This window comes from Micromonospora solifontis (assembly GCF_003725545.1).
Lineage (GTDB): Bacteria > Actinomycetota > Actinomycetes > Mycobacteriales > Micromonosporaceae > Micromonospora > Micromonospora solifontis.
Genome location: NZ_RJLN01000017.1, coordinates 1 through 81592, shown reverse-complemented (window position 1 = coordinate 81592; position 81592 = coordinate 1). Strand labels below are relative to the sequence as shown.

The 81592-nt window shown below is 73.5% G+C and carries 85 protein-coding genes and 1 pseudogene; 35 read left to right on the top strand and 51 right to left on the bottom strand.

Annotated elements, in window-relative coordinates; translation table 11 throughout:
- From EFE23_RS08765 to EFE23_RS08745, 5 genes are all read left to right on the top strand, one after another.
- On the top strand, positions 1–390 hold a 390-nt coding region (locus EFE23_RS08765), incomplete at its 5' end, for a tetratricopeptide repeat protein (RefSeq protein WP_148058424.1).
- 238 nt (positions 391–628) lie between these two features.
- Positions 629–1120 (top strand): cyclic pyranopterin monophosphate synthase MoaC, encoded by a 492-nt coding sequence (gene moaC / locus EFE23_RS08760; RefSeq protein WP_123240404.1) that lies wholly within the window; start codon positions 629–631, stop codon positions 1118–1120.
- Positions 1117–1587 carry a MogA/MoaB family molybdenum cofactor biosynthesis protein gene (locus EFE23_RS08755; protein ID WP_123240411.1) on the top strand — a complete coding sequence of 157 codons (471 nt, stop codon included), beginning with the start codon at positions 1117–1119 and terminating at the stop codon, positions 1585–1587. The genes moaC and EFE23_RS08755 overlap by 4 nt, the downstream gene beginning before the upstream one ends.
- A 92-nt stretch (positions 1588–1679) precedes the next feature.
- A complete protein-coding gene (locus EFE23_RS08750) occupies positions 1680–2939 on the top strand; it encodes a molybdopterin molybdotransferase MoeA (RefSeq protein ID WP_123240403.1) in 1260 nt (419 codons plus the stop codon).
- Between the two features lie 170 nt (positions 2940–3109).
- Positions 3110–3559, top strand: coding sequence for a molybdenum cofactor biosynthesis protein MoaE (locus EFE23_RS08745; protein WP_123240402.1), 450 nt, complete (start codon positions 3110–3112; stop codon positions 3557–3559).
- A gap of 37 nt (positions 3560–3596) precedes the next feature.
- Here the strand turns inward: EFE23_RS08745 and EFE23_RS08740 are convergent, their stop codons facing one another.
- Complete coding sequence (locus EFE23_RS08740; protein ID WP_123240401.1) at positions 3597–5033, bottom strand: glycosyltransferase 87 family protein; 1437 nt, start codon at positions 5031–5033, stop codon at positions 3597–3599.
- 204 nt (positions 5034–5237) lie between these two features.
- Complete coding sequence (locus tag EFE23_RS08735) at positions 5238–5783, bottom strand: DoxX family protein (protein ID WP_123240400.1); 546 nt, start codon at positions 5781–5783, stop codon at positions 5238–5240.
- Positions 5784–5928: 145 nt separating this feature from the next.
- On the opposite strand from EFE23_RS08735, the gene EFE23_RS08730 reads away from it, so the two are divergent.
- Positions 5929–6474, top strand: coding sequence for a GNAT family N-acetyltransferase (locus EFE23_RS08730; RefSeq protein WP_123240399.1), 546 nt, complete (start codon positions 5929–5931; stop codon positions 6472–6474).
- A 9-nt stretch (positions 6475–6483) separates the two neighbouring features.
- On the opposite strand, the gene EFE23_RS08725 is transcribed toward EFE23_RS08730, so the two are convergent.
- Entirely contained in the window at positions 6484–7719 is a 1236-nt protein-coding gene (locus EFE23_RS08725; protein WP_123240398.1) for an ATP-binding protein, read from the bottom strand.
- 138 nt (positions 7720–7857) lie between these two features.
- Positions 7858–8565 carry an LppU/SCO3897 family protein gene (locus EFE23_RS29730; RefSeq protein WP_123240397.1) on the bottom strand — a complete coding sequence of 236 codons (708 nt, stop codon included), beginning with the start codon at positions 8563–8565 and terminating at the stop codon, positions 7858–7860.
- Between the two features lie 87 nt (positions 8566–8652).
- Here EFE23_RS29730 and EFE23_RS08715 point away from each other — a divergent pair, with 87 nt between their 5' ends.
- Both EFE23_RS08715 and EFE23_RS08710 read left to right on the top strand, forming a co-directional pair.
- Positions 8653–9636, top strand: a complete 984-nt coding sequence (locus EFE23_RS08715; protein WP_204335591.1) for an EamA family transporter — start codon at positions 8653–8655, stop codon at positions 9634–9636.
- 11 nt (positions 9637–9647) lie between these two features.
- On the top strand, positions 9648–10277 hold the full coding sequence (locus EFE23_RS08710; RefSeq protein ID WP_123240396.1) for a prepilin peptidase: 630 nt from the start codon (positions 9648–9650) through the stop codon (positions 10275–10277).
- 277 nt (positions 10278–10554) lie between these two features.
- Here the strand turns inward: EFE23_RS08710 and EFE23_RS08705 are convergent, their stop codons facing one another.
- From EFE23_RS08705 to EFE23_RS08685, 5 genes are all read right to left on the bottom strand, one after another.
- The gene (locus EFE23_RS08705) at positions 10555–13749 is read right to left on the bottom strand and encodes a UvrD-helicase domain-containing protein (protein WP_123240395.1); all 3195 of its coding nucleotides are present in this window, start codon (positions 13747–13749) and stop codon (positions 10555–10557) included.
- Positions 13750–13843: 94 nt separating this feature from the next.
- Positions 13844–15121: a metallophosphoesterase gene (locus EFE23_RS08700; RefSeq protein WP_204335594.1), complete on the bottom strand. Its 1278-nt coding sequence runs from the start codon at positions 15119–15121 to the stop codon at positions 13844–13846.
- Positions 15122–15141: 20 nt separating this feature from the next.
- Positions 15142–15387 carry a MoaD/ThiS family protein gene (locus EFE23_RS08695; protein ID WP_123240393.1) on the bottom strand — a complete coding sequence of 82 codons (246 nt, stop codon included), beginning with the start codon at positions 15385–15387 and terminating at the stop codon, positions 15142–15144.
- Positions 15388–15390: 3 nt separating this feature from the next.
- A complete protein-coding gene (gene moaA / locus EFE23_RS08690) occupies positions 15391–16401 on the bottom strand; it encodes a GTP 3',8-cyclase MoaA (RefSeq protein WP_123240392.1) in 1011 nt (336 codons plus the stop codon).
- Positions 16398–17312 (bottom strand): fructosamine kinase family protein, encoded by a 915-nt coding sequence (locus EFE23_RS08685; protein WP_123240409.1) that lies wholly within the window; start codon positions 17310–17312, stop codon positions 16398–16400. Before EFE23_RS08685 ends, moaA begins: the two co-directional genes overlap by 4 nt.
- Before the next feature lie 164 nt (positions 17313–17476).
- Here EFE23_RS08685 and EFE23_RS08680 point away from each other — a divergent pair, with 164 nt between their 5' ends.
- Positions 17477–18532 carry a DUF4192 domain-containing protein gene (locus EFE23_RS08680; protein WP_123240391.1) on the top strand — a complete coding sequence of 352 codons (1056 nt, stop codon included), beginning with the start codon at positions 17477–17479 and terminating at the stop codon, positions 18530–18532.
- Between the two features lie 115 nt (positions 18533–18647).
- Here the strand turns inward: EFE23_RS08680 and fdhD are convergent.
- Positions 18648–19496, bottom strand: a pseudogene (gene fdhD, locus EFE23_RS08675) (formate dehydrogenase accessory sulfurtransferase FdhD); the annotation flags it as partial.
- Between the two features lie 476 nt (positions 19497–19972).
- On the opposite strand from fdhD, the gene mobA reads away from it, so the two are divergent.
- From mobA to EFE23_RS08655, 3 genes are all read left to right on the top strand, one after another.
- A complete protein-coding gene (gene mobA, locus EFE23_RS08665) occupies positions 19973–20572 on the top strand; it encodes a molybdenum cofactor guanylyltransferase (RefSeq protein ID WP_123240389.1) in 600 nt (199 codons plus the stop codon).
- Positions 20569–20826 (top strand): DUF6457 domain-containing protein, encoded by a 258-nt coding sequence (locus EFE23_RS08660; protein WP_123240388.1) that lies wholly within the window; start codon positions 20569–20571, stop codon positions 20824–20826. Before mobA ends, EFE23_RS08660 begins: the two co-directional genes overlap by 4 nt.
- A 102-nt stretch (positions 20827–20928) precedes the next feature.
- The gene (locus tag EFE23_RS08655; RefSeq protein ID WP_123240387.1) at positions 20929–22029 is read left to right on the top strand and encodes a T3SS (YopN, CesT) and YbjN peptide-binding chaperone 1; all 1101 of its coding nucleotides are present in this window, start codon (positions 20929–20931) and stop codon (positions 22027–22029) included.
- A 118-nt stretch (positions 22030–22147) separates the two neighbouring features.
- Here the strand turns inward: EFE23_RS08655 and EFE23_RS08650 are convergent, their stop codons facing one another.
- From EFE23_RS08650 to EFE23_RS08640, 3 genes are all read right to left on the bottom strand, one after another.
- Positions 22148–23098, bottom strand: coding sequence for a zinc-binding dehydrogenase (locus tag EFE23_RS08650; RefSeq protein WP_123240386.1), 951 nt, complete (start codon positions 23096–23098; stop codon positions 22148–22150).
- A gap of 132 nt (positions 23099–23230) precedes the next feature.
- A complete protein-coding gene (locus EFE23_RS08645) occupies positions 23231–25096 on the bottom strand; it encodes a beta-propeller domain-containing protein (RefSeq protein ID WP_123240385.1) in 1866 nt (621 codons plus the stop codon).
- 86 nt (positions 25097–25182) lie between these two features.
- Positions 25183–25641 (bottom strand): Lrp/AsnC family transcriptional regulator, encoded by a 459-nt coding sequence (locus tag EFE23_RS08640; protein ID WP_109800426.1) that lies wholly within the window; start codon positions 25639–25641, stop codon positions 25183–25185.
- 59 nt (positions 25642–25700) lie between these two features.
- Between EFE23_RS08640 and ddaH the strand changes: the two genes are divergently transcribed.
- The gene (ddaH, locus tag EFE23_RS08635; RefSeq protein WP_369410323.1) at positions 25701–26534 is read left to right on the top strand and encodes a dimethylargininase; all 834 of its coding nucleotides are present in this window, start codon (positions 25701–25703) and stop codon (positions 26532–26534) included.
- A 73-nt stretch (positions 26535–26607) separates the two neighbouring features.
- On the opposite strand, the gene EFE23_RS08630 is transcribed toward ddaH, so the two are convergent.
- Both EFE23_RS08630 and EFE23_RS08625 read right to left on the bottom strand, forming a co-directional pair.
- Positions 26608–27828, bottom strand: coding sequence for an ABC transporter substrate-binding protein (locus EFE23_RS08630; RefSeq protein ID WP_123240383.1), 1221 nt, complete (start codon positions 27826–27828; stop codon positions 26608–26610).
- 47 nt (positions 27829–27875) lie between these two features.
- A complete protein-coding gene (locus EFE23_RS08625) occupies positions 27876–28703 on the bottom strand; it encodes an alpha/beta hydrolase family protein (RefSeq protein ID WP_123240382.1) in 828 nt (275 codons plus the stop codon).
- Positions 28704–28815: 112 nt separating this feature from the next.
- Between EFE23_RS08625 and EFE23_RS08620 the strand changes: the two genes are divergently transcribed.
- Positions 28816–29406, top strand: a complete 591-nt coding sequence (locus tag EFE23_RS08620) for a bacterial proteasome activator family protein (RefSeq protein WP_123240381.1) — start codon at positions 28816–28818, stop codon at positions 29404–29406.
- A 35-nt stretch (positions 29407–29441) separates the two neighbouring features.
- Here the strand turns inward: EFE23_RS08620 and EFE23_RS08615 are convergent, their stop codons facing one another.
- The 3 genes from EFE23_RS08615 to EFE23_RS08605 form a co-directional block, all read right to left on the bottom strand.
- On the bottom strand, positions 29442–30254 hold the full coding sequence (locus EFE23_RS08615; protein WP_123240380.1) for an HAD family hydrolase: 813 nt from the start codon (positions 30252–30254) through the stop codon (positions 29442–29444).
- Positions 30254–31075 (bottom strand): HAD family hydrolase, encoded by an 822-nt coding sequence (locus EFE23_RS08610; protein WP_123240379.1) that lies wholly within the window; start codon positions 31073–31075, stop codon positions 30254–30256. The genes EFE23_RS08615 and EFE23_RS08610 overlap by 1 nt, the downstream gene beginning before the upstream one ends.
- 165 nt (positions 31076–31240) lie before the next feature.
- A complete protein-coding gene (locus EFE23_RS08605) occupies positions 31241–31966 on the bottom strand; it encodes a hypothetical protein (RefSeq protein ID WP_123240378.1) in 726 nt (241 codons plus the stop codon).
- A gap of 119 nt (positions 31967–32085) precedes the next feature.
- Here EFE23_RS08605 and EFE23_RS08600 point away from each other — a divergent pair, with 119 nt between their 5' ends.
- The 3 genes from EFE23_RS08600 to EFE23_RS08590 all read left to right on the top strand — a co-directional run bounded on the left by EFE23_RS08600 (position 32086) and on the right by EFE23_RS08590 (position 33782).
- On the top strand, positions 32086–32514 hold the full coding sequence (locus EFE23_RS08600) for an OsmC family protein (RefSeq protein ID WP_123240377.1): 429 nt from the start codon (positions 32086–32088) through the stop codon (positions 32512–32514).
- Positions 32515–32618: 104 nt separating this feature from the next.
- The gene (locus EFE23_RS08595; protein ID WP_199736980.1) at positions 32619–32963 is read left to right on the top strand and encodes a metallopeptidase family protein; all 345 of its coding nucleotides are present in this window, start codon (positions 32619–32621) and stop codon (positions 32961–32963) included.
- A 96-nt stretch (positions 32964–33059) separates the two neighbouring features.
- Positions 33060–33782 carry an AIM24 family protein gene (locus EFE23_RS08590; protein WP_123240376.1) on the top strand — a complete coding sequence of 241 codons (723 nt, stop codon included), beginning with the start codon at positions 33060–33062 and terminating at the stop codon, positions 33780–33782.
- A gap of 43 nt (positions 33783–33825) precedes the next feature.
- Here the strand turns inward: EFE23_RS08590 and pheA are convergent, their stop codons facing one another.
- The 4 genes from pheA to EFE23_RS08570 form a co-directional block, all read right to left on the bottom strand.
- Entirely contained in the window at positions 33826–34782 is a 957-nt protein-coding gene (gene pheA, locus EFE23_RS08585; protein ID WP_123240375.1) for a prephenate dehydratase, read from the bottom strand.
- A gap of 10 nt (positions 34783–34792) precedes the next feature.
- Positions 34793–35314 (bottom strand): hypothetical protein, encoded by a 522-nt coding sequence (locus EFE23_RS08580; RefSeq protein ID WP_233600920.1) that lies wholly within the window; start codon positions 35312–35314, stop codon positions 34793–34795.
- 90 nt (positions 35315–35404) lie between these two features.
- Positions 35405–35860, bottom strand: a complete 456-nt coding sequence (locus EFE23_RS08575; protein ID WP_123240374.1) for a hypothetical protein — start codon at positions 35858–35860, stop codon at positions 35405–35407.
- Between the two features lie 233 nt (positions 35861–36093).
- Positions 36094–36831 carry a hypothetical protein gene (locus tag EFE23_RS08570; RefSeq protein WP_123240373.1) on the bottom strand — a complete coding sequence of 246 codons (738 nt, stop codon included), beginning with the start codon at positions 36829–36831 and terminating at the stop codon, positions 36094–36096.
- Positions 36832–36994: 163 nt separating this feature from the next.
- Between EFE23_RS08570 and EFE23_RS08565 the strand changes: the two genes are divergently transcribed.
- A complete protein-coding gene (locus EFE23_RS08565; protein ID WP_123240372.1) occupies positions 36995–38206 on the top strand; it encodes an arginine deiminase in 1212 nt (403 codons plus the stop codon).
- A 54-nt stretch (positions 38207–38260) separates the two neighbouring features.
- Here the strand turns inward: EFE23_RS08565 and EFE23_RS08560 are convergent, their stop codons facing one another.
- The 13 genes from EFE23_RS08560 to EFE23_RS08500 form a co-directional block, all read right to left on the bottom strand.
- On the bottom strand, positions 38261–39148 hold the full coding sequence (locus tag EFE23_RS08560; protein WP_123240371.1) for a DUF5926 family protein: 888 nt from the start codon (positions 39146–39148) through the stop codon (positions 38261–38263).
- 37 nt (positions 39149–39185) lie between these two features.
- Positions 39186–39602, bottom strand: a complete 417-nt coding sequence (locus EFE23_RS08555; protein WP_233600922.1) for an ATP-binding protein — start codon at positions 39600–39602, stop codon at positions 39186–39188.
- Positions 39603–39666: 64 nt separating this feature from the next.
- Positions 39667–41121 carry a sensor histidine kinase gene (locus EFE23_RS08550; RefSeq protein ID WP_123240369.1) on the bottom strand — a complete coding sequence of 485 codons (1455 nt, stop codon included), beginning with the start codon at positions 41119–41121 and terminating at the stop codon, positions 39667–39669.
- 82 nt (positions 41122–41203) lie between these two features.
- The gene (locus EFE23_RS08545; protein ID WP_123240368.1) at positions 41204–41995 is read right to left on the bottom strand and encodes a glycerophosphodiester phosphodiesterase; all 792 of its coding nucleotides are present in this window, start codon (positions 41993–41995) and stop codon (positions 41204–41206) included.
- Between the two features lie 14 nt (positions 41996–42009).
- Positions 42010–42345: a rhodanese-like domain-containing protein gene (locus EFE23_RS08540; protein ID WP_123240367.1), complete on the bottom strand. Its 336-nt coding sequence runs from the start codon at positions 42343–42345 to the stop codon at positions 42010–42012.
- 28 nt (positions 42346–42373) lie between these two features.
- Entirely contained in the window at positions 42374–43249 is an 876-nt protein-coding gene (locus EFE23_RS08535; protein ID WP_123240366.1) for an LCP family protein, read from the bottom strand.
- Between the two features lie 250 nt (positions 43250–43499).
- The gene (locus tag EFE23_RS08530; RefSeq protein WP_123240365.1) at positions 43500–44714 is read right to left on the bottom strand and encodes an LCP family protein; all 1215 of its coding nucleotides are present in this window, start codon (positions 44712–44714) and stop codon (positions 43500–43502) included.
- Positions 44715–44919: 205 nt separating this feature from the next.
- Positions 44920–46167 (bottom strand): LCP family protein, encoded by a 1248-nt coding sequence (locus tag EFE23_RS08525; protein WP_123240364.1) that lies wholly within the window; start codon positions 46165–46167, stop codon positions 44920–44922.
- A gap of 74 nt (positions 46168–46241) precedes the next feature.
- Positions 46242–47222, bottom strand: coding sequence for a UDP-glucuronic acid decarboxylase family protein (locus tag EFE23_RS08520; protein ID WP_123240363.1), 981 nt, complete (start codon positions 47220–47222; stop codon positions 46242–46244).
- Between the two features lie 80 nt (positions 47223–47302).
- Positions 47303–48973 carry a monocarboxylic acid transporter gene (locus tag EFE23_RS08515; protein WP_123240362.1) on the bottom strand — a complete coding sequence of 557 codons (1671 nt, stop codon included), beginning with the start codon at positions 48971–48973 and terminating at the stop codon, positions 47303–47305.
- Positions 48951–49319, bottom strand: a complete 369-nt coding sequence (locus EFE23_RS08510) for a DUF485 domain-containing protein (RefSeq protein WP_123240361.1) — start codon at positions 49317–49319, stop codon at positions 48951–48953. Before EFE23_RS08510 ends, EFE23_RS08515 begins: the two co-directional genes overlap by 23 nt.
- Positions 49320–49559: 240 nt before the next feature.
- Complete coding sequence (locus EFE23_RS08505) at positions 49560–50297, bottom strand: flavin reductase family protein (protein WP_123240360.1); 738 nt, start codon at positions 50295–50297, stop codon at positions 49560–49562.
- A gap of 86 nt (positions 50298–50383) precedes the next feature.
- Positions 50384–50614, bottom strand: coding sequence for a hypothetical protein (locus tag EFE23_RS08500; protein ID WP_123240359.1), 231 nt, complete (start codon positions 50612–50614; stop codon positions 50384–50386).
- Positions 50615–50810: 196 nt separating this feature from the next.
- Between EFE23_RS08500 and EFE23_RS08495 the strand changes: the two genes are divergently transcribed.
- The 3 genes from EFE23_RS08495 to EFE23_RS08485 all read left to right on the top strand — a co-directional run bounded on the left by EFE23_RS08495 (position 50811) and on the right by EFE23_RS08485 (position 52277).
- Positions 50811–51596 (top strand): helix-turn-helix domain-containing protein, encoded by a 786-nt coding sequence (locus tag EFE23_RS08495; RefSeq protein WP_123240358.1) that lies wholly within the window; start codon positions 50811–50813, stop codon positions 51594–51596.
- Positions 51593–51805, top strand: a complete 213-nt coding sequence (locus tag EFE23_RS08490) for a DUF397 domain-containing protein (RefSeq protein ID WP_123240357.1) — start codon at positions 51593–51595, stop codon at positions 51803–51805. The genes EFE23_RS08495 and EFE23_RS08490 overlap by 4 nt, the downstream gene beginning before the upstream one ends.
- Positions 51806–52022: 217 nt before the next feature.
- Entirely contained in the window at positions 52023–52277 is a 255-nt protein-coding gene (locus EFE23_RS08485) for a hypothetical protein (RefSeq protein WP_123240356.1), read from the top strand.
- On the opposite strand, the gene EFE23_RS08480 is transcribed toward EFE23_RS08485, so the two are convergent.
- The 3 genes from EFE23_RS08480 to EFE23_RS08470 are packed head-to-tail and all read right to left on the bottom strand — an operon-like array spanning position 52261 to position 55198.
- Complete coding sequence (locus EFE23_RS08480) at positions 52261–52755, bottom strand: SRPBCC family protein (protein ID WP_123240355.1); 495 nt, start codon at positions 52753–52755, stop codon at positions 52261–52263. The two genes, EFE23_RS08485 and EFE23_RS08480, sit on opposite strands and share 17 nt — an antisense overlap.
- Positions 52755–54449 carry an ABC transporter permease gene (locus EFE23_RS08475; RefSeq protein ID WP_123240354.1) on the bottom strand — a complete coding sequence of 565 codons (1695 nt, stop codon included), beginning with the start codon at positions 54447–54449 and terminating at the stop codon, positions 52755–52757. Before EFE23_RS08475 ends, EFE23_RS08480 begins: the two co-directional genes overlap by 1 nt.
- Positions 54434–55198, bottom strand: a complete 765-nt coding sequence (locus EFE23_RS08470) for an ABC transporter ATP-binding protein (RefSeq protein WP_123240353.1) — start codon at positions 55196–55198, stop codon at positions 54434–54436. Before EFE23_RS08470 ends, EFE23_RS08475 begins: the two co-directional genes overlap by 16 nt.
- Positions 55199–55307: 109 nt before the next feature.
- On the opposite strand from EFE23_RS08470, the gene EFE23_RS08465 reads away from it, so the two are divergent.
- Positions 55308–55772, top strand: coding sequence for a pyridoxamine 5'-phosphate oxidase family protein (locus tag EFE23_RS08465; RefSeq protein WP_123240352.1), 465 nt, complete (start codon positions 55308–55310; stop codon positions 55770–55772).
- A 45-nt stretch (positions 55773–55817) separates the two neighbouring features.
- Here EFE23_RS08465 and EFE23_RS08460 read toward each other — a convergent pair whose 3' ends face one another.
- Together EFE23_RS08460 and EFE23_RS08455 are read right to left on the bottom strand one after the other, a co-directional pair.
- The gene (locus EFE23_RS08460; RefSeq protein WP_123240351.1) at positions 55818–57458 is read right to left on the bottom strand and encodes a sodium/solute symporter; all 1641 of its coding nucleotides are present in this window, start codon (positions 57456–57458) and stop codon (positions 55818–55820) included.
- Between the two features lies 1 nt (position 57459).
- Positions 57460–57906, bottom strand: coding sequence for a hypothetical protein (locus tag EFE23_RS08455; RefSeq protein WP_233600919.1), 447 nt, complete (start codon positions 57904–57906; stop codon positions 57460–57462).
- Positions 57907–58076: 170 nt separating this feature from the next.
- Here EFE23_RS08455 and EFE23_RS08450 point away from each other — a divergent pair, with 170 nt between their 5' ends.
- Genes EFE23_RS08450 through EFE23_RS08440 form a run of 3 tightly spaced genes read left to right on the top strand, consistent with a single transcriptional unit; the run spans position 58077 to position 60394 of the window.
- Positions 58077–58628 carry a Uma2 family endonuclease gene (locus tag EFE23_RS08450; RefSeq protein WP_158675841.1) on the top strand — a complete coding sequence of 184 codons (552 nt, stop codon included), beginning with the start codon at positions 58077–58079 and terminating at the stop codon, positions 58626–58628.
- Positions 58629–58683: 55 nt separating this feature from the next.
- Positions 58684–59205, top strand: coding sequence for an RNA polymerase sigma factor (locus EFE23_RS08445; RefSeq protein ID WP_199736976.1), 522 nt, complete (start codon positions 58684–58686; stop codon positions 59203–59205).
- The gene (locus EFE23_RS08440; RefSeq protein ID WP_123240349.1) at positions 59192–60394 is read left to right on the top strand and encodes a WD40/YVTN/BNR-like repeat-containing protein; all 1203 of its coding nucleotides are present in this window, start codon (positions 59192–59194) and stop codon (positions 60392–60394) included. Before EFE23_RS08445 ends, EFE23_RS08440 begins: the two co-directional genes overlap by 14 nt.
- A 44-nt stretch (positions 60395–60438) precedes the next feature.
- Here the strand turns inward: EFE23_RS08440 and EFE23_RS08435 are convergent, their stop codons facing one another.
- The 4 genes from EFE23_RS08435 to EFE23_RS08420 form a co-directional block, all read right to left on the bottom strand.
- A complete protein-coding gene (locus tag EFE23_RS08435) occupies positions 60439–61200 on the bottom strand; it encodes a LytR/AlgR family response regulator transcription factor (protein ID WP_123240348.1) in 762 nt (253 codons plus the stop codon).
- Positions 61197–62420, bottom strand: a complete 1224-nt coding sequence (locus tag EFE23_RS08430; RefSeq protein WP_123240347.1) for a sensor histidine kinase — start codon at positions 62418–62420, stop codon at positions 61197–61199. The genes EFE23_RS08435 and EFE23_RS08430 overlap by 4 nt, the downstream gene beginning before the upstream one ends.
- A gap of 47 nt (positions 62421–62467) precedes the next feature.
- Positions 62468–63979, bottom strand: coding sequence for a sugar transferase (locus EFE23_RS08425; RefSeq protein WP_123240346.1), 1512 nt, complete (start codon positions 63977–63979; stop codon positions 62468–62470).
- A gap of 325 nt (positions 63980–64304) precedes the next feature.
- Positions 64305–65165, bottom strand: coding sequence for an Fpg/Nei family DNA glycosylase (locus tag EFE23_RS08420; protein ID WP_123240345.1), 861 nt, complete (start codon positions 65163–65165; stop codon positions 64305–64307).
- An 80-nt stretch (positions 65166–65245) separates the two neighbouring features.
- Between EFE23_RS08420 and EFE23_RS08415 the strand changes: the two genes are divergently transcribed.
- A complete protein-coding gene (locus tag EFE23_RS08415) occupies positions 65246–66514 on the top strand; it encodes a glycosyltransferase family 4 protein (RefSeq protein WP_123240344.1) in 1269 nt (422 codons plus the stop codon).
- Positions 66515–66631: 117 nt separating this feature from the next.
- Here EFE23_RS08415 and EFE23_RS08410 read toward each other — a convergent pair whose 3' ends face one another.
- The 5 genes from EFE23_RS08410 to EFE23_RS08390 all read right to left on the bottom strand — a co-directional run bounded on the left by EFE23_RS08410 (position 66632) and on the right by EFE23_RS08390 (position 70461).
- Positions 66632–67354: a CDP-alcohol phosphatidyltransferase family protein gene (locus EFE23_RS08410; RefSeq protein WP_123240343.1), complete on the bottom strand. Its 723-nt coding sequence runs from the start codon at positions 67352–67354 to the stop codon at positions 66632–66634.
- Complete coding sequence (locus EFE23_RS08405) at positions 67332–68396, bottom strand: iron-containing alcohol dehydrogenase family protein (RefSeq protein WP_123240342.1); 1065 nt, start codon at positions 68394–68396, stop codon at positions 67332–67334. Before EFE23_RS08405 ends, EFE23_RS08410 begins: the two co-directional genes overlap by 23 nt.
- The gene (locus tag EFE23_RS08400) at positions 68384–69115 is read right to left on the bottom strand and encodes a phosphocholine cytidylyltransferase family protein (protein ID WP_123240341.1); all 732 of its coding nucleotides are present in this window, start codon (positions 69113–69115) and stop codon (positions 68384–68386) included. Before EFE23_RS08400 ends, EFE23_RS08405 begins: the two co-directional genes overlap by 13 nt.
- Before the next feature lie 81 nt (positions 69116–69196).
- A complete protein-coding gene (locus tag EFE23_RS08395) occupies positions 69197–69973 on the bottom strand; it encodes a hypothetical protein (protein ID WP_233600918.1) in 777 nt (258 codons plus the stop codon).
- A 38-nt stretch (positions 69974–70011) separates the two neighbouring features.
- A complete protein-coding gene (locus EFE23_RS08390; RefSeq protein ID WP_199736975.1) occupies positions 70012–70461 on the bottom strand; it encodes an NUDIX hydrolase in 450 nt (149 codons plus the stop codon).
- Positions 70462–70575: 114 nt separating this feature from the next.
- Between EFE23_RS08390 and EFE23_RS08385 the strand changes: the two genes are divergently transcribed.
- The 3 genes from EFE23_RS08385 to corA all read left to right on the top strand — a co-directional run bounded on the left by EFE23_RS08385 (position 70576) and on the right by corA (position 73734).
- Positions 70576–70968: a CBS domain-containing protein gene (locus tag EFE23_RS08385; RefSeq protein ID WP_123240339.1), complete on the top strand. Its 393-nt coding sequence runs from the start codon at positions 70576–70578 to the stop codon at positions 70966–70968.
- A gap of 163 nt (positions 70969–71131) precedes the next feature.
- Complete coding sequence (locus EFE23_RS08380; RefSeq protein WP_123240338.1) at positions 71132–72226, top strand: aminotransferase-like domain-containing protein; 1095 nt, start codon at positions 71132–71134, stop codon at positions 72224–72226.
- A gap of 359 nt (positions 72227–72585) precedes the next feature.
- Positions 72586–73734: a magnesium/cobalt transporter CorA gene (gene corA, locus EFE23_RS08375; RefSeq protein WP_123240337.1), complete on the top strand. Its 1149-nt coding sequence runs from the start codon at positions 72586–72588 to the stop codon at positions 73732–73734.
- A gap of 69 nt (positions 73735–73803) precedes the next feature.
- On the opposite strand, the gene EFE23_RS08370 is transcribed toward corA, so the two are convergent.
- The gene (locus tag EFE23_RS08370) at positions 73804–74622 is read right to left on the bottom strand and encodes a hypothetical protein (RefSeq protein WP_123240336.1); all 819 of its coding nucleotides are present in this window, start codon (positions 74620–74622) and stop codon (positions 73804–73806) included.
- Positions 74623–74706: 84 nt separating this feature from the next.
- Between EFE23_RS08370 and EFE23_RS08365 the strand changes: the two genes are divergently transcribed.
- Both EFE23_RS08365 and EFE23_RS08360 read left to right on the top strand, forming a co-directional pair.
- Positions 74707–75237, top strand: a complete 531-nt coding sequence (locus EFE23_RS08365) for a peptidylprolyl isomerase (protein ID WP_123240335.1) — start codon at positions 74707–74709, stop codon at positions 75235–75237.
- Between the two features lie 25 nt (positions 75238–75262).
- Positions 75263–76201 carry a rhomboid family intramembrane serine protease gene (locus EFE23_RS08360; RefSeq protein WP_123240334.1) on the top strand — a complete coding sequence of 313 codons (939 nt, stop codon included), beginning with the start codon at positions 75263–75265 and terminating at the stop codon, positions 76199–76201.
- A gap of 45 nt (positions 76202–76246) precedes the next feature.
- On the opposite strand, the gene EFE23_RS08355 is transcribed toward EFE23_RS08360, so the two are convergent.
- Positions 76247–76696 carry a PH domain-containing protein gene (locus EFE23_RS08355; RefSeq protein WP_123240333.1) on the bottom strand — a complete coding sequence of 150 codons (450 nt, stop codon included), beginning with the start codon at positions 76694–76696 and terminating at the stop codon, positions 76247–76249.
- A gap of 212 nt (positions 76697–76908) precedes the next feature.
- On the opposite strand from EFE23_RS08355, the gene EFE23_RS08350 reads away from it, so the two are divergent.
- The 4 genes from EFE23_RS08350 (at position 76909) to EFE23_RS08335 (ending at position 81582) form a co-directional block, all read left to right on the top strand.
- Entirely contained in the window at positions 76909–78081 is a 1173-nt protein-coding gene (locus EFE23_RS08350; RefSeq protein ID WP_123240332.1) for a thiolase family protein, read from the top strand.
- Positions 78082–78139: 58 nt separating this feature from the next.
- On the top strand, positions 78140–79126 hold the full coding sequence (locus EFE23_RS08345; RefSeq protein WP_123240331.1) for a phosphotransferase: 987 nt from the start codon (positions 78140–78142) through the stop codon (positions 79124–79126).
- A 194-nt stretch (positions 79127–79320) separates the two neighbouring features.
- Positions 79321–80916: a glycoside hydrolase domain-containing protein gene (locus EFE23_RS08340; RefSeq protein ID WP_123240330.1), complete on the top strand. Its 1596-nt coding sequence runs from the start codon at positions 79321–79323 to the stop codon at positions 80914–80916.
- A gap of 153 nt (positions 80917–81069) precedes the next feature.
- Positions 81070–81582, top strand: coding sequence for a hypothetical protein (locus EFE23_RS08335; protein ID WP_123240329.1), 513 nt, complete (start codon positions 81070–81072; stop codon positions 81580–81582).
- Positions 81583–81592: the final 10 nt, after the last annotated feature.

The window sequence follows — 81592 nt, the reverse complement described above, 5'->3', positions numbered from 1 at the left end:
GAGGTTCGAAACGATCTGGGAATCGCGTACCGGCATCTGGGCCGGCTGGAGGAGGCGACGAGGCAGCACGAGATGGCTTTCGACCTTGCCGTTGACTCTGGGGAACGACATGTGCAGGCCGCCGCGTTGAACGACCTCGCGCTGACGCTCAACTGTCGGGGGTGTACCGACGAGGCGAGCGCAGTCCATCGCCGCGCACTGGACCTGTCGACGCGGTTCGCCCATCAATACGAGCAGGGGCGCGCACTGCTCGGCCTGGGTGATCTCGCCTCGGTTACGGATCCGGACGGAGCGCGCCGGTGCTGGCTGCGCGCACTGGCGATCTTCGAGCGGATGGGCGTTCCCGAGCGACACGAGGTGCGTCGTCGTCTCGGCGAGGGGCCTTCCTGAGAACAACGAACAGTCTTATCGATTTCTTATCGCAGCGCCCGCTACCGTTCCGCCAGTCGGCGATCGGGGGAGGCCCTGCACGGGGAAGGGCCGAGTCGACGAGGACGCCCGCCGGCGAGTTCCCCCCCAGCGACCTGCCGGCGGGTAGGTGTGGGAGGAGCGCCACCGGCACCGGTTGCGGCGCTCCTCCCCACCGACCCGACGCGGTTGGTCGTACCCGAGGGATAGGCTCGCGGCCGTGACCGAACCCGCCCAGCTCACCCACGTCGACCCGGCCGGCGCGGCCCGGATGGTCGAGGTCTCCGCCAAGCCGGTCTCCGGCCGGCGCGCGGTCGCCGCCGGCCGGCTCCGCACCACCGCCGAGGTGGTGGAGCTGCTGCGCCGCGACGGCCTGCCCAAGGGCGACGCGCTCGCCGTCGGCCGCCTCGCCGGGATCATGGGGGCCAAGCGCACCCCGGATCTGATCCCGCTCTGCCATCCGATCGCCCTGCACGGTGTCACCGTCGACCTGCGGCTCACCACCGACACCGTCGAGATCACCGCGACCGCGAAGACCGCCGACCGGACGGGCGTCGAGATGGAGGCCCTCACCGCCGTGGCGGTCGCCGGGCTCGCCCTGGTCGACATGGTCAAGGCCGTCGACCCCGCCGCCTCCGTCGACGCGGTGCGGGTGCTGCGCAAGGAGGGCGGCAAGACCGGCGAGTGGGTGCGGCCGGAGGACCGGCCGTGATCCGGGCCCGGGTGATCGTGGCGTCCAACCGGGCGGCCGCCGGGGTGTACGCCGACACCAGCGGTCCGCTCCTCGTCGCGGGCCTGCGCGAGCTGGGCTGCCAGGTCGACGACCCGGTGGTGGTGCCGGACGGCGAGCCGGTCGGCACCGCGCTGCGGGCGGCCCGGGACGAGGGCGTCGACGTGGTGCTGACCAGCGGCGGCACCGGGATCACCCCGACCGACCGGACCCCCGAGGTGACGCGCGCCCTGCTCGACTACGAGATCCCGGGCATCGCCGAGGCGATCCGGGCGCACAGCCGGGACAACGTCCCCACCGCCGCGCTGTCCCGAGGGCTCGCCGGGGTCGTGGGCCGGATGCTGGTGGTCAACCTGCCCGGTTCCCGCGGCGGGGCGAAGGACGGGCTGGCGGTGCTCGGCCCGATCCTGACCCACGCCGTCGACCAGCTCCGCGGCGGCGACCACTGACCGTGCGCCGACACCCGCACCGCCGCCCGGCCCCGGACGCCACCCAAGCGCCCTGGGCCCGTCGCACCCGCGGCCGGGGATAGGCTCGCCGGATGAGCACGGAAACCGCAGCCGCCGCGGCGCAGGTCGCCGCGCCGCCGCCGGCCGGCTGGGAGGAGGCCCGCTCCCGGGTGTACGCGGTCGGCCTGGCGGCCGCGCTCCCCCCGGTCGACCGGGCACTCGCCGACGCCGACGGGCACACCCTCGCCGAGCCGCTGACCACGCGTACCGACCTGCCGGCGTTCCCCACCTCCAGCGTGGACGGCTGGGCGGTGCGTGGCGACGGCCCGTGGCGGGTGGTGGGCCGGGTGCTCGCCGGGCAGACCCCGCCCCCACTGGCCGCCGACGGCAGCACCGTCGAGATCGCCACCGGCGCGATGGTCCCCGCCGGCGCCACCGCGATCCTGCGGGTCGAGGAGTCGACCCGTACGCCGGACGGGCTGGTCGCCGGCACGCCACGCCCGCAGCGGGAGTGGCGGGAGCCGGGCGAGGAGGCGTACGCCGGGGAGGAGTTGTTGCCGGCCGGCACGCCGGTCGACCCGGCGGTGATCGGCCTGGCCGCCTCCTGCGGCCACGACACGCTGCGGGTCCGCCGGCAACCGCGCGCCGCGGTGCTGGTCTTCGGCGACGAACTGCTCACCTCCGGACCGCCGGGCGCCGGCCGGGTCCGGGACGCGCTCGGTCCGACCGTGCCGGCCTGGCTGCGCCGGTACGGCTGTCAGGTGCGCCCGGCCGACGTGGTCGGACCGGTGGCCGACACGCTGCCCGCCCATGTGGCGGCGCTGCGCGGCGCGCTGGCCAGCGCCGACCTGGTCTGCACCACCGGCGGCACCATGCACGGCCCGGTCGACCACCTGCACCCGACGCTGGAGGCGCTGGGTGCCGACTACGTGGTCAACACCGTCGCGGTCCGGCCGGGCTTCCCGATGCTGCTGGCCCGGCTGGTCGACGACGACGGCCGGGTCCGCTTCGTGGCGGGGCTGCCGGGCAATCCGCAGTCGGCCGTCGTCGCGCTGGTCTCGCTGGTCGTGCCGCTGCTCGCCGGGCTGGTGGGCCGACCGATGCCGGTGCTGCCGCAGGTCACCCTCGCCGAGCCGATCGCCGGCCGGGGCGACTACACGCACCTTGCCCTGGTCCGGGTGGACCGGGCCGCCGCCACCGCCCGCCCGCTGCGCCACGTCGGCTCGGCGATGCTGCGCGGCCTCGCCGGCGCGGACGGTTTCGCGGTGATCCGGCCGGGCACCACCGGCGAGGCGGGGGCCCGGGTGCCGGTCGTCCCGCTGCCGCTGACCCCCGGGGAGCGGTCATGGTGAGTGCGAGGAGTGAGCCGCGGTTGCGAGCCCCGCAGTCGCGAACGAAAGAGCAACGGTGAGTGCGAGGAGTGAGCCGGGGTTGCGAGCCCCGCAGTCGCGAACGAAAGAGCAACGGTGAGTGCGAGGAGTGAGCCGGGGTTGCGAGCCCCGCAGTCGCGAACGAAAGAGCAATGGTGAGTCCCGCGGTCACGGACGAAGGAGGAACGGTGATCATCGGTGCGGTGACCGAGCAGCCGCTCGACCTGGCCGCGCACGAGGCGGCGGTCGCCGACCGGCGGGCCGGCGCGGTGGTCTCGTTCCAGGGCGTGGTCCGCGACCACGACCACGGCCGCGGGGTCACCCTGCTCGAGTACGAGGGCCATCCCACCGCCGAGGCGGTGCTCCGCGAGGTCGCCGCCGAGATCGCGGCCGATCCGCAGGTGTACGCGGTGGCCGTGTCGCACCGGATCGGCCGGCTGGAGATCGGCGAGCCGGCCCTGGTCGCGGCGGTCAGCACCGCGCACCGGGCGGCGGCCTTCGCGGCCTGCGCGCGGCTGGTCGACGAGGTCAAGGCGCGGCTGCCGATCTGGAAGCGGCAGGTCTTCGCCGACGGCACCGAGGAGTGGGTGAACTGCCCCTGACCGGTCCGTCCCGCCGGGGGCGAGGCCGGGCGGACCGTCAGCGACGGGCGGTGAGCTGGGTGGTGCGGACCAGCCGGTCGTGGTAGAAGGCGGGCTCCGCTCCGGGCCGCCAGGGCAGCGCCGCGACCAGCACGATCAGGGCGATCGCCAGCGAGTTCTCCATCAGCGCGCCGAACAGGCCGTCCTGGTAGTGCGACACCTCGGGGAGTTGGTGCTCGTACGGCCAGATCGGCGAGATGAGGAAGAGCAGGTAGAGCGCGAGCGCGCCGACCCCGTGCCGCAGCCCGGTGAGGGTCGGGTACCAGATGGGCGGGCGCAGCGGCGGCACCCCGCCGGCCGGTGGGGCGCCGGTGACCCGGGCGGACAGTCCGCGGCTGGCCTCGCGGCGGCGTACCGCGGCGTCGGCCAGCACGATGATCGCCGGGATCACGAACACCAGGTGGTGTGACCAGGAGATCGGGCTGATCACGTTCGCGGTCAACCCGACCAGCGTGAACGCGGTCAGCTCGTCGCCGTCGGCCCGGGCGCTCGCCGCCCGGGACAGCCCCAGCGCCAGCACCAGCACCGAGAAGGCCAGCCAGAGCAGGCCGGGTGTCTCGATCGAGTCGTAGAGCCGGGCCAGCAGGCCGGCGAGGGACTGGTTGGCGGTCATGTCCGCCGCGCCGACCCGCTCGGTCTGCCAGAGCACTGAGCTGAAGTACGTCCGCGATTCCTCGCCGCAGAGCGCGAACGTCCCGAGGGTCACGCCGATGGTGGTGCCGATCGCGGTCAGCGCCGCGCGCCACTGCCGGGTGATCATCAGGTACGCGACGAACAGCGCCGGGGTCAGCTTGACCGCGGTGGCCAGGCCGATGCCGACGCCCGCCCAGGCGCCGCTGTAGACGAACCGGGCCAGTGCCGAGTCGGCGGTGTCGTGGTGGGTCCCCCGCTTGGCCCGCCACCGCAGTCCGACCAGGTCCGCCATGATCAGTGCGAAGAGCAGCAGGTTGACCTGGCCGTAGCCGAGGGTCTCCCGGGACGGTTCGATGGCCAGCGCCAGCGGCGTGGCGACGGCGACGGTGAAGCCGAGCGGCCAGCCGAGCCGGTCGACGATCGGGCGCAGCAGCGCGGCCAGCACGACGGCGAGTGCGGCGATGCTGGCGAGCGCGTTCAGCCAGCCGGCGGCGTCGACCGGCAGCCAGGACATCGGCAGCATGACCAGCCCGGCGAACGGCGGGTAGGTGAAGCCCAGGGTCGTCGAGGGTGCGATGAAGTCGTACAGCTCGTTGCCGCTCGCCCACCACACCACGGCACCGTGGTAGATCTTCATGTCGAAGAAGTTGTACGGCCGCCCGAAGGTGCCGATGGCGAGCCAAGCGGCGTAGGCGACGGCGGCCACGATGCCGGTCCGTACGACTGTCCTGCGCTCGATCCCACGCGTGCCGCGACGGACTGGAGCGAGGCGGTCCATCCGTCTACCGACGGTCGCCGGCATGGCGGTGCCACCCCCGTACCAAGGTTGTCCTACCCGTCCAGGTCCCGCACGGAGCCTAGAACGGCGCCTCACGTTGCTGCCTCCCGCGTTATGCGACCGTGTCCGATCCCACACGTGTTTTTGACATTTCCACCGCGTTAACGGGTGTCGGACGGTTCAGGTGATTAATGGCCTTGCGGGGGGTGGTGGGCGTATTGATGCAGGTCAGCCCGGGACCCGGCGGGCGGTGGCCGCGGACCGCGCGGCGATCTTCGCCTCCCGACGGGCGGTCCGGACCGCGCGCTGCACCGAGCGTCGCGAGTGGTCGATCCGGTGCCCGGCGCGCCAGCGCAACCCGGGTTTGCCCTCGGTGTCGGCGGCGGCGAGAAGCAGGCCGCCGAAGAGTCCGAGGTTCTTCAGGAAGTGGACCTGGTTGTTGTTCCTCGCCGCGGGGTCGTCGTTGGTCCAGAAGGGATGACCGGCGGCGGTGACCGGCACCAGCGTGCCGGCCAGGAGCAGCGCGACGGGCCGGGTGAATTTTCCGGTCGCGAGCATCAGCCCGCCGACGAGTTGGGTGGCGGCGTTGGCCCGGATCAATGTCGTGGTGTCGGTGGGGATCCGGGGGTGCAGGTTCTGGATCAGCGGGGCGACCCGGTCGGTGACCGGCTTGGCCGCCTCGACCAGCCGGTCCGGGTTCTGCAGGTTGCGGGCGCCGCTGACCACGAAGATGCCGCTCAGCATGACGCGGGCGAGGGTACGCACGGGCTTCATGAATCAGTCATACCCCGTCGGGCCGGTCGCTACCCGGACAACACCCGAACGGGATCGGCCGACGTGGACGTCCGGCCGGACCCTCGGACGGCTGATTTCAGCGACCGTCGCGGATGGACCGGCCGGGCGCGGTAAGGTCGCGCGGGTGACGACCCTGCGACTCCGACCCGAGGATCCGGCGGACGAGGGACCGGTCGCCCGGGTGCTGGCCGCCGCCTTCGCCCGTCCCGACGTGGCCACGCCGCCGGAGGTGGCCCTGGTCGACGAGCTCCGGCACAGCGACGCCTGGATCCCCGAGCTGGCCATGATCGCCGAGTACGGCGGTGAGGTGGTCGGCTACGCGCTGCTGACCCGGGTCCGGGTGTGCACCGAGCGGGGTTCGTATCCGGCGCTGGCGCTCGGACCGGTGGCGGTCGCCCCGCACCGGCAGCGGATCGGGCACGGCACCGCGGTGGTGCAGGCCGCCCTGGACGGGGCGACCGAGCTGGGGGAACGGCTGGTGGTGGTGCTCGGCGACCCGGCGTTCTACCGACGCTTCGGCTTCGGCCCGGCCGATCGGCTGGGGCTGACCAGCCCCTGGTGCGGGCTCGGCGAGCCCTGGCAGGCCCGGGTGCTGCCGCCGGCGACCAGCGACGAGGCGCCACCGGCGCCGGGGGAAGTGATCTTCCCGCCACCCTGGTCGAAGGTCTGACGCCGCCGGTCAGGCCGGCTGGGTCCGCAGGTAGCGGCCGAAGTGCGGGACGGTGAAGGCGACCGTGCCCCGCTCACCGGAGTAGATCAACCCCTTCTTGATCAGCGCGTCCCGGGCCGGGGAGAGGCTGGCCGGCTTCCGGCCCAGCGCCCGGGCGATCTCCGCGGTCGGCACCGCCGCGTCCATGTCGTCCCGGCCGCTCTCCTCCCCCTCGACCAGGGAGAGGGACGCCATCGCCCGCATGTACTCGCGCTCGGCGGGGGTGGCCCGCTCGAACCGGGAGCCGAAGAAGCCGACCGCCAGTTCGGCCTCCGCCTCGGGGGCGGCCACCCGGACGTCGGCGGCGGTGACGGGCGATCGCGGGGCGTGGTCCCAGGTGGCCTTTCCGTACGCCTGGACGAAGTACGGATAGCCGCCGGACTTCTCATAGAGCAGGTCGAGCGCCTTCTGCTCGTACTCGACCTCCTCCCGCTCGGCCGGCGCGCAGAGCGCCTGGTCGGCGGCGATCCGGTCCAGCCGGTCGATGCGCTGGTAGCGGAAGAGCCGCTCCGAGTACGACTTGGCGGCGCTGAGCACGGCCGGCAGGTGCGGCAGCCCGGCGCCCACCACGATCAGTGGCGCGCCGAGCTGGGACAGCTCGTGGCAGGCGGCGCAGAGCGCGGAGACGTCCTCCGCGCCGAGGTCCTGCATCTCGTCGATGAAGATGGCGATGCCGGTGCCGACGTCGGTTGCCACCGCCGCCGCGTCGGTGAGCAGCTCGACCAGGTCGATCTCGATGTCGCCGGAGTCGGCCCGCCCGCTGCTCGCCGGCACGTCGATGCCCGGCTGCCAGCGGTCGCGCAGCTTGGGCGCGGCTCCGCCCCGGCCGGCGGGGGCGGACCGTTGGGCGAAGGCCTTGAGCACGCCGAGGAACGCGTCGATCCGATCCGGGGCGCGGTGCCGGGGCGCCAGCTCGCGGACCGCCATGTGCAGCGCGGCGGCGATCGGCCGGCGTAGCGACTGGTCGGGTCGGGCCTCGATCTTGCCGGTGCCCCAGAGGTGGTTGATCGCCTGCGAGCGGAGGGTGTTGAGCAGGACGGTCTTGCCGACCCCGCGCAGGCCGGTCAGCATCAGGCTGCGCTCGGGGCGGCCCCGGGCGATCCGCTCCAGCACCACGTCGAAGACGTCCAGTTCCCGCCCCCGCCCGGCGAGTTCGGGCGGGCGCTGGCCGGCGCCCGGGGCGTACGGGTTGCGGACCGGATCCACGAATCGCAGAGTATCGGGCCGTCTAGTGGGGAGGCTAGACATCCGTAGATGCGGCTACCGGCGTGTCGAGCCCGTCGAGATGAAACTAGGGCTGTCTAGCGTGGATGCTAGATAGCCCTAGTTTTGGCTACGGCCAGGTCAGCGGCGCTTCAGGCAGAGGACGAAGTCGAGGGTGTCCAGCTCACTGTCGTAGAAGAACCAGTCCGTGTAGCCGGTCACCTTGGCGCACTTCGCCTCGGCATCCTTCTTCCCGCTCGTCGGCCCGTCGATCCGGCTCAGCACCTCGTACGACTTCGGGGCGCACTCGATGATCACCAGCTTCGGCTCGGCGACCCCCCCGTCGTTGCGTACGCACTGGCCCACCCGGGCGAAGCGTGGATCGGTCGAGGACGCCGGAGCCGCCGCCGTGGTCGCCGGGGCGGACGGGTCGCCCGCCGACGGGTCGATTGTCGGCGCGCTCGACGCGCCCGACCCACCCGCCGGCCCCGGCTCGTCCCGGCCGAAGACCCAGAACGCCGCGGCGGCCACGAGCAGCAGTACCGCCACCACGGCCAGCGCGGCGACCAGCCGACCCCGGCCGCGCTCCGGCCGCGGCGGCTCCGGGTACGGCGGGCCGCCCGCGCCGGGTCCCGCGGGCGGGAAGGCCGGCGGGGCCGGCTGCCCGGCGTCCCAGGCGGCCGACGGCGCGTACCGCTGGGCGGGCGGCTCGTACCGCGGCGCGGTCGGCGCGTACCGCTGGTCGGCCGGTGGTTCCCCCCAGCCGCCCGGTGGTCCGGCGTACCGCGAGGTGGGGCGCCCGCCCCGCGGGTCGGGTGAGCCGCCGCCCGGTGGTCCGAAGTTCGACATGGCGGGCCCTCCCGGGTCGGACGATGCTGAGAGGCCGGCCACCAACGGGGGACGGCGACGTCGTGGTCACCGTAGCCTGGTCCACCGATGAGCTCACGCCCTGCGGGTGCGACATCCCCCGCCCACCCCACCCGGCCCGCCCTGATCTGGACCGGGCTGATCCTCGTGTACCTGCTCTGGGGCTCGACGTACCTGGGCATCCGGATCGCCGTCGAGTCGCTGCCGCCGCTCACCTCCGCGGCGATGCGGTTCGCCGCCGCCGCCACGGTGCTCGCCGTGGTGCTGCGCCTCCGCCGGGGACCGGGAGCACTCCGCGTCGACCGGTGGCAACTCGGCTCCGCCGCCCTGATCGGCGTACTCCTGCTCGCCGGCGGCAACGGGCTGGTGGTGCTCGCCGAGTCCGGCCCGCCCGGGGTGGCCCTGCCCTCCGGCATCGCCGCGCTGCTGGTGGCCACCGTCCCGCTGCTGGTGGTGCTGCTGCGTACGCTCGGCGGCGACCGGCCCCGGCCGTGGACGTTCGCCGGGGTGGCCGTCGGCTTCGTGGGGCTCGTCCTGCTCGTGACGCCCCGCGGCGGATCGGGGGCGGTGCCGGTGGTCGGCGCGCTCACCGTGGTCGCCGGTGCCACCTGCTGGTCGGTCGGCTCCTACCTCTCCGGGCGCATCCGGATGCCGGCGGACCCGTTCGTGGCCACCGTCTACGAGATGGTCGCCGGGGCGGTGGCGCTCGGCGTGATCGCCGCCGGCCGGGGCGAGCTGCGCGGCTTCTCCCCCGCCGAGGTGACCGGCCGCTCCTGGGCGGCCCTGGCGTACCTGATGGTGGCCGGCTCGCTGATCGCCTTCACCGCGTACGTCTGGCTGCTGCACCACGCGCCGATCTCGCTGGTCGCCACCTACGCGTACGTGAACCCGGCGGTCGCGGTGGCGCTCGGGGCGTTGCTCGCCGCCGAGCCGGTCACCGCCCAGGTGCTGCTCGGCGGCGTCGTGATCGTGGCCGGGGTCGCGGTGGTGGTGAGCACCGAGCGCCCCCGCCGACCGGTCGACGGGGCAGCCGCCGAGGCGGCACGCCGGTAACATCCCGGCCCGTGTCCGGCGGGCTGGTGACGGGTGTCGCGCTCGTCGGCGCGCTGGCCGGCTGGGCTGCCGTACCCCTCGCCCGCCGCTTCGCCGGACCCGCGCACTCCGCCGGTGCCGGGCGGCCGGGGGCGATCCTGGCCGGCGCGGTGGTGTTCGGGGGACTGGCCGTGGCGCTCGGAGCCGACCCGGCGCTGCCGGCATTCCTGCTGGTCGCGGCGGTCGGGCTGGTGCTCGCCGGAGTGGACCTGGCCTGCCTGCGGCTGCCCGACCCGCTGGTGGCGCTCGCCGCGGCCTTCGGCGGGGCCGGCCTGGTCGTCGCCGCGCTCGCCGCCGGCACCCCGGCCCGCCTGCTCACCGCCGTGGCCGGGGCGGCCGTCTCCTTCGCCGGGTACGTCCTGCTGGCCCTGCTGCCCGGCGCCCGGCTCGGCTTCGGCGACGTGAAGCTCGCCGCCGTGCTCGGCCTGCCGCTCGGCTGGCTGGGCTGGCCGGCCCTGGGCCTCGGGCTGCTCCTGCCGCACCTGCTCAACGGCGTGGTGGTGCTCGCCCTGCTCGTCGCGCGCCGGGTCCGCCGGGACACCGCCCTGCCGTTCGGCCCGGCGCTCCTGGCCGGTGCCTGGTTGGCGGTGCTGCTCAGCTGAGCGTGGCACCGATCCGGCCGCTCGGGCCCTGCTCCCGGGCCGCTCGCGGTGGTGGGGCTCGCGGTGAGCGGCGCTCGCGGTGGGCGGCCCTCGCCGGATTGTCCCCCGGTGCAGGCAAGGGCGGAGAGCGACATGTCGGAGAGACGTGTCTACGTCGCTCAGACATGTCGCACTCATCTGGTTGCGCGGCTGCCCGAGCCCGCCGCCGCACTGATCCGCCGCCGGGTGTGATCGCCGCCGGGGTGGCGCGCGGGGCGGGCCGGCGGGCCGGGGCCGATCAGATCAGCCGGAGCTGCCGGTCCCTGGGTCGACGGACCTCGGGTTCGCCGAACCGTTCGAACAGGCCCGGGTCGATCACGTCGAGGAACGGCGACGGCCGGCACTCCCGCTCGGTGCCGTGCCGGGTGCGCCGGCCGGCGTGACTGACGTACAGCCGGTCCTGGGCGCGGGTCAGCCCGACGAAGAAGAGGCGGCGCTCCTCGGCCACCGCGTCCTCGTCCGGCTCCGACCCGGGCCAGCGCAGCGGCAGCAACCCGTCCTCGGCCCCGACCAGGAACACCACCGGGAACTCCAGACCCTTCGCGGCGTGCAGGGTGAGCAGGGTGACCGCCTCGGCGCGCGGGTCGAGGGCGTCCACCTCCGCGCCGGTGGCCAACTGCGACAGGAACAGCTCCAGGTCGTCGCCGCAGCGGCGGGCCAGCGGGGTGAGCAGGTCCACCGCCACCCGGACGTCCTCGGGGCGTACCGAGCCGGAACCGTCGAGGGTCGGCACGGCGAAACGCTCCGCCAGCACCTGGCCGGCCAGCCGGACCCGGGCGGCCAGCGAGCCGTCCAGCCCGGCGTGCCGCAGCTCGCGGGCGATCGCCGTGACCCCGGGCCGGTCCCGGAGCCGGTCGTGCGAGCGCTTCTGCACCGGGATGTTCGCCCGAGCCAGGGCGTCCACGATCGGGGCGGCCTGCGAGTCGGTGCGGTAGAGCACCGCGATGTCGGAGAAGGACAGCGAGGTCGACCGGCCGTCGATCCGGCCCGAGTCCAGCGACCGGTGGGAGAGGCCGCCGACCAGGTCGTCGATGGTGCGTACCAGGAAATCCGCCTCGTCCGCGACGGAGGCCGCGGCGTAGCGGCCGACCAGCGGCGCCTCCGGGTCGAGCCGGGCCGGATCGAGCCGGCGGCCCCGCACCAGCGACGACGGCGCGATGGCCTGCACCGCGGCGGCCAGGATCGGCGCCGACGAGCGGTAGTTGCGGTTCAGCCGGACCAGGCGGGCGTCGGTGAAGTCCTGGGAGAAGCGCAGGAAGTAGCCGACTTCCGCGCCCCGGAACGAGTAGATCGCCTGGTCGGGGTCGCCGATCGCGCAGAGGTTGCCGTCGGCCGGGGAGAGCAGCCGCAGCAGCTCGTACTGGACCGCGTCGACGTCCTGATACTCGTCGACGAAGATCCACTTCCAGCGCTCGCGGTACTCGCGGACCAGCTTCCGGTCGGCCCTCAGCAGCGCCACCGGCAGGGTGAGCAGCTCGTCCAGGTCGACCAGGTCGCGCTTGCGCAGCAGCCCGGTGTACGCCTCCGGGTCGTCGCCGGCCTCGGCCCGGGCCGCCGCCCGGTCGGCGTCGTCGGCGATGCGGAAGTCCACCGGCAGGCCGGCGGCCTCGGCGTTCTCCCGCAGGATGGTGAGCCCCAGCGAGTGGAAGGTGCCGACCGTGACGTCCTCGGCCACCGGGCCGAGCAGCCCGTCCAGCCGGTGCCGCAACTCCTCGGCCGCCCGCCGGGTGAAGGTGATCGCCAGGCACTGCTCCGGGAAGACGTTCAGCTCGGCGCAGAGGTACGCGATCCGGTGGGTCAGCGTCCGGGTCTTGCCGGTGCCCGGACCCGCCACGATCAGCAGCGGGCCGCCCGGCGCGGAGGCGGCCACCCGCTGCATCGCGTCGAGCCGGTCCAGCAGGCCGGTGCCGACCTCCTCCATGCCGGCGAGCATCGGCTCGAACGGCTCGTGCGGGGACGGCGCCGGCGCGATCGGTGGCGGGGGTGGCGGGGCGGCCTTCCGCTTCGCCTCGGCCTTCGCCGCCGCCGGGCGCCGGGCCCGTGGCTTCGTCGCCGGCTCCGCGGGCTTCCGCTGCGCGGGCACGGGTACGTCGAAGAGCGTGTCCTGCGCACCCGGGCCGCCCGAGGTCGCCCCCAGCTCGGCCGGGTCGAACAGGGTGATCACGCCGTACTCGCCGTCGTAGCCGGGCACCCGGCGCACCTCGCCCCGGCGCAACCGGCCGATCCCCTCGGCGAGCAGTTCCCCGCCCACCCGGGCGATCTCGTCGAGCGGGGTGCCGGTGAGGATCTCCAGCTCCGGGCCGAGCGCGGCGACCAGGTCGTTGAGCTTGCCCTCGACCTTCTTGGACCGGGCGCCGACCTTGTTGATCTCACCGAGGATCTCGGCGAGCGGGACCAGATGGGTGACCTGCCGGGCGTGCGCCGGCCGGTGCCCCTCGGGCCGGTCGGCTAGCTCCTCCACCCGGCTCAGTACGCCCACCGTCAGCGGCTTACCGCATTCCGGGCACCGTCCACCGGCCTCCCGGGTCCGTTCCGGGGACCAGTTCACCCCGCACAGGCGGTGGCCGTCGGCGTGGTACTTGCCCTCCTCCGGGAAGAACTCGACGGTGCCGGCCAGCCCGTCCCCGGTGCGCAGCGCCTCCCGGATGGCGAAGTAGTCGCGGCCGGAGGTGAAGACCGTGGCCTCGCGGGCCAGGGCGGGCGGCGAGTGCGCGTCCGAGTTGGACACCAGCCGATAGCGGTCCAGGCTGCCGACCCGCCAGTTCATCTCCGGGTCGGAGGAGAGCCCGGTCTCCACCGCGAAGACGTGGTCGGCGAGGTCGGCGTAGCAGTCCGCGATGGCGTCGAAGCCGGACTTCGAGCCGAGCGCCGAGAACCAGGGCGTCCAGATGTGGGCCGGCACCAGGTAGCCGTCCGGGCTCGCCTCGAGGGTGATCTCCAGCAGGTCCCGGGAGTCCAGGCCGAGGATCGGCCGGCCGTCCGAGCCGAGGTTGCCGATCCGGCCGAGCGCGGTGTTGAACCGGGCCACGGCGTCCAGGTCCGGCAGGTAGATCAGGTGGTGCACCTTGCGGGTCCGGTCGTCCCGTTTGTAGATGGTGGAGATCTCCACGCTGAGCATGAACCGGACCGGGTCCGTCTCGGCCGCGCTCGCCAGCCGGGGCGGCAGGCGGCGGGCGATGTCCCGTTCCGCCTCCGGGCTGAGCCGGAACAGGCCGGGCTCGGCCGGGTGCAGCGTCTCCCGCAGGTGGTCGTACCAGGCGGGGTGGGTGAAGTCACCGGTGCCGAGCACTCCGATGCCCTTGCGCCGGGCCCACCAGCCCAGGTTGGGCAGGGTCAGGTCGCGGCTGCACGCGCGCGAGTACTTCGAGTGGATGTGCAGATCCGCGACGAATGGCGGGAGGCCACCGGGGGGTGCGGCGCTGAACGGAGGCACGCCGCATCCTGTCACGCCCGGTCCCCTCGCCGTGCGCCGCCACGCGTACGCGTGACCTGAGCAATCCGCCGCTGGACTGCGCGGCCCGGGCGCGCTATGGCGCGCGCAGCTCCACCAGGGTCACCTGCGGCGGGGCGCCGACCCGGACCGGCGGCCCCCAGAAGCCGGCGCCATTGGTCACGTAGACCTTGGTGCCGTCCACCTCGCCGAGCCCGGACACCACCGGCTGCTGGAGCGGGACCAGCAGGTTGAACGGCGCCATCTGGCCGCCGTGGGTGTGCCCCGAGAGCTGAAGGTCGACGCCGAACTTCGCCGCCTCCTGCGCGGCGACCGGCTGGTGGGCCAGCAACACCACCGGGCGGCTCGGATCCCGGTCGGCCAGGGCGGCGGCGTAGTCGGGCGGGGCGGCCAGCCCGCTGCCGTGTGCGGTCACGTCGTTCACCCCCGCCAGGTCCAGCACCCCACCCCGGGCGTGGATCTCCTGGCGCTCGTTCTGCAGCACCCGGACACCCAGCCGGTCCACCTCGCGGACCCAGTCCTCAACGCCCGAGTAGTACTCGTGGTTGCCGGTGACGAAGAAGCTGCCGTACCGCGAGTGCAGGTCGTGCAGGGGTGCGGCCTCGTCGCCCAACTCGGCCACCGAGCCGTCAACCAGGTCGCCGACGATCGCCACCAGGTCGGCGTCCAGTCGGTTGATCATCGTGACGATCCGCTCGGTGTGCCCGCGGCCGGTCAGCGGCCCGAGGTGGATGTCCGACACCGTGGCGATCCGCAGGCCGTCCATGCTGCGCGGAAGCTTCGCCAGCGGGATCTGGACCCGGTCCAGCTGCGGCGCACCCAGCGCGGTGCGGACACCGTACCCGGTGATGCCGGCGGCGGTGAGCCCGGCGAAGATCGCCGCGCCCCGGGCGAGCAGCAGGCGCCGGGACGGGTCGTGGTCCGGCTGACCGACCGCCGCGGCGGCCGGCGGGTCGACGGGCTGCCCGCCGTGATCGTCGGCGGTGGCGCCACCGGCCAGGGGGTCGGCGGCGCCGACCAGGGCGGGCTCTGGGGCCGCCGCGGTCGGCTCGGCGACCACCGCGCGACGGCGCAGCACCAGCCTGGCCACCGCCATCGGCACTTCCAGCACCAGCAGCACGACCAGCAGGTAGAACATCAGCGCCAGCCACAGATAGCCCGGCCAGGCGACCCAGCGCACACCGGCGTTGGTCACGATCATGGTGGTCGGGATCAGCACCGCCAGCAGCAGTACGGCGATCCCGCCGACCCTCCTCCGACGCCCCGGGACGGTGGTGTCCCGCACCAGCCGTTTCCACAGGTAGAGGTGGATCAGGGCGGTGACCAGCAGGACGAAGCCGACGAACGTCGCCATCGCCAACACGTGCGCTCCCCTCAGCCGCCGGCGAACGGCGGTAGCACGTCGACCGTCACGCCGGCCGGCAGCGGTGCCCGCCGGTCGTGACAGGCCAGGCCGTCGACCAGGAAACTCGCCGCCTTCAGCACGACGGCCAGCCGTTCGCCGTGCCGGGCGGCCAGTTCGTCGACGAGCTCGTCGAGCGACCGGCCGGCCGGGACGGTCTCCTCCGACCGTCCGGCGGCGGCCCGCGCCCCGGCGAAGTAGCGGATGGTGAGCTGCACCGGTCAGCCTCCGATCGCCGACATCGGGCGGGCGGGTTGCAGGAAGGTGGGGTCGTCGATGCCGTGCCCGGCCCGCTTGCCCCACATCGCCGTCCGCCAGCGGCGGGCCAGCTCGGCGTCGTCCGCCCCGGCGCGCAGCGCGCCGCGCAGGTCGGACTCCTCGGTCGCGAAGAGGCAGGCCCGGACCTGCCCGTCGGCGGTGAGCCGGGTGCGGTCGCAGTCGCCGCAGAACGGCCGGGTGACGCTGCCGATCACCCCGACCCGGGCCGGCCCGCCGTCCACCAGCCACGTCTCGGCCGGCGCCGCGCCCCGCTCGGCCGGATCCGGGGTCAGCGTGAACTCCCGGGCCAGGGCCGCCAGGATCTCGTCGGCGGTGACCATCGTCGTCCGGTCCCAGCCGTGCTGCGCGTCCAGCGGCATCTGCTCGATGAAGCGCAGCTCGTAGCCGTGGGCCAGGGCGAACCGGAGCAGCGCCGGCGCCTCGTCGTCGTTGACCCCGCGTATCAGCACCGTGTTGACCTTCACCGGGGTCAGCCCGGCCGCGACCGCGCCGGCCAGCCCGGCGAGCACGTCGGCGTGCCGGTCCCGGCGGGTCAACTGGGTGAAGCGGGCCCGGTCCAGGGTGTCCAGCGAGACGTTCACCCGGTCCAGCCCGGCGGCGCGCAGCGCGGGCGCGAGCCGTTCCAGCCCCAGGCCGTTGGTGGTCACCGAGATCCTGGGGCGGGGCTCCAGCGCGGCCACCGCCGACACGATGTCGACCAGCCCGGGCCGGATCAGCGGCTCCCCGCCGGTGAAGCGCACCTCGGTGATGCCCAGCTGCCGCACCGCGATCCCGACCAGCCGGACGATCTCGTCGTCACTGAGCAGCTGCGACCCGGCCAGCCAGGGCAGGCCCTCCGCCGGCATGCAGTAGGTGCAGCGCAGGTTGCACTTGTCGGTCAGCGAGACCCGCAGGTCCCGGGCGACACGGCCGTACCGGTCGACGAGGACCCCGTCGGTGGTCGGGGCGGTCACCTGTCGACCGTAGCGCGTCCGGCGCCCCGCAGCGCGGCCCGGGCGGCGGTTCCCACCGCGTCCCGGTACGCCGCGCCGAACAGGGCGGTGTGCACCAGCAGCAGATGGAGCTGGTGCAGCGGCACCCGCTCCCGCCAGCCGTCGGCCAGCGGCCACGCCTCCTGGTAGGCGGCCATGATCCGGTCCAGGTGCGGCGGGCCGCCGAACAGCGCGAGCTGGGCGAGGTCGGTCTCCCGGTGGCCGCCGTGCGCGGCCGGGTCGATCAACCGGACCCGGTCGTCGGCGCCCCAGAGCAGGTTGCCCGGCCAGAGGTCGCCGTGGATCCGGGCCGGCGGCTCGGCACCGCCCAACTCGCCGATCCGGTCGACCAGCTCCTCGACCAGGGCTGCCTCGGCAGCGGTGAGCGCAGCGTTGTCGACCGACATCTTCAGGTACGGCAGGAGTCGCCGCTGCGCGAACCACTCCGGCCACGGGCCCGGGTCCGGCGTGTTGTCCTGCGGCAGCGCGCCGATGAAGCCGAACCACTCGGCGCCGAACGCCGGCGCCCCGGCCCGGTGCAGCCCGGCCAGTTCGCGCCCGAACCGCTCGGCCGCCTCTGGGCTCGGCTCGCCCGGCTCGACCCACTCCAGCGCCAGCAGCTCGGGCAGCGTCACCAGCACCTCTGGCACGGCGACCGCGCCCGCCTCGCGCAGCCAGCGCAGGCCGGCCGCCTCGGCGGCGAAGAAGCCCCCGGGCGCCGGCCGGCCGGCCCGCTCCGGCCAGGTCTTGGCGAAGATGGAGTGACCGTCGTCGAGGGTGAGCCGGGACGTGGCGCAGATGTCCCCGCCGGAGACCGGCGTCTCCCGGATCCGCTGGTGGGTCAGGAAGGTCGGCAGGTGCTCCGGGTGTGCCCGCAGGTACGCCAGGTCCATGAGCGCAAGGTAGCCGGTTGCACCGACGTTCGCGGGCCGTGTGCCGTCCTCGGCCGGTGCCGGATCGGCGTTCACCTGCGCCGATACTCTCCGTATCTGTGGACAACCAGCGTGTCGTCCACAGGGCCTGTCGGGGTGGGGCGGGGTGACCGCAGGCTTCCGGCATGACTTCCACCGACCAGCTCCGGCTCGCCGTCCGCTCGCCCGCCGACCTGATCGCCGCCGTGCCGTACCTGCTCGGCTTCCACCCGGCCGACAGCGTGGTCGTGGTGGCGCTGCGCGGCCGCCGGGTCGTCTTCGCCGCCCGCGGTGACCTGCCCGAGCCGGGCGCCGACCCCCACCCGGCCGCCCGGCACCTGGCCGAGGTGATCGTCCGCCAGGGCAGCGAGTCCGCCACCGTGATCGGATACGGCGCCGCCGCCCGGGTGACCCCGGCGGTCGACGCGGTCGGCGAGGCGTTGGACCGCGCCGGCCTGCTCGTGCTCGACGCGCTCCGGGTCACCGACGGGCGCTGGTGGTCCTACCTCTGCACCGAGCCCGGGTGCTGCCCGCCCGACGGCACCCCGTACGACCCCGACGCCAGCCAGGTCAGCGCGGCGGCGGTCTTCGCCGGTCAGGTCGCCCTGCCCGACCGGGCGGCGTTGACCGCGCAGGTCTCCGCGCTCGACGGCCCGGTCCGGGTGGCCATGCGCCGGGCCACCGTGCGGGCCCGGGGACGGCTGGCCGCCCTCACCGAGGAGGCGGGCGAGACCGTCCTGGTCGGTGGCCGGTCCGTACGCTCCGCCGGGGTGGCGGCCATCCGCACCGCGTTCCGTCGGCACCGGCGCGGCCAGCGGTTGACCGACGACGAGGTGGCCTGGCTGACCGTGCTCCTCACCCAGCTCCCCGTACGCGACCACGCCTGGGAGCGGACCGACGGGCGGGACGCCGACATCAGCCTCTGGACCGACGTGCTGCGGCGGGCCGAGCCGGAACTGATCGCCGCCCCCGGTAGCCTGCTCGCCTTCGCCGCCTGGCGGGCCGGTTACGGTGCCCTGGCCGCGGTCGCCCTGGAGCGGGTGCTCGCCGCCCGGCCCGACTACTCACTCGCCCTGCTCCTGGACGACCTGCTCCGCCGCGGCGTGCCCCCGTCCGAGCTGGACGGCTGGCCGGAGGTGGGCCGCCCCGACGTGGTACGCCGCGCTCGCCCGCGCCGCCGTGTCAACCGTCGGCGGATCTGACAGCCCCGGCCTCCGGTGCCCGTCCGGCAGTCGGCTCAGCCGCCGGAATGGGCGGCGCAGCCGAGGTGGCCGGCCTCCGGTGCGGGTCCGGCAGCCGGCTCAGGCCGACGGGTTCGGCGATTCGATCAGCGCCGGCGTAGACGTTCATGGTCCGGTCACGCAGGAAGCCGACCAGGGTCATGCCGGCCTCCCCCGCCAGCTCGGCGGCGAGGGTGCTGGGCGCGGAGACCGCCGCGAGCAGTGGGACACCGGCCATCCACGCCTTCTGGGTCAGCTCGAAACTCGCCCGGCCGGAGACCAGCAGCAGGTGACCGGCCAGCGGCAGTCGGCGTTCCCGGACGGCCCAGCCGACGACCTTGTCGACCGCGTTGTGCCGGCCCACGTCCTCGCGCAGCACCACCAGCTCACCCTGCGGGGTGAAGAGCCCCGCCGCGTGCAGGCCGCCGGTCCGGTCGAAGGCACGTTGTGCGGCACGCAGCCGGTCCGGCAGGTCGGCGACGACCGTGGCAGGTACGCGCAGCGGGTCGTCGCGTACCGCGAAGCGCGACCGGGTCCGCACCGACTCGATGCTCGCCTTGCCGCACACCCCGCACGAGCTGGTCGTGTAGAAGTTGCGGGCCGGATCGGTGGTCGGCTCCGGCACACCGGGGGCGAGCACCACGTCCACCACGTTGTAGGTGTTCGGTGTCTCCGCCCCGGCACAGAGCTGGGCGGTGTGCACGTCGTCGGCGGACCGGATCAGCCCTTCGGTGAGCAGGAAACCGATCGCCAGGTCCAGGTCGTCGCCGGGGGTCCGCATGGTGACCGCGAGCGGCTTCCGCCGGGCGGGGCCGGCCGGGCCGACCCTGATCTCCAGTGGTTCCTCCACCGCCAGGGTGTCCTGCCGTCGTACCAGCCCGCGCCCGTCGGCCGCCGCGTCGAGGTCGATCCGGAGCACGCCGCGCCGGTCAGTCGCCCGTCCCATCCCGCTATCCTGCCCCGCGAGGCCGACCACCCGCACGGCGACGCCCGCGCCGGCTCCTGGCCTCGGTTCCGGCCTCGGTTCCGGCCTCGGTTCCGGCCTCGGTTCCGGCCTCGGTTCCGGCCTCGGTTCCGGCCTCGGTTCCGGCCTCGGTTCCGGCCTCGGTTCCGGCCTCGGTTCCGGCCCGGTTCCCGCCCCGGTTCCCGGCCACGGGTCCGCGACTGGGAGCCGGGCCTGGGAGCCCGGCCCCGGATCGCGGCGAGACGTGGTGTCCCATGGCCGGGAGACACCGAGTTGCCGCAACACGCCTGCGGCGTAGCGGCGTAGCGGCGCGGCGGCGTCCCGGCGGCGCGCCGCCGCGCGGTGCCGGGGCGGGCGCGGTGCCGGGGCGGGCGCGGTGCCGGTGGGGGCGCGGTGCCGGTGGGGGTGGGAGCGAGGTGGGCTGCGGGGGGTGTCGAGTCGAGGGTTACCGTGGCGCGGTGACGGCGTACGCGGCGGTGGTGCTCTCCGGGGGCACGGCTCGTCGGATGGGCGGGGTGGACAAGCCGGCACGCCCGGTCGGCGGCCGCCCGATGCTGCACCGGGTCCTCGCGGCCGTCGCCGACGCCGAGCCGCGGCTCGTGGTCGGCCCGGCCGGCCCGGTCCCCGACGGCGTGCGGGTGACCCGGGAGGAACCGCCCGGCGGTGGCCCGGTCGCCGCCACCGCCGCCGGTCTGGCCCTGCTCGACCCCGGTACGCCGACGGTCGCTCTGCTCGCCGCCGACCTGCCCCTGCTGACGCCGGCGGCGGTGGTCGACCTGCGGCGGGCGCTCGACGGGTCGACGGCCGACGGCGCCTGCTACGTCGACGACGACGGGCGCCGCCAGCAGCTCTGCGGGGTGTGGCGGGTAGCCGCGCTACGGGCGGCGGTCGAGCGGCTCGCCGCCGAACGGGACGGCAGCGTCGACGGGGCCCCGGTACGCCGGCTGCTGGCCGGCCTGGCCGTCCGGGAGGTGTCCTGGTCCGGCTCCGGGCCGCCGCCCTGGTTCGACTGCGACACTGACGAGGACGTACGCCGGGCCGAGGAGTGGACACGATGACGGTGATGGACGACTGGGTCACGGCGGCCTGCGCCGAGCTGGGACTGGATCCGGCCGAGGTGTCGGTGCCGGCCGTGCTCGAGCTGGCCAAGGACGTGGCCCATCAGGTGCTGCGCCCGGGTGCGCCGGTCACGGCGTACCTCCTGGGCGTGGCCGTGGGGCGGGGGGCGGACCTCACCGCGACGGCCGCGCGGCTCAGCGAGCTGGCCGGTTCCTGGCCGGTCGAACTGGACGGCACGGCACCCACGGAGTAGGGCCCGCCGCCCGGGTTCCGACCCGGTGTCCGATGTCGGTCCCGAGGTGATTCGACCCCCACCGTCCGTGGGTAGGGTGGCCCGTGACGGACGGAGGCGATCATGACGGCAGACCACCCCTCGTCGGTCGGTGAGCGCGCCGGCGACGTGCCGGAGCAGTACGAGCCGATCCTGCTGGACGAGCCCACCACGGCCGATCTCCGGGCCAAGGTGACGGAGGCCTGGCGGGAGTTCGCCCGCGCGTTGGCCGACCGGCTGCGCGCCCTGCCGAGCGGCGCCCACCTGGAGTTGACGCTCGACCCGACCGCCTCAGGGACCGGGGACGCCGTCTACTCGATCAGTGTGGACGTGGCCGACGAGGGCCGGCTGTCGGCGCGGGCGGTCGGCAACGCCACCCTGCCCCAGGGCTACCGGCTCGACCGGGCCGCCGTGGCGGACATGATCGCGCTCGGCTGGTCGCCGCCGGGGGTGGTCGAGGGCTCGGGCGAGCAGTTCGGCCTGGACTGCGCGGTCGACGAGGTCGCCCGGCTGGCGGCGGTGCTCTCCCGGACGCTGCGGGACGTCTACGGTGCCCCGCATCCCGCCTTCCTGGTCTACCTGGTGCACGACGCCGAGGGGGAGGCGCTGCCGGTGGAGCCGCTCGGCACCGCCCGCAGCGAGTTCGGCCCGGACCGCGACGTGGAGGCCGACCTCGACGAGGCGCTGGCCGCCGCAGCCACCGCGCAGGCCGACGAGAACGACGTGCTCGCCCTGGAGGAGCGGGTGCGTACCGTCGTCTCGACGATGCTCAAGTCGAAGTCCGACCAGTTGCAGGTGGACTCCGACGGCGACATCAACATCCGTGCCGGCTCGGCGATGGTCTTCGTCCGGGTACGCGACAACCCGCCCCTGGTCGACGTCTTCTCCCCGGTGCTCACCGAGGTCGAGCCGACCGAACGCCTCTACGTGAAGCTCTCCGAGCTGACGAACCGGATGCCGATCGGCCGCCTCTACTGCGCCGACGACACGGTCTGGGCCTCCATCCCGGTCTTCGGCCGCAACTTCCAGGCCACCCACCTGATGCTCGCGGTGCAGGTGATGACCGGTCTGGCCGACGAGTTGGACGACCGGCTGCACGGTGAGTTCGGCGGCAAGCGCTTCTTCGGCGAAGGCGACAAACCCGCCCGCACCCAGTCCGAACACCGCACCGGCATGTACCTCTGACCCCGCCGCCCCCGCCCGCTGCGGGCACTGCTTCCCCGCCGCCCCGCCCGCTGTGGGCACAGCGCGGATCTTGGCGCGGGCGGCGCGTGGGCGCGGGCGCGGGGGCGCGCGGGGGCGGTCATAGGTCGAGGAGGGTTTTGCCGACGGTGGCGCGGGACTCCATCGCGGCGTGGGCGTCGGCGGCCCGTTCCAGGGGGAAGCGTTGGCCGATCAGTGGGCGCAGCCGCCCCGCGGCGCCCTCGGCCAGCGCCTGCCGGGTGAGGGCGCGCAATTCGTCGGGCGACGCGCCCGGGCGCAGCAGGGTCACCCCACGGGCGGCTGCCGTCTCCTCGGGCACGTCGGCCCAGCTGCCGCCGGCCAGCCCGAAGCTGAGCATCCGGCCGCCCCGCTGGAGCAGGTCGAACGCGGTCCGGGCGACCGGCCCGCCCACCCCGTCGAAGACCACGTCCACCCCGCCGGCAGCGACCCGTACCCGGTCGGGCCAGTCGGGCTCCCGGTAGTCGACCACCACGAGACCACGTTCGCGCAGCAGGGCCACCTTGCGGGGGCCGCCGGCGGCGGCGATCACCCGGGCGCCGGCCGTCGTGGCGAGCTGGGTCAGCAGGTGACCCACGCCGCCGGCCGCCGCTTCGACCAGGACCCGGTCGCCGGGGCGCAGGCCCGCCGCGCGGGCCAGCATGAGGGCGGTACGGCCGTCGGCGAGCAGTGCGACCGCCTCGTCCAGCGGCAGCCCGTCGGGCACCTCGACCGGCACGTCCCGGTCGACCACTACCCGCTCGGCGTATCCGCCCGAGCCGCCGGTCGCACTCACCACCCGCCGCCCGACCAGCGCCGGGTCGACACCGGGGCCGACGGCGGCGATCGTGCCGCCGACCCCGTTGCCGGGGATCACCGGAAGCTCCCGGCCGAACGGCCCGAAGCCGGTCGCCCGGAAAATGGTCTCCACGAAGGTGAGGTTGGCGTGCGCCACGTCGATCAGCACCTGGCCGGGGCCGGGCACCGGGTCCGGGGCGGCCCCCGGCACCAGCACCTCCGGGCCCCCGAACTCCCGCAACCAGACCGCGCGCACCCTGTCCTCCTCCCGACGCCTGGGGTCCGGCCAACAACCTGAACCGCGGTTGAGGTCAACTCCCGACGGAGGTGGGACGGCGGGTGGGACCGGATCCACCCGTCCGGCCCCACCCGCCGGGGGAGGGTGGTGTCAGGTCAGGGGCACCCAGTCGAGACTGCGTGCCGTGGTCGGGTCGCTGACCCGAAGCCCGGACTCCGACACGGTCCAGAGCTCACCGCCCACCAGCAGGGACCGGAGGCTCGGGGCGGTTGGCGCGTGGGTGACGGTGCCCACCTCGGTGATGGCCCGGTCGGTGACGGTGAGCAGCCGGATCGAACCGGTGCCCAGGGGCAGCGCCACCAGCCCGGTCGCCGGCTCGAACAGGAACGCGTGCGGGTCGTACTCGACGGCCGAGTTGTCGCCGGGTACGTGGTAGCGGGCCAGGCGGGTGGGGTGGGCCGGGTCGTGCACGTCGAAGAGGGAGACCTGGAGGCCCTGCCGCCGGCCCCGGCGGTCGGCCTCCTGCCCGACCCCGAGCAGCCGGTCGCCCGGCACCGGGTGCAGGTACGCCGAATACCCGGTGATCTTCAGTTCGCCGGTGACCCGGGGCGCCGCCGGATCGGTCAGGTCCAGGGCGTAGAGCGGGTCGGTCTGCCGGAAGGTCACCACGTAACCGGTGCCGCCGAGGAAGCGCACCGAGTAGATCCGCTCGCCCCGGCCCAGGCCGGTGACCACGCCGGACTCCGTCAGCCGGTCGCCCTGCCGGGCCAGCACGTGGACGGCCGACTCGGTGGTGGTGCGGCGGGCGTCCTCCCGGGTGGTGGCCACCCGCAGGTGCCCCTGCCACTCGGAGAGCGCGTACTGGTTGACGGGTACGCCGGGCACGCTGCCGGCGGCGACGTACCGGGGGCGGCCCGCCCCGCTCGTGTCGAACTGGTAGATCTCGGTCCGGGTGGCCTCGGGTCGCCACGGCCGCTCCCACCGCCGTGGCCCGGGTCCGGCGATGCCGGCCAGGTAGAGGCTGCCGGGCGTGCCGTACACCAGGTCGGCGTCGGAGGCGACGCTGATCGGGTCGCCGTCGCCGAGCCGGCCGGTGCCGAGGTCGAAGCTGAGCACGGTCAGCAGGGAGGTGCCGGTCGAGCCCGCCGGCCGGCTCAGCCGGTCGCAGCCCATCCGGCCGGTGTGGCGCTCGCCGCCGGCCGTCCACTCGTACCGGGGCAGCCAGGCGTCCAGGCCCGCCCGGGTGATCACCGCCCGGTTGGTCGCGGTCCGCGCGGCGTCGGTGCTCCGCTCGGCGTACGGGAAGGAGAGTTGCGGCGCGGAGCGGACGACCACCCGCGCGGTCGACCCGGTCAGCCGGGCGTCCAGCAGGCCGCCCTCGATCCGGTACGTCCCGACGACCGCCGGCGGCCCGGCGAGGTCGACCAGGAGCAGGCGCGACCCGGTGGGCCCGGCCTTCCGCTCGATGGCGGGACCGGGCACCGGTGCGGCCGACCGGACCAGCACCAGCGCCCGGTCGCCGTGGAGCAGCAGCTGGTTGTCGGGCCACCACCGGTCCCGCTCCCGCCCGGCGAGGTCGATCCGGCCGGTCTCCCGTCGGGTCGCCGGGTCCACCACCCGCAGCACCCCGCGGCTGACGGTGACGATCCGCCGCCCGTCGGTCTTGACCAGGTCCGGCTCGTCCGCGCCCGGCTCGTGGTTGTTGGTGCTGGAGTGGTCCGGTGCCGCCGACGCGGTCTTCGGCACCGCCTCCCCCAACAGCGCGACGTCACCCCGGGCGTTGGGGTGCCAACCCGCTCCGAAGCCCCACGGCCCGACGGCGGCGGTGGCGGCCGCCCGCAGCCCGGCCAGCGCCTCGGCGCAGGAGTCGTACCCGACGAGGCGGAGCGCGGCGGGTCGCGGCGGCGCGGGAGCGGCCGGCGCGGATCCGGTCGGGGCGGTGGCGATGGCGCTCCCGGCGAGCAGGGTCAGCGCGAGCAGGCCGCCGGCGCCGGCGATGGCGGTTACCGGTCTCATGTCCGGTTACGACGCGGACCGGTGCGCGCCGGTTCCCGGCGGGCCGCTCCGTCCGGCGGCCGACCACCGGTGCGGACCCTGCCCGGTCACCCGCCGGAGGGCCCGACCCCCGGGGATTCGACGAGCCGGGACAGCACGATGGTGCTCCGGGACGAGGTGACGAACGACTCGGCCCGGAGCCGCTCCAGCGCCTCCTCTAGGTGGGCGATGTCGGCGGCCCGCAGGTGCACCAGCGCGTCCGCCTCGCCGGAGACGGTGTACGCGCCGACCACCTCGGGGTGCCGGCGCGCGGCCGCCCCGATCTGCGCCGGGGTGGTCCGGCCGGCGCAGAACAGCTCGACGAACGCCTCGGTGGTCCAGCCGACGGCGGCCGGGTCGACCACCGCGGTGAAGCCCCGGATGACCCCAGCGGATCGGAGTCGGTCGACCCGCCGCTTGACCGCGGGGGCGGAGAGTGACACCCGGGTGCCGATGTCCGCGTACGAGGCGCGGGCATCCGCCACAAGTAACGCAATGATTCGCTGGTCAACCGCGTCGATCTGCAACGTTCCGCCTCTGGGAAGCAATGGTTGTGGCTGTTACCAAAGTTGTACCGTACCTACTCTTGGTGACCGTGAACCAGCAGCGAGTCCCGCGAAAGCGGACATATCTCATGTGCTCGCCCGAGCACTTCGCGGTCGAGTACGCGATCAACCCGTGGATGGACGTGACCGCGCCGGTCGACGCGGAGCTGGCGGTCAAGCAGTGGGACCGCCTGCGGGAGACGCTCCTCGGCCTCGGTCACGAGGTGCACCTGCTGACCCCCGAGCGCGGGCTGCCGGACATGGTCTTCGCCGCCAACGGCGCCTTCGTGGTGGACGGAACGGTCTACGGCGCCCAGTTCAAGCACGAGCAGCGGGCCGCCGAGGCCGCCGCGCACCGGGCCTTCTACGAGGAGCACGGCTGGCGGTTCATCGCCCCGAGCGAGACCAACGAGGGCGAGGGTGACTTCGCGTACCTGCCGGACGCGCACGGCGGGCTGATCCTCGCCGGTCACGGCTTCCGGACCGAGCTGGCCGGGCACGCCGAGGCGCAGGAGGCGCTCAGCCGGCCGGTGGTCTCGCTGCGCCTGGTCGATCCGCGCTTCTACCACCTGGACGTGGCCCTCGCCTCGATCGACGACGAGAACATCGTCTACTACCCGGGCGCCTTCTCCGCGGCCAGCCAGAAGGTCCTCGCCCAGCTGTTCCCGGACGCGGTGCTCGCCGACGACGAGGACGCGCTGGCGTTCGGCCTGAACCTGGTCAGCGACGGCCTGAACGTGGTGCTGAACAGCGAGGCGACCCGGCTGGCCGGCAAGCTCAAGGCGGCGGGTTACACCCCGGTCCCGGTGGAGCTGGCCGAGTTGAAGAAGGGCGGCGGCAGCGTGAAGTGCTGCATCGCCGAGCTGCGGCACTGACCGTCCCCGCACCCGGACACGGAACGGGCGGCCTCCCGGTGGGGAGGCCGCCCGTTCGGCGTACGGAAAGGGCTCAGCCCAGCGTGGCCAGCTCGTTGACGACGACGTTGGACAGCAGCCGGCCGTCGAGCATGACCCGGCGCAGGTACCACTTCTGCTGCGGGGTGCGCGGCTGGTTGAACTGCCAGGCGCCGCGCGGGCTGTCGATCTGGCCGATCTTGCCGAGCGCCAGGTTGACCGCCTGCGGGGTCGGGGACGCCCCGACCAGCCGGATGGCCTTGTCGAGCACCTGGGCGGCGTCGTACGAGGCCATCGCGTAGGTGGTCGGGGAGGCGCCGTAGGTCTTCCGGTACGCCGAGGCGAACACCCGGTTGGCGTTGTTGTTCAGGTCGGGGGAGTAGTTCAGGGCGGTCTCGATCCCCTGCTTGAGGATGCGCGTGCGCTGCTCCCCGTTCTCCCCGTCGTCGAGCTGGGACAGCACGGTGCCCTCGGTGAGGAAGCCGGGGGCGTAGACCTTGCCCTCGTAGCCCTGGTCGTAGAGCTGCTTGATGAACTGCACCGCGGCGGTGCCGGTGTAGTTGCAGAAGACCGCGTCGGGCCGCTTGCCCAGCGCCTTGGTGATCGCCCCGCTGAACGCCGCCTTGCCCGGGTTGGCGTTGTCGGTGGTCAGCACCGGGTCCTCGGTGAGCCGGCGGCCCTCCTGCTCGTAGCCGCGCCGGAAGCCGTCGATGACGTCCCGGCTGCCCACACCCTGCGGGGCGAAGATCGCGATGCGGCCGGAGACGCCCATCTGCCGCAGGTACCCGCCGAGCGCCTCGCCGGGCTCGTCGAGCACGTACGAGGTGCGCCAGATGTAGACGACGCTCTGCAGGCTGGCCGGTGAGGCGTTGGACCCGATCAGCGGCACCCGGGCCTGCTCGACGGTGTCCCGGATGCCGGACATCACGGTGGGGCTGACCACGCCGGTGAGCGCGAGGACGTCCTCCTTGACCAGCCGGTCCACCGCGGCCTGGCCGGTCTTGGGGCTGTCGCCCTCCTCGGCCTGGACCACCGTCACCGGGTGGCCACCGAGCTGCTGGTTGTTGAGGCTCAGGAAGAGCTGGAAGCCGTTGGTGATCTCGTCACCGATGGCCTTGTTCGGCCCGACGCTCGGGACGATCAGGCCGATCTTCACCGGGCTCTCGGCGCTGGCCGTGTCCTCGGAGTCGGTGTCGGAGCCGCAGCCCGCCGCCAGTCCGCTGGTACCCAGTGCGGCCAGCAGTTGAAGTGCCCGCCTGCGGTTCATCTGCGACACCGATTCCTTCCCGTAAGGGCTGCCAGGGCGCACGCCCCTTCGGCGTTCTACCTGCTCCGCGACGCTGCGTCAATGGGCGGAAGATCATCGTGTAGGGACCGCAACGCAGCCACGACCCGGGGCCAGGCCGCCGAGTCCGGTGCTATCAGCCCGAAATGCTCGCATTCTGGCAGCTCAAGCAGGGAGGTCGGGCTGCCTGTCGACCGGGCGGCAGCCACCCACGAGCGGCTGATCCCGATGGGGACCTGCTGATCCAATCGGCCATGCATGACTACCGTACGTACTCGGATCGGCACCAATGCCGATGGATCGGCCGCCGCGTACCGGTCAGGGAACTCCGTTGGTCCGCCGCCGAGCAGCGCGGCCACCGCGCCCCCGTCCAGGTCCAGCCGGTACGCCTCGGCCAGGTCGGCGACCGGAGCCAGGGCGAGCACGCCAGCGACCGCGGCCGGGTCGTGCGCGGCCGCGTACAGGGCCAGGTGACCGCCGGCCGAGTGGCCGACCAGGATCGGCGGTCCGGGCGCCACCCGGCCGGGCAGCGCGGCGGCGGCCAGCGCGGGCAGGGCGGCCACCCCGGCGAGCACGTCGGTGAGGGTGTTCGGCCAGCCGCCGTCGGGCTGCCCGGTACGCCGGTACTCCAGCTGGGCGACCGGATGGCCCAGCGCGGCCAGCGCGGCGGCCATCGGGCCGGTGTGGCCGCGGTCGTACTCGGCCCTCCAAAAGCCGCCGTGCACCACGACGACCAGCGGCCGGGGCGGACCGTCGCCGGCCGGTCGGCGCAGATCGGCAAGCTGGTCCGGGTGGTCGCCGTAGGCGACCGTGGCGTCCGGCGGCGGGGACGGCTGGGTGAGTACGGCGCGCGGGTCAGCGGGCATGCCGGCGACGGTAGCGCGCCGGCCCCGCCGGGCCGGGGCGGGTGGCCCGGCCGGGTGGTTCGACCCCGTCGCGTCGGTCCCGCCGCGTGCGGGTGGCGGGGGCTGGGTAAAGATGGGTGCCATGACCGAAGCGCGTTCCGCGGGACAGAACGACGAGCAGGACAACGACGGCATCCCCGGCACGGTGGTGGTGGTCGGGCCGGACGGGCGGCCGGTCGGCACGATGCAGACCGACGAGGGGCAGGGCGAGGACCCGACCCGCCTGGTGGAGCAGCCGGCCAAGGTGATGCGGATCGGCAGCATGATCAAGCAGCTGCTGGAGGAGGTCAAGGCGGCCCCGCTCGACGACGCCAGCCGGCACCGGATGCGGGAGATTCACGAGCGGTCGATCGTGGAGCTGAAGGAGGGCCTCGCCCCCGAGCTGCGGGAGGAGCTGGAGCGGATCTCCCTGCCCTTCACCGAGGAGAAGGCCCCCAGCGAGAGCGAGCTGCGGATCGCCCACGCCCAGTTGGTCGGCTGGCTGGAGGGGCTGTTCCACGGCATCCAGGCCGCGCTGGTCGCCCAGCAGATGGCCGCCCGCGTGCAGCTCGAGCAGATGCGCTCCGGCCGGGCGGCGCTGCCCAGCGGCCCGGGCGGGATGGTGCCGGGCATGCCGGGCATGCCGCCGACCAACGAGGGCCACGCCCCCGGCCAGTACCTCTGATCCGGCGGCCGGGGCGCATCCCCGCGTCCCGGCCGTCAGGCCACCCCGAAGACCTGCTCCAGGTACGCGGCCACGCCGTCCTCCTGGTTCGCCCCGGTCACCTCGTCGGCGATCTCCCGCACCGCCGGGTGCGCGTTGGCGACCGCCACCGCCCGGCCGGCCCAGGTCAGCATCGGCACGTCGTTCGGCATGTCCCCGAAGGCCAGCACGTCCCGCTCGTCGATGCCGAGCCGGGCGGCGTACCAGGCCAGGCCCGCCGCCTTGGTCACCCCGGCGGCGGAGATCTCCACCAGCCCGCTGTACGAGGAGTGGGTGGCCTCGGCCAGCCCCTCCAGCGCGGCGGCGACCACCCGGACGAACGCGTCCGGGTCCTGCTCGCCCGCCCGGGCCAGCAGCTTCACCGCGGGCGCGGCGAGCAGCTCCTCCGGGGACTCGACCGCCCGGATCGCGTCGAGGTCGGCGTCCCAGCGCAGCGGGTAGTGCGACTCGTGCCGCATCTGCCGGCTGTCCACGATCTCCACCGCGAAGCTCACCCCGGGCACCTCGGCGCGCAGCCGGCGGGCCACCTCGGCCAGCAGGTCGGGCGCGAGCGGATCGGCCCGCAGCACCTCGTCGGCGACCGGGTCGTACACCACCGCGCCGTTCGCGCAGATCGCCGGGAGCGGCGCGGCGAGCTGCTCGTACACGAGCGGGAGCCAGCGGATCGGACGGCCGGTGACCAGCACGACCGGCGTGCCCGCCGCGGCGATCCGGGCCAGCACGGCGGTGGTACGCGGGCTCACCGTCCGGTCGTCCCGCAGGAGCGTGCCGTCGATGTCCGTGGCGATCAGGCGAGGTGGATCTCCCATCACCGGGAGAGTAGCCGGTCCAGGTAGACCGCGACGCCGTCGTCGTCGTTGCGCAGGGTGATCTCGTCGGCGGCCGCCCGGACCGCCGGGTGGGCATTGGCCACCGCCACCCGCGCCCAGCCCGCCCAGCCGAACATCGGCAGGTCGTTGGGCTGGTCGCCGAAGACCAGCACCTCCGCCGGGTCGACCCCGAGCCGCTCCGCGACCACCGCGAGGCCGGTGGACTTGTCCACCCCGGGCGGGCAGATCTCGATGAAGCCGAGGCCGGCCTGAGTGAGCGTGGCCAGCTCCGGCGGGACGATCGTGCGGGCCACCGCCAGCAGCTCGTCGACGTGGTGGTCGGCGGTCCGGGCGAACGCCTTGAGCACGTCGCAGGAGAGGCACTCCTCGCGGCTGCGGGCCTCGAACCGGTCCTGGTACGGCCAGCTCGCGTGGTAGTCGCCCCAAAGCGGCGCGTCGTGCTCGTCCGACGCCTCCACCATCACGGTCAGCGGGCCGACCGCGGCCTCCAGGTCGGCGAGCAGCCGGGCCAGCACCTGGCCGGAGAGCCGTTCGTCCCGCAGCACCAGCGGCCCCTCCGGGTCGCTCTGGTCGACCACCCGGCCGCCGCCGGCCATCACCAGGAAGTCGGCGGCGCGGATGTCGTTGCGGGTCAGCTCGGTCAGGCGCGGGCCCCGTCCGGTCGCGCCGACCACCGGAATACCGGCGGACCGTACCCGGTCGAGCACCTCATGGGTGTACGCGGAGACGGTGTCGTCGCTGCGGACGAGCGTGCCGTCCAGGTCGGTGGCGATCAGCTTGGGCAGTCCCGGGCGGGTCATGGTTCCTCCTTCGCCCGCCGCCGTTGCGCCGGCCGCCCTGGTCCTCGGTGCCTGGGCCCACGAACGGCGGGCAGCAACCGTATCTCGCAGAACCGGCCGCAACCATGGCTTTTCGGCGAATCGGACACCAATCCGTGGCGACCGCCCGGTGTCGGAGCGAGCAGGTCAGCGCGGCTGATCGGGCCGGGCGAACGGCACCGTGGGGGTCACCGTCAGGTCGGCCGGCGCGGGCGGCAGCTCGTCCTCCCGGGACCGCCGCCGGCTGGGCGCCGGACGTCCGCTCTCCGCCGTGCCGGGCTCGCCGTCCGGTTCCGCCGCCGGCTGGACCGCCCGGCCGGACAGGTAGCAGGCGCCGGCGAGCAACGCCACGGCCGCGAAGGCACTCACCAGGCCGCGCCCGTAGTCGACCCGGAACCCGTCCTCCGACGAGTAGAAGAGGGTGCGCCGGCCGGAGTCGTCCAGCGAGAAAGCGGCGGCGGTCAGCAGCGCCAGCACCGCCGCGGCGAGACCGAGGCCGGCCACCCGGGCGTTCTGCCGGGCGGCGGCGGTGCCGCGCAGCGCCAGCGCCACCGCGACGGCCAGGCCGAGCAGGCCCACCAGGTAGCCGACCCCGAAGCCGCCGACGTCCGCGACCCCGACGGGCACCCGGATGGGGGTGTTGCCGTCCGGACCGCCGTTCGGCACCGTCATCACCAGCCACTCGCCGACCAGGGAGGCGGTCGTGGCCACCGCGCCGAGCCCGACGAGCACCGGCGGCAGGCGATGGTCCCGGGCGAGGCCGGCCACGGAGCGGCCGGGCCGGCCGGGCGGGGCCGGATCGGCGTCGCCCCACTCCACGATCGTGGTGCCGTCGGGCCGATCCTGCCTGGGGATGGGGAGATCCTGGGACATCGGCCACCCTTCCGCGTGCGCGGGCCTGCGTCGAATCATGACACACCTGGCAGCCGGTGACAGGCACCGCAAGGCGTCCGGCCGGTGCGGTGCCGGCCGCTTTCGGATAGCGTCGTGCCATGCCTATCCGTACCGCTTCCGCACGTTGGCAGGGCAACCTCACCGAGGGCGCCGGCACGGTCCGCACCGGCAAGGGCGGTCTCACCGGCAGCTACTCCTTCAAGTCCCGCTTCGAGGAGGGTGAGGGCACCAATCCCGAGGAGCTGATCGGCGCCGCGCACGCCGGCTGCTTCTCGATGGCCCTCTCCAAGCAGCTCGCCGACGCGGGCGCCACCGACATCTCGGTCGAGACCACGGCCAAGGTGCACCTCGACAAGACCGACGCGGGCATGACCGTGACCCGGATCGACCTGGAGACCGTCGGCCAGCTCCCGGGCATGGACGCCGCCCAGTTCACCAAGCTGGCCGAGGCGGCCAAGGAGAACTGCCCCATCTCGCGGCTGCTCTCCCCGGGCGCGCAGATCACCCTCGACGCCCGCCTCGCCTGACCTCGGCCGCGCGACGCGTGGCCGCACCGCACGGAAGGAGCGCCGTCGGCGCTCTTTCCGTGCCTGTGGTGCTGACTTCGTAAGGGGTGACCGGTCGGGTGGCCGTGGAGATGAGCCGGGAGCGGTTCGAGGAGCTGGTCGGCGAGGCCCTCGACGAGGTGCCCGAGGAGCTGCTCGGGCTGATGAGCAACGTGGTCATCCTGGTCGAGGACGATCCGCCCCCGGGTGAGCACCTGCTCGGCCTCTACGAGGGACACGCGCTCACCGAACGCGGCTGGGACTATTCCGGGGTCCTGCCGGACCGCATCCTCATCTACCGCCGTCCGATCCTGCGCATCTGCGACACCGAGGAGGACGTCGTCGAGGAGGTCGCGGTGACCGTGGTGCACGAGATCGCCCACCACTTCGGTATCGACGACGAGCGGCTGCACGCCCTCGGCTGGGGCTGACCAGCGCCACGCCGCGCCCCGCTCGGCTGATCCCCCGCCTTGCGCGGTTCCCCTAACCTGCGGACAGGCCCACCCCGATGCAGGAGGAAGAACCCCATGCGCAGCGCGCTGTTCTCCGCGGAGAACCTTGAGAAGGAGTCCCAGCAGCCGGGCATGCGGCTGCAGAACTCCAAGATGCTGAAGATCGAGCTGAACGGCGAGGCGATGGCCCGCGTCGGGTCCATGGTCGCGTACCAGGGCCAGGTGCAGTTCCAGGCGCTCGGCTCCGGCGGCATCGGCAAGTTCATCAAGCAACGACTCACCGGTGAGGGTGTCCCGCTGATGAAGCTCAGCGGCCGGGGCGACGTGTTCCTCGCCGACCTCGCCAAGGACGTGCACATCATCGACCTGGAGCCCGGCGACGCGCTCTCCATCAACGGGTCCAGCGTGCTCGCCTTCGACTCGACGCTGACGTACGACATCAAGATGGTCAGCGGCATGGGCTTCGCCGCCTCCGGCCTGTTCAACTGCGTGTTCACCGGCCACGGCCGGATCGCGGTCACCACCAAGGGCACCCCGGTGGTGCTCAACGTGGACGCCCCGACCTACGTCGACCCGCAGGCTGCGGTCTGCTGGTCGGCCAACCTCCAGACCGGCTACCACCGGGCCGAGCAGCTCGGCCTCGGGACGCTGCTCGGGCGCAGCACCGGGGAGGCGTTCACGATGAGCTTCGCCGGCCAGGGCTTCGTCGTGGTCCAGCCGTCGGAGGAGGCGCCGGTGCAGGGCAGCGGGGCCCAGCAACAGCAGCAGGGCGGCCTGCTCGGCGGGCTGCTGCAGTGACCGTCGGGTGCGGGGGACGCCCGGGTGGGCGTCCCGCGTGCCGTCAGGTCAGCTCACCGGCGCGCAGCCGGGCCAGCCAGGCCGCCGCGTCGGCGTAGTCGGCGTCGGAGAGGCCGGCCGGCGCGGGGACCGGACGCTCGCTCGCCGCCGGGCTCCAGCGGTGCCGGGGGTACGACCCGAGGAAGCGCACGTCCGCGCAGACCCGGCGCAGCCCCTGCAACGCCTCGCCGAGGCGGACGTCGGCGACGTGGCCGGTGCAGTCGAGGAAGAAGACGTACCGGCCGAGCGCCTCACCGGTCGGGCGGGACTCGATCCGGGTCAGGTTCACCCCGCGGACGGCCAGCTCCATCAGCACGGACAGCAGGGCGCCCACCCGGTCGTGGGCGATGTAGATCGCCAGCGAGGTCATGTCGTCCCCGGTGGGCGGCGGGGGCGGGCCCGGGCGGGAGACCAGCGCGAACCGGGTCACCGCGTCCGGGTGGTCGGCGATCTTGTCGGCGAGCACGGCCAGCCGGTGCCGGGCCGCCCCGATCGGGGCGCAGATGGCCGCGTCGTACTCGCCGGTGGCGGCGCCCGCCGCGGCGGCGCCGTTGGAGAGCACGTCCACCACCGCCGCGTCGGGCAGGTGGTCGCGGAGCCAGTTGCGGCACTGGGTGGATGCCTGCGGATGCGCGGCCAGGCTGCGGACCTCGGCGAGCGAGGTGCCCGGGCGGGCGGCGAGCACGAACTCCACCGGCAGGATCACCTCCCGGGTGATCACCAGCGGCTCCCCCTCGGCCAGTTCGTCGAGTGTCACCCCGACCGCGCCGCCGATGGAGTTCTCCAACGGCACCAGGGCGGCGTCCGCCTCGCCGGCCCGTACGGCGTCCAGCGCCTCGCCGACGCTGCGGGACGGCGTGCGGCTGCCCCGTTCGGCGGCTGGCACGGTACGCAGCGCCTGCTCGGCGAAGGTGCCCTCGGGGCCCAGGTAGACGAAGCGGGTCGGCGGTGTTCCCGGCATGTCGACCAGCCTACGCACCCGGCGTGCCGTCGCAGGCCAAGGTCCGGATGCCGGGCGGGCCGGCGGCGCGTACCTCGACGGAGCAGACGTCCGTCCCTGCGGTGACCAGTTCCAGGGCGCCGGGCCTGCCCCGGGTGACCACCTGGAGCTCCTCGTGCCCGCTGACCTTCAGCACCGTGTACTGCCAGCCGCCCCCGCAGAGTGGTCCGGACCGGACGGTGACCCGTACGCCCCGGGGCAGCACCCCGGCTTTCCCGCGCAGCAGGGACACCACCCGGTCGCCGGTCGGGCCGTCCGCGCAGGCGGTGGCGACCAGGTCGGAGGGGCTGGAGACGGGAGCGGTGGGGGCGGCCGGCGGTGCGCTGGGGGTCGGGGTGGGCACGGGGGGCGGGGCGGTCGAGGCCGTGACGACCGGGGTGGCGGCCTGGTGCAGCTCGGGTGGGGCACCGCAGCCGGCGAGGGCCAGCACGGCGACCAGCACCGCCGGAAAGGGCCGGCGGTGCGGGGTGCGGTGGGGTGGGCTGGGTGACAACTGTCCGATCCTCGGCATCGACGTACGCCGTTACGGCTGACTGGCCGAGCCCATCGTAGGAGGATCGCCCGTTCGGGTGAAGGTCCGGTGTCAGACGCGGGAGAAGAAGGTGAGGGAACCGGCGACCTCGCCGTCGGTGAGCACCGGCGTGGCGATCGCGTCGACGGTCGTGCCGGCGTCGTCGCCCGGCCCCTGGACCCGCAGCAGCCCGCGGGCGAGCCGGCCGGAGTGCAGCGCGAGCAGCGGCGGGATCTTGTCGGACTCCTGTTCGGTCAGCTCGCTGGGCTGGGCGGTGAAGTCGACCAGACGCAGCCCGCCCTCCAGCAGCGGCCGCCCGATCACGTCCTCCGGCGCGCCCAGGCAGAGCAGGTCACAGCCCGACGCGGAGATCGCCACCACGGTGGTGTCGCCGTCGATCAGCAGGCAGGGTTCGGCGGCCCGGGAGACCGTCCCCGACCACTGCCCGAAGTTGTCGGACTCCTGCTCGTCCGCGGTCCCCGCCGGAGTGGGGAACACTTCCGAGAGCGAGAGTTCGACGTGGGCCACCGCGCCTCCTATGTACACCGACGGTCTGTCCACGCTAGCCGGTCGTCACGACGACCGCCCGACCGCGCTCGGCCCGCCGGTCGCCGGCGCTGGCCGGGGGAACCCGGGGCGTCGGCGTCGTCGGGGGACGGATGTCGGTGCGAGGGGTGCCCGGTGTCGGGCGGCCGGCGACGGCGCGGCCGACGGAAACCACCGGGGGCGGATCCGCGGACCGCGTGGCGTCGCCGGAGACGTTACCGCCGGGCGGCCCGCTTGTCAGCGGCCGTTCGGCCCTCCTCGTACCACCGGTAGTCGGCCGCTGGACGGTACGTGCCGTTGAGCCAGGTGGAGGGGGCCTGGGCGACCCGGGACAGCTTCTCGGCGGTCGCCGGGCTGATCCGGTTGCCCCCGGCGATGAGCAGGCGGTCCAGCTCCCGGTGGGTGGCCATCAGACAGTCCTTCGGCAGGCCGTAGACGCTGATCACCCCGGAGCCGACGAAGGTCAGCACCGGGGTGACCGGGATCGGCAGCCCCACCGCGTCGGAGAGCGCCTTGCTCGCCCGCTTGGCGTCCCGGCGGGCCTCGGCCACATAGGGCGGACGCTTGCCGTTGATCTGCACCACGTCGCCCGCGACGAGCACCCGGGCGCGGCCGTGGTCGGCGATGGTGACCGCGAAGAGGCCGCTCGGCCCGATGGCGAGGAACCCGGCCCGCTCGTCCTGACCGCGGTCGAGGAGAACGTCCACCGCGTCCGTACGAGGCCACTCGATGACGTGCCAGGCGGGCCCGAGGTGGTCGAGCTGGCCGATGGCGCGGGCTCCGGCCGCCTCCAGCCGCCGGGCGCCCCGCTCGGCCCGGCGGCGGCGCGCCCACTCGAGGGGCGTCGGCCGGGCTGGTTCGAGCACCGAGGTGGACTCGACCCGGGGGTGGGGTATGGCGACGGTCGGCAGTGCCCGGCCGGGTACTGCTCGACGAGCGGGAAAGACAGTCATCGCGACCTCCGGCAAAAGGTCTCTCGAAGTTATGTCTCCACTACCCTACGTTGCCTACCCGGGGGCTCGGCAAGTTGAAGCGCCGGAATGAGTGCGGATGAATGCCATATTCATTCACACTTCTTTTCCCGAATGGTGCGGAAGCCTGTCCTACGCTGCGAAGGTGACCCACTACGTGGACAGCGAGGTCGCTCGACTCGGCACCGTGCTGTTGCACCGCCCCGGGCCGGAACTCGCCCGCCTCACCCCACGCAACAACGACTCGTTGCTCTTTGACGCTATCCCATGGGTGGGAAGGGCACAGGAGGAGCATGACGCCTTCGCCGCCGCGCTGCGCGACCGCGGGGTGGAGGTGCTGTACCTCGCCAACCTGCTGGCCGAGACGCTCGCCGTGCCGGACGCCCGCGCGGAGCTGACCGAGCTGGTGCTCCGCTCGCCCCGGCTGGGCGACACCCTGCGCCGGCGGGTCGCCGACCACCTCGCCTACCTCGACCCGGCCACCCTCGCCGACGTCCTCGTCGCCGGGCTCGCCCACGAGGAGCTGCGGGTCGGCGGGGACCGGCCGGGCGGTCTGGTCTGGACGCTGATGGACCGACACGACTTCGTCATCGACCCGCTGCCGAACCTCCTCTTCACCCGGGACTCCTCGGTGTGGATCGGGGACCGGGTCGGGGTGACCAGCCTGGCCATGACGGCCCGGCGGCGGGAGACCAGCCTCACCGACGCCATCTACCGGCACCACCCGCGCTTCGCCGGCACCGAGTTCGTCTACCACCCCGAGCTGGAGCACCTCGAGGGCGGTGACGTGCTGCTGCTCGCGCCGGGCGTGCTCGCCGTCGGGGTGGGCGAGCGGACCACCCCGGCCGGCGCGGAACGGCTCGCCCGGCAGGTCTTCGCCGCCGGCCTGGCGCACACCATCCTGGTGGTGCCGATCGCCCAGGAACGGGCCACCATGCACCTGGACACCGTCTGCACCATGGTCGACGCGGACGCCGTGCTGATGTATCCGAACATCGCCAGCACGCTGTCGGCGTACACGGTCATCGCCGGGGCGGACGGCGACGAGCCCCGGGTGGACGGGCCGGCGCCGTTCCTGCGCGCCGCCGCCGACGCGATGGACCTGGACCAGCTCCGGGTGATCGACACCGGCCTGGACCCGGTCACCGCCGAGCGGGAGCAGTGGGACGACGGCAACAACACCCTCGCCCTGGCGCCCCGGCTCTGCGTGGGCTACGAACGCAACGTGGAGACCAACGCCCAGCTGGAACGGGCCGGCATCGAGGTGATCGCGATCGCCGGCTCGGAGCTGGGCTCCGGCCGGGGCGGCCCGCGCTGCATGTCCTGCCCGCTGGTCCGCGAGCCGCTGCGCGGCTGAAAGGAAGGGCCCCTTGTTAACAGACGTCTGTTAACAAGGGGCCTTCCTTACCCCTCAGCGCAGGGTGAGCTGGCGGCCGAGGAGACCCTGCCGGGCCCGCCGCCCGGCCGCGTCCAGCGGCTCCTTCTCCTCCAGCGCCTCGGCGTACCGCTTGGCGAACTCGGTCACCGGCTCCTCCCAGTCGGTGGCCGGGACGTCCTCGGGCAGGTCCCAGACCGGCACCAGGCGGCCGTGCGCCCGGAACATGCCGGCGAAGCGGGTCCGCTCGCCGAGGGTGAGGGTGCCGGCCACGGCGAGCCGGGACAGCGCGTCCAGCGCCACGTCCTCGTCGTCCGGGAGCACCCAGCGCACGTGCGCCTTCTCCGGCACCTGGCACCAGTACGCGGCCCGGGCCGCCGCCAGCTTGACGGTCGGGTAGATCGCCGCGTTGGCCCGCTCCAGCGACGCCTGCACGGTCGGGTCGTCGGCGGCGCCCGGGTCCAGCCAGAACTCGAAGCCGTCGTGCATGGTGATCTCCAGCGGGCCGTCCACCAGGACGTCCTGCAGGCGGGGGCCCGGCCCGGGCAGCGGCGGCACGGTCACCTGACCGCCCGGCTCGGTGCGCAGGGCGCAGAGCAGCGCGTCGGCCAGGTCCCGGGAGACGTCGCCGGACTGCTGGTGCCGCTGCAGGCCGATGAACACCCGCCCGTCCGGCTTGGTCATCGCCGGGGCGGCCATCGGCAGCACGGTGGCCAGGGTGACCGGGCGGTCGCCGTACTCCTCGATCAGCTCGGGGGTCAGCCGCAGCGGTGCGGAGGCGGCCGGGACCAGCTCGCGCAGGGCGATCCACTCCGGCTCGTCGGCCAGACCCTCGAACGGTCGGGGCACGAAGACGTCGCGCACCTTCTCCCGCTTCGGGGTGGCTTCGGCGGCGGCCCGCTGGCTCTTTCGACGCTTGCTCACGGCGAGACAGCCTAGACGACCGGGCGGCCCGGATCGCTCACCCGGCCACGACCAGGTCCTGCCGGGGCGAGCCGGCCGGGTCGAACTCGGCCCAGACGCTCTGCCCGAGGCCGTCCCGCTCGACGCCCCAGCGGCTGGCCAGCCCGGACACGATGTGCAGCCCGCGCCCGTCGACCGAGTCGGGGTTCGACGGCCGCATCAGCGGGCCCGAGGCCGACCCGCCGTCGGTCACCCGGAGCTGGACGGTCTGCCCGTCGTCGGAGGAGCGCAACCGCCAGGACACCCGGACCACACCGCCGGGCAGCGGGTCGGCGTGGCGCACCGCGTTGCCGACCAGCTCGGCGAGGACCGCGACCAGGTCCGCCAGCAGGATCGGGGGTACGACGTCGGCCAGCTCGTCGGCGAGCCGGTGCCGGGCGAGGCGCGCGCCGGTAGCGTGGTGGGGCACCACCACGCACCACGATCGTTCGGCCGAACCCGTCGCCACCGTCGTTCCTTCCACCCCGCGCGTGCGCAGGTCATCCCCGCGGCAGCCGCACCTCTGCGACCGTACCCCCACCGGCCCTCGGTCGGAGGGATACCCATCCATTCTGCTGTTCAACGATCTGCCGGACGAGATAGAGACCCAGTCCCGCCCCGGGGTAGCGCCGGCGGTCGCCGGACTCGCCCTGCCAGAACCGGTCGAACGCCCGCTCCACGTGCTCGGGGCGGATGCCGATGCCGCGGTCGGCGACCCGGAAGGAGACGGTGCGCTCGTTCGCCCCGGCGGAGACCTCGATCGGGGTGTCCGGCAAGGAGTACTTCCCCGCGTTCGTGCTCAGCTCGGTGAGCACGGTGGCGAGGCTGTGCCGGTCGCCGAGCGCCTTGGGCAGGTCGTCGGGAAGGTCGAGGGCGATCCGGTGCCGGACGTCCGCCGGCAGGTCGGTCACCGCGGTCCGCAGCGCGTCGGCGAGGTCGAACGGGGCGGCCGGCTCGCCGCCGGGCCGGTGCTCGGTGGCCGCGGTGAGCAGCCGGTCGACCAGCCGGGCGAGTTCGTTGGCGCGCTGGCCAATGATCATGGCGGCCTGCCGCCGGTCGTCGTCGCTGAGCGACTCCCAGTGGTCGGTGAGGGTGTCCGCGTACCCCTTGATGACGGTGACCGGGGTGCGCAGCTCGTGGCTGGTGACCGCGACGAACAGGTCCCGGTCGTGGTCGCGGCGCTGCTGGTCGGTGATGTCCCGGAAGGTGACCACCCGCAGCGCGCCGGGGCCGGGCAGCTCGCCGGCGGTGATCCGCAGCCACCGGCCGTCCGGCAGCCGGTGGTCGAGCACCTGGCCGGACGGGGGGAGCGGGAACGGCAGCGGGTGGTTCAGCGCCTCCCCCGCCGGCCGGCCGGTCACCTGGGCGGCGGCCGGATTCCAGAGCCGCACGTGGTGGTCCTGGTCGACCACCGCCAGGCCGTCGGCGAGCGCCGCCACCACCGGGCCGTCGCCGTGCACCGGCAGGCCGGTCTGGTCGCCGTACATGTGGCCGATGCAGGCGGCGACGTAACCGATGACGGCGCGCTGGGAGGCGTCGAGCGGGTCGCCCTCCGGGTAGAGGGCGTGCAGGCTGCCCACGGTGAGGCCGCCGATCTCGGCGCGGGCGACGATCATCCGGCACAGGCCCCGGGCGGCCACCTCGACGGCGAGCGCGCCGGGGATGGCGTCCACCCGGACCTCGCGGACCGGGGGGCCGGAGAGCAGGCAGACGGTGGCCGGGTCGGTGGCCGGCAGGGGGCGGCCGACGACGAACTCGGCGCTGCCGGTCGCGGCGATCACCCGCCCGCCGGCGGGGGCGAACTCCACCCACACCAGGCCGGCCGCGCCGACCGCGGGCTGCACCACCCGGAGCAGCCGGGTCAGCACGGAGAGGCCGGAGACCCCGGCGTTGATCATGCCGATCACGTCGGTGTGGCCGGCGATGAGGGCGTTGAAGTCGGTTCGCTCCGGCATGTCCCGAGTGTGCCGCGCCGACCGCTGCCCGGACACCCCCGGCCGGGCGGGCGGGACCGGCCGCCGGGCCGATCGACCGGACTCATCGGCCCAACCGGGCCAGCGCCCGGGCGGGCCGGTCGGTGATCACCCCGTCCACCCCGGCGGCCAGCACCAGTTCCAGGTCCTCCGCCTCGTTCACCGTCCAGACGTAGACCTGGTTGCCGGCGGCCCGCAGCGCGGGCACCAGCTGCGGCCGGGCCCGGACCAGGCCGATCCCCGGCCCGGCGATCCGGGTGCCGAACGGCAGCCGGCCCAGCCGCAGCCAGCGCGGCAGCCCTTCCAGCAGCAGCACCGTGGGCAGGTCGGGGGCGAGATCGCGGATCCGGCGTACGGCGATCGGGGCGAAGGACATCACGGTCACCTGGACCGGGTCGTCCGGCCGTGGCTCGGCCAGCCCGTACCGGCGCAGCAGGGTCACCAGGCGGCGTTCCACGTCCCGGCCGTACCGGCAGGGGTGCTTGGTCTCGATCAGCAGCCGGACCGGCCGGCCGGCGGCGAGCACGGCGTCGAGCAGCCGTTCCAGGGTGAGCAGCCGGGTGTGCGACTCGTCGAGCGGTTCGTCCCCGTCGGCGGCCACCGCGCCCGGGTGCCAGGAGCCGAAGTCGAGCGCCTCCAGCTCGGCCAGGGTACGCGCGCTGACCAGCCCGTGACCGTTGCTGGTCCGGTCCAGCCGGCGGTCGTGCACGCAGACCAGGTGCCCGTCGCGGGTGAGCCGCACGTCGCACTCCAGCCCGTCGGCGCCCTCGTCGAGGGCGCGCAGGTACGCGGCGAGCGTGTGCTCCGGCAGGTCGTACGAGGAGCCGCGGTGCGCGAAGACCAGGGGGGTGGTCATGCCGCCGACCCGCCTCAGGCGACCCGGCCCGGCTGCCCGTCGTCGGTGACCACGGGCCGGCCGTCGGCGGCCCAGTCGCCCATGCCGCCCTCGACGTTGCGCACCTGGTCCCAGCCGTTGCGCATGAGATAGGCGACGACCTGCGCGGAGCGCCCGCCGGAGCGGCAGATCACGGCCACCTCGCGGTCGTCGGGCACCTCGGCGATCCGGGCCGGCAGCTCGGTCATCGGCAGGTGGTGGGCGGCCGGCGCATGGCCGGCGGTCCACTCGTCGTCCTCCCGGACGTCGAGCAGGTAGACGTCGTCGGGCACGGCCGACGCGGGCACGCTGGGAACCTGGGGTCCGAACACGGCTACCAAGCCTAGACGGCCGTCCCGGTCACAGTCGGTTGACCCAGCGGGGATTCGTGGCGGCCCACGCCGGCATCCGGGCGTTCCGGACCGCGTCGAAGACGCCACCACCGCCGTTGTCCAGCACCACGTACGAGACCTCGTCGATGGTCTGCGGGTAGGAGGGGACCCGGACCCCCCGGAGGGCGTCCGGGGGCAGCGACCGGAGCGCCAGGAGCAGGTCCTCCAGGGGTACGCCGTTGGTGTCCACGGTCAGCGCCCCGCCGACGGCCCGCAGCACCCGGTCCAGCTTGACCGGGTCGTTGCGCAGGTGGATCTCGCCGGCCTTGTCGAGCACCGCGCGGAGCATCTGCTGCTGGTGCCGCTGCCGGTCGTAGTCGCCGCCGGGCAGGTCGTAGCGCTGGCGGACGTAGTCCAGGGTCCGGGCGCCGTCCATCTGCTGGCAGCCGGGGGTGAACAGGGTCTTCGTGTGGATCGACCGCACCTGGGTGTCGACACACATCCGGATCCCGCCGAGCAGGTCGATGACCTGCTTGAACCCGGAGAAGTCGACAAGTGCGGCGCCGTCGAAGCGGATCCCGGTGAGCCGGGTGAGCGTGGCGGAGAGCAGCCGGGCACCGGCCTCGCCGCCGCCACCGTGCTCGTACGCCGCGTTGATCTTGTCCTGGCCGCCGCCGTAGCCGGGCGCCGCCGGGATCGCGACGAGCAGATCCCGCGGGATGGAGATGAGGTACGCCTGCCGCATCCCGGCCGGCACGTGCACGATCAGGATGGTGTCCGAGCGCTGGTCCTCGGGGTTCGCGCCGGGCCGGTGGTCCGAGCCGATGAGCAGGTAGTTGAGCGGGTGCGACAGGTCGGTACGCCGCTCCCGGGCCGTGTCGTCGAGCAGTTGCTGCTTGGTCACCGTCCGGTCGTAGCGGCTGGTGAGCCAGTGCAGCCCGGCGATGCCGAGCGTGGCGAGCAGGACCAGGGCGAGTCCGGCGCCGATCAGGAACCGGGCCCAGCGGGCGGTTCGTCCCCGCCCGCGTCCGGTCCGTGCCGCCCTGGACGTGAGTCACCCCTCCCCGTCGCCGTACGTGAGGCCCGCTCACGTCAGGCTACGGGCCGGGGAGCCCGGCGGTGGCCGCTTCGCCGCAGCTACCGCCGGGTCCGGCTCACTTCCGGTTGGAGAGGACGGACGGGTTCGCCACCACGAAGTCGGCCAGGGTGTCGTCCTTGACCGCCTGGAACATCTCCCGGCTCGTCTCGTTGAGCGTCTCCCGGCCGCTGGCCGCGGTGGAGAAGTTGCCGCCGTTGGTCCGCAGGGTGACCAGGTCGTTCCCGGTCACGCCCTTGAGCGTGAAGATGAAGTCGGCGATCGGCACCGTGCCGATGTCCAGGACGAGGGCCTTGCCGGCCGCGTCGATCAGCTGCTTCAGCTTGAGCGGGTTGGCCAGCACGCCCTTGTCGGTGGCCTTCTTCGCCATCGCCTTGATCAGTTGCTGCTGGTTCTGCTGGCGGTCGTAGTCGCCGTTCGGCAGGCCGTAGCGCTGGCGGGCGTAGTCGAGCGCCGCCCAGCCCGGCATCTCCTGGCAGCCCTTCTTGTGCACGACCGGGGTCATGTGCTTGCCGGTCTTGCGGGCGTCCGCGTTCCACATCGGCTTGCCGTCGACCATCGACATGTGGTGCGACTTGACCTCGTGGCTGACACAGATCCGGACGGTGCCGAGTGCGTCGATGACGTTCTTGAAGCCACCGAAGTTGATGATCGCGGCGCCGTCGAAGCTGATCCCGGTCATGTTCTTGATGGTCTTGGCCATCAGCCGGGCACCGCCCTCCCAGCCGCCGCCGTTCTGCGCACCGAAGTAGAAGGCCGCGTTGATCTTGTCGACGCCGCCCCGGTAGCCGGACTTGGAGTCCGCCGGGATCTGCGCCTCGGTGTCCCGCGGGATCGAGATCAGGTACGCCTGGTCGTGGCTGGCCGGGATGTGCAGGATGATGATCGTGTCGGAGCGGACGTTGTCCGCCGCCCAGCGCTCCCGGGCGTCGACACCGAGCAGCAGCATGTCGATCGGGCCGTCCAGGTTGTTGCCGCCCTCGGCGTCGGACTTGCCGGCGTCACCGAGCAGGTTGCGCTGGGCGATCCCGCTGGTGGCCTGACCGATCACCGCCTTGCTGCCGACGATCGCGATGCCGCTGGTCATCATCAGCACCGCGCCGAAGATCAGGGTGAGCCGGGCCCAGAGCGGATCCTTCCGCTTGGTCCGCTTCTTGCCGCCGCCGGGGCCGCGACCGCCGCCCGGGCCGGGCTGGGTCGGAATGATCGGGGGCACCCGCCCGGGTGCGCCGGGATCCAGCGACTGGGGGCGATGGCTGGTCTGAACCGGCATGCGTGCTCCAGCTCGATGATCGGGGGCGGGACCACTGTACGTATCCGTTCCCGTCTTGGCGACCTCATCCACTGGTCATTCCCGGTTAACCCGGCGCTTTTCCAGGGTGTTTGCCCGAACGGCTGAGAAAAAGCAACCGGTCGGCGGTTGGCTCGCCGTGGGACGAACCTTGACCGCCGACCGGTTCTGCCTTTCGTCAATACGTTCAGCCGCCGTCGCCGGTACCGTCCGCCGGCTGGTTGGCCTTCACCCAGTCACCCATCGTGTCCGCCGCGATGGCCTGGTACATCGCCAGCGCCTTCTCCCGGTCGGAGACCACCACCGACTGGCCGTCCACGTCCTGGCCGCCGAGGTTGGGGCTGGTCAGGAAGGTCAGGTTCTCGCCGCGCAGGCTCCGGAACTCCAGCGCCATGTCGGTCACCGAGAAGTCCTTGTCCACGGTGACCGCCGCGGTGACCGCCTTGAGGAAGTCGTTCAGCTTCTTCGGGTTGCTCAGCGTGCCGGTGCTCGCCGCCTTGTCCATCAGCGCCTTGAGGAACTCCTGCTGGTGGCGCATCCGGGCGAAGTCGCCGTCCGGGAACTGCTTGCGCTGCCGGACCCAGTCCAGCGCCTCGGCGCCGTTCATGTGGTTCACGCCCTTGCTGAACGTCCGGTAGGGCTTGTGGATCGAGGTGATCGTCCGGTCCACCTTCAGGTCGACCCCGCCGAGGGCGTCGGTGACCTCCTTGAAGCCGGCGAAGTCGATCGCCATCACGTGGTCGATCCGGACGTCGGTGACGCACTCCACGGTCTTCACCGCGAGCGGCAGGCCGCCGAACGCGAACGCCGCGTTGATCTTGTTGCGCTGCCCGGAGTCGCAGGACGCGCCGGCGTCTGCCGGGATCGGTACGTACAGGTCACGCGGGATGGAGACCAGGTAGGCCGCCTTGTGGTCGGCCGGGACGTGCATCAGGATGATCGTGTCCGACCGCCACTTGCCGGAGGTCTCGACCGGGGCGTCCGGGTCCCGGGAGTCGCTGCCCACCATGAGGATGTTCAGCGCGCCGTCGACCTTCTTGGCCGGTCGGCCGCCGGTGATCTCCGAGAAGGGGTCGGTCCGCGCCAGGTCGTTGTCGAGGCTGCGGGCGTAGAGCCACGCGCCCGCGCCGCCGAGCAGCGCGAGCACCAGCACCGCGACGCCGGCCACCAGGCCGATCCGCCCCCAGCGCGGGCGGGGACCACGCCGTCCCGGGCCGCCGGAGCCGCCGGGCCCGCCCGGGCCGGACGGTCCACCCGGGCCACCCGGTCCGCCCGGGCCACCGCGGCGCGGCTCCTCCTCGTACTCCGGGTACCAGCGGGCGTCGGTCACCCGGGCCCGCCCGGCGGGGCCCCGGTCGGGGCCGGGGACCGAGGCGCGGCCCGCGCTCCGGCTCAGGTAGGGGAGCGGGGCGCCGGCAGACATGGTCGCGGACATGTAACCGAGGGTAGGTCGGTCACACCACCATCGCCGTGAGGGCGAGCCGGGTGTCAGCCTCCTCCCAGCCGGCGTCAGTACCCTAGCCGGCCGCGGAAGTACTCGATCGTGCGTCGAAGGCCGTCTTCGGGCGCGACGGTGGGCTCGTATCCCAGCAGCTCACGGGCGAGGGTGAGATCGGGGCGACGCTTCTCCGGGTCGTCGGCGGCGCGGGTGATGTAGCTCACCTCGGAGGCGCTTCCGGTGAGTGACACGATCGTCTCGGCCAGTTGCCGCATCGACATCTCGTGCTCGGTGCCGCAGTTGATCGGGCCGGTCTCGGTCGAGTCGAGCAGCAGCAGGATGCCCCGGACCAGGTCGTCGACGTAGCAGATCGAACGGGTCTGGTTGCCGGTGCCGTGCACCGTGATCGGCTCGCCGCGCAGCGCCTGGGAGATGAAGGTCGGAATGGCCCGGCCGTCGTCCGGCCGCATCCGCGGCCCGTACGTGTTGAAGATCCGGACGATCGCCGTGTCGGTGCCCCGGTTCCGGTGGTACGCCATGGTGGCGGCCTCCGAGAAGCGCTTGGCCTCGTCGTACACGCTGCGGATGCCGATCGGGTTGACGTTGCCCCAGTACGTCTCCCGCTGCGGGTGCTCCTTCGGGTCCCCGTACGCCTCGGAGGTGGAGGCCATCAGGAAGCGCGCGCCGTCGGCGGTGGCCCGCTCCAGCAGCGCCAGGGTGGCCACCGAGCCGACCCGGAGGATCTCCACCGGCAGCTTCTCGAAGTCGGTGGGGCTGGCCGGCGAGGCCATGTGCAGGATCGCGTCGAACCGCTCGGCCAGGGCCGGGTGGCCGGCGGGCAGCCCGTCGGAGATGTCCGCCTCGACCAGCGTGAAGGTCGGCGTGTCCAGCAGGTGAGCCACGTTGTCCTTCGAACCGGTGACGAAGTTGTCCAGCACCACGACCGTGCAACCGCGCTCGACGAGCCGGTCGACCAGGTGGGACGGCACGAAGCCGGCGCCGCCGGTGACGAGGATCCGGTGTCCGGTGCCGAAGCGGGGAGCGACCTTCATGCCGGCCAGCCTATAGCGAAAGGAGGGGCCCCCTCTCAACGCCTCGCGTTGTGGAGGGGGCCCCTGCTGACCGGGTGGTGTCAGTGCGCGCCCGCGCCGGTGAGGGAGCGAACCTCCAGCTCCGCGTACTTCTCCTCGTCGTGCTCCTTGGAGAGCAGGGTGCCGATCCAGCCGCAGAGGAAGCCGATCGGAATGGAGATGATGCCCGGGTTGGACAGCGGGAACCAGTGCCAGTCGTGCTCCGGGAACATGGCCGTCGGCGCCCCGGAGACCACCGGGGAGAAGAAGACCAGAATCACGGCCGCGAGCAGGCCGCCGTAGATCGCCCAGACCGCGCCGGAGGTGTTGAACCGCTTCCAGAACAGGCTGTAGAGGATCGCCGGCAGGTTGCCCGAGGCGGCGACCGCGAAGGCCAGCGCCACCAGGAACGCCACGTTCAGGCTCTGCGCGAAGATCGACAGCACGATCGAGATGGCGCCGATGACCAGGGCGGAGATCCGGGCCACCGTCACCTCCTGCCGCTCGGAAGCCTGCCCGTCCTTGATCACGTTGGCGTAGAAGTCGTGCGCCAGGCTGGACGAGGAGGCCAGGGTCAGGCCGGCCACCACCGCCAGGATGGTGGCGAAGGCGACCGCCGCGATGATCGCCAGCAGGGTCGCGCCGCCCAGGTCGCCGCCGAAGAAGTCCTTCCCCAGCGCCTCGGCCAGCTGCGGCGCGGCGGTGTTGCCGGCCTTGTCCTGCGCGGTGATCGCCTTGCCACCGACCAGCGCCGCCGCGCCGAAGCCGAGCGCCAGCGTGAGCAGGTAGAAGGTGCCGATGATGCCGATCGCCCAGAGCACGCTCTTCCGGGCCGCCTTGGCGGTCGGCACCGTGTAGAAGCGGATCAGGATGTGCGGCAGGCCGGCGGTGCCGAGCACCAGTGCGATACCCAGCGACAGCAGGTCCATCTTGCTGTAGAAGGTCTTCAACGCGTCGCCGGGTGTCTCCACGCCGTACCGCAGCCCGGGTTCGAGGAAGTTGGCTCCCTTGCCCGAGGCGGAAGCGGCGTCGCCGAGCAGCGAGGACAGGTTGAACTTGTACTTCGCCAGGACCAGCAGGGTCATCACGATCGCACCGGTCATCAGCAGGAACGCCTTGACGATCTGGACGTACGTGGTGCCCTTCATGCCGCCCACGGTGACGTAGATGATCATCAGCGCGCCCACCATGATGATGGTGGCGACCTTCGCGGTGTCGGCGTCCATGCCGAGGAAGGTGGTGCCCGGCTTGATGCCGAGCAGCAGGGCCACCAGCGCGCCCGCGCCGACCATCTGGGCCAGCAGGTAGAAGATCGAGACGGTGATGGTGGAGACCGCCGCCGCCGTCCGGACCGGGCGCTGGCGCATCCGGAACGCCAGCACGTCGGCCATCGTGTACCGGCCGGAGTTGCGCAGCAGCTCGGCGACGAGCAGCAGCGCCACCAGCCAGGCGACCAGGAAGCCGATCGAGTAGAGGAAGCCGTCGTAGCCGTACAGGGCGATGATGCCGGCGATGCCCAGGAAGGACGCGGCCGACATGTAGTCGCCGCCGATCGCCATGCCGTTCTGGAATCCGGAGAACGAGCGACCGCCAGCGTAGAAGTCGGTGGCGGTCTTGGTCTGCCGGCTGGCCCAGACGGTGATCGCCAGCGTGATCGCCACGAAGATCAGGAAGAGCGTGATGGTGAGGTTGCGGGCGGTCGTGCCGGAGTCAGCCGCGAGGACCGTGTTCATGGGTCACCTCCCCGATCTCGGCGCGGATCCGGTCGGCGACCGGGTCGATCCTGCGGTCCGCGAACCGGGCGTAGAGCCAGGCGATGACGAACGTGGAGACGAACTGGAGCAGGCCGAAGACCAGGGCGACGTTGATGTTGCCGAAGAGCTTCGTGCCCATGAAGCCCCGCGCGTACGCGGAGAGGATGACGTAGAGCGCGTACCACAGGAAGAACGCGACGGTCATCGGGAAGATGAAGCCGCGCAGCGTGCGCCGCAACCCGGCGAACTCGTCCGACCGTTGTACGGCCAGATAACGCTCCGCTGCGGACTCGGCCGGCGCGGACGCTGGTGTGTCCGTGGACATTCTGTGGATCACCACCTTCGCAGGCGTGGGGATTTTCGCGCACGGTAGAGACCGCGCTCCCAACCCGGGAAGGTGCAGATCGACAACGGCGACCGGCTGCGCCGAACGGTCGCCCTCCTGCGCCGAGTGACCTAGGTCACTCCGCTCACCGGTCGTCACCGCTTGATCGACTCCTGGTCGGCGATGATGGGCCATCCTCCCGCCCTCGACACCGCCACATCGCCGACCTACCAGGTCCGGTCACCCCAGCTCGCGGTACCGCCCCCGGTAGTGCAGAAGGGGATCGGTTTCCTCGGCGAGGTCGACCGCCTCGATGGTGGCCTCGACCAGCAGGCCCCAGCCGTACTCCCGGGCGGTGTCGAGCCGGCAGCCGGCCCACCCGCCGGCGTCCGACGGCACCGGCCCGTACGGCGTCTCGGTCCACCCGTCGATGGCGAACAGCCCACCGGGAGACGGGAAGAGGCCGGCGAAGCGGTCGGCGAGCTGCCGGTGCGGCGGGCCGAGCGGCGCGACGGCGAACCGGCCCGCCTCCTCGACCGCCGCCCACAGGTCCGACTCCGGATCGATCAACCCGAGCAGCCGGTCCGGCTCCCCCTCGGCGACCAGGGTGGAGGAGACGGTCAGCCCGGCCGGGCCGGGCGCGGTCCAGAGTGTCACCGGGGCGGCCAGCCGGCCACGCAGCCGGCGTACCGGCGAGCGCTGCCCGGCCGGCACCGCGAACGGGTCGGTGTGGTGGATCTCGGCCCCCGGCTCATGATTCACGTGAAACATTGTGCCGCCCCGGTCCCGTGCCCAACCGAGGAAGCGCCGGTGCAGGCCCGCCGGATGGCCGAGCTGATCACCCGCCTCCGCCAGCAGCCCGCCCAGGTAGACCAGCAGCGCGGTCCGGTCCTGCCGGTACTCGACCAGCAGGGCGAGCCGCGCCGGCTGGCACGGCCAGTGCGCCCCGCACGCCCGGCACCGCCACGCCGGCCGCATGGGCAGATGCTCGATCCGACCACTGCGGGACCTGGGCGGGAGGCGACCCCCGGAAGGGCCACCTCCGTCCACGATCTGCCCGTCGGTCACCAGCGGCCGCCGTTCGCCCGCCAGGTCTGCGCGGGGGTGAGCCAGCCGGCCCGACCGGGACGCGGCAGGGCCACCGTCGGCTGGGCCGCCCAGGCCGGCGCCGCGTTCGACCAGGGCGGGACCGGCACGGCGTCCGGGGGCGGTGGCGTGGCTCCGTCGTACGCGGGCGCGGTCCTCCGGTACGCGCGCGCGGCGGCGTTCCGGCGGCGGCGGAACAGGCTGAACATCCGGTGCCTCCTTCTGGTCGGAAGGGGTCGCCCCGGCCGGGGGAATGGCCGGGGCGACCCGTCGCAGGACCGGCCGCCGGGTCGTCGCCTCCACCAGCCGGGCCGCGTGTCTCCACCCTGGACTCGGGGACGCGGACAGGGGAGGATGCCAGGGCTTACTACGCAGCGCGGTCACGTACTTACCGGAGAGGTAAGGATGAACATCGAGATGTGGATCCGGGCGTTGAAGGCCGCCCGGGCCGGCGCGGACGTCTCCCAGGAGGGGCTGGCCGCGCTGATCAAGTGGAGTCCGTCCACGGTGGCCGCGATCGAAACCGGCCGCCGCCGGCCGACCATGGAGTTCGCCGTCGCCGCCGACCAGGCCCTCGGCACCGGCGGCCTCCTCGCCGGCCTGCTGAAAGAGGACGAGGCGGAGAGCGGGCCGGCCTGGTTCGAGTCCTGGCCCGGCCACGAGGCGCGAGCCACCCGACTGTGTTACTTCGAGCCGTGCCTGGTTCCGGGGCTGCTACAGACTGAGGAGTACTGCCGCGCGGTCGCCTCGGCGGGCGGGTTGTACCGGAGCGATCGGGTGGAGGAGCTTGTCAGCCTCCGCATGAGCCGGCAGCAGCTGCTCCACCGGGAGGACCCGCCCGAGTGTGTGTTCGTCATCGACGAGAGCGCTCTGCGCAGGCCCGTCGGCGGGCCCGCCGCGATGGACCGGCAGCTCGGCCGGCTGCTCGAAGCGGTCGAGTTGCCACAGGTGCGCCTGCACGTCCTGCCGCTCGAAGTCGGTGCCCACACCTCCATGGGCGGCGGCTTCGTGCTCGCGGAACTGCCCGGGAAAGACCGCCTGCTCTGCCTCGACAACGCGGCGCGTGGGCAGATCGCGGACTACCCGGAGTGGATAGGCTTGGTGCAGCGCAAGTGGGAGCATCTGCTCGGCGAGGCGCTCAGCGAGCGCGCCTCCGTCGACCTGATCAACAAGCTGAAGGTGACGCCATGACGAGTCTCGCGCCCCGCTGGCGCAAGTCGATCCGTTCGGCCAACGAGGGCAACTGTGTCGAGGTGGCGGACAACCTGCCCGGGGTGGTGCTGGTCCGGGACAGCAAGGACCGGTCCGGTCCCACGCTCACCTTCACGTCGGGTGCCTGGCGCGGCTTCCTGACCGCCGTCCCGGGCAGCGGCGACCTCGACCCCTCAAGGTCACGCTGAAACCGGGAAACAGTGGCCTCGTCGGCAGGCGGTAGCCACTACTTCGTGGGTTGAGCGTGATGTTGACGCGGGATGAGCCGTGCGGGGCCGGGCTAACGGGTGGGAACTGATCAACATCACCTCCGTCGGGGAGGGGCACCACCTGTACGCCGCCATGCGCCGGACGGCCTGACCGGGCCGCTCCGGGGAGATGCGCGCCGGCCTTATCGTGCGGGACATGACCTTCGTGCCGCCGCAGCAGTTGGCCCAGTCCCGCACCCTCGGTGCCGACGTGATCCTCCGCGGCGAGGTCGACCTGCGGTCCTACCCGTACCGGCATCTCGCCCTGGTGGCCCGCCCGGCCTTCCTGGCCAGCGGGGTCACCCAACTGTTGGAGGCGGTCGAGCACCTGTCGAACTACGGCTGGGAACTGGTCAGCGTCGTGCCGGTCACCGGCAGTTTCACCCCGTGCGCCTTCATGCGCCGGAGTTGATTGCCCGGCGGGCGGCGGCCAGCACCTCCGGGTCGGCGCAACCCGCGGCGTACCCGGCGATCCGGCGGCGGATGTCCCGGCCGAGCAGCCAGACCCCGACGCGCTCGGCGAACGGGCGCAGCGCAGCCGGCCGGCACCGGAAGTTGTACCGCCAGGTGGCGACCGTCGTTCCCGGCTCCGGTCCCGGCGCGAACCGCCAGCCGCCGCCGAACATCTCGAAGAACCAGGGTCCCCGCACCATCCTCATGCCCACGTTGGTCGGCGGCGCGTAGGAGACGTACTCGCTGACCATGGTCAGGCCGTGCCGGGACCGGGTGAACGTGCGGACGCCCTTCCCGGGACGGGTCGCGCCGCCCTCGAAGTGCTGCTCGCGGACGAACGGATCCCAGCGGTAGCGGACCGGCGCCACCGTCTGCGACACGGCGAACGCCAACTCCGGGGGGACCGGCACCGTGACCACCGCCTCGACGACGGGCATCAGCGCCTCGGGGTGACGGCGGAGAGCAGCTCCGGCTGGCGTCGGTCCAGCACGTCCCCGGCCAGGTACGCGCCGAGCAGCGCCGCGCCCACCCCGTAGGCCAGGCCGACCGGCAGGGCCAGCCAGAGCCAGGCGCCGCCGAGCAGCGCCGCGGCCAGCACCATCGGCACCGCGACCAGCGCCGAGGCGACCATGGAGAGCAGGGTGAGCAGTCCCTTCGCCGCGCCCGCGCCGCTGTTCATCGCGAACGGGTTGCTCGTCTCGGGCAGCGCGTACCCGCCGAGCACCGCGACGAAGGCGTTGATCGCCAGCCCGACGCCGTACGCGGCGAACAGCGTGCCGGCCATCACGCCCAGCCAGGCGGGCCGACCCAGCAGGGTGGCCAGGATGATCGCGACCGCGACCAGAATCGGCACCACGTAGACCGCGAACGCAGTCATCCGGGCGCGCAGCTCCAGCCGCCCCGGCACGCCGGCCACCACGTTCGCCGCGTACGCGCTGCCGTCGAAGCCGAACTGGTTGGCCAGGGTGACCGAGGCGACCACCCCAACGAACAGCATCGAGAGGCTGAGCCGCACCGGCGAGGAGTAGGGGACCGTCCCGTCGAACGCCTGGCCGCCGTCCTCGACCAGCCGGGAGCCGCCCAGGTTGACCATCACCGGCACGAAGACGCCCACCACCGCGATGGTGATCAGGTTGGCCCGCCGCCGGGCGTCCCGCCACCAGTAGCGGCACTCCCGGGCGACCAGCGCGCCGAACCGGTCCCGCCGGGCCCAGCCGACGGCCCGGGGAAAGAGCTGGGCGACCGGCCCACCGGCCGGGCCGCGCCGCTGCCGGGACGGGCCGGCGGTGGCGGTGCCGACCATCGCCGACTCCAGCGTCCGGGACCACCAGAACAGCAGCGCCCCGAGCGCCGCCACGGTGATCAGCAACTTCACCAGGGCCGCCCAGGGGCGGCCCTCGGCGACCTCGACCCCGGCGGTCCACGGCGCCCCCAACGGGGTCCAGCCGATCACCCGGGCCGCCCCGGTCAGCCGGTCCCAGTCGGCGTGCCGGACCGCGGCGAGCACCGCGATCTGCAACGGCCCGAGCAGCGCGGCGAGCACCGCGAGCAGGACGGCGGCCAGGTCGCGTACCCGGCGGGACCGGAGCATGGTGGCGAACGCGCTGGTCACCGCGCGGGCGGCGGCCACGCAGAGCAGCAGCCCGCCGACGATCCCCAGCACCGAGACCAGGGCGGCCGCCCATCCGCCGAGCGCCCCGGCGGTGACCACCAGCCCGGCCACCGCGACCAGCGTCGCCAGCAGTGGCACGCTGACCAGCGCGGCGGCGAACAGGCCGGTGACCAGGGTGCGGCGGGGCAGCGGGAGCAGCGCGAACCGGGCCGGGTCCAGGGTCTCGTCGACGCCGAAGAAGACCAGTGGCAGCAGCAGCCAGCCGAGCACCAGCAGGCCACCGCCGAAGGCGGCGGTCAGCAGGGCGAACCGGGGCTCGCCGGCCAGGCCGGGCGCGGCGAGGGCGAAGAAGGCGCCGGCGGCGACCCAGAGGCCGAACAGCACCCCCACCACGAACAGCGCGATCCGCCAGCCCTGGCCGCGGAAGTTGTTGCCCATCACCCGCAGCTTGAGCCGGACGAAGTGCCGGGCGCCGACCCGCCGCGCCGGCCGGTCGGGCGTGGTCACCGGGACAGCCACGACAGCTCCTCACCCGTCGCGGTCCGGCCGCCGACCACCTCGACGAAGACCTCCTCCAGCGAACGGTCGCCGCGTACCTCGTCGAGCGTGCCGACCCGGGTGATCCGGCCCTGCGCCAGGATCGCCACGTGCGAGCAGAGCCGCTCGACCACCTCCATCACGTGGCTGGAGAAGATGACGGTGCCGCCGCCGACGACGTACCGGTGCAGGATGTCCCGGATCAGCGCCGCCGAGACCGGGTCGACCGCCTCGAACGGCTCGTCGAGCACCAGCAGCCGGGGGCCGTGCAGCAGCGCGCAGGCCAGGCCGATCTTCTTTTTCATGCCCGCCGAGTAGTCGACCACCAGGGTGCGGCCGGCGTCGGTGAGCGCCAGCACGTCCAGCAGCTCGGCCGCCCGCTGGTCGACCACCGCCGGGTCCATCCCGCGCAGCAGACCGTGGTACGCCAGCAGCTCCGCCCCGCTCAGCCGGTCGAAGAGCCGAACCCCGTCGGGCATCACGCCGAGCAGGCCCTTGGCCCGGACCGGGTCGGCCCACACGTCGTACCCGAGGACCCGGGCCTGGCCCGCGTCGGGCCGCAGCAGGCCGACGGCCATGGAGAGGGTGGTGGTCTTGCCGGCGCCGTTCGGACCGAGCAGCCCGTAGAACGAGCCGGTCGGAACGTCCAGGTCGACCCCGGCGACCGCCACCTTGGTGTCGAACCGCTTGGCCAGGCCACGGAGGGACAGTGCGGGGTGCTGATCGGTCATGACCCGAACCTAGCCCGGCCCCACCAGTGGGCTGTCCGGCTGGAGGATGATCCTCAGTCATTCCCCGGCCGTACGCGGTCGGGGCCCGGCGAGTCGATGGAGGGCATCGATGACCGAATCCCGGTCCCGCGCGCAGCGCTGGGCGGACACCCGGCACCGCCTCGAACACGACGTCGACGTCTGGGTGGCCACCGCCGACCCGGCCGGTCGGCCCTACCTGGTGCCGCTCTCCTTCCGCTGGGGCGGCGAGACGCTGCTGCTCGCCACCTCCGAGAACACGCCGACGGGCCGGAACATGCGCGACACCGGGCGGGTACGCCTCGGCATCGGCGCCACCCGCGACGTGGTCATGGTGGACGGCACGGTGGAGGTGCTCCGCCACGACGAGCTGCCGGACGCCGAAGCCGACGCGTTCGCCGCGAAGACCGGCTTCGACCCGCGCACGTTCCGGGAGAAGTACCCCTGGTTCCGGGTCCGCCCGGAGCGGATCCAGGCCTGGCGGGAGGCGGACGAGATCGCCGGCCGGGACCTGCTCCGGAACGGCCGGCCGGTCGTCGCCGAGGCCGACCGTTAACAGGGGGCCCGTGCTCTACCGCAGGCGTTAAGAAGGTGCCCTTCCTTACAACCGCAGCGTCTCCGGGGCGTGCAGGCGGAGCATGGTGGGGCCGACGTCGGCGGGGAGCCGCCGCCGGGTGGCCATCGACACCGCCACCATCACGGTGAACGCCAGCGGCACCGTCCAGGCCGCCGGCTGGGTGGTCAGCGTGGCCGGCCAGCCGCTCAGCGGCGGGCCGAGCACCGTGACCAGCACCGCGCCGATCGCGGCCCCGCCGCCCACCAGCACCCCGGCGGCGGCGCCCAGGTCGGTCAGGCCGCGCCACCAGATGCCCAGCACCAGCAGCGGACAGAAGCTCGACGCGGCCACCGCGAAGGCCAGCCCCACCACCTGCGAGACGTCCAGGCCGGAGACGTTCAGCGCGAGCACCGCCGGGACCCCGCCGGCGATCACCGTGGCCAGCCGGAAGCCGCGTACCGAGCCGCGACCGAGCACGTCGGTGGAGATCACCCCGGCGACGCTGGTGAGCAGCCCGGACGAGGTGGACAGGAAGGCGGCGAACGCGCCGGCCGCGACCAGCGCGGCGAGCAGCCGGGCCGCCGTGCCGTCGCCGAGCGCCGCCGTGGGCAGCAGCACCACCACCGCGTCGGTCTGCCCGGTGACCAGCAGCTGCGGGGTGTAGACGCGGCCCAGCACGCCGTAGAGCGTGGGCAGCAGATAGAAGAGGCCGACCAGGGCCAGCACCACCAACGTGGTGCGGCGCGCGGCGGCGCCGTCCGGGTTGGTGTAGAAGCGCACCAGCACGTGCGGCAGGCCCATGGTGCCCAGGAACGTGGCCAGGATCAGCGAGTAGGTGGCGAACAGGCCCCGGTCGTCGTCCCCGGCGGTGTCCGGCAGCAGCCAGTCGGCCGCGTCGGTGGCCGTCCCGGAGACCTCGGGGACCGGCTCGCCGGCCGCGAAGTCGAGGCGGTCGCCGGGGCGTACCTCCTGGACGTCGCCGTCGGGGAAGGTGAGGGTCGCGCGGTGCTCGACCACGACGGTGGTCGCGGTCCGGAACGCCGGCCCGTCGGGCGGGGTCACCGCCGGGCGGGCGTCGGCCTGCCACTGCAGGGCCAGGAAGATCGCGGGTACGGCGAGCGCGGTCAGCTTCAACCAGTACTGGAACGCCTGGACGAAGGTGATCGCCCGCATCCCGCCCAGCGCCACGTTCGCGGTCACCACCACCGCGACCAGCAGGGCCCCGACCGGGTACGGCGAGCCGGCGACCGTGGCCAGGGTGAGGCCCGCGCCCTGGAGCTGCGGCACCAGATAGAGCCAGCCGATGAAGATCACGAAGAGGGTGGCCAGCTTGCGCAGCCGCCGCGAGCCGAGCCGCACCTCGCAGAAGTCGGGCAGGGTGAACGCGCCGGACCGGCGCAGCGGCGCGGCCACGAAGAGCAGCAGCGCCAGGTAGCCCGCGGCGAAGCCGACCGGGTACCAGAGCACGTCCACGCCGTACTTGAGGATCAGCCCGGCCACGCCCAGGAAGCTCGCCGCCGACAGGTACTCCCCGCCGATCGCGGCGGCGTTCCAGGTCGGGCTGACCGCCCGGGAGGCGACCAGGAAGTCGGAGGTGGTCCGGGCCAGCCGCAGCCCGTAGAAGCCGATCCCGACGGTGACCAGGGTGACCACCACGATCGCCGGGACGACGTACCCGTTGTCCACGTCAGCGCTCCGGCCGCTGGACCAGGTCGGTGAAGTCCTGCTCGTTGCGCTCCGCCAGCCGCACGTACGCCCAGCCCACCCCGATCAGGAACGGGAAGGCGACCACCCCGAGCAGCAGCCAGGGCAGGTTGATCCCGAGCACGGTGACCCGGCCGACCGAGGGGGCGATCGCGAAGAGCCAGGGCAGGCCGCCCAGCCCGATCAGCACCAGCAGGCTCAGCCGCAGCGCCAGGGTGAGTTGCGCCCGGACCAGCCCCTGGACCAGGGTCTCGCCGACCCGGGTCTGCTGGGCCAGCTCCGACCGGGTCCGGTCCGCCCGGCTGGCCGGCCGGGACACCTCGGCCAGCACGATCCGGGTCCGGCGCGGCGGCTGGGCGGCGCGCGGCACGGGGACCGGAGCGGCCACCCTGCGCCGCTCCGGGGCGTCCTGCTCCTCGCCTCCGGCCATCCCCGGAAGTCTTGCCTGATCAGCGGGAATGTCAAGGGTGCGCGGGGCGGCCCTGTGGGCAACCTGTGGAGAACACCTCACTCCTGTGGATAACCCGGTGGATGACGGCGGGGTCGTTGTGGACAACCGGTGGGGATGTCAGGGTTGGCCGGTAGAGAGGAGGTGTGACGGTGACCAGCCCAGCTCGGCCGGGCGGCGGTGCGGCCTGGACGGTGGACGACCTCCAGGACCTCCCCGAGGACGGCCAGGACTACGAGATCTTCGACGGGAGCCTGCTCGTGTCCCCACACGCGGACGTCTTCCACGGGGCGGTCGCCAACCGCCTCCGGCGGCTCCTCGACCGCCAGGCCCCGCCCGGTCTGCTCGTCGGGCAGGACATCGGGGTCAGCGCGAAGCGCTCCTCCTACTTCGTCCCGGATCTCTTCGTGGCCCGGGAGGACGCTCTGGACCGGGGTGGCCCCGCGCTCGCCCCGGCCGACGTGCTCCTCGTGGTCGAGGTTGTCTCACCCGGCAACGCCGGCCGTGACCTGGTGCTCAAGCGCCACGAGTACGGGGTGGCCGGCATCCCCCACTACTGGCTGGTCGAGCCGCGCAAGCAGACCGTCACCGTGCTGGAGAACGCCGGCGCCGGCTACCGGGAGGCGGTGGTCCTGTCCGCGTCGGACGTCCTGCGGACCGACCACCCGTTCGCGCTGGTGCTGCCGGTCGGTGACATTTTCTGACCCTCCGGAACCTTCCTCCCCGCCCGCGAGTCGAGGAGGTGGAAAAGGGGGTGACGTGTCCGACGGGGATCTGATCTCTGAGCTGTACGCCGGCTCTTTCCGCCGACTGGTGGTCCAGTTGTACGCGGTGACCGGCGATCTGAGCGAGGCCCAGGAAGCGGTCCAGGAGGCGTTCACCCGGGCGTTGGCCGCGCCGGGACGGTTCGCGCGGCTGGACAACCCGGAGGCGTGGCTGCGCCGGGTCGCGGTGAACGTGGCCCGCAGCCGGCACCGGCGGCGCCGCGTCCTCGACCGGCTGCTGCTCCGGATCGGCCCGCCACCCGCGGTCGCCGACCGCTCGCCCGAGCACCTGGCACTCCTCGCCGCCATGCGGGAACTGCCCGAGGGGCAACGCCAGGCCCTGGCCCTGCACTACCTGGTCGACCTGCCGGTGGACGAGATCGCGACGACCCTGGGCGTCTCCGCCGGCACCGTGAAGTCCCGGCTCTCCCGCGGACGTCAGGCCCTCGCGGCGCTACTCGCGGAAACCGGCGTCACCGGCAGCACCAGCACCGGGAGGATCAATGCCCGATCGTGAGTTCGCCGGCTTCCGCGTCGACGCGGTCGCCGGTGCCGTCCGACAGCCGCCGCTGGACGAGTTACGGGTAGTGGCGCGGTCCCGACGCCGCCGCTCGACGGCGTTGAAGGGGACTGCCCTCGCCCTGCTGGCGATGGTGATCGTCGTACCGCTGGTGACCCGGCCGGGACCGCTCCGGTCGGCCGAGCCGCCCACGCCGTCGCCCGGGCACACCCTGCCCGGCAGGCCCGGCGACTTCACGCTGACCGGCCCCGAGTCCGGGGTGGACGTACGCATCGACGGCTGCGTGCTCCGCTTCGCCCACACCACCGACGGCGGCCGGACCTGGTCCGACTGGAACGCGAGCCGGTACCAGGTCACCAGGTGCCGACTCGATGCGGACGGGGTTGCGGGGAACTTCGACTACGCCGTGCTCGGCCAGCGGACCTATCTGGTCGACGACGGCGGCCTGCTCCACCTCTCCACCGACTACGGTCGCACCTGGCAGGAGGCGAACCGGGCGATCATCGGGGTGCCCGCCTTCCCGGCCACCGCCCGTCTGGTCCTCTGCGAGTTCGGTTGCAGGGCGGTGGAGGAGCCACTCGCGGTGGACCCCGCGAGTGGGCAGGTCTACCGGCTCACCGGCACACCGCCGTCATTCTTGCAGCTCTTCAGCGTCTATCCGGCAGCCGATGGCAGCATCTGGACCACGTATGACACCGCCGGTGCGGCGGCCGGGGGGCGTAGCACCGACCGGGGCGCGACCTGGCTGAGCTGGACCCTCCCGCCCGGCAGCACCGTGCTGGCGCTGGCGGCGGTCGACGGCCGGCGGGCGTACCGGCTGGTGGCGGCCGCGGACGCCACGGTGACCCTGGAGAGCACCACGGACGGGGGGCGGACCTGGTCGGAGCGCGTGGAGGGCTTCGGCAAGGGGCTCGACTGGGACCTGACGATCGGGGCGGACGGATCCCTGCTGGTCGTCACGCAGACCGGCCCACAGGACAACCGTAGGCAGGAGGTGCGGGTCAGTCGCGACGGCGGCCGGAGCTGGGAGGTGGTGCGGGACGGCGGCATGCCGGTCGGCTCGGTCAGCGTCGCGCCGGGTTACGCGTGGCTCTTCGGCGGGAGCGACGGTCCGCAGGGAGAGGCCGACCACCTGATGATCACCCGGGACGGGCGGACGTGGAGCCAGTTCTTCCTGGACTCCTGAGTGCGAGGGGGCCGGTGGTGGAGGCCACCGGCCCGCGTCCCGGATCAGCGGTTCCAGTCCTGCTTCGCCGCGCGGACCAGCTTGTCCTTCAGCTCCCGGGTGTGCCGGCGGCTGACCGGCAGCTCCGTACCGTCGATCACCACCACGTAGCCGGAGTTGACCAGCCGCAGTTCGGCGATCAGCTTCAGCTGCACCAGGTACGAGCGGTGGATCCGGACGAAACCGGCGTCCGCCCACCGCTCGGCCAGGGTGGCCAGCGAGACCCGGACCAGGTGCGAGCCGTCCGCGGTGTGCAGCCGCGCGTAGTCGCCCTGCGCCTCCACCCAACGCACCGCCGAACGGGGCAGCATCCGGGTCGTCCCGGCCAGCTCGATCGGGATGGTCGGGTCCTCCTCCGCCCGGGCCAGCGCCGCCGGGTGCGACGGGACCACCCGGGAGCCGATCACCCGGCGCAGCGACTCGGCCAGCCGCTCGGCGCGTACCGGCTTGCGGACGTAGTCGGTGGCGCCCAGGTCGAAGGCGTCCACCGCGCCGTCGTCGTACGCGGTGACGAAGACGATCGCCGGTGGCCGGGCGAACCGCCGCAGCACCCGGGCCAGCTCCATGCCGTCCAGCCCTGGCATCCGGATGTCCAGGAAGACCACGTCCACGTCGCCGTCCCGGAGCAGCCGCAGCGCCTCGGTCGCGTCCCCGGCCGTGTGCAGGCGGGCCACCCGGGGATCGGCCCGCAGGTGGTACGCCAGCTCGTCCAGCGCCGGCGGCTCGTCGTCCACCGCCAGCACCCGGAGGAAACCGGTGGCGCTCATGAGGTCGCCCGTACGCCGGGGTGGAACTTCGGCACCCGCATGCTGACCTTCGTACCCGAGCCCAGGCCGGTCTCGACGACCAGGCCGAACCGGTCCCCGAAGACCGACCGGAGCCGCTCGTCGACGTTCGAGAGGCCCACGTGCTGGCCGGGGTCGTCGGTCGGGTCGCTGCCGGCGCCGGCCAGCTCGGCGATGCCGGCGGTCAGCGTCGTCGGATCCATCCCCACTCCGTCGTCCTCCACCGTGATGTGGCACTCCGCGCCCGCGTCCCGGGCTTCGATGCTCACCATGCCGGTGCCCGGCTTGCGGGACAACCCGTGCCGGACGGCGTTCTCGACAAGTGGTTGCAGGCAGAGGAACGGCAGGGTCACGGGCAGCACCTCCGGGGCGATCTGCAGGCGCACCTGGAGCCGCTCGCCGAACCGGGCCCGCTCGATGGTCAGGTAGCGGTCGATCGAGCGCAGTTCCTCGGCGAGGGTGGTGAACTCGCCGTGCGCCCGGAACGAGTAGCGGGTGAACTCGGCGAACTCGAGGATCAGCTCGCGGGCCCGCTCCGGGTCGGTCCGCACGAACGAGCCGATCGCGGTCAGCGCGTTGTAGATGAAGTGCGGGCTGATCTGGGCGCGCAGGGCGCGTACCTCGGCCCGGGCCAGGCGCTCCCGGGACGAGTCCAGCTCGGCCAGGGCGAGCTGGTCGCCGGCCCAGTGCGCGGTCTCCAGGGTGGCCTGCACCAGCCCGGGCGCGGGCTGCCCGTCGGCGATCGCCACCAGCGCCCCGACCACCCGGCCGTCGGCGCTCAGCGGGGCCACCACCGCGCCGCGTACCGGGCAGTCCACCAGGTCGCACAGCAGCTCGGACTCGCGCAGCACGGTCGAGCGCCCGGTGCCGACCGCCTTCCGGGCCGCCGCGAGCAGCTGGTCACCGTGGTGCGCGCCGCGCCCGTCGAGGGCGAGCAGGGCCGCCCGGTCCGTCAGGGCCAGCCCGGCCGCGCCCACCAGGGCGCGCAGATGGCGTACGGCCTTGGCGGCGCCGGCCGCGCTCAGCCCGGCCCGCAGCGGTTCGGCGGCCAGGCCGGCGGTGTGCAGGACCTCGTAGGTGGCCCGCTGGGTGGCCGTCGCGATGCCCCGCCGGCCGCGCAGCCGCAGCACCGCCCAGAGCGCCGCACCGAGCGCGCTGACCAGCGAGACCACGCCGAACACGGCGGACAGATTGGCACCCACGCAGCGATCCTGACCGCTCCGGGCCCGCTCGCCAAGGGGTCAGTAGGTCAGTACGCGCCCTTGCGGGCGAGCACCACCCCGACGGTCCGCCACAGGATGCTCAGGTCGTACGCCAGCGACCAGTTGTCGACGTAGTAGAGGTCGAGCCGGACCGCCTCGTCCCAGGACAGGTCGGAGCGGCCGGAGACCTGCCACAGCCCGGTCATGCCCGGCCGGACCAGCAGCCGGCGCCGGACGTCGCCCAGGAAGTCGCCGTCGTCGGCGGGCAGCGGACGCGGCCCGACCAGCGACATCTCCCCCCACAGCACGTTGATCAACTGGGGCAGCTCGTCGAGCGAGGAGGCGCGCAGGAAGCGACCCACCGGGAAGACCCGGGGGTCCTGCTTCATCTTGAACAGCATGCCGTCGGTCTCGTTCTGGTCGACCAGGCCGGCCAGCCGCTCCTCGGCGTCGACGTACATGGTGCGGAACTTCCACACCCGGAAGGTCCGTCCCTCGTGCCCGACCCGGGGCTGGCGGAAGAAGACCGGCCCGGGGTCGGAGATCCGGATCGCGATCGCGATCGCCACGAAGAGCGGGATCAGCAGCAGCAGGCCCAGCCCGGCGGCGACCCGGTCCATCAGGTTCTTGGCCAGCAGCGCCGGGCCCGACAGCGTCGGCTCCTCGACGTGCAGCAGCGGCAGGCCCTCGATCGGGCGGATGTGCACGCGGGGGCCGGCGATGTCGGTGAGCTGCGGCGCCACCACCAGGTCGACGCCGGAACCCTCCAGCTGCCAGGCCATCCGGCGCAGCTCGCCCGGCTCGGCGCTGGCCGAGCCGCAGACCGCGATGGTGTCCCCGCCCACCTCGCGGACCAGGGCGAGCACGTCCCGCCCGGCGTACACCGGCACGGGGGTCTCGATGCCCCGGGCGGCGGCGTACCCGTCGGTGAGGTGGATGGCCACCGGCACCAGGCCGGCGCTCGGGGTGCGGGTGACCGCGGTGTAGACCTCCAGGCACTCCGGCAGCGTGCCGACCAGAACCATCCGGTGCCCGGCCTGACCGGCCCGGCGGCGGACCGCGTGCAGCAGGAAGCGGGCGGTCAGCCGCCCGACCAGGATCAGCAGCATCGCGCCGAGCAGGGCGAAGCCGACCGACCAGCGGGACAGGTCGGTCTTGGTGGCGAAGGCGATGAAGGAGACCGTCGCGGCGACGGCGACCCCGCCCCGGATCACCCGCTTGAACTCGTCCGGGCCGAGCCCCAGGTAGCGCCGGTCGTAGGCGCGGTTGCCCCAGAGGATCACGAGCCAGCCGAGCGGCAGGAGCAGGAAGGCCACCGTGTAGAACCAGGTGGGGTCTTCCTTGGCGTTGTAGAAGCCGGCCCGGGCCTGGCCGAACGCCTCCTGGGCCATCCAGTCGGCCAGCACGACCGCCGCGAAGTCGAGCAGGAGCAGCAGCGCGATGTAGGGGCGGTGCCAGCGGGAGACCCGGCGGCGGGCGCGGGCCCATGCCGACCGGGGTACGCCGTTGTGCGACGGCGGAGTCGGCGGCTGGATCTCGAAGCTGTCGACGTGCCGCACGCTCTTGCTCCGGCCTGTGTTGGTTACCGGGCGCTGGAGGCTTGTCGTCACCTCAACCCATGTCCTCCCGCATGACCCGTGCCCTCACTCGCCGTGAGGGCGCGGGTCGCCCACCGTCCCAGTCTCCCACGCGGGCCCGGACCGGACGGGCGCCGATGGCGAAGTCCCGTCCGTCGTGCTCGCGGCGATCTGGCCGGCTCCGTATCGGTTGTGAAGCCGGGGACCGAGCCACTATACCGATGGATGGCGGCCCCGGTAGAGGTGCGGAGCGGGAGGTTCGGCGATCCGCAGCCGATTCCTCTCCGTAATCGGCGGGTGGGATTACTCACCGTACGAGCCGGGACAACCTACGGTCAGCGAGTGGCTTGCCGCCGGTCTGGCAGGTGGGGCAGTACTGGAGGCTGGAGTCGGCGAACGAGACCTCACGCACCGTGTCGCCACAGACCGGACAGGGCAGCCCGGTCCGGGCGTGCACCTTGAGCCCCGAGCGCTTCTCGCCCTTCAGCTCGGCCGCCCGCTGCCCCATCGAGCGCCGGACCGCGTCGCTCAGCACCGTCCGGGTCGCCCCGTGCAGCGCGGCCAGCTGGTCGTCGCTGAGCCGGTCGGTGATCGCGAAGGGCGACAGCTTCGCCGCGTGCAGGATCTCGTCGGAGTACGCGTTGCCGACCCCGGCCAGCACCGCCTGGTCGGTCAGCACCCCCTTGACCTGGCCCCGGCGGCCGCGGATCCGCTCGGTGAAGGTGGCCAGGTCGGCGGCGAGCGCGTCCGGGCCGAGCTTCGCCACCCCGGGCACCTGCGCCGGGTCGGTCACCAGGTACGCGGCCAGCTTCTTCTGGGTGCCGGCCTCGGTCAGGTCGAAGCCGGAGCCGTCGTCGAGGCGTACCCGGAGGGCGACCGGGCCCTTGCCGGGGCGCAGCGGGGCGGTCGACGGGAACGCCTCCCGGTAGTGCAGCCAGCCCGCCCGGGCCAGGTGGACCACGAGGTGCAGCCCGCCGTCGAAGATCACGTCCAGGAACTTGCCGTGCCGGCCCGCGCCGGCCACCGCCCGACCCGACACCGCACTCGGCGGCGGATCGTACGTCTTCAGGGCGCTGATCGCGGCGACCTCGACCCGCTCGACGCGGCGGCCCACCGCCCGCTCGCGCAGATATCCGGCGAGCGCTTCCACCTCCGGTAGTTCGGGCACCGTACAACGGTAGCCTTCTTTGCCGTGAGCGCGAGGAATGAGCTTGCGAGTCCCGCAGTCGCGAACGAAGGGCGAGCTCAGTGAGAGTCGTGGTGGCGCACAACCGGTACCGGGAAGCCCAACCGTCCGGCGAGAACACGATCGTCGACGCCGAGATCGGGCAGCTCGAGGCGGCCGGGGTGGAGGTGCTGCCGTTCCTGCGCAGCTCCGACGAGATCCCGGCCATGTCGGCGGTGTCGAAGGCGCTGCTGCCGATCTCCCCGATCTGGGCGCCGAAGGCGCAGCACGACCTGGACCGGCTGCTCACCGAGCACCGGCCCGACGTGCTGCACCTGCACAACCCGTACCCGCTGCTCTCGCCGTGGGTGGTGCGGACCGCGCACAGGCGGGGGGTGCCGGTGGTGCAGACGGTGCACAACTACCGCCAGGTCTGCTCGTCCGGGCTCTACTTCCGGGACGGCGTGATCTGCCAGGACTGCCGGGGCCGGGCGCTGGGCGTGCCGGCCATCGTGCACCGCTGTTACCGCAACTCCCGGGCGCAGAGCGCCCTGATGGCCACCACCCTCGCCGTGCACCGCCCCACCTGGCGGTCGGTGGACCAGTTCATCGCGCTCACCAGCGCCGTCGCCGACCACCTGCGCGACTACGGCATCCCGGACGAACGGATCGTGGTCAAGCCGAACGCGGTCCCGGACCCGGGCACGCCGGCGCCGCTCGGCGACGGATTCCTCTACCTGGCCCGGCTCACCCCGGAGAAGGGGCTTGGCCTGCTGCTGGAGGCGTGGCGGCGGCACCCGGTCGGCGCGCTGGGCCCGCTGCGGATCGCCGGTGACGGCGAGCTGCGCCCGCAGGTCGAGGCGGCGGCCGCCGAGCGGCCGGACGTGCTCTACCTGGGGCAGCTCGACCGGGCCGGGGTACGCGCGGCGCTCACCGCGAGCGCCGTGGTGCTGGCCACCTCCACCTGGCACGACGTGCTGCCCACCGTGATCATCGAGGCGCTGGCCGCCGGCCGGCCGGTGCTCGGCACCGCGCTCGGCGGCATCCCGTACCTGGTCGGCGCGGACACCCCCCGGGAGCCCGCCGGCACCGGCCCGGCCGAGGTGGCCTCGGCACCGGCCGGCGGCTCCGACCGCCCCGCCATGCCTGAGGGCATCAAGGCGGGCGACGCCGGCTGGGTCGTCGCGCCGGAGCCGGCTCTCCTCGCCGCCGCGCTGCCCGTCGCCCGGGCCGGTGCCGCCGCGCTGGCCGCCTCGGCCCGCGCCCGCTACGAGCGCATCTTCCACCCCGACGTGGTGACCAAGCGCCTCATCGACATCTACGCCGACGTGGCCGCTGTTCGCCGCCCCTGACCCGCGCCCGCCCGCACCCACCCCACTGATTCACGGAAACAGTGGCTTTGGCGGCTGGAATAGGCACTATTTCGGTGAATTAGCGGCCCAGGAACGCGGCGCGGGGCGCGGGGGGGGTCAGCGGAGGGAGGCGCGGGCGGAGAAGGCGATGCTGGCGAGCAGGAAGCCGCCGTTGACGATGGTGAACGCGACGATCACCCAGACGGTCAGCGCGGGGGCGAAGGTCAGCACCAGGCCGGCCAGGAAGATCACCGCACCGTAGTCCCGGACCAGCTTCACCAGGCGTACGGGCAGGGACGTCGAGGTGACCATGCTGGCCGCGTTCGGCCCGGCCTGCATCACCGAGGTGACCAGGTTGACCATCCAGGTGCCGGCGAAGACCGCGATCAGCCAGGTGGGCGTCGACGGGCGCTGCGCCACGGCGGTCGCCCCGAGGGCGGTGACCAGGGCGATCTGGGCGGCCACGTCGCAGAGCACGTCGACCCGGGCGCCGGCGGCGCTGCCCTGCCCGGTGACCCGGGCGAGCTGACCGTCCGCGCAGTCCAGGGCGTACGCGATCTGCCAGGCGACCAGGGCGAGCAGCCCGACCGCCCAGGCCGGGACGGCCCCGGCGGCGACCCGGCCGGCGAGCGCGACCACGGTGACCGAGGCGGCCAGGCCGAGCACCAGGTTGGTGATGGTCAGCGCGGTCGGGCGCAGGCCGAGCCGCTGGGCGACCAGCGCGAAGACGGCCCCGATCCACTGGCTGACCGACTCGCTGAACAGGCCGCCGCCCCGGTTGACCCGGTGGAAGTCGGCGACGGTGGGGCGGGACGGGTCAGCCAAGGTCGCGGAGTGCACCGGCGTAGTCTGCCAGCCGCTCCCGCGTCTCGGTAGGCGACATCGCGAGGTGTTCGAGGATGGTGTAGCGGTCCGGCCGGGTGGCCGGCGCGAACTGCACCGCCTCCACGAACTGGTCGTCGGTCAGCCGGACGTCGGCGGGGAGCCGGGGCAGGCCGTGCCGGGCCAGGCAGGCCGACATCTCGGCGAACCGGCGCTCGTCGCCGCGCAGGAAGGTGCAGAACAGCGCGCCCAGCCCGGCCAGCTCGCCGTGTGAGGCGGTGCCCGGGTAGAGGGCGTCGACGGCGTGCATGATCTCGTGGCAGCCGCCACTGGACGGCCGGCTCGTGCCGCAGGCCGCCATCGCCAAGCCGCTGGAGATCAGCGCCTCGGCCAGCACCGTCACGAACGCGTCGTCGCCCATGTCGCCCTGGTGGGCGAGCACCGCCTCGGCGCCCATCCGGGCCAGCGAGGCGGCCAGCCCGTCGACCGGCTCGCCGCGGACCTGTCGGGCCAGCTCCCAGTCGGCCAGGGCGCTGATGTTGCTGATCACGTCGCCGATGCCGGCCCGGTTGTGCCGCTCCGGGCCGGCCTCCACGAAGTCCAGGTCCACGATCACCGCGATCGGGATGTGCACCCCGTAGGAGCCCTTGATCCCGTCGGTGATCAGGCTGGCCACCGGGGAGGCGATGCCGTCGTTGGCCAGTCCGGTCGCCACCGTGACCATGGGCAGGCCGCGCCGGGTGGCGGCGTACTTCGCCACGTCGATGGTCTTGCCGCCGCCGATGCCCACCACCGCGTCGTACGACCGGTTGCGCAGCTTGGCGCCCAGGTCGTCGGCGGCGTCCAGGGTGCCCCCGGCCACGGTGAACACGTCCGCCGAGCGCAGCGACGGCCGGATCAGCTCGGCGATCTGCTCGCCCTGCCCCGGCCCGACCACCACCGCCACGTCACCGCCGGCCGAGATCCGCCCGTCGACGAGGATCGCGGCGAGGTCCGCCACCGCACCCCGCCGCACGTCGATGTGCAGCGGGGTGAGGATGGTCCGGGCTAGTAGCGGCACGCGATCTCCCGCGCCCGGGCCAGGTCGTGGTGGTTGTCCACCTCGACCCAGGCCACGTCACCGATCGGCGCGGCCCGCACCTCGCCACCCCGGTCGGCGAACTCCTGGTAGCCGTCCTCGTAGTAGAGGTTCGGGTCGCGTCGCCAGGTCGCCTCCAGGGCGTCGGCCAGCGCGTCGGCCACCTGCGGCTCGATCAGTGTCGCGCCGATGTACTCGCCGTACGCCTCGCCCGGGTCCATCAGCTTGGTGATCCGGGTGAGCTGGCCGGCGGCGTCGAAGGTGGTCTTCATCTCCTCCTCGGCCAGCGCCTTGATGTTGTCGATGGCCAGCAGGATGCCCGGACCGCGCTCGGCCAGCAGGGTCTTCTCCACGCTCACCGGGTGCACGGTGTCGCCGTTGACCAGCAGCACCCCCCGGGCGAAGTGCTCCCGGGCCAGCCACAGCGAGTACGCGTTGTTCCACTCCTCGGCCTTGTCGTTGTGCACCAGGGTGAGGGTGACGCCGTACTTCTCCTCCAGCGCCGCCTGCCGCTCGCGGACCGCGTCGGCGGCGTAGCCGACCACGATCACAACCTCGGTGAGTCCCACCTCGGCGAGGTTGCGCAGCGCGATGTCGAGGATGGTGGTCTCCCCGTCGACCGGCACCAGGGCCTTGGGCAGGGTGTCGGTGTACGGGCGCAGTCGCCGCCCCGCACCGGCCGCGAGCACCATCCCGATCATGCCGGCTTCCTCCTCAGTGCTTCTGCTGGTCACCGGTGGAGGATACCGGCGGGTGGCGGGGCGGCTCCCCGCATCCGTGGTTCAGCCGGGCAGGGCGGCCAGGTCGGCGAGCACCGCCAGCCGCTCCCCGGCGGTCAGCACCGGGTACGGGCCGGCCGCCCGCCGGTCGGTCTCCTGTTCGATGGCCAGCCGTTCCGGGCCCGGCGGCAGCTCGGCGATGCTGGTCGCGGTGTGCCCGGCCGCGGTCCACGCCGCGGCGTGCGCGTCGGCCCGGTGGTAGCGCAGCGTGCCCAGCCGGTTGAGCAGCAGCAGCCCGGGCGGGGCGCCGGCCGGCTCGTGCGGCGGGGCCATCGCGGCGAAGGCGCCGGGCCCGGCGTCCCCGGTCAGCAGCACCGCGTACGCCAGCACCCGGCCGAGCGCGGTGACCAGGCGCGCCACCCGGTCGTCGTGCCCCGCCCACAGCTCCTCGGTCACCTCGGCGTGCACGCCGTACAGCTCGTCGAGGAAGGCCAGTCCGCGTTCGGTGGCGCGGATCCCGCCGTCCGGGAGGCGCTGGATCATCCCGTACGCGACCTGCTTGTCCACCGCCCGGCGGCAGGCGACCGGGTCCCGGTAGCGGGTGACCGCCGCGAAGCCCGGGTCGTCCACGGTCCCGCCCGGCGTGGCCAGTCGGGTGCGGAACTCCACCAGGCAGCCGGTCGCGGCCGGCCCCCCGTACCGGGAACTCAGCTCCGCGCCGCCGCCGTCGCGGCCGGCGAGCATGCCGGCGAGGAAGGCCCGGTCGACCGCCGGGGCGACCAGCCCCGCGAACCGGTGCGGCGGCAGCTCGACGTGGTCGACCATTTCGGCTCGGGGCATCGGAGGTCGCGCCGCGCCGCGACCCGGAACGGTCGCGCTCACAGACCGATCGAACGCAGCGCGGCGAAGCCGTCCTCGGCGATCCGCCGGATCAGCCCGTCGTTGACGTCCCGGTGCTCGTCGAGCAGGTCGACGTCCTGAGCGGCCAGCCAGCGGAACTCGGTGTGCCGGCCCTCCTCCAGCCGGGGGCGGCTCAGGTCGCCGTCCACCCGGACCAGGAAGTCGGTCTCCACCCGGGCCAGCCCGTCGTCCGCGACGTACGTATACTCGCCGACCAGGCCGAGCACGTGCGACACCAACCAGCCGGTCTCCTCGGTGACCTCCCGGCGCAGCGCGTCCTCGACGCTCTCGCCCGGTTCGAGGTGGCCGCCGACGATGTCCCAGCAGTTCGGGAAGATGCGCCGCTCGGGGGACCGGCGCTGGATGAAGATGCGGCCGTCGTCGTCCACGATCAGCGCGCCGGCGCAGCGGAGAGGCTCGGTGGGCACGTCAACACGGTAGCGAGCCGCGGCCGTTTTCGCCGATGCCCGGTCTTGTCCCGGTACGCATCGATGGCCCACCATTCTCGTACCGAGGCCACCGTCCCACAGGGGTGATGCGTGATGCAGGTTCGGGAAGCGATGTCCAACCAGGTGCTCGTGGTCGGCCCGGAGCACACGCTCCGCCAGGCGGCCCGGATGATGTCGGCCCGTCGGGTCGGGTCGGCGGTGGTGATCGACCCGGACTCCGAGGGGGTCGGGATCATGACCGAACGAGACGTGCTCAATGCCATCGGTGCCGGGCTCGACCCGGATGTGGAACGGACCGGGTCCCACCTGACCTGGGACGTCGTCTACGCCGGTCCGGACTGGACGGTGGAGGAGGCGGCGGCGGCCATGGCCCGGGGCGGCTTCCGGCACCTGGTGGTGCTGGACGGCCGCGAGGTGGCCGGGGTGATCTCGGTACGCGACCTGATGCGGGTCTGGGCCGGGCGGCACGCCAGCACGCCGGTCTGATCGCGACACCGTCGTCGGGGCCGGGAAACCGGGCCCCGACGACGGGTGTTCGCGAGCCGCTCTCGGGTCCCGGATCCGCCGGTCGGACGGATCGACCGCCCGCATGTTGAACTTCGCGTGTATGCCGGCCGGACCGCCCGGAGCAGGCCCTAGGCTCGTGCGCATGACCGCCGAGCAGCTGATCTCCTTCGCCCGTGGCGCTCCCTCGCTGGACATCGTCGATGTCGAGGGGCTCAAGGCCGCCGCCGTCCGCGCCTTCGACGCCGACCCCGCCGGGATCACGGCGTACGGCACCTCCGTCGGCTACCCGCCCCTGCGTAAGTGGATCGCGGAGAAGCACGGCGTCGAGGCCGACCAGGTGCTGGTCACCAACGGCTCGCTCCAGGCCGACGCCTTCCTCTTCGACCACCTGGTCCGCCGGGGCGACGCGGTGATCGTGGAGCGCCCGACGTACGACCGGACGCTGCTCAACCTCCAGCAGATGGGCGGCGAGATCCACGGCGTCACCATCCAGCCGGACGGCCTGGACACCGCCGAGCTGCGCAAGCTGCTGGAGTCGGGGGTCCGGCCGCGGCTGGCCCACGTGATCCCGAACTACCAGAACCCGGCCGGGGTGACCCTCTCCCTGGAGAAGCGCCGGGAGCTGCTCGACCTGGCCGCCGAGTACGGCTTCACGATCTTCGAGGACGACCCGTACGCCGACATCCGGTTCCGGGGCGAGCCGCTGCCGTCGATGCTGTCGATGGACACCCGGGGCGTGGTGGTGCACGCCTCCAGCTTCACCAAGACGGTCTGCCCCGGCGTCCGGGTCGGCTACCTGGTCGGCCCGGCCGAGCTGATCGCCGCCATCGCCAAGCGGGCCACCAACCTCTACATCTCGCCCGGCATGGTGTCCGAGGCGATCGTGCACCAGTTCTGCGTCTCCGGGGACATCGAGCGGTCGATCCGTACCGTGTCGGCCGCCCTCGGCGAGCGGGCCGGGGTACTCGCCGACTCGCTGCGCCGGCACATCCCGGAGGCCCGGTTCGTGGAGCCGGACGGCGGCTACTTCCTCTGGGTGGAGTTGCCCGAGGACGTCGAGGTGGACCGGCTCGCCCCGGCGGCCGCCGAGCGCGGCGTCGCGGTCGTCAAGGGCAGCGACTTCCTGGTCGACGGCGGCCGGCACGCCCTGCGACTGGCGTTCTCCGCAGTGACCGTGGATCAGATCGACGAGGGTGTCCGGCGGCTGGCCGAGGCGATGGCCGCCGTCCGGGGCTGAAATTTCTGTCGGATTTCCGACAGTTGGGCGATGTCGACCGGCTCAGGACTCCCGCTGGGCCGGTCGGCGGCTCACAATGCTGCGAGCGCCGTTCACCTTCTCCTCCGGTGACGGGTCCGCCGTCCGGGGAGCCGCCTCGCGCCCCCGCCCGGCCCGTCGGCGCGGACAGCACCACTCCCGCCCCCAAAGGGTGCCGGGTGGGCCGTGTCGCCCCTCACCCCCCTGACGCGGCCGGCCCGCCCGGCGCCACCCGTGCGTGACCCCGGTCGCACCGTCCCCGGGCCCCCGCGCTCGCCCGCGCTGCGCCGCGCCCCGATCGGCGTAACCTGCAAGCCGCAGCATCGTGGGGAGGGGGCGAGATGACCGACCGAGTGGCGAACGACCGCACCGCCGGGCAGAACGGCGGCCGAGGGCTCCGCCCCCGGGCCTGGGCGGCGCCCGTCCGGGCCATGTCCCGCATCCTCAACGCCGACGGCTCGCCGCGTACCCCCCAGCCGGCCGGCCCGGGGCGGAGTGGGGTCGTCGACTGCGGGCTGTACGTCGACGGCGAGCGCCAACCCGGCGAGTGGCACTACGCCGACGCCCTGGCCGCGGCCGCCAAGGAGCGGAACGCCTTCGTCTGGCTCGGCCTGCACGAGCCGGCGCTGGACGAGATGAGCGCCATCGCGGCCACCTACGGGCTGCACGAACTGGCCGTGGAGGACGCGGTCAAGGCCGAGCAGCGCCCCAAGCTGGAGCACTTCGGCGAGGTCTCCTTCCTGGTGCTGCGCACCGCCCGGTACTGCGAGCACACCGAGCTGACCGAGAACTCCGAGGTGGTGGAGACCGGCCAGGTGATGCTCTTCATCGGGCCGAACTTCCTGATCAGCGTCCGGCACGGGGACGCCTGCCGGCTCTCCGCGGTCCGGGCCGACCTGGAGGCGAAGCGCGACCTGCTGGAGCACGGCCCGTGGGCGGTGGCGTACGCGGTCACCGACCGGGTGGTGGACCTCTACCTGGAGGTCGCCGACCGGCTGGAGGACGACCTCGACGTGCTGGAGGCGGACGTCTTCGACCGGCAGGGCAGCGGCCGGATCCAGCGGATCTACCAGATGAAGCGGGAACTGGTGGAGTTCAAGCGGGCGGTGGTGCCGTTGCAGCGCCCGCTGCTCACCCTCACCTCGCAGGTCAACCGGGACGTGCCGCAGGAGGTCCGGCGCTACTTCCGGGACGTGCAGGACCACCTCAGCCGCACGGTCGAGCAGGTCAACTCCTACGACGACCTGCTCAACTCGATCCTCCAGGCGCGACTGGCCCAGGTCACCGTCGACCAGAACAACGACATGCGCAAGATCGCGGCCTGGGCCGCCATCGGCGCGGTGTGGACCGCGATCGCCGGCATCTACGGCATGAACTTCGAGAACATGCCGGAGCTGAAGTGGACGTACGGCTATCCGGGCATCTGGGCCGTGAACCTGGCCCTGTCGTTCATCCTGTACCGCTGGTTCCGGCGCAACGGCTGGCTGTAACCCGGGAACGCCGAAGCGCCGGCCGCGCGGGGCGTACCCCACGCGCCGGCGCTTTCGCGGACCGCCGGGTCAGCGGCGACCGCTGGCCTTGGCGGCGTTCTTCCCGTTGTTCAGCGCCTTGCTGACGTCGTCGGCCGGGCGGCCGGAGACGTCCCGGGCACCCTCGGCGACCGAGGGGACCCTGTCGTTCGGCTGGATCACCGGCTGGCTGCTCGCCTTGGCGGTCGACGCGCTGCCGCTGCCGGCCACCGCGGAGCTGCCGGCACCGGTCCGGGTCACCTTCGCGGCCGGGTCCGGGGTCTCCACCACGATGGTGTCCACGTCCTCGCGCAGCGGCTCAAGCTGCTCCGTGCGCGTCTCGTCGAGCTTGCCGGTCGGGTCGTACTCGGTCCACTCCAGCTGCTCGCGGCGGCGGCGCATGGCCATCGCTCCGGCCAGGCCGGCGACGGTGCCGGCGGCCAGCAGGCCGGCCATCATGCCGCGCGACCTCTTCTGCTTCTTCCTGGCGATCTTCATGTTCTTGGCCTTGACCTTCTTCGACACGGCGGCCTGCTTGGCGGCGGCGGCCTTGCGGCCCTTCAGGTTCTTCGCCGCGGTCTCGGCCTGCGCGTTGCGCATCGCCATCAGCAGCGGCGCGAGGGCCGCGGCCGTCGAGGCGACACCGCTCGACGCCCGGTCCCGGACCAGCATCGCGGTGGGCGCGACGGCGACCCGGGCTGCCTCGACCCGCGGGCCGACCGTGGCGCCGGCACCCTTCGCCGCGTGCGTCGCGGCCTGCCTCAGGTGACCGATGCCCTGGTTCAGCTCCGCCTTCGCGAGCTGCCCCTGGGTCTTGCGCCGCCCGATTCCAAACACGGTCCCACCTCCTGGGAGTTGTTCCTCCGTCATCCTCCACCTTCGGATGCCTCCGCATGGCCAGATCGGGCACATGGGAGGATCCGCATGGAACTGACCAACGAGTGAGGAGTACCCGTGGCCGAGGCTGTCTACGCCACCTTGCACACCAACGCTGGCCCGATCCGGCTGGAGCTCTTCCCGAACCACGCGCCGAAGACCGTCCGCAACTTCGTCGAGCTGGCCGAGGGGACCCGGGAGTACACCGACCCGCGCACCGGCCAGCCGGGCAGCGGGCCGTACTACGACGGCACCATCTCGCACCGGGTGATCAGCGGCTTCATGATCCAGATGGGCGACCCGACCGGCACCGGCCGCGGCGGCCCGGGCTACAAGTTCGCCGACGAGTTCCACCCGGAACTGCGCTTCGACCGGCCGTACCTGCTGGCGATGGCGAACGCCGGGCCGGGCACCAACGGCTCGCAGTTCTTCATCACCGTGTCGCCGACGCCGCACCTGAACAACCGGCACACCATCTTCGGCCAGGTGGCGGACGAGCAGTCGGCCAAGGTCGTCGACTCGATCGCGAACACCCCGACCGGCCCGAGCGACCGGCCGCTCCAGGACGTCGTCATCGAGCGCGTCGAGATCGAGCGCAAGCCCGCCTGAGCGGTCCCCGGGTACCTTTGCTCGCATGACTGAGCGCTCCGGGCAGGCAGGTGACGCCACCGACGGGCCGGTGCCGACCGCACCGGTCTGCTACCGGCACCCCGATCGGGCCACGTACGTCCGGTGCACCCGCTGTGACCGGCCGATCTGCCCCGAGTGCATGCGGGAGGCCTCCGTCGGGCACCAGTGCCCGGAGTGCGTCAGCGAGGGACGCCGCAGCGTACGGCCGGCGCGTACCGCCTTCGGTGGCGGTGCCGCCGGCCGTCAGGGCTACGTCACCAAGACGCTGATCGCCCTGAACGTGCTGGTCATGCTGCTGTCCATCGCCTCGGCCCGGAGCGGGACGGCGGTCGCCGGCGGTGGTCTGGGTGGCCTGATGGGTGGGCCGACTCCGCTGACCGACTGGGGTGCGGTGCTGGGCCGGGCGACCCTCCCGAACGGCATCCTCGGCGGGGTTGCCGAGGGGCAGTGGTACCGGCTGGTCACCGCGATGTTCCTGCACTACGGCGTGGTGCACCTGCTGCTCAACATGTGGGCGCTCTGGGTGCTCGGCCGGGCTCTGGAGGCGGCGCTCGGCCCGCTGCGCTTCCTCGCGCTCTATCTGATCGCCGGACTTGGCGGCAACGTGGCGGCCTACGTGTTCAGCGACCCGCGCTCCGCGACCGTCGGGGCGTCGACCGCCATCTTCGGCCTCTTCGCGGCGATCTTCGTGATCATGCGCCGGCTCGGCCGGGACACCTCGTCCATCGTGCCGATCCTGGTGATCAACCTGATCTTCACCTTCACCGTGCCGGGCATCTCGATCGCCGGTCACCTGGGCGGCCTGGTCACCGGCGCGCTGATGGCGCTGGTCCTGGCGTACGCGCCACGGATGCGACGGACCGTGTTCCAGGCGACCGGCGGCGCGATCATCGCGGTGGCGCTGCTCGGCCTGGTGCTGGTCCGCACCGCCATGCTGCTGTAAGGAAGGGCCCCTTTTTATCGCCTGGGCGATAAAAAGGGGCCCTTGCTAACCGGCGGAGCGCGGCCGGCCGGCGGCGGCCCGGGCGGCGCGCAGCGCCTCGGCGACCTCCTCCGGCGGCGCGTCGAGGTCGTACCGGCCGAACAGGTGCAGCGACTCCCCCGCGTCGACCTCCAGCGTCTCGGCGGTCAGGCCGCGCCGGGTCCGTCGCTCCACCCGGATGGCCTCCACGGCCGACCACGGCAGCGACCGCCGACCGGCGAACCCCCGGATGACCGTGATCCCGTCGGCGTCGACGGCCAGCCGGACCGGCGCCACCACGTCCCGGGCCGCCCAGCCGAGCAGCGCGGCGGCGGCCAGCCCGGCCAGCACCAACGGGACCCGGTCCGCACCGGCGAAGAGCAGGCCCAGCGCGACGAGGACGAGCGCGCCGGCCGCTTTGACCGCCGGCAGGACCGGCGGCACCCGCCACTGGCGGGTCGGGATCGACGGTGGCATCACCGCCCCAGCATGCCAGCCCGCGGGCCGCCGCCCGCGCGTCCCCACCGATCCTGTTCGCGGCAGGTCGGGGTGTCCGGCCACCCGGACACCGCGAGCTGCCGCAGCCCGAGTCGATCGAGAGAGGGCGGCCGAGGGGAGCAACCGGGGGGAGGACGACCGGAGGGGTCAGGACGTAGGATCGGGGCAGCCCAAGTTACCGGGGAGTAAACATGAGTGACGCGGTCATCGTCGGTGCGGTACGGACCCCGGTCGGGCGGCGCAAGGGCAGCCTCGCCGGCGTGCACCCGGTCGACCTCTCGGCGCACGTGCTGCGGGCCCTCGCCGAGCGGACCGGGATCGATCCCGGGCAGGTCGACGACGTGGTCTGGGGCTGCGTGTCGCAGGTCGGCGAGCAGTCGTGGAACGTCGCCCGCAACGCCGTGCTGGCCGCCGGCTGGCCCGAGTCGGTCCCCGGCACCACCCTCGACCGGCAGTGCGGGTCCAGCCAGCAGGCGCTGCACTTCGCCGCGGCCACCGTCCTCTCCGGACAGGCCGACCTGGTGGTGGCCGGTGGCGTCGAGTCGATGACCCGGGTGCCGATGGGCTCCAGCGTCGCCGGCGGGATGCCGTTCAGCCCCGCCATCCTGGAGCGCTACCGGGGGGTCGAAGGCGTCGCCGAGGACAGCCCGCTCCCGTTCAACCAGGGCGTCGGCGCCGAGCTGATCGCCCGGCGCTGGCGGTTCTCGCGTACCCAGCTCGACGAGTTCGCGCTGGCCAGCCACGAGAAGGCGGCCGCCGCGCAGGACGCGGGCGCGTTCGACCCGGAGCTGGCCCCGGTGGCGCTCGCGGACGGCGGCAAGTTCGCCGCCGACGAGGGCATCCGCCGGGACACCTCGCTGGCCAAGCTCGGCGAACTGGCCACCCCGTTCCAGGCCGACGGCGTGGTCACCGCCGGCTCCGCGTCGCAGATCTCCGACGGCGCCGCCGCGCTGGCGGTCACCACCAGCGAGTGGGCCAGCCGGCACGGCCTGCGCCCGCTGGCCCGCGTGCACACCGCGGTGGTGGCCGCCGACGACCCGGTCACCATGCTCACCGCCCCCATCCCGGCCACCGCGAAGGCGCTGCGCCGCGCGGGGCTGGGCATCGAGGAGATCGGCGTGTACGAGGTGAACGAGGCGTTCGCCCCCGTGCCGCTGGCCTGGCTGGCCGAGACCGAGGCGGACCCGGAGCGGCTGAACCCGCGCGGCGGGGCGATCGCCCTCGGCCACCCGCTCGGCGGGTCCGGCGCCCGGATCATGACCACCATGCTCCAGCACATGCGGGACAACGGGATCCGTTACGGCCTGCAGACCATGTGCGAGGGCGGCGGGATGGCCAACGCGACCATCGTCGAGCTGCTCTGAGCCGGATTTATCGCCTCGCCCGGCGGGTGGCGGTCCGCCTACCCTGCCGGGCGTGACGATGATTTCCTCGACCGGCCGGTTCACCGCGGGGTGGCGGCCCGACGCGCACGCCTGGCTGGCGGACGAGCTGGCCCGCCACGGCCACCGGGTGACCGGCGAGGTCACCACCCGGGTCCGTCCCTGGTCGGAGGTGTGGCAGGTGCCCACCGCCGCCGGCCCGGTGTGGTTCAAGGCCAACAACCCCGGCACCCGGTACGAGGCCGCGCTGCTGGCCGAGCTGGCCCGGCTCGCCCCCGGCGCCGTGCTCGACCCGATCGCGGTGGACGCCGGGCGCGGCTGGTCCCTGCTTCCCGACGGTGGCCCGAGCCTGCGGGACGTGCTGGCCGGCGGACCGGACCCGAGCCACTGGGAGCGGGTGCTGCCGGCGTACGCGGCGCTCCAGATCGCCATCGCGCCGCAGGCGGAGCAGCTGATCGCCGCCGGGGTGCCGGACCAGCGTCCGGCGTCGATGCCGGCGCTCCTCGACGGGCTGCTCGACGACGAGGAGGCCCTGCTGCTCGGGGCGGAGGACGGGCTGAGCCCGGAGTTGCACGAGCGGCTGCGGGCGTACCGGCCGGAGTTCGACGGGCTCTGCCGGCGGCTCGCCGAGATCGGCATCGCCGCCAGCATCCAGCACGACGACCTGCACGACGGCAACGTCTTCGTCACCGACGCCGGGTACCGCTTCTTCGACTGGGGCGACGCCTCGGTGGCCCATCCCTTCGGCACGCTGCTGGTGACGCTGCGCTCGGTCGCGTACGGCGCCGAGTTGACGCCCGGCGACCCGGTGCTGCACCGGCTCCGCGACGCGTACCTGGAGGCGTGGACCGACCGGTACGACCGGGCGACGTTACGGGAGGCGGCCGGCCTCGCCATGACGGTGGCCACGGTCAGCCGGGCGCTCTCCTGGCGGCGCGCCCTGCACACCCCCGACCCGGCCCGGGCCGAGTACGCGGCGGCGGTGCCCGGTTGGCTCGGCGAGGTGTTCGGCGCGAATCCGGCCTGACGCCGGCGGTGGTACCGGGACCGAACGGACAGTCACTGCGCGGGCCGACGAATCGGTCTCAATAGGACGAGGTCCAGTTGCGGCCTCGACAGGCGGCCCTCGGCATGGCAAGAATCGGGAGGCCGGCGCGAGGCGAGGGACGTTCACAGGTCTGCCCGCCGGCCTTCTGACCACGGGGACAGATTCGGGGAATCATGACACCCACCTTCTCGCGGTTCGGGCTGCGCCGCGCCGCCCGCCGGACGCTGGCCGCCACGGCCGCCGCCGTCCTCGGCGCCGGCACCGCGCTCGCCGCCACCACGGCCCCCGCCGAGGCGGCCATCGGTCCGCAGCCCGGCACGTTCACCGGTCCCGGCTTCGACTCCTACTGCGCGCCGTCCAGCACCGAGATGCAGGCCTGGCTCGCCTCGCCGTACCGGGCGTACACCATCTACTTCGGCGGGGAGAACCGCGGCTGCGACCAGCCCAACCTGACCAAGGAGTGGGTCGCCCAGCAGGTGGCGGCGGGCTGGCACCTGGTCCCGATGTACGTCGGCCTGCAGGCGCCCTGCCTGGTCACCACCGAGGCCCGGATCGACCCGACGCAGGCCGCCGCGCAGGGCCGGGCCCAGGCCGACGACGCCATCCTCCAGGCGCAGAACCTCGGCCTCCCCCGGGAGAGCGTGCTGGTCTACGACATGGAGGACTACGACGGTGGGGACGCCGCCTGCACCACGGCGGTCACCACCTTCATGAGCGCGTGGACCGCGCGCCTGCACGACCAGGGCTACCTCTCCGGCTTCTACAGCAGCATGGCGCGCGGCGTGCCCGACCAGGTGGCCGCGTACAACACCGCCGGCTACGTACGCCCCGACTACGTGCACTTCGCCCGCTGGGACGACAAGGCGACGGTCTCCGACGCGGGCATCCCGGCCGGCTACTGGTCGCCGAAGCGGCGGATGAAGCAGCACGGCGGCCCGCGCGACGAGACGTACGGCAACGTCACCATCAACATCGACCGCGACTACCTCGACGTCGCCCCGATCCCGGCCACCCCGTTCGGCGACTACACCGGCAACGGCTGGTCGGACGTGGCCTACCGGGAGCCGTCCACGGGCCGGCTCTACCTGTACGGCGGCAACGGCACCAGCCTGAGCGGCCGGCTGAGCCTCGGCTCCGGCTGGAACAGCATGGACACGATCTTCCGGGCCGGCAACTTCGACAAGTCGGGCGGGGAGGACCTCGTGGCCCGGGAGAAGTCGACCGGTTACCTCTGGCTCTACCCGGGCAACGGGTCGACCCCCACCAGCCGGATCTACCTCGGCGCCGGCTGGAACGGCTTCCGGGAGATCACCCCGGTCGGGGACTACAACCGCGACGGCTACCAGGACCTCGTCGCGGTGAACTCCTCCACCGGGGCGATGTACCTGTACCCGGGCACCGGGGGCACCGCGTTCAAGACCCGCATCTATCTCGGCGCGGGCTGGAACACCGTGGACGAGCTGAACGGCGGCGGCGACTTCAACGCCGACGGCTACCCCGACCTGGTGGCGCGAGAGAAGAGCACCGGCTACCTGTACCTCTACCCGGGACGCTCGGGTGCCTTCACCACCCGGACCAAGGTCGGCAGCGGCTGGAACACCATGCGGGACCTGGTCCAGGTCGGCGACTTCGACCGGGACGGCCGGCCGGACATGGTCGCGGTGCAGAAGTCCAGCGGCTACCTCTACCTGTACCGGTGGACCGGCAGCGCCTACGCCTCCGCGGTCCGGATCGGCACCGGCTGGGGCAGCATGACGCCGCTGCTCTGAGCGCCCCTTCCGTCCCCGACGGCCCGCGCCGGACGCCGGCGCGGGCCGTCGTATGTTCGGATGTCGCACCGCCGGTGCGATTTGCACGGGTGGAAGTTCCGCAATTCCCGAGTGAGCCATATCACTCCTGCGTACATGCTCGTTGCATCTTGCATGGACGTGTTCTCGCGAACGTTCCTTCCGGCCGCCGCCGAGACCGGCCTGGCGACCCAGACCGTCACCCGGCACATGCCGATCTTCCGCCGGTGCGTCGGCTCCGGCGACGCCACCATCCTGGTCACCCGGTGCAGCCGCCCGGACCACCCGACCGGCGGCGAGTACCTGATGCTGCTCACCCACCGCCGCCTGGTGGTGACCCGGCAGACCCGGGTGCTGCACCGGCTGCGGCTGCACCTCAACACCGAACTGCGCGAGCTGAGCAACGTCACCTGGAGCCCCGACGCGCGCTCGCAGTGCGTCGAGCTGGCGGCCACCGCGATCGACGGGATCCGCGAGCGGTTCCTCATCCGTACCCACCACCCGAAGCAGGTGTGGCAGCTCGACGCCCTGCTCCACCACGCCTTCCGGACCCGGCTGCGGACCCCCGCCGAGCGGCTGGTCGCCACCATCGGCGAGCCGCCGACCGCCGCGCGCCCGGCCGTGTTGCGCCCCGCCCCGGTGCGCTGACCCGGCTCTT

Coding starts and splice junctions, on each gene's coding strand:
- EFE23_RS08680 (WP_123240391.1), top strand. CDS start 17,477: ATGACTTCCACCGACCAGCTCCGGCTCGCCGTCCGCTCGCCCGCCGAC.
- EFE23_RS08660 (WP_123240388.1), top strand. CDS start 20,569: ATGACGGTGATGGACGACTGGGTCACGGCGGCCTGCGCCGAGCTGGGA.
- EFE23_RS08400 (WP_123240341.1), bottom strand. CDS start 69,115: ATGATCGGGATGGTGCTCGCGGCCGGTGCGGGGCGGCGACTGCGCCCG.
- EFE23_RS08520 (WP_123240363.1), bottom strand. CDS start 47,222: ATGAAGGTCGCTCCCCGCTTCGGCACCGGACACCGGATCCTCGTCACC.
- EFE23_RS08485 (WP_123240356.1), top strand. CDS start 52,023: ATGACCTTCGTGCCGCCGCAGCAGTTGGCCCAGTCCCGCACCCTCGGT.
- EFE23_RS08645 (WP_123240385.1), bottom strand. CDS start 25,096: ATGAGACCGGTAACCGCCATCGCCGGCGCCGGCGGCCTGCTCGCGCTG.
- EFE23_RS08610 (WP_123240379.1), bottom strand. CDS start 31,075: ATGACCCGCCCGGGACTGCCCAAGCTGATCGCCACCGACCTGGACGGC.
- EFE23_RS08545 (WP_123240368.1), bottom strand. CDS start 41,995: ATGACCACCCCCCTGGTCTTCGCGCACCGCGGCTCCTCGTACGACCTG.
- EFE23_RS08505 (WP_123240360.1), bottom strand. CDS start 50,297: ATGCGGCCGGCGTGGCGGTGCCGGGCGTGCGGGGCGCACTGGCCGTGC.
- pheA (WP_123240375.1), bottom strand. CDS start 34,782: ATGCCGGGAACACCGCCGACCCGCTTCGTCTACCTGGGCCCCGAGGGC.
- EFE23_RS08480 (WP_123240355.1), bottom strand. CDS start 52,755: ATGCCCGTCGTCGAGGCGGTGGTCACGGTGCCGGTCCCCCCGGAGTTG.
- EFE23_RS08700 (WP_204335594.1), bottom strand. CDS start 15,121: ATGGCGACGTTCGTCGGCTTCGTCCTGCTGGTCACCGCCCTGATCCAC.
- EFE23_RS08530 (WP_123240365.1), bottom strand. CDS start 44,714: ATGCCGGTTCAGACCAGCCATCGCCCCCAGTCGCTGGATCCCGGCGCA.
- corA (WP_123240337.1), top strand. CDS start 72,586: ATGACCGACCGAGTGGCGAACGACCGCACCGCCGGGCAGAACGGCGGC.
- EFE23_RS08685 (WP_123240409.1), bottom strand. CDS start 17,312: ATGGACCTGGCGTACCTGCGGGCACACCCGGAGCACCTGCCGACCTTC.
- EFE23_RS08500 (WP_123240359.1), bottom strand. CDS start 50,614: ATGTTCAGCCTGTTCCGCCGCCGCCGGAACGCCGCCGCGCGCGCGTAC.
- EFE23_RS08385 (WP_123240339.1), top strand. CDS start 70,576: ATGCAGGTTCGGGAAGCGATGTCCAACCAGGTGCTCGTGGTCGGCCCG.
- EFE23_RS08360 (WP_123240334.1), top strand. CDS start 75,263: ATGACTGAGCGCTCCGGGCAGGCAGGTGACGCCACCGACGGGCCGGTG.
- EFE23_RS08600 (WP_123240377.1), top strand. CDS start 32,086: ATGCCTATCCGTACCGCTTCCGCACGTTGGCAGGGCAACCTCACCGAG.
- EFE23_RS08465 (WP_123240352.1), top strand. CDS start 55,308: ATGACCGAATCCCGGTCCCGCGCGCAGCGCTGGGCGGACACCCGGCAC.
- EFE23_RS29730 (WP_123240397.1), bottom strand. CDS start 8,565: ATGTCGAACTTCGGACCACCGGGCGGCGGCTCACCCGACCCGCGGGGC.
- EFE23_RS08335 (WP_123240329.1), top strand. CDS start 81,070: ATGGACGTGTTCTCGCGAACGTTCCTTCCGGCCGCCGCCGAGACCGGC.
- EFE23_RS08605 (WP_123240378.1), bottom strand. CDS start 31,966: ATGTCCCAGGATCTCCCCATCCCCAGGCAGGATCGGCCCGACGGCACC.
- EFE23_RS08395 (WP_233600918.1), bottom strand. CDS start 69,973: ATGCCCCGAGCCGAAATGGTCGACCACGTCGAGCTGCCGCCGCACCGG.
- EFE23_RS08340 (WP_123240330.1), top strand. CDS start 79,321: ATGACACCCACCTTCTCGCGGTTCGGGCTGCGCCGCGCCGCCCGCCGG.
- EFE23_RS08490 (WP_123240357.1), top strand. CDS start 51,593: ATGACGAGTCTCGCGCCCCGCTGGCGCAAGTCGATCCGTTCGGCCAAC.
- EFE23_RS08655 (WP_123240387.1), top strand. CDS start 20,929: ATGACGGCAGACCACCCCTCGTCGGTCGGTGAGCGCGCCGGCGACGTG.
- EFE23_RS08745 (WP_123240402.1), top strand. CDS start 3,110: ATGGTGAGTCCCGCGGTCACGGACGAAGGAGGAACGGTGATCATCGGT.
- EFE23_RS08740 (WP_123240401.1), bottom strand. CDS start 5,033: ATGCCGGCGACCGTCGGTAGACGGATGGACCGCCTCGCTCCAGTCCGT.
- EFE23_RS08625 (WP_123240382.1), bottom strand. CDS start 28,703: ATGCCCGCTGACCCGCGCGCCGTACTCACCCAGCCGTCCCCGCCGCCG.
- EFE23_RS08495 (WP_123240358.1), top strand. CDS start 50,811: ATGAACATCGAGATGTGGATCCGGGCGTTGAAGGCCGCCCGGGCCGGC.
- EFE23_RS08620 (WP_123240381.1), top strand. CDS start 28,816: ATGGGTGCCATGACCGAAGCGCGTTCCGCGGGACAGAACGACGAGCAG.
- EFE23_RS08355 (WP_123240333.1), bottom strand. CDS start 76,696: ATGCCACCGTCGATCCCGACCCGCCAGTGGCGGGTGCCGCCGGTCCTG.
- EFE23_RS08455 (WP_233600919.1), bottom strand. CDS start 57,906: ATGGCCGGAGGCGAGGAGCAGGACGCCCCGGAGCGGCGCAGGGTGGCC.
- EFE23_RS08615 (WP_123240380.1), bottom strand. CDS start 30,254: ATGGGAGATCCACCTCGCCTGATCGCCACGGACATCGACGGCACGCTC.
- EFE23_RS08525 (WP_123240364.1), bottom strand. CDS start 46,167: ATGTCCGCGACCATGTCTGCCGGCGCCCCGCTCCCCTACCTGAGCCGG.
- EFE23_RS08715 (WP_204335591.1), top strand. CDS start 8,653: ATGAGCTCACGCCCTGCGGGTGCGACATCCCCCGCCCACCCCACCCGG.
- EFE23_RS08380 (WP_123240338.1), top strand. CDS start 71,132: ATGACCGCCGAGCAGCTGATCTCCTTCGCCCGTGGCGCTCCCTCGCTG.
- EFE23_RS08440 (WP_123240349.1), top strand. CDS start 59,192: ATGCCCGATCGTGAGTTCGCCGGCTTCCGCGTCGACGCGGTCGCCGGT.
- EFE23_RS08470 (WP_123240353.1), bottom strand. CDS start 55,198: ATGACCGATCAGCACCCCGCACTGTCCCTCCGTGGCCTGGCCAAGCGG.
- EFE23_RS08370 (WP_123240336.1), bottom strand. CDS start 74,622: ATGACGGAGGAACAACTCCCAGGAGGTGGGACCGTGTTTGGAATCGGG.
- EFE23_RS08735 (WP_123240400.1), bottom strand. CDS start 5,783: ATGAAGCCCGTGCGTACCCTCGCCCGCGTCATGCTGAGCGGCATCTTC.
- EFE23_RS08345 (WP_123240331.1), top strand. CDS start 78,140: ATGATTTCCTCGACCGGCCGGTTCACCGCGGGGTGGCGGCCCGACGCG.
- EFE23_RS08590 (WP_123240376.1), top strand. CDS start 33,060: ATGCGCAGCGCGCTGTTCTCCGCGGAGAACCTTGAGAAGGAGTCCCAG.
- EFE23_RS08570 (WP_123240373.1), bottom strand. CDS start 36,831: ATGACTGTCTTTCCCGCTCGTCGAGCAGTACCCGGCCGGGCACTGCCG.
- EFE23_RS08510 (WP_123240361.1), bottom strand. CDS start 49,319: ATGTCCACGGACACACCAGCGTCCGCGCCGGCCGAGTCCGCAGCGGAG.
- EFE23_RS08515 (WP_123240362.1), bottom strand. CDS start 48,973: ATGAACACGGTCCTCGCGGCTGACTCCGGCACGACCGCCCGCAACCTC.
- EFE23_RS08750 (WP_123240403.1), top strand. CDS start 1,680: ATGAGCACGGAAACCGCAGCCGCCGCGGCGCAGGTCGCCGCGCCGCCG.
- EFE23_RS08550 (WP_123240369.1), bottom strand. CDS start 41,121: ATGCCGGAGCGAACCGACTTCAACGCCCTCATCGCCGGCCACACCGAC.
- EFE23_RS08435 (WP_123240348.1), bottom strand. CDS start 61,200: ATGAGCGCCACCGGTTTCCTCCGGGTGCTGGCGGTGGACGACGAGCCG.
- EFE23_RS08350 (WP_123240332.1), top strand. CDS start 76,909: ATGAGTGACGCGGTCATCGTCGGTGCGGTACGGACCCCGGTCGGGCGG.